This window comes from Novosphingobium sp. FW305-C-111 (assembly GCF_058783565.1).
In genome coordinates this window covers 57,672-172,450 of sequence record NZ_JBYSYP010000007.1, presented here as the reverse complement: position 1 = coordinate 172,450, position 114,779 = coordinate 57,672, and the positions used below count along the sequence as shown (strand labels likewise).

Here is a 114,779-nt window from a genome sequence, read left to right as displayed (position 1 = left end):
GCGAGTATCTCGGCAGTGCCCATCCCCACCTCCTGTTCGTCGGCCGGCGCGGCCAGCCCTTCTTCTGGTCGCCGTTCGAGAACGAGGCGGGTAACCACAACGTCGCCATTTGCGGCAAGTCGGGCTCGGGCAAGTCGGTGCTCCTGCAGGAAATGTGCACGGCGCTGCGCGGTGCCGGCGCGCAGGTCGTTGTCATCGACGATGGCCGCAGCTTCGAGCATTCGGTGAAGCTCCAGGGCGGCCGGTTCGTCGAGTTCACGATGAAGGCGGGTTTCTGCCTCAACCCGTTCTCGATGATCGATGCGGTTCGCGCCGCCGACGACGAAGACTATCGCCTCGACTGCTTCGGCATGGTCAAGGCGATCGTCGGCCAGATGGCACGGCACAGCGCGAAGCTGACCGATACCGAGCACGGGCTCATCGACCGGGCGGTCAACACCGTCTGGAGCGAACAGGGCGTCGCTGCGAGCATCACCAGCGTCGGCGAGGCCCTGGTGGAACTCGGGAGCGAGACGGCCGGCGACCTTGCCACTGCGCTTGCCCCCTATATGACGGGCGGCACTTACGGCGCCTTCTTCGAAGGCCAGGCGAGCCTCGACCTCGATGCCGACTTCACGGTCTTCGAGATGTCGGACCTTGCGAGCCGCGAGGAACTGCGCGCGGTCGTGCTCTCGGCGATCATGTTCATGACCAGCCAGGCGATGACCCGCAGCCCCCGCCAGATCCGCAAGCTGCTGCTGATCGACGAGGCCTGGTCGATGCTGAAGGGCGGTTCGATGGGCGAGTTCGTCGAGACCTACGCCCGGACCTGCCGCAAATATGGCGGCGCGCTGGCGACCGCCACCCAGTCGCTCAACGACTATTACAAGTCCGATGGGGCGACCGCCGCGCTCGAAAACAGCGACTGGATGCTGATCCTGCAGCAGAAGCCCGAAACAATCGCCGATTTCAAGGCCAGCAAACGCCTCGACATGGACGACCGCACCGAGACGCTGATCCGCAGCCTGAAACGCTCGGGCAGCGACTATTCGGAAGTCTTCATCAAGGGGCCGGAGACCGAGGCGATCGGCCGGCTCGTGCTCGACGACTATTCGGCAACGCTGTTTTCGAGTTCGCCCCAGACTTTCGCCGCGATCGATGCCGAGATCGCGCGCGGCCACCAGCTCGCCGATGCCATCGAACGCATCGCCTTCGCCAACCGGACCTGACCATTTCAAGCAAAGGACTACCACGCCCCATGCCTCTTCATCTCGTCTCCCCGTTCGACCGGGCGCAGGAGCCCCAGGCGGACGACAGCTTCGACCCCATGCCGCCCGGCAGGAGCTGGCGCGTGCATGCTGCCGACGTCTGTTACATCGTCCTTCGCGGCAGCCTGTTTCTCGCCTCGAGTTACCTCATGGCGCTTGGGCTGCCGCTGCTGTTCTTCCTCGCGATTTCGGGCGGCGACCCGCAAGCCTTCTTCGCGCATCTAGCCAACATCGCCGACCGGTTCCTTGCCGCCGATGCGGGCCGCAAGATCGGCTTTCTCTCCGAATTCAAGTTTGTCCTGATTGGCCTCGCCACGCTCGTCGTCGTCTGGCGCATGCCGCGCTTCATCCGCGAGCTCGAGCAGGAACTCTCGGAGGAAAAGCTGTGAAGAACATTTTGGCAACATTGCGGTCGGGCACGCGTCTCCCGGCCATCAACATGACGGCGCTGACGCTTGGGCTCAGCATGGTCGCATCGACGCTTTGGGGCGTCTGGGCGACCGACAAGCTGCTCACCCTCGAAAAGCGTGAAGTGGTCACGGTCCAGCTGAGCCGGATCATGGGCGACTTCATCGAGGCCGAAGCGCGCGCCGGGCGCCCGCCCGAGGAAACGAAGATGCGCGTCCAGGCCTATCTCAAGGCCGTCGAAGCCTCGGTGGAACGGCTCGGGCGCGAGGGGCGCACGGTTCTCGTCGCCGAAGCGGTGGTGGCCGGGAGCACGCCGGACCTTACGCAGTCGGTGCGCGCCGATGTCGTGCGCCGGATGGGAGCCATTCCCGATGCGCCCCGCTGACTTCCTGTCCCGCTCGCCCACGTGGCGCCGCCTCGCGCTCTGGACCGGGCTTGGCGCCGGCGCGCTGGCGCTGTCCTCGCTCGCCGCCTTTGCCCAGGGCCATGCGCTGATGGTCAACGTCAGTCCGAGCCTGCCCTACTGGGCCGTCTGGCTGACACGCGGCGCGGTGCCTCACCGCGGCGACATCATCCTGTTCGATCCGCCCGCCTCGCCGCTTCTGGCGAAGCATTTCGGAGCTGAGCCCAAGCCTTTCGGCAAGCGGGTGAGCGGGGTGCCCGGGGACATCGTGACCGAGAAGGATCGCGCCTACTTCGTCAACGACCGCCTGGTCGCCAAGGCCAAGCTCAAGAGCCGCCTTGGCGAACCGCTGGCGCTCGGTCCGACCGGGAGAGTTCCGCAAGGCTGCTATTTCGTCACGAGCGAACACAAGGACGGGTTCGACAGTCGCTACGCCGCGATCGGCTGGATCTGTGGCCCGCGCATCCTCGGGGTCGGGAGGGCGATCCTGTGAAGAGGCTCACATTCCCCATATGCGCTACCGCGCTCGCGCTCATCGTCGCAAGCCAGGCATCGGCTGGCGATTACGGGCAGCATGGCACGGTTTGGCCGGTAATCGAACCGGACCTGCTCCAGCAGATTCATGCCCGCCTCACGCAGCTCGAAAAGACCGGCGAGACCGCACGGCTGAACGAGGAGTTGAAGCGGAGGACGATCGCGCGGGTCAACCGGCCCTTGCCCGTGCCCGGCTTGACCCTTGCCTCGGCGGCACGCAGCTGGCGCTTCGACCCGACAATCACGGTCGAGCGCAACATTGCCGACGACAAGGGCCGGGTCATCATTGCCGCTGGCACACGGGTCAATCCGCTCGACACTGTGCCGCTGCGTAATCCCTTGGTCTTCCTCGACGGCGACGACCCTGCCCAGCTCGCATGGGCGGCGCGCCGTTATAGCGCCACCAAGGCAAAGCTCATCCTGGTGCGCGGCGCACCGCTGGAACTCATGAAGTCCCGCCAGCGGCGCTTCTATTTCGATCAGGGCGGCACGCTCGTGAAGCACTTCGGCATTCGCGCCGTGCCCGCGACCGTCGAGCAGCAGGGGCGCGTGCTGCTCATCACCGAGCAGCCGGTTAGCGTCAAGGAGCGCACGCCGTTATGAACAAGAGACATCGCCTGTTGTTATGGATTTGCGGGGCATTGCTTCTCGCCAGTCTGAGCATCGTATCGAGCCCTCCGGCCCAGGCTGCGGCCGGTCCTGGGCGCTGCACCGGCAAGTTCGTCAACCCGATCACCGACATCTGCTGGTCGTGCCTGTTTCCGATTTCGGTCGGCGGCCTCAAGATCTGGCCCTCGAGCCGGCCGGACACCGACAATCCCGACCTGCCGGTCTGCCTTTGCGGCCTCAGGCCCGGCATTGCCATGGGGTTCTGGGAGCCGGTCCGGCTCGCCGACGTCAGCATGAAACCGTGGTGCTTCGTCAACCTTGGCGGAATGGAGCTCGATCCGGGCTTCGACATCGGCTTCAAGTCGATGGCGGGACCATCGGCGATCGGCGGCAACACGCAGTACAATTCGCAGTGGCACGTCCACTGGTACGCCTATCCGCTGATCTACTGGATGGAGATCGTCGCCGATTTTCTGTGCCTCGATTCCGGTTCGATCGACATTCTCTACATCACCGAGATCGACCCGCTATGGCAGGACAGCGAACTCACCGCGATCATCAATCCTGAAGCGGTGCTCTTCGCTAACCCACTGGCGCTCGCGGCCTGCGCTGCGGACTGCGTTGCGGCAACGGCCAAACTGCCGACCGATGAGCTGTTCTGGTGCGCCGGCTGCCAGGGGACGATGTATCCGCTCAATGGCAATGTCTCGGCGACGATCGGCCATGTCCAGGCCTCCCGGCTCGCGCTCGCCCGTTTCTCCTACAAGCTCCACCGCGAACTCGTCGCCTGGGGAACGATGGGCAGCAAGGGCCTGTGCGGCAAGTATCTGATGCCGGTGATGCGCAAGCAGCAATACCGCTTCCAGGCCACCAATCCCAATCCGCAGACCAAGGGCCGCTATGCCTGCGCGCCCATTGGCGCCTCAACCACCTTCATGTCGGCAGGCCAGGTCTATCCCGCCATTGGCGAGGACATGGGCTATCTGGTCTGGCGCAAACGGAACTGCTGCGCGCTATGAAAACACTTCCTCATCTCATTGTAATTGCGTCGCTCGCAAGCATTGCTGGCTTGGCTGGCGCGGCCGCGCAAACGGCTGAGCCGGACCTCGATCTCGCGGCCATCCGCGCCCGGGCAAGCGCCGAATCAGGCGAGGCTGATGCGCTTGCGGCGAATGCCCGCGCACGCGCCGAGGCATTGGCGCGCGAGGCCAGGGCAAGCGCCGATGAGGCCCAGACGCACGGCCGGCGCTACACCGGCGAGGCAGCGAGAAGCGCGAAGCCCGAGCCGGCGGTCACGTTCGATTTCGACCGGATGGTTGCTGACGCCGGAACCATGACGAGCGAAGCCATGGGCGAGGCGCCACGGTTCATTGCCTTTGCGTCGCTCTCGATGCCGCCTGCCGCGCTGCGCGCGATGATCGAGGACGTGACCCGCGCAGGCGGCGTCGTGACCTTGCGCGGTCTGCCAGGCAACAGCGCCAAGGCGCTGACGGCCGCGCTGGCGAAGGTAGCGAAGCCGGGCGAGCAGCTTGACGGCGTCGGCATCGATCCGCGCCTGTTCCGCGCGTTCGGGATCGAGGCGGTCCCTGCCTACGTCGTCACCAGCAGCGATTTTGACCTCTGCGATGGTTTCGACTGCCGGACCGAGGTCCCGCCGCACGACCGCATGAGCGGCAATGTCAGCGCGGCCTACGCGCTGGAGACTTTTGCCCGCGGCGGCGGCCCCGGAGCCCTGCTCGCCGCCCAGCACCTAGCCCGCCTCGAAAGGCCCGCTCCATGAAACCGCTATTTCTGTCACTCGCGTGCTTCGGCGCGATCCTGCTGAACCTGGCCGGGCCACTGCATGCCCAGACCACGACCGATGCCGCCAAGGCGGATGGCAAGGCCTTCGGCCGGGACAAGGCCGCCGCAGCGCAAGGCGCGGCGACGACGAACCCCGACGCCAATCGCGTGCCCAATTTCGGCGGCGTGCCCGGCCAGTCGGGCTATTTCGACGATCCCGACCGGATGAGCCGCGAGGCGGCGAGCCAGGCTACGACCAACACCGGCTACCGGACCATGCGGGATTCGAGTGCAAGGCGCGCGCGGTTCGCGCCGCAGGATCTCGATGCGACCATCGCGCGCAGCAATGTCATCAGCGATGACCCGCTTGCCTATACCAGCGGGATGGCCATCGGCGGCTCGCAGGGCCGCTGCGTGCCGCTTCCGCCGGGCAGCGGCACCGCAGCCCGCTACATGGCGACCTGCAACGTCGGCTACACCGCGACCCAGGAAACGCGGACCTGCCCCGTGACATTGACCGCGCGGGTCGAGCAGCGGCAGGTCTACGGCTATTACTGCGTCGGCGGCAGCGGGGTCGATCCGGCCTCGGTCTACAACTGCAACCGCTACCCGGCACCGCAGTGCACAGTCACGCAGTCGTACCCGATCAATCTGTGCGATCCTTATTTCGGGATCTACTGGGGCTGCAATTCGGGCGACCTCAGGGTCGATCTCGTCAGCTGCACCGCGCCGGTCGATGGCGCCACGCCCTACACTGTCACCGGCGGGAACGTCGTCACGACCACTCGCGACGACAGCCAGTGCGCCGGCCTCGCGGCTGACAGTAGCTGCCAGCAAGACACCGAGACCTGCACGGATAGCGATCCGGTCACCCGGATCGTGGATGGCATCGCCGTGACCCAGCCCTGCTGGGCCTGGTCGCGCAGCTACACCTGCGCGCAGTTCACGGAAGCGCAGGACTGCCAGACACTCGAGAGCACGCCGGGTTGCACGCTGGTGCGCGAGGATTGCCTGGCCGGCGAGCCCTGCCGGACCTGGGAGCTGGTCTATGACTGCCCGGTCCCGGACCAGCCCGCGAGCACGAACCAGTTCATCTGCGATGGCGATGTCTACTGCATCGACGGATCGTGCGAAACGATCGAGCGCGAGGCCAATGACGAGTTCAAGGATGCGGTCGTCGCCTTGAACGCGATGAACCAGGCGCGGCGCGAGTTCGATGCCGACACGCTCACCCTGTTCAAGGGCACGCGCGAGACCTGCTCGTCGAAGGTGTTCGGCGTGCTCAACTGCTGCAAGGGCAAGGGCTTCCCGCTGATCCCTGGCATCCAGTTGCTCGTGGCGCTCGGCTGCAGCCGCGAAGAGATGCTGCTCCACCAGCGCGATGCCCAGGGTCTGTGCGCCTATGTCGGCACTTATTGCTCGGACAGCTTCCTCGGCGTCTGCCTGACCAAGAAGAAAGTCTACTGCTGCTTTGAATCCAAGCTTTCGCGCATCCTGCAGGAACAGGGCCGCCAGCAGCTGAACAAGCCCTGGGGCAAGCCCAAGACCGAGCAGTGCCTCGGGTTCACCATCGACGAATTTGCACGGCTCGATCTCTCGAAGATGGATTTCAGCGAGGTCTATGCCGAGTTCACCGACGCCGCCCGCCTGCCCGACGAATTGCAGGCCACCCAGGAAATCCAGCAGAAAATCGAGGATTACTATGCCCGCGCACGCCAATAAGGCCGCCCGGCGGCGCCTGGCCGTCTGCCTCGCTCTCGCAGCCGTTTGGCCGGCCATGGCTCTGCCGGCCCATGCCGAAGAGCCGCCGCTGGTCACGACCGGAGACAGTCAGGACAGCTTCTACTGCGAGGAGCGCCGGCTCGGATACTGGTTCTATTGCGCCAGACCCAGACCGCCCGAACGCGAGATCGCGACGCCCGCCGCGAGCGCGACGAGCCAGCTCGATGCGATCACCGCCCAGTTGCGCGAACTTAAGGCCAAGGCGATCCTCGAGCCGACCCCGTCCAATGTGACGGCCTACATCCGCTTCCAGCGTGCGCAGCTCGACCGGGCTTCACTGTTCAGCGATGTCTGGCAGCGCGCGATCTGGCAGGATCCCGAACTCGATTACACGCTCCAGCGCCCGGTCTCGACGCTCGGCAAGCGCCAATGGCAGGACTCGCGCAATGCCGAGCGCAACGCCGCCATGGCGCAGCTCTCCGAGCGATATGGCCTGTTCTATTTCTTCGCCCAGAGCTGCGGCGCCTGCGAGGTCATGTCGCCGATCGTCCAGGGCGTCGCCTCGACCTGGCACATCACCGTGCGCGCGATCTCAACCGACGGCGGTCCGTCGCGCCATTTCCCGAACTACACAGTCGAGACCAACCAGCGCACCCGCATGGGCCTGGAGCCCAAGATCACCCCTGCGGTGGTGCTCTGGGATGCCCTCAAGGGCCAGCCCATCCCCATCGGTTACGGCGTGATGTCCGCCGATGAACTCCAGGACCGCATCTACCTCCTCACATCGAAGGAAGCCGGACGTGACTATTAGGATGAGACGCCCAGAGACAGCGCTGCTCGCCGCGATCCTCGCGGCCGCCCTCCCCCTTACCAGCGTGTCGGCCGACGTCGGCAGTTCGATGGACTCGTTCCTGAACGATGTCGGCGGCGCGGCCAACGTCAATGGTCCGACCGCGTTCCAGGGCCAGTCTGCCGGCTATTACAGCCTCGGCAATGTCTGGACGCGCTTTCCGCAGAAGACGACCAACATCGCCAATCTGCAACTGCCCCGCGCCCGCGCCGGCTGCGGCGGCATCGACATTTTCGCCGGCAGTTTCAGCTTCATCAACGCGAGCGAGATCGTGGCGATGCTGAAAGCGGTTGCCAACAATGCCGTTGGCTTCGCCTTCAGCCTGGCGATCGACACGGTCTGCCCCGAATGCTCGAAGATCATGCAGGAGTTCAGCCAGAAGGCTCAGCTCATGAACAATCTCAACATCAACTCCTGCGAGATGGCGCAGGGGCTGGTGGGCGGGATCTGGCCCAAGGGCGATCTTGCCGACAAGGCGATCTGCGAGGCGATCGGCAATTCGGAAGGGATCTTCACCGACTATGCCGCAGCCAAGCACGGCTGCGGCACCAAGGGGCAGCGCTCCAGCACGACGGCACACGGCTCGGGCAAGTACGACGATGTCAATCCCGGGGTGGCGCGGAACTACACCTGGACCATCCTCAAGAAGTCGGCGTTCTTTTCGCCCGGCGGCCAGTTCGACGAGGAACTCGCCGAATATGCCATGACGCTGCTCGGCACGATCATCTACGTGCCGCCCAAGGACGACGAGCCGGGCAAGTTCGTGCCGATCGTCGGCGAGGCTTCCTCGACGCTTGTCACCTCGCTGCTCGACGGCACGAGCAATGGCAACGTGCTCATCTTCGACTGTGACGAGACCGACAAGTGCCTCGACCCGGGGTTCAAGTCGCTCAGCCTGCCGGCATCGAAGGCGCTGCGGCCGCGCGTGGCGGCGCTCATCGCCGGCATGGTCCAGGCGATCCGCGACGATACGGCCATCAGCGAAGAGCAGAAGGAACTGCTCCAGGTTGCCTCGATCCCGCTCTACAAGATCCTGACCGTACAGGCGGCCTATGGCCGGGGCATGCCGACTGACGATCGCGAGACCCTCGCCGAGATCGCCAGTGTCGACCTGCTGTTCGCGGTGCTCGACCGGATCGTCAGCGAGGCGGGCCGCTCGATGTCGAGTTTCATCGGCGCCGACGAAGCCAAGATCGCGATGTGGCAGAACCAGGTCAACGTCGTGCGCCAGGCGCTCGCTGACCGGCAGGCCAACACTCATCTCAAGGTCAACGCGGTCCTGCAGATCATCGAGAAGACGGCCTTCATCGAGAACGTCCTCGCCGCTTCGATGTCGCCGGGCATGGCCGCCTCACTCGACTGGTCGCGCGGCGTCCAGACCCGCGCCCTCACCCACTGATCGGACCAACCACACCCAGGCGAGACAACAGACATGGTCGAGATTTTTACGGTCGGCGGCGGCGACTATCTGGTCAATGTCTTCCAGGCCGTCGCTGCCTGGACGGGCAATGGCGGTTACAAGAGCCTCATCCAGGTGGTCATGGTAATGGGCCTTGGCCTCTCCGCCCTGACGCTCGCCTTCAATCAGGACTGGCGCGCCTGGATCAACTGGTTCCTCGGCGCGACGCTCATTTACTCCTGCCTGATGGTGCCGCGGCTCGACGTCCATGTGACCGACCGGCTCAATCCCAGCCTTGCGCCTGCCAATGTCAGCAATGTGCCGCTCGGGCTGGCGCTCATGGCGAGCTTCACCAGCCAGGTCGGCGACTACCTGACGGGCTCGGCAGAGGTGGTCTTCGGCTTGCCGGGCGACCTCAACTATTCGAAGAACGGCATGATCTATGGCGCGCGGCTCTACGATGCGACCCGATCCCTGCGCATCTCCGATCCCGAATTCGCCGCCAATCTCGACGAGCATTTCCGCCAGTGCGTCTTCTACGACGTCCTGCTCGGCCGCTACTCGATGAAGGAACTGGCGGAGAGCAGCGACATCTGGACGACGATCGCGCCCGGCAGCCAGGCCCGCGCGCAGAGATTCCTCACGCGCGACGCCGCATCAGGTCAGGTCAGCTCGAACATTGTCACTTGCCGCGATGCCTACGACACGCTGAACGCTCAGTGGGCCGGGCTGGTCGACGCGATGGGGACGGTGTTCGGGCGGCAGCTCTATCCCAACCAGACAGCGGCGCTTGCTAAGGCGAAGCTCTTTGCCGACCTGCCGGTCGCCTACCAGTACCTGACCGGCGTTTCGGCCAATGCGACCGAGATCTTCAAGCAGACGCTCACCATCAACGCGATGAGCCAGGCGATGCACTCGATGTCGGGCAGCAGCGGCGCAGGGAACGTCGACGTCTATGCCCAAACGCGCGCCGACATCCAGACCGAGCGAACATATGGCTCGATCGCCAGCAACGCGATGAAGTGGGTTCCGCTTCTGAACGTCGTACTGACCGTGCTTTTCTACGCCCTGTTCCCGGTGCTCTTCCCGTTGTTCCTGCTCCCGAAGACAGGTCCGATCGCTCTCAAGGGGTATGTCACCGGTTTCTTCTATCTTGCCGCCTGGGGACCGCTCTTCGTGATCCTCCATATGATGCTGATGTACAAGGGCGCGGCCGATATGAGCGCGGTCACCGGCAGCAATGGTCTTAACCTTGCCAGCTTTACCGGCATGGCCGACGTCAACAGCGACATCGGTCTCCTGGCAGGCTATCTCATCGCCTCGGTGCCGTTCCTTGCGGGCGGCGTCGCCAAGGGCGCCATGGCAATCTCGCACCACGCGACCAGCTACCTCAACCCGAGCCAGAACGCGGCCGAGGAAGCGGCGCGAGAGGCCAGCACTGGCAATGTCTCGCTCGGCAATACCAGCTTTGAGAATTCGAGCGTGCTCACCCGCCAGTTTGCGCAAGGAACGATCGCGCCCAGTTTCACCTATGGCGCCGCCCAGACGCGCACTTTCAGCGAGACCGGTTCGATGACGACAAGTTTCCCCGAAGGCAGCTATGACCAGCTTCCGACCTCAAGCTATCCGTTCACGCCGACGCTGGGCCAGGAGTTCACCGCGCGCCTATCGACGATGGCTTCGCAAGCCAGGTCGAACAGCGAAACCTATGCGAACGTCGCCACGGAATCGACCACCAGCGCCGTGACGAAATTCCGCGAACTCAGGGACCAGTTCAGCCGCGGCTCAGCGTTCGAGAGAGCAACAGGGACATCCAACTCCGACAGCATCCAGACTGCATTCAGCGAGGTCGACCAGGCATCAACCAATCTGCAACGCCAGTTCGGGCTCTCGCGCAGGGCCGCCGACGATATCACCGTAGCGTGGTTCTTGAATGGAGAAGCTGGCGCGAGCGCCGGTGTGACAAACGGCGTCGCTTCCGCGAATATTGGTGCCAAGGGAGGACGAAACCAAGCGTGGACCGACAGCGACATTGGCATCGCGTCGGAGGACCGCTCGCGAATCTTCAGCAGCCTTGCCCAGATGTCCGACAGCCGTAACTGGTCGAGCACGCGGGACGGGTTTGTCCGATCCGTCAGCACATCGAGCAGCTCGTCGATCTCGACCACGGCGAGCGGCATGAACGCGTCGCTCACCGAAGCGCAAAGCTACAGCCGCGAGGCGCGCCGCGCCGAGGAACTCGCTAACCGCCTCGAAAGCCAGGCTTCGTTCTTCGAGGGTAACAGCGCGGCCGGAAGCCTCAATTTGTCTCAGGCCTATCGTGAATGGGGCTTGGTCGAAATCGAGCGCAACCGCGACTTCTACGGCAATGTGCGGTTCGACGACGTGACCTTCCAACTCAGCCCGGAAGGCCAGGCGCTGCAAGCCAAGTTCGTTGAAAGGTATTCCGAGCAACTGCGCGATGGGATCGAAGACCGCCTCGTCTTGGCTCCCGGGAAACCGATATCTCGACCGACGACTTCTGGCGCGGGTTCAGTTCGCGGACGCGCACAGATCGATGGAAGCGGCTACGGTGCAGTGCCGCAGGTGGATCCCGGCAATATCCATGAAGAGGTTGAACGTGCTCAGACTACCGGTCGTCAGAGGATCCACGGATCCAGAGGGCGACTGGACGCCGTTACCAAGGGAGCGCAAGGCGCAAGTGCTGAGGCCGCAGATGACGTCAAAGAATGGTGAATAGTCAGCCCTTTAAGGCATCCCAATAAATGACGAACCCCGCGAAAATTGCGAGAATGAGTATCACTGCGATGCTTAGAGCTCGTGACCATGGGTCAGCCCAGGACTTCTTGATTCGATATTCCGTCAGGCGGTTGTCGCGGATCGCCTGATCGATTTCGGACAGCCCTTCCCACTTGCGGGTTTCGTGCGCCTCGGCGTTCTCAAAGTCGAAATTCGTCATGATGGCGTTCATCTCTTTCTCCTTGGAACATAGCAGAAACACGAGGCTGGCATAGGAATTTCGATACGACCCAGTCAAATCCATAGCCTCGCTGCAACCTCTACTCCGGTGGTGCTGCCTCGAACGTTAGTAGAGTCGCAGGAATCAGGCTATTAAGCAGGATCAGTTGCTGGCCCTTCAGGTGCCTGCGACGGCGAAGGCTTCGCATCCGGCTGTCGTGCGGCGTTTGCGGCGCGGCGGCATAAACTTCTATACCAGTGTGGTTTGCCCAACTGGATGAGTGCGAAGGTCGCTCGATGACGACTTCGTTAACGCGCCATCCAAACGTGGGGTGCTCCTGGCGGCCTTCTGAATTTGTGCGGCCATTCTTTACCGGCAAAGTCGGGTATGTTACCCGTTCTCTGGACGAGATCGGGCAATCTACCCGACTTTGAGGAGGTGCCACCTGCGTTTCGTGCCGACCCCGATCGCCTCGCAACTGACGGGGCTCTCGACGGACAAGCTCCGCGAATGGACCAGCCGGCGCGCGCTGATCCCCGCGGATCAGCGTCCGAAGCGAAAGGGTTCGCCAGCCAAGTTCAGCTGGCAGACCATCCTCGTGTTGCGGGTGGCGGTTCTTCTCCGGGATCAATTCAGTCTGGAGCTTCAAGCGCATAAGGCGGCGTTCGCCGACCTGCGAAAACTGCTGCGGTCGCAATCGTTCATCGCGCTTTGGGGAAAGCGGCTCGCGCTCGGACCAAGGCGGACATGGGTATTCCTGGATGGCACCGATGCGGTTCCCGCGACCGATGCACTGCTGATCGCCCTCGATCCCCATCTCGCCATTCTCCGGGACGGCTTTGCCCTGCCGGGCGCGAGCGAGGAACGGCAGCTCGATCTCTTTTCGCTGCCGAGCGTACATGGCAAGCAGCGTCCGATACCCCGGCAGCTCCCTGATCGGCGGGCGTCATGAATACGGTGTTGCCACACGTCTTGCCCCGCCTGAGCGACTGTTCTCGGCAGTTTGTTCATGATATGTTCTCATCCGTGCAATGGCGGATGGAAGGGACATGACCGCTGCAGCGGTTCAGGAATGGCTCGAAAAGCTAGGCTATGCGGCTGAGCCGGACGTGCTGCACCAGCGCGGAGAGGCGATCCCCGAAACGCATCCTTATGCCCTGGAGATCAAGACCCTTCTCAAGCCGGACGGGGCAGTCCGCGCTCAGGCTGTCTTCGACGTGGAAGGCGTGCCGACCGTCGTCTTCGTGGCGGCGGATGAGGCGCCGCTTACGACGGCTCAGCTAGACCAGACCCGTCAGCGCATCTGGAACCAGAACCTCGCGACGATCGTCATCGAGCTCAAGGGCGAGGAAGCGATCGCGCTGCCTGCCCGCAAGCTCCGGCAGGCGGGCGAACGCCTGCGTCTTGAGGAAGCGCGGCCGGATGGCCCGTTCTCGGCCCTGGACGTCTCCACGGCCAACTTGTCACGGCGCATGCCCAAATGGTTCGACGTCAAGGCCAGAGTGGATCGCAAGCTTCTGTCGAACCTGTCGACGGCTGTCGCAAAGCTGACCGACGAGGGGCTGGACGGGATTAGTGACAAGCGCGCACGCCGACGGCTCGCTGAGCTTCTCATGGGGCAGGTGCTGTTCATTTCCTATCTCGAGCATCGCGAGATCGTGGGTGAGACCTATCGTGCCCGGCGCAAAGTCGAGCCGTTGCCCGGGTTGATCGCCAAACGGGATCGAGCCGGCATCGCCAAGCTGATTGACCGGCTCCGGTCGGACTTCAATGGCGATTTCCTGGGTGATGACCGGCATGACCCGTGGACGGCACTCTCCATCGGCGGCTTTGGTATCCTCGACCAGTTCCTGAGCCGCACCGACATGCGCACCGGCCAAGGTGATTTCTGGAACTATGATTTCAGCTATATTCCGGTCGAGCTGCTGTCAGGCCTCTATGAGCAGTTCTTGACGCCGGAGCAGCAGTCCGAGGACGGCGCCTATTACACGCCCCGCAATCTCGCCATGCTTGCGGTCGACCAGGCGTTGCTCGCCTCGCCTGATCCGCTTTCGGAGACAATCTTCGACGGCGCCTGCGGATCGGGAATACTGCTCACGACCGCCTACCGCCGCCTGATTGCTCTCGCGGAGGCGCGCGAAGGACGGCAGCTTGGTTTCGCCGAGCGCGGCGAACTCCTCAAGCGGAGCATCTTCGGCGGCGACATCAACTTCATGGCCTGTCGTGTCACTGCTTTCAGCCTTTATCTGTCGCTGCTTGAGGGGCTCGATCCGGCCGATATCCTTGAGGCGCAGGAGCGCGATGGCACCAAACTCCCGCCGCTCAAGGATCGCAACCTCGCGCACGGACGCGATCGCGCCGATTTCTTCCAAGACAAACATGCGTTCTTTGGCCGTCGCTTCTCCCTGATCATTTCCAATCCCCCCTGGGCCGAGCCGGAAGGGGAGACGCACACCTCGGCGGACGACTGGGCAGACCGCGCAGGCACGCCGTTCGCGCGCCGCCAGATGGCCGGAGCCTATGCCCTGCGCGCGCTCGACTTCCTGGAGCAAGGCGGACGCACTTGCCTGATCCTGCCGATTGGCCAGCTGCTCGGCGCGTCGAGTGAGGCGTTCGTCTCCTATCTTCTCCGCGCCTACAAGCCGAGCCGCATCATCAACTTCGGCGACCTGCAAGGGCTGCTTTTCCCAACTGCGGAAAACACCTGCCATGTGTTCCTGGGCGCGCGCCGCGGTGAGGCCGTTCTCCAGACCATCCCCTTCGGCGAGACGTTCGACTATCTCGTGCCCAAGGCCGACCTGAGCCTGGCGCTTGGCCGCCTCACCATGCAATCGGCCGATCGGCATGCGCTGCAGACCCGCTCGGTCGCCGAGGATCCACAGTTGCTCGTCACCATGATGTGGGGCGACGCCAACGACTTGGCGATCTGGAGCCGCCTCAGCCTGCGCGGCACCTTCGCAAATTTCTGGCGCGGGCCGCGCGAGTTCAGGCGCTGGACCTACCGCAAGGGTATCCATCTCGAAGACAAGAGCCGGGAGGCGGTCGATCCCGGCCCACTTCGCGACATGCCGCATGTGCCGATCGCCGCGCTCAGCGCTGGCGTGCCGGTCCTGCATCCCGACCTGCTCAGGCTCTGGCCCGAGGACAAGGACACCGTCGTCGGCCTCAATGAGGCTGTACTCGCCGTGTTCGATGGGCCGCGCGTAATCTTTCCGGACGGTTTCTCGCGTGAGCAGCAGAATGTCCGCGCGGTCTACTATGATGGGCCGGCGAGCTTCACCCACAGCATAGGGGTGATTTCCGGTCCAAGGTCGGATGCTCCGCTGCTGAAGTTCGCCGCGGTCTATCTGCGTTCCACGTTGGCACGCTATTTCCTGATGATGCGCGGCTGGAAGATGCTGTGCGAGCGCAATGGCATCCATCTGAAGGATGTCGACGCCTTCCCCTTCTTCCCGCCGGAGGACGCGCCCGATCCCGCAGCGGCCGCCTCGGCGTTGGCATCGATCACGGATCATGTCGACCGGTTGATGTCCGAGGAGGAACTGCTCCAGCTTGCTCAATATCAGTCACTTCGCGGCGAGCTCGACGCAGCCGTCTTCGCTTATTTCGGCCTGACGGATGAAGAGCGGACGCTGGTCACTGAGACCGTCGAGGTGCTCATGCCTTCGATCCGACCGCGAAGCTTCAAGAGCCTCGATACGCCTGCTCAGCGCACTGCCGGCGAGCAGCATTTCCGTATCTACGCGGATGCGCTTGCGACGGCGCTCACGTGCTGGCGCGACAGGACGGGCGGCCGAGGACGCTTCCACGTGGACGTCGTGGCCAACGATCCGGCCCGCGCTGGGCCCTCGGGAATCGTGAAGGTCAGCTACGCAGAAAAGGGCCGTGCGGCGCCCGGTTTCGCGGCGGTCGTCAACGACGATCTGGTGATCGAGACGCTGGCTGCGCTCAGGAAATCGGGGCTGCGCACCATACCGTCCGGGGACTATCTCACGCTCGTTCCGGATGCGCACCTCTGGATCGACGGCAGCCTCTACCTGGTGCGGCCCCTTACGCAGCGCAGTTGGACGGTTCGCCAGGCTCTTCGCGACGCTGAATATATCGTGCGGACTGTGCAGTCCCGCGCCGGCTTCGACAAGTTGGCGGTGCCTGCGTGACGGGTGCGTCCGACTGGCTTTCTGCCTTCCCGTTAAAACCGGCAACCGAAGCGGTCGAAGCGCTGCGCCAGGGCTGGTCGGAGCTTGCGGAGCGGCCGAGACCGGATTTCAATCCGAAGACCAGGGAGGACGCGCTCACCAAGCGTCTCAAGGTCTATGTCGAGAACCATGTCGCGCGCGAGCGCGGCCTGCTCGGCATGTGGGCGGCCGAGGACATCATCGGCGAGATCGATCCGGCGACCGGCGCCCTGATCGAGGAGCGCCGGACCGACATCGTCTATGGCTGGAACAGCGCCGTCCATTCCATGAAGCTGGTGTTCGAATTCAAGCGACTCGGACGCCAGAAGAAGCATCGCGATCATTACCTGCGCGAACAGGGCCTCGGCCGCTTCGTGACCGGAATCTACAGCCGGCGGCAGGCGGTCGCCGCCATGGTCGGTGTGCTGCTCGACCCGGTAGAGGAAATCGTGCCGCCGATCCGCGAGGCGCTGGGCGAAACCGCGCTCGCGACTCTCCTGCGATTGCGGCCAACCGCCACTGGCCAGGCCTATGCGCGACCATCTCCGCTGTTTACGGCCGCAGACTTCGACACAGAGCACGAACGTGAGCCTGCGCTCGCGCCGAGCCATGGCACAATCCGAGTGTCACATTTCTTCTTCGCCTTCGGATATCCGACGAGCACCCTCAAACCGAAGAAGCCGAAAACATCCGCCTAACCGGTGGTCTCGCACCGTTCCAGTCAAAACAGCTTATTCAACAGCTTCGGCTCGCTCGACTTCAGCCGCTCCAGCATATTGTTCACATAGAACATGTCCGGAGCGGCGTTCACCGGCAGGACGACGACGGCATAGTCCGGCTGAGCCTTGTTCAAGGCGAAGGTTACCAGCCCGACGCCATGGATGCTGCACAGCGACTTCAGGCGGTTCATGTCGTCGCTGCTCGTAGAGTTCGGCACGACGATGTAGCTCTTGTGGGAGAACAGCCGGTAGGCAACCGCCTGGCCGAAGGCGACTACCGGCTGGCTGGGCACAGCCTTGATCTCGGCTGTCACGATCTGCGCTTCAAACTTGAAGATGTCCTGCGCACGGGGTTTGAGCACGCCAATCACATCAGGTGTGCCCCACTTGCCGCCAAGGCTGGCCCCGCCAAGCGCGGCGGCGACCGTAGCCTCGTCGTTCTCCTCCAGCCATTCAGCAAAGCTGGCGTAGAAATCCTGCTCGGTCAGCGTCTCGGAACCGGGAGTTTCGGCCTTGACCGGTGCGGCGACCGTTTCCGCTTCCTGCGCGCTGGCGGCGGCATCATCAGCGGCGGCATACTGCGCGAGCTGATAGGTGCCGCGCGCAACCTTCACGATTTCAGAACTTCGAGTGGTCAGCAGGTTGTGAATGCCGCCATGGACGCTGTTGTGGGGTGTGTCCGGCGCCTGTGCTTCGACGGCACGCAGAAGGTCCGACCAGCGGATGCCCTGCGGATGTGCCTCGAGTACCTGGAGAGCGCGTTCCTGAATCTGTTGACGGTTCAGTTTCATGATTGCCCCCGGTTTTGTTCAGACGCCAATGGCCGCGTCGGGCTGCCCGGCGATAAGCGCATTGATCCAGGCGAGGCAAAGTTCCTCGCTCTTGTAGCTACCGCCCCATCTGTCGCGTTCCTGCTGGGCCACGATGGGGAAGGTGGAATAGATGTAGCGGATGTCGTCCCGGCTCTGCGCGGCATTGGCCTGATCGAATACGCCGTAGAGGATGAAATAGAGCGCATCGAGCTTGGCCCGCAGGTTCAGGCGGCGCTCTTCGTCCCATTCGAAGGGAGGCAGGACGTCGTCCTTTGCATCCACATGGCCCATGTCGCGGGCGAAAGGGGCAAGGTCATGCGCGGTGTAGGTCAATTCAAGCACCGCTGCGCGCACGATTTCGGCGGCAGTCTTCGGACCGAAGTCGCGAGTATAGGCGGGGGGAGGGATAATGGGGAGCTGTTCAAGTATATACTTGTTCAGGTGACGGCTCTGAATCTTGTTCCGTGCGAAGTAGTCGCAAGGGATCGAGTTCAGGTTTCCGGCCAGTAGGCTGCTGTCCGATGCACTCAGCTCGTCTAGCAGGGGCAACGTGTTTCCTGCGCCCACTTGCGGGATAATCGCTGCGATGAGCGACCGCTCATTGTTCGTGTTGCAGACATCATTGAAGCCAATTGCATAGCCCTGTTTTATCGCATCGACCTTGGCGGCATTGACCCAATACCGAGGAGTGGGGACGAAATCCGGCGAGGCTAGGTCTTCGATGGAGGCGTGAATGCTCTGCCCCTGACCGCTGACCGATCCCTCCGGCGTGATGACCGACGCATAGCGGTGATTGTAGATCTGGACGCTCTTGCCCTCATACAGCGGCAACCACGTCCCCGCAGCCGATTGGTAGCGCTGCCCCCCAATTGGCCACGCGCCCTCCTGGTTTTCGAGCTCCATTTTGTTGCGGAACTCCTTGCTTGCATTCGTCATGTGAAACATCGTCAGATACTTCGCAGACCAATCTGAGGTTTCTCCCTGCCCTGATTTCCGAACAAAAACTGGAACTCGTGCGTAGGTGGCAGAGACAATCCGCGCGTCCTCTGACGAGCGGAAAATTGGGACCGTGCCGGTATTGGGATTGACCGCAAGAAGAGTTGCCGCGTCCATCATTACGGTTGGGTCAGCATGCTCATTTGGAAGGGCGTGCAGCTTCACGGCGTAGCGGAACTTGGGGTAGCGCCGTCCTTCGTTCGAGGCGATCAGGATCGTCGGCTGATCCTCTGCGTGAACGTCCTTGAAGAGCCATCGGCGCTTATTCTCGAACGCGATGAATGCCTTCAGTTGCTGATTTTCCGTCACGCTGGAAATGTAGTCCGCGCTGGTCTTGTCAGCACCGATCCCGATTGGAACGAGCAGCCCAACCATGCCTTCTGGTTTGACCAGCGCATGGGCGCGCTCGACAAACAAACAGTAGAGATTGATATCGCCGCTGCTTAGCAGCGGATAATGGTCCGCCGGTGCTGGAACCTTCTTGCCGGTTTCCGCGTCTTTGGTCGGCTTGCCGCTGCTGAAGCGGGCCATCCGGAGGGTGTCGTTTGCCCGTTGCTCCGCCCGCAGATACTCGTCGGCTAGCGGATCCTCGGTTTCAACGAGCTTTTCAACCATCTCCTTGCGATCAGCCGCGCGCGCCTGCGCCGCAATTTCAGGCCTGCGTGCGGCAAACCACTCTACCTGTTGCAGCTTGATACGGTCCCATGGCGGATTGCCCACTACGGCGTCGAAGCCGCCGGCGCGCTCCTTGCTGCCCCACTTTTCCCAGACGCCAGGGAATGCGATCTGCCAGTTGAGGAAACGCTCCTCCGCGATCAGGGCGTGCGCATCGCCCAGAATGCGTTCGGCAGCCTCCAGGAGCTCGTTCGCATCAAAGCGCTGCTTCTTCATCCGGTCGGTCGCGCCAGCCTTCGCGGCTGCGGATTTCCTCGCCGCCGGTTCCTGCCGCCCCAGCATGATTTCCACCGGGTTGCCGAACTGGCCATCCAGCAGCGCGCGCACTGCGGCCTTGTCCACTGGCTGCTTTAGGTTCAGCCAGTCCAGCGCGTGGAGGAACGAGACGAAACTGTCGAGCGGGCCGATCTGCGATTGCACCCCATACCATGTCGCGGCGGACTGGTGTGCCTCGGCGATTTCGGCATCGGTCAGCCGCTCGATGATCCCCATCGCCGCCGCCGATGCCTCTGCCTCACGCAGGGGGCCGATGTGCAGAAGCTCGCCGCCCTGGGCACCCGCTTTGTCGATGGCATCGCGCACCCACAGGCCGAACAGGCTGTCGCCTACGCGCAGGTGATGGTCGATGAAAGACAGCGGCGCGCCGACCGTGAAGGTGTGCAGCCAAAGGGCCACCTTGGCCAGTTCGACCGCCATCGGGTTCTTGTCCACGCCATAGACGCAACGCTTAAGCACCATGCGGCGCACGATGTGGCGATCGTCGAGCTGGGCCTGGTCGATGGTCCAGCCTGCCGCCTTGGCATTGCGGAGGATGGTGGCGCGGATGTCCTCGATCTTGCGGGCCAGCGGGGAGACATATTCCAGATGCGGTGCCGCCTCGGCCGCCTGCGCCTGCGCCTCTGCCATGGCATCAAGCACATGGTCGGCCAGCGTATCGACCAAACTGACAAGGAAATGCCCCGATCCCATTGCTGGGTCGCACACCCGCAGTTTCAGAATGGCTTCTGCCGGGTCGGCCTCGTTCAGATCACCAGTCTGGTAGTCCGGGGAATCCTTGGAGTTCAGCTTGGCAAGGGCGGTGCGGAAGGCATCGAGCCGTTCGGCAATAAGCGGTTCCAGCGTTTGATCGAGGATCAGGCCAACCAGCTCGTCCGGCGTGTAATAGCTGCCGCTGTTCTTTCGGGCGAACAGGTTGGGTCGGACCGTGAGCGCGCCGGAATCGTCGCGGACAATCTCAAACTCCAGCAACCGTTCATAGATCGAACCGAGCTGTTGCACCGAAAGGTCGCGATAGTTGATATAGCGTGCCGTGCCCCCTTCACGGAGCCAGGACAGGGCATCAAGCGTCGGAGCCATCACGCTATCGGGAATGCGGATGGAATCGAGCAGGGGCGTGCCATCGGCGGCGAACAAGCCACCATTATACGGCGGTATGCCTACCTTCGCCTCGCCCTTGTCGATGATCCGGGCAAGATCGGCCACATGGTGCCAGATCTTCGTGGCCGTATCCGAAAAGACATCGTTCTCGGAAACTCGCCTGCCCACCTCACTGCGCTGCTGTCGCAGAGCATAGTCATCATACCGCTTTTCGCCTACCGGCAGCAGGTCGCGATCTTCGGCGTAAAGCAGGAACAGCAGGCGATAGAGCAGAACAAGCGAGGCCTGGCGCACATCCTCCAGCGATGCATAAGGGGCGGCCTCGGCAATGGCTCCAGCCAGATCGGGAAAGACCTGCTCGAACACCAACTTGGAAAGGCTGGCGGCAACCCTTTCTTCGTAGAACGTTGCCGCAGCCCGCGCGCGTTCATGAAACGAGCGATTGTCCGTCCCGGTCTTGATGAAGGCATCGCGGCAGAACATGGTGGCGAAGACGCGCAGCCAATGTTCGCGCGTGGCCTCGTCGGCGAACAGATCATCGCCACCGTCCAGCGCAAGCACGCGGCCAAGATCGATCTCCAAGAACTCTTCGGAAACCGAACGTGCACCTGCCCAGTAAAGCCGCCATTTGGTGCCATTGGTCAGGATGCCCCAGCGGAGCTGGCCACTCGTCAGGTCATCGATCCGGCGCAGATAGCGGAGCATCTGGGTGGATGGCGCGGTGGCCTCATCACGGCCAGAAGCACGATCGAGCGGGCGTGCCCATCGTTTGCTCTCGACTACGGCCAGACCGTGGGCATAGCGCTTCCATTGCTCTTGAAGCGCGTTAGCTGCCGCCTTCGCTTCGGCATCCACGAACAACAAGCCATCCGGTACGTCGTCGCGACCGCTGACAGTCAAATTCTGCTGCCGCAAGGATTCCGTCCAGCTAAGCGCGCCAAGCACCGGCCAGATGAAGTCATCTTCCGTCTGGCTCTCATTGGTCTTGTGACTTTGCGGGAATGCAGCGGCGATCTTCTCCAGTGCAATACGAAGGCCGTCCGCATCTACCGCCAGATATCCTGGATCAGCCTTGATGGCTTCGGCCAGATAATCAGTCGTGAACAGAGAACCGGAAATGAAAAGTGCTGAATCAGACAAGCAGGAACCCCTTTGCGTTCACCTTAGTCAGACCGCCTCCCGGCGGGAAGAGCGCCGCAGCTTCTTTATCGTGGACCATCGCCTCGAATGAGACGCCTAGGAGAACCAGCGCGTATGAACGACGCAGCTAATTCCGTGCCTTAGCGCGAGGGCATTTTCAGCACCGGGGACGAGCAAATTCTCGAGGGGCTGATATGACGCAAGCAAGCTCGGCAGGTCATAGCGTTCGGCAAGTTCGGTAGCCTCCGCATCGTATGTGGCGAGTGCGTCGTCGGTCACTTGGTCACCTTACTTGCCCGCGATCAACCTATTAAGCTGCGCTGGATTCGGCCAGTTTCAGGGGATGGACCTCCAGCCGCGACCTGATTCAGATAGCTGCGCAAGCGCTCTTCGGTCCGCCGCCGCAGTCGCCGACCAGACCTAAGATCGGCTACCAGTCTCGGGTCGCCTGCGGCTAGTCGGCCGAACCTGCTAGGCGCCTCGCGGCTAAGCACCAAATATGCCTCGATCTGCTCCAGAAGCTCCATCGCCGTCGACTCGCTTTGCACTTGCGTTCTTGTTATGTTCCTAATAGGGATGCGTCCTAGAGTCTAGGATGACTTTTCCTAGATATCGTGACAGGACTGTGAGCGATGGACGACGCACGACAGGCTCTCGACGAGCTCATCTCATCCCGAAGGGGCTGTACTTATTCGGGGATTTCCCGGCTGCTCGGCCGCAACGTTTCCTACATCCAGCAGTACATTCGCAAAGGTAGTCCGCGCTATCTGGACGAGAGCGATCGCAACATTCTCGCGCGGTTCTTCGGCGTGGATGAGCGTGTGCTCGGCGCCCCCCCTCACCGCGGCGCACCTGTTGTCGAACTGGTGCAGATCCCGGTTCTGGACGTCGAAGCCTCCGCCGGTCACGGCGCGCTCGCCGAAATGGAAAACAAGAGCGGGCAATTCGGTTTCGATGAAGGCTGGCTCCGCAAGCTGACTCCGAGCAAGGCTTCAAGCCTGTCGATCATCCATGTTCATGGCGACTCTATGGAGCCAACGCTCAACGATGGTGACGAGGTCATGGTCGATCTTGGAGATGGGCAATCACGGCTTCGCGACGGCATCTATGTCCTGAGGATGGACGACGCGCTCAATGTCAAACGCGTTGCTATCGAGCCCCAGGGAAGGCGGATTTCCGTGCTGAGCGACAACCCCGCCTATCCGAGCTGGCGCGGCCTGGAGCGACGGTCGATCAACATCGTCGGCCGCGTCCTGTGGTTCGGCCGTAAACTCCAGTAGGTCTGACACAGAGATGTTTCTGATTTTCGCCGCCTCGGTCGTTTCTGCCGGTCAGATTTTCACGTGCACGCCTACCCATGTCTGGGATGGCGATGGTCCGCTCTGGTGCGCCGAAGGACCGCATATCCGCATCGCGGGGATCGCCGCGCGGGAAATGGATGGAACCTGCCGCACGAACCAGCCCTGCCCCCGGGCCTCGCCGCTCGAAGCCCGCGATGCGCTGGTTAATCTGATGGGCGGACCTCGCGGGAGCATTTCGACCGGGCACGTGGTCGATCAAGGCCCGAGGCTGACCTGCCGTTCCGAAGGTTCGGCCGGCGGCAGCAGGACAGCTGCATGGTGCCGTCTGCCTTCGGGCGCCGATCTTTCCTGCGCGATGATCCGCACACGTACGGTCCTGCGCTGGGACCGTTACTGGAAGGGTCCCGCGTGCCGGTAAAGGCCAACCTCCACCTGATCGGACACCTCGAAGAAGGTCCTTTTGGCCTCCTTCTTCGGACCGGTGGCGGAGTCTGGGAACTGGAGGCGAACCGCCGATCACGCCGCCTGGTGGGCTGCAAGGTCGAAGTCACAGGCCACCGTACCGGTTTCAACGGCCTGATCTGCGACGCGATATGGCCGGCAGGTCAGCCCCGCCCTCGCCGCCGGAAGTTTAACCTCGAATATGTCCTGGCCGGTGGGTTCGTCGCCTACGGCCTTATTGCCACCCTTCTCGGGTTCGCTGGATATTTCGGTTGATGCTCAGCGAGTGGGAACTCTGGGCCTGCGCCAACCAGGTGCTGCAGACGCATGGCGACAAGGCCCCCCGCCACGTCGCTGAGCAGATCGGTGCCCTGGCGCTCGCCGGCGATGAAGCAGGCATTCGCACCTGGCAGGCCATCGCCAGACGCATTGCCCAGTTGACGAGCGGACATCCCGATACGCCGCCTCATTGATCCAATTAGCCGCCGAGCAATAAACCGGCGTCTTCACCCGATCGGCGCGAGGTCGCCCGGAAACAGGCAGGGCTGAGCGCGGCTACTCGCATATTCCTCGCCTTCGATAACGAACCCCCGCATCCGCTCGACAAGGTGGCGCGCCAGATCGACTCGAGCGTTTCTCTGGGAGCGTGGATCATCGGCATTCAGCCCGCGTCGGCTCGGGCGCCCCAGCGAGCGCCACTTCGAGATAGGTGAGCAGGATATCGTCGGCGATTCGGGGCATGGAGACAATGAGAACAAATATGGAACTTTATGTCAATCGGCCGCATGGGGACGCATGCGGACAACGCCCGGCTAGATCCCGATCTCGAACGGCTTGGTGATTGAGCGGTCGAGTTCCGGCGGTTCGCGCGTCGGTGCTGCAACCCTGTCCCTCGCCTGCCCTTTCGCAGCGGCGTCGCGCAGAAGATCGACGGTTTCGAGGGCTGATCGCTTCATTCCCGGATTGCGTTCGACCGCGGCTTCGAGTTTGCCAGGGTTGTCGACGAAGAGCGTCAAACCATCCCGCAGCCGGGTAATGGTGACGAGGAATGTCTGCTGGTTCGCAAGATTGCGCTCGCGGCTGTCCATGACCGCGATGCCGCGATCCGAGGTCAGTCCCTGCGCCATGTGGGCATTCAATGCATAGGCGAGATCGAGCCGCTGAAGCATGGGATCGTCGCGTGCGAGAATGTGCTCGGCTCCGAGCGAGGTTTTCACGGTAACGCCCTTGTTGTCGACCGCGATGATCCTGGCCTGATCGGCATTTAAGAGCCCGCGCTTGTGGTCGGTTTCGGTCCAGCGAATCCGGTCACCGCTGAAGATATCGAGCGAGCGGACCTCGAACAGGCGAAGCGTATCCTGTTCGCCTTGCAGTTTGAGCTGGCCCGGCCGGAATTCGAAGCGGCGGCCACGCGCATTCTCGAGGCTGACCCGCTCCCGGGCCGCATCGGCTTCGACGACCCGATACTGCCCTTGCCGCAGCCCCTGTCCGCGTTGGCGCCGGTCGACCTCGACGACCATGCCCGGTACATAGGTGCGCGCGTAGCGCAGCTCCTCCCGCGTCACGTTCACGCGGGACAGCGTCTCCAGGCGCATGGTCCCCGGCCCCAACTCCCCGTTGGCCCTGAGGCCGGTCTGGACGGCCTCATTGACGTCGCCGCGTAGCGAGCGGCCCGAGGCGTAGATCGACGTGGTCTCGCGCTGCGCTGGCGACAGCGAGAGCCAGGCCGCCGCTGCTTCGACGGCCGCGTCGTTGCCCGCTTCCACGACATGCGGACCCAGATGACGCAACGCTTCCTCGATCTGGCCACCCTGGGCGGCATACTGGGCGTCGCGCAGCGCCTTGTCGCGGGCGCGCAGATTGACGCTCATGACCGCGGTTTCAACGCCGGCCTGCTGCATGATATCGAAGGGCTTGCCTGCGTCGACCGCCCCCAATTGCTTGCGATCGCCGATGCTGGCGAAGCGGTCGAGCTCGAGCAGGTTGGCGAGCCGCACGAGCTTTTCCTTGTCGGCATTGCCGACCATCGAGGCCTCGTCGAGCAGCACGACAGTGTCGCGCATTGCGGCTCTCGCCTCGGCACGTCGCGACTGATCGCCGCCTTCCAGCAGGTCGCGGTGCTGGCGCAGGAAGCGCGATACCGTCATCGACGGGATGCCGGTATCGCGCTCCAGCATCTGAACCAGCGTGTTCTGCACCGCGAGACCCAGCACGGTTCTCCCCTCCTCGCGCAGGATGTCCGCGACAGGTTTCAGGACCGTGCTCTTGCCGGCCCCGGCGACGCCCTGAATCGCCACGATCCGGTTGTGCGAGCCGAGCAGCAGGCGCCCGGCTCCTTCCTGCCCCGGGTTCAGCGTCAGGCCGTATTTGAGCTGCGAGAGGGCCTGCAGCCGGTCTCCGGCGACATCCGGCGGCACAATGGCAGGTGCGACGCCGCGCCCGCTTTCGACCGTCGCAATGATGCGCTGCTCAAGACCGATCGCATCGCGCGTCGTCACCATACCGCGATCGGCACCCCTGCCTTTCAGGAGATGCCCCTGGCGCAGCAGCTGATCGACACGGCCTTCGATCTCCATCATCGAGGTCGGCAGTGCGAAGCCGAGCGCTGCCCGGTAGATGTCGGTTGTCGTAAAGGCCGCTTCGCGCTCGCCGAGGTGACGGATGGCCGAAGCGACGGCGTGGACTGCTGCCATCTGTTCAGGTGTCCGATTGCCCATATGCGCAGGTATAAGCGGGTCGCCCGTGCGCAGTCCGAGGCGCTCGGCAAACGAGCTCGCCAGCGCGCGTCCGTGCTCGACGATGCCCCGAACCGACCGTCCGAAACCCGGCACATTGCCGATGTCGTGCGCGGCGCGCGCGTTGGCCCGGGCGATGACCGCTGAAGGGTCAAAACCGAGCTTCGTCGCGGCCTCGCCCCACTGGCGCGCCAGGGCATCGCGGTCCTCGATCCTTGCCTTGTCGGCGCGCGTCATCAGGGTGGCCGCATCGCGCGCACCGGGAGTGGAAAAGTCCATCTGCTGGACCGCCTGGAGGATCTCTGCGCGCCGCGTACTGAAGGCATCCCGGACATTCCTCGGGACGCCCACGGCTTCGAAATTGCCATGTTTGCCGTACTCGCCGACCTCGTAACCGAGCTTCTCTACGGACAGGCGAAAGCGCGCCATGGTCATGGCATTGAGCAGGGTATTGTGCTCCCAGAGCTTGTCGTTGCGGAGCGCCCGCCACTTGCCATCAGGTCCCTGGGTCACATTGGCGACAACCGCGTGGAAGTGGGCATTGGGCTCCTGATTGCGATTGGTGTCGTGCTGGAACAGCCCAATGACGAGATTTCCGGTCGCCACAACCCGTTCCTTGCCCCGCACTTCCATCCGGGTCTCGGCAAGGTTCTTCTCGGCCCAGGTCAGGGTCTCCCTGACTGCAGCCGCATAGGCATCGAGGATCCGCTTGTCGCCGCCGACGAGCGCGAGAACGGACCAGCTTTTGGGCAACGAGAAGGTCAGGTCCGTACCGGCCCGATGCACCCGGTTGTCGCTGCCGACGCGGCTTCCATCCGGCAGCAAGCCCTTCAGGACCGCTTCGAACTGTTTCGCCTCGACACGCCCGCGAAGCCCGAGCTGTTCGGCGCCCTTTCCCAGCCACTCGCCGGACCGGTCGGCATCGGCGCGCGTGTAGTAATTGTCGGCCGCGAAGTAGTTGGCAGCGCCGCCGGCCGTCCGGACATTGGCTACCGAGAGCATGCCATGCCTCCCCGCCGTGCGGCGCTTGCCTTCAGCATCACAGGTCCAGATCGCCGAGATCGGGTTCCTCGGGCAGCGCGGTGTCGCGTTCGCGCATTCCGTCTTCGAGCATCAGCCGGCGCGCCTCTGTATCGGCACGACTACTCGGGGTCCTGTCTGGATCCTGGGGCAGGTTTGCGGGTGGCTTCACAACCGGCGCATCGGAACGTCCGGTTTCGCGCGCGTCCCTCTCGGGATCGCCTTTGGCAGGCGTCCGCCCTGCACGAAGGACGGCATCCTTGGGTAGAGTCACCGGGCCTGCTTCGGGATGCTGTTGCGCCCGGCTGTTCCCCATCTTCCTGGCCTGGCGCGGCATGTCGGACGGTTTGTCTGCAGCCTCTGCCGCTCTCTCTCGAGCAGCGTCCTGCGCCCGTTCGCTTTTGCCGCGCGCCTCGCGGCTCTTGTCTGGTTCGAGCGCCAGAACGCCCTGCTTGGGAACCACCGGCTTGCCCGCGCCATCGTCGTTGGCAGATGGATGGTCCGTGCCGGGCGAAGTTGCCGGATCGGAGGTTTCGGCGTGTGGCGATTGCGACCGCGAGGGACTGGCAGCCGGACGCTCCTGGGCACGGCCGATGAAGGTTTCAGCGACTTTCGGCCGGTTTATCGGCTTCAGCTTGATGGGCGCGGCCGGGAAGCCATCGGGGAATTTGACGTAGCCTGAAAGCCTCGAGAGATTCATGAGCTGGTCGGGCAGGAGCAGCGGTTCGATATGCTTGCGCGGTGTCAGGCTGACCGCATCGCGGGCATTGTTGTAGCCGTAGGTATAGCCTTCCTCCATGTCCCGGACCTGGCGGTGGCCGATGAAGTCCGAGCACCAGGTTGCTGTCTCGCGGTCGGCGGTCCCGAGGATCAACTTGGTCCGGGCAAGCGATGACAGCGTCATGGCCATGTTTTCGCCGTAGACCTCCTTGAGCTTGGCGTAGGCGTGGAGCCCAAGGACGATCGCTCCGCCGAAATTCCGTGCGGTCTGGAGGCCCTTCTCAAGAGCTGGCAGCCGATGGAGCGCGCCCAGTTCGTCGACGAAAAACCAGCACTTGAGATCGCGGGTTCGTGGGCCAGTCATCAGCATGTTCATCGCCGTGTCGAGCCAGAGGGTGAGCAACTGGGCACAGACACTCATGTCGACATAGCGCGCCGAGATGAACACGATCGAACCCCGGTGATCATCATCGCTACCGTCGTCCTCGATCCATTGGCGAACCGAGAAACGCTTGCCGGCGGTCGGCAGAAGCTTCAGCGCCTTGGCGTTCACGTTGAACACCGCGCGGATCGATTCCGCCATGCGGGCGGCTTCCGGCGCGGTCAGGGGATCGGCGATCGTTCCGCGCATCATGGCATGGACGCGGGACAGGTCGGCCGTCATCAATTCACGGGCGAGCGCCTCGTTGGTGCCCCTACCCTCGGCGAGCAGTTTGAGGCAGAATTCGACAAAGAGCGCGCGCGCGGCGATGACCCAGAACTGCGCCTCGCCGCCACCGTCGTGTGGCACCAGGGCTTCGGCGGCGGCCCAGAATTCACCCTCGGTGCGGCACTCGTCGAAGAGACTCCATTGCGGGCAGCGGGCATCGAGCGGGTTCAGGATGATGTCCCGTTTGCCATCATGGAAATGCTCGATGAAAGCGCCGGTGAGATCGAAGACCACGCAGCGCTGTACCTTGGCCCGCGCCTCGGCAAGCATGTCCGACATGGCGACCGTCTTGCCCATGCCGGTCGTGCCGATGAGCATTGCGTGGCTCTGCTCCAGCCGCCAGGGATAGACGACCGTCGCGAGATGCGAAGGCTGGTAGGGGAACACCCGGGCGAGTTCCCGCGGTGAGCACAATCGCCACTTCCAGCCAAGTGCATCTGAGAGCTCACGGCTGCGCTCGCGCCGGTTGTGAGTGCGCAGTTCATCGACCAGTTCGGGAAGCGTCACGAGCATCGCGCCCCGCTCGTGCTTTCGCTCCTTGGACCGGCTGCCGAACCGCGCCGCGAACCAGTAGAACAGTGCAAATGCCGGGACGAGGAGCAGCGCCGAACGAGCGAGAGCACTGCTCGCGAGGGCCAGCATATGCTCCCAGGCTCGTACTACCGGCGGGAAGGTATCGAGCAGCGCGATGGGGAACTGGATGGTCCCGCCAAAGCCCGTTTCCAGGGCGATCTTCTTCTCGGCATCGAACTCCATGAAGCCGTAGATTGCAGCATAGATGCGCATCCATACCAGATAGACTTCGTGGGCACTGAGACCCTCCGATATGGTCCACCACGAGGTCCACGCAATCACGATAGCGGCAACGATCATCGGCCCCTTGAGCCCCGCCGCGAACATGAAGCTGAAGTGGCCGAGGAGTTGGCTGCCGCGGGTGAAATTGACGAGGTTGCGCTTCATGCGTCGCCTCCCTCGCCGGCAGCCGGGGCAAGCCCCAGTTCCTTGCATTTGCGCGCGTAAGCCTGGCGCGCACGCTCCCTTAAACTGCGATCGGGATGACCGGCGAGAAGGGCATCGATGCCAACCATGATGAAGAGGCTTTGTCGCGCCATCCGGTCCACGATGGCATCAGGCAGGACTGCTGCACCGGCCCCGTCACATGCCGCGGAGAGCAACGAGCGCGCCCATGTGCTCACGTCGAGATCGCGCGCGCGAGCGACATCCCGGATGCGCGCACCAAGCTCACTGGAAACGTAGATTTGAAGACAGACTGACCGTGTCATGCACGGACTCCTTGTAGTCAGGAGCCCGGAACGCACTGCGAAAGGCACAATCTATATAAGTCGCCAATGAGAACATGTCAAGAACATTGAGAAATGGCGGATTCGCGCGATTCTCGACAGGCTGCCGGGCGACTTTCACGGTCCCGGCATCCCTCCGGTCAAATTGACTTAGATCCTGCCCATAGCCATTTCTCCTCCCATCACATTGGTTTTTTTACACTATTTCATGCGACCCGTCGCGTAGGGTGTGCCCATAGTCCCCAGCTTCGAGGTTACAATCCAGGTATCGATCCTGAAACGGCATGGAGATTTTGAGGTACCGCACCATCGGCGGGTAAGAACGAAGCCAGGCGCTCACTGCGTGGGACCGGCATGGCAAAATGTACCCCTTGGGCCTATGATCGGTTGCTGCATTGCCCCGAACAGGAGCGCAGGAAATGACAGAGGTGACGTTGAGCGCGACGCCCAAGGGTAACGGCTTCCAGGCGACCGTGACCTACTCCAACGGTGTCTCGATCAGCTCGGCGGAAGCGTTCCCCACCCGTGCAGAAGCGATCTCGGCCGCTGCGATGAAGGTGCTCGACATGCCGGAGCGTCTTGAACAATTCGACACTCTCGACGGCGGCGATTGACGCTGCAAATTCGACCTGACCAGTACGCACGGACAGCGCAAAGGGAGCCGAGCAAAAAGAAAGGAGGAAGCCCTGGGCGGACTTCCTCCTCATTTGTCGGATCAGAATTCATCGTTGAGCTTGCCGGGCACGGTGTCGATGACCCGGTCCAGCATGCGCTTCGGCAGTGCGCCGTAATCCCCTTCATCGACCGTGATGTAGCCGACCTCGTCATCGGTCAGAACGTACTGGGTGAAGTAGCTGTGAAAGGACCGGGCATGGGCCTGATCCAGTGCTGCAACATAGGCTGCCTGATCGGCCTGGAAACCACCCTGTGCGATGTTCAATGAAGCGTACATGTCAAACCTCCTGAGTTTCGATGCTTCGCATCAGGAGATCGAAGGATGTGGGTGACGGGCCGGGTCAGGGACCGCGGAACGCGGCCGCGAAGCGGCGATGGGGGTCACGATTTTTTCGGGCTTGCCCGGAAAAATGGTGGGGCCCCGTCGTCCTTGACGCGGCCCCAAAGCCCACATCACGATCGGACTTCTGCGAGAGAGACCTCTCCAACCCCTCCGCCCAGGCGCACGATCAGCGCAGAAACCGATTTCCTACAGCGCGGACGACTGACATTGTCGGCGGCGGAGGGGACCCACGGCCAGTGAAAGGAACACTGATGGCCAGGTCCAAACGGAGTGCCCGCGATGCACTCAAGAAACTGCGTGAACAACGGGCACAACTCGACACCGAGGAAGCCCGGCTTCGCGAGGAAGCAGCAGCCGAACTCGGCAGGCTGCTCATCGAATGCGGCGGTGAGACAATCGAACCGGCCCAGCTCCGGCAGATCGTCCGCGCAGCAATGACGCTCGGAACCGAAGAAGCAATGAAGCGTCTCACGGTGAAGTGACGGCATCAGGCGGCGGCGCGCGGGCTCGATGCACCGCGCCGCCGCCAACGCCCTCAAGCAAAAGAAAAGGCCCCGATGGCTTGCGCCACCGGGGCCTCGTCGTTGGGGCAGGACATTCAGTCCTCGTCGATATCGGGCGCACCTTCGTTACTGCCCGAGCGGCACTTCGTGAGGAAGTCGACCTTGTCGGCGATGATCTCGCAGCCGTAGCGCTTGGCGCCGCTCTGATCCTCCCACTGGGTGTAGTGGATGCGCCCTTCGATCGTCACCAACTGGCCCTTGGTGCAATACTTGGCGACGTTCTGGCCGAGACCATTGAAGCAGGTGACGCGGTGGAATTCGCTGTCCTTGGCAGTGTAGCCGTTCTCGTCCTTGTAGGTCTTGCCATCCTTGCGGGCGGGCCGGTCGGTCACGACGGAGATCGAGGTGATGTTGGTGCCGCCCTGGGTGGTGCGGGTTTCGGGGTCGCGAGCGATGCGGCCAACGAGGATAACGAGATTGGTCATGGGTTTTCTCCTGATCGAGCATTCCGGGTCCATCCCGGCTGCAAACCCGAGCAGAAGCGCCCCGCGGCGAAGCGCACCGAAGGGGAACCCGGAACTGGTTCGGGTGGTGCGGGCAGCCGGGCAAAGCCCGGCAACTCGGCCGGACCTGATCCGGGTTGCGCGTCTCGACGAGGGGTGATTCAGGGACAGGTTTGCTTAGGTCCGGGTGGAGCTGGATGCCTTGAACAGGCGTGCCCTGCCCTCATTCACGTGGCCGTTGGCTAGATGAACTGCCCCTCCCTACGCCGGGCGGAGCCGTCTCAGATCTCAGTACGGGTTGTCCTGCCTGCAGGAGGCAAAGGGCCAGACGGAACAGGACCGCCGGTGCCAGGTATGTCGATCGTCACCCCTTCAACCTCGTCCAGACGGTGCCCGCGCAGCATCCAGGCCTGCCGAGTGATGAGGCGCGCCCAATCGGCAAAGGACGGGATCGCGCCCAGGTCTTCGCGCACGTGCTGCTCGCCAACCAGACGCACCGGAACGATCCGGCCGTCGGCATTGACGAGGGTCTCGCCGAAGAGGGTTTCGAGCATGAAGATCCCCTCGGCGTGGTGCCGAAGCGCACGGTGTCGGGGGTCCGCAACAATAGCCTTGGACTGATCGAACCATTGATGCAGCGGCAGATAGTCGTCGACTGTGCCGCCCCATTTCCGGACCGACGAGAGGGCATGGTAGTAGCAATGTGCCATGCCAAGTCTCCTAGAGCTCGGTCGAATGATCGTCGGTGGCGGTGAAGCGCAGACTGCAATCAAGCACGAAGGTCTCCTCGGTCACGTCGATGACGAGTTCACCGCATGCGCCGTCATTGATTTCCCAACCGGGATGGTGGCGCTCGAGCGCGAGATAGGCGAGCTGCTCAAGAGCCTCTCCGAGGGTCTGGGGACCGCGATCATTGCCATTATTAGGCTCGGTGGTTCCGGCGGGTTCGACGGTTCCTTCAGGGCACGCAACTGCCCGGCCCGCAGCGTCGAAGCAGACGCATTCCTCGACGGCGCCGCTGTCACCGCAACCGTCGAAGCGGACCTCGACGCGGGCAATTCCTGCCACTTTGCAGGAGCGGAATCACGGCCGCCTTGAGCTGCTGGATTTCCTCACCAACCTGGGTCTGCCGCTCGGCCTGGCGAACAGCGAAGTCGGCCATCACGGCCTCGAAATCGATCATGGGTTTGCCTCCTGTGAGAAGGAGCCGAACGTCATTCGCTGGCTCCACAGGGCAAGAAGCGTGCCTTTCCTCTGCCTCGTCGACGCCAGCGCCGGACAGCGCTGGCGCGAAGGCCAATCGGCCTCAGCCCTTGCCGGCCGACGGGCTCTTGGGGCTGGTGCCGAGAGGACCACGGCGATCGACAACGGTGATGCGCCGAGCCTTGGCCTCGATGACCAGGCGCTCCAGAACGCCATTGCCCGGAAAGGCGATGACGTAGCGCGGATCGAGCGAGAGCATCCGTTCGTTGCGCTTGAAGCCGGCACGGGCGCCCAGCCGCATGTCGAGCGAGAAGGTCACCTGGGGGATATTGCGGCGCTCGGCCCAGCTCGATGCCAGGCGGTCGACGCCCTTGGTGTCGCCGCCGTGGATCAGCACCATGTCGGGAACTCGGTCGCGGACCTTGTCGAGGGTTGCCCAGACATTGTTGCCGAAGGTCAGGGCTTCGTCCTCGGTGGCATGGCGGGTGCGCCCACCGGCGAACACGACCGGCGTTCCTTCGGGCATGGCCGCGCGGCGCTTGGCCTCGGCGCGGGCACGCAGGAAGTCGCGGCCTTCGACGAGCGCGGAGGTGAGCATCGCACCGTGATTGAAGCGCGAACTGGAAACCGGCTTCCAGGAGGAGCCGAACTCGTTGAGATACAGAGCGGCAGCGACCTCGCGCATTTCTTCCAGAGCCAGCATCGCGCCCTCCGCACATTGCGCACGCTCGACCTGCGTTTCGAGTTCGTGGGTGTGGATCTCGGATCCATCAGCGGTGGCGATGAGCGCCCTCACCTCATCGGTGGCATGGTCGACGGCCGTGGATTTGCGAGTCGCGGAACGATGGAAGATGTTGACGAAGGCCCAGCCGAGATCCTCGGCATCGGCCTCGAGAGCTGTGCCCGAAACCATCGCGAACAGATCGGACCAGACCGCTTCAAGCGTCTGGACGACGGCGTCCGATGATGGGAAATCGCTACTCGAAACGGGTGCTGGACCAATCGAAAATCCGGCGAGATCGAAACCGGCAAGCTGGTCTGCGAATGACGTTTGCATGGAACAAGTCCTCCTGACTGGCGTGAGGCTGACGCCGCCCGACATGGCTGCGCCAGCGAGAGCCCGTCAGGGCCAGCTTGAGGCGGTGCTCCGCACCCGCAGGGGAAACCCGCTTCGGAAGGCTGGCGCGGGCAGGCATGGTCCGAAGGGCCAGGGCAACACGGGCCTGCCGAAGCCGGGTTGCGGACGCCGCCGGCTGGCCCAGGGCCTCTCTCGCTCGTGACGCAAGCCATGGGGAGCGCCGGGCATCGTGCCGTTCAGGAGGTCACAGGCGAAGAGTCATATGCAGCCGCGCCTATGCCAGATCATGCTGCGCGTTTGCGATACACGCCTTCGCCGTTGGACATGTGCCCAAGGTAATCATAGTCGCCGAACAACGCATCGAAGCGCGGGGCGATCTGCTGCAGCCAGCGCTGTGCCCGGTATGAACGGGCGGTGCGCCAATCGGCGTCCCAATAGCTCCCGTCGTCGCGCTCTGCGATCCAGACCGCTGCGAGGCCGCCATAGACCGAGACGCCGAAGTCGGCGTAAGCATTGCGCATGAGGATACGATCCTCGCGGCTGCGCCAGCCGTCATGCGCGCAAAGTGATGGAAATGCCCGGGCCGCGCGCATACGCAGGTCATCGCATAGCCATTCGTACTCGAACTCCCAGTCGCCGTCGCACCCGACGTCGAGCACTGTGAATGCGACGATTGCGCCACTGGGATAGCTGACCGATCGACCCATGTTGTCCTCCTTCAGGCAGCCAGCGCGGCGTCGCTAGCCACATCATCGCTGTCGTTGGCAGTGATCCGTCCGCCAAGCCGCAACAGCAGGCTCGAGGCTTCCTCGGCCTTGGCCGCAGCGGTCAGGATGGCGCGGTCGTCATCCTTCAGGAGCTTGAGCCAGTGCTCGATATAGCTCGCGTGGCTGTCGAGATGCGCCACCGGCAGACCAAGTTCGGCCCCGAGCATCGCGCTCGAAAGCTCGGCGATATATCCTGACAGTCCAGCCCAAAATGGCGGTTGGAAGGTGAAAACCATCGGTTGCCTCCAGCACTGCCCAAAAGCCCCATGGCCTCCCCCGAGGCGGGGGTGGGCGGCGAGAGCGACCGGAGAGGCCTGCTGAAGCGGCGGGCTGCACCCGCAGGGGCGAAATGAAATGGAGCAGCCCGGCGAAGCCGAGGCTTGCAGCGCGCCGCGGCGGGCCTAGCAGGGAGCGCCGACCACTCCCGCATCGAGGGAGAGGCCAAAAAATCGGAGCCGCCGCGCAAGCGGCGTCCGCTTAATGGCGGGCGACAGCCCGCATCGACATGCATCGCGAAGCGGCCGATCGCGCGAGGGATCGGCCGCCATGGCAGTGGCGCTCGTGCGTTAAGTCAGCATGTAGCCGACGTCGGAGGCGCCGGTCGGATAGGCGAACATGGTGGAGCGAAGATCGGCCGCGGTGAGGCCGTGGCGGATTGCCAGACCGAAAACGTTGATTACCTCGTCGGCGTTCGGCCCCACGAGATGCGCGCCGAGGATGAGGTCCGTGTCCTCGTCGATCAGCAGCTTATGGCCGTAGACCGGCTCGGCGAGGCGGCGGGCGGTGAACCAGTCTGGCGTCGAGGCTGCGTTGACCCGGAGCGCGACGCCGCCGCGGCGCGCCGCCTCCTCTGACAGTCCGACGGCGGCGATCGGCGGCAGAGTGAAGGCCACGCTCGGCACGCCGCGATAGTCCGGCTGGTGCGTCGGGCCATCCAGGAGGTTGGCGGCAACTACCTTGGCATCGTGGCTGGACACCGGCGTCAGCCGCGGCCCGACTCCGGCAGCGTCGCCGGCGGCATAGACCCGCGGGTTGGAAATGCTCCGCAGATGCGCGTCGAGCTGCAGGCGCCCGTCCTGCACGGCCACCTCGCCGGCGGACAGGTCGAGCGCCTTGAGGTCAGGACCGCGCCCGGCGGCATGAACGACGAGATCGGCGGCGACGCTGAGATCAGGCTCGCCCTGGCGCTCGGCGTGGACCAGCAGACCGCTCCCGCTGCGCTCGACCCGGGTAACGGTGGCACCGGTCTCGACGCGGATGCCGAGCGCCTCGAACCGGGGCGTCAGCCAGCCCACCAGGTCGGGATCGAAGTGCGGCAGGAGCCGCTCGGCCCGCTGTAGGATGGTGACCTCTGCGCCCGCTCGGGCCGCCAGATGCGAGAACTCCGCAGCGACATAGCCGCCGCCGATCAGCACGATCCGGCGCGGCAGGGCCTGAAGCTCCAGGAACGCATCGCTTGTGCTCACCAGATCTTCGCCCGGAATGCCGAGCGGGACTGGACGCGCGCCGCTGGCGATCAGGATATGGCGGGCCCGCAATGTCCGGCCTTCCACCACGATCGTGTCTGGGCCGGCAAAGCGAGCAACACCGTGTAATGCGTCGACACCGAGCTCGGCGTAGCGGTGCGCCTGCTTGGCGGGGATCGGATCGGTGAAGGTCCGCTTGAACGCCATCAGGTCGGGCCAGTCGATCGCCAGCGTGCCGTCGACGCCATGTCTGGCCATGCGCCTTGCCGCGTCGATCGCTTCCTCGCCGCTGACCAGCATCCTCTTGGGATCGCAGCCACGCAGCGCACAGGTGCCGCCGAACGGACGGTGATCGATGACGGCGACGGACCATCCAGCGGCACGGACCCGGCCGACCGCGACCTGCGCTGCCGTGCCACTGCCGATGACGATCAGGTCGTAGGAAGCCATGGTCGCATCTCCATCCGCATCGGCGCAAAAATCGCGCGCCCAACCTCGAGCGCTTCGGCCAGGCACAGACGAATGCCGTCATCGGCTCCGACCGGACCGCTCGCGCACCAGGCCGCCAGATGATCGTCATCGCAGAAGAAGGCCTGCAAGGTGCAGAGCGACGATGCCGCGCAGCCACTGGCATAGCGACGGCCGGACCAGACGACGATCGCGCCCGGCTCAACCTCTTCCAGCTCGCGGCCGCGGCTGGGGGTATGGATGGCGAGCGTGCGCCGGCACTGGCGGCAGGCCGAGCGGATCATGCAGTCCCGCTCCAGCATGGCGCCGATCCCCAACGCGTCGATGGCGCACATGGCGCTCATGGTCACTCCGCTGACTTCGACTTGATGTTCGCTGGGGCCGTCGGTGAACGGATAGGCGCCGGTCACCCGGCCCGCGCCGTCGAGGACCACGAGATCGCGCCCGGCGAGCCGCTGCAGGGCCGAGCCGACCTCGCCGGAGGGGAGTCCCGATGCGGCGGCGATCTGTGCCGGCACCGGCGAGCGACCATCGGCAGCATAGGCTTGAAGCACGGCGCGCCGGACCCGCTCCTCGACGCCGTCCATCCCGCGCCACTTCGAACCGATGAACGCCGCGAACAGTGCCGTCAGGGCTGCGCGGGCGCTGGGTGTTGTGACTGCGCTCCAGTCCGGGACAACGGCACCGCCGGGAAATGTAACCGTCGATCCAAAGGCGGCTTCAGCGGATGATGCGCGCGCCATCGCCCGCCCTCCTCAGCCGCAGCACGCCTTGCCGCCGCTCTCCTGGATCGGCGGACAGGGCACGTCGCCGTAGGAGCAATAGACGCAGCAATCGCCCGGCTTGGGCTTGAGGACCGCGCCGCAACCCCGGCAGTCGTAGAAATACTGGCAGGCATTGGTCGGCATGGTCTCCGTCGCCCGATGACCGCAGTGGGGACAGGTCAGCGTCGAGCGCAGCTCGGGGGTGGCATCAGACATAGCGATAGCCTGCCCAGAGCAGGGCCGCACCGAGCAGCAATCCGATGAGCGTGAGAACACGCATCCAGCGCGGCGTGCATATGCCGCCCGGCCCACAGCGCGCCGCCGTAACTTGCTGGCGCAACAGCAGCGCCGCGCCGGCAAGCAGGCACAATGCGCCAATGAGGAGAAGCGGCGTGCGATACGGCGCGGCGACAATGGCGACGCCGCCGAGCCAAGCTGCGCCGATCCCGGCGGATGCGAAGAGGATCGGCAGCGCACAGCAGGCGGCGACGCCGAACGCCGCAGCGATCCCCGCCAGCGTGAGCGTGGCGGTGCCGATCCCCTTAGGCGGGCTTGGCGTCTGGGTCACGGGCGACTCCTTGTGGCGGGCATTGAGCTGTCCTAACATCTGTAGCGACTACAGACTCAAGAGGTATTTTGGGGATGGCCGCAACCGGCGCGATCCAGATCGGCGAACTCTCACGCCGCACCGGATGCAACATCGAGACGATCCGCTATTACGAGCGGATCGGGCTGCTGCCCGCTCCGCCGCGGCGGGGCCGCTACCGCAGCTATGGCCGGGAGGACGTGGCTCGCCTGGGCTTCGTGCGCCGCGCGAGGGAGCTGGGCTTTACCCTGGACGAGGTACGCGCCTTGCTCGGACTCGCGGTTGGCGGTCAGGCCTCCTGCGCCGAGGTGCGCGAGCTCGCGGCGTCGCACCTGAAGGACGTACGCGCGCGGATCGCGGACCTCAAGCGGATGGAACGGGTTCTGGCCGACTCGGTGCGCGCCTGCGATGCCGGTCGGGATCCGGGCTGTCCGCTGCTCGACACACTTGGCGCCGAAGTGCGGGTCGCGTGAGCATTACGGCTGTCGGGTGTGCATCCAGTCGGCCGCGGCCTGCGCCTTGCTCGCCGCGGTGAAGATCGCCCGGGGCTCGTCCTTGAGCAGTTGCAGCCAGGAGGCGATGTAGGCCGCGTGATCGGGTCGCGGTTCGTGCGCGATCCCGAGATCGGCGAGCAGGAACGACGCGGTCAGCTCGGCGGTCGCTTCCTCCATCGCGAGCGCGTGCCTGGTCCACTTGGCGCTGAAATCCCGGTCGAGCCGATGGGCTGCGCCACTGGCATGAGCTGCCTCGTGAATATGGGTGGCGTAGAAGCCGTGGGCGTCGTGGAAGGCGCAGAAATCCGGCATGTGGATGCGGTCTTCGACGATGTGATAATAGGCGCTGGTCGAGCCGTAGACGGTATCAATACCGAGCGCGGCGATGAAGGCTTCGGCGGCGGCGAGGCGTTCGCTCTCGGGCAGGACCGGCCCCGGTTCGGGCGCATAGCCATCGACCTGATCGGCGTTGAACAGGCTGAACGCCTTGGCGAAAAGCCGTCGGTGGTCGTCATCATCGCCGGCATCGTCGCCGTTCGCGCGAAACTCCTTCCAGAGAACGCCGAGGCTGGCGTGCTCGCCCTTGCGGACCTGCGCGCCGAGTGCCTGCCACTGGCGATAGGTGCCCCAGACCCCGCTCGCGTAGCCGCTGCCATAGGCGGCCGCCCAGAGCGAGACCGTGTTGATGCCACGATAGGGCTTGCCGCTGGCGACGTTGGTCGGGCGGGTGACGTCGGCGCCGGAATGATGCCACGGCATGCGCCAGGTGCCGGTGCCGGCTTCGATGGCGTCGACGATCGCTTGCGTGATGCGAGCGTAGACGTCGACACGTGGTGAGGCTGACATGATCTGTTCTCCGTTCTCGCGCCGGGGACCATCCCCGGCGGCGGAGGCCGGTTCGCGTCGGGCACAGGGGGGCGCGCGCACCCGTCAGGGCCGCAGCGCAGCGGAGGACGGCGCAGCCGTTGCGCGGGCGCGCCGACCGGCGCAGGCCTTCCGCCAACAGCCGGGGTGGTCTACGGCGCGGGAGGATCGATCCCGGCAATCACCGCGGTCAGACGATCCAGCTCGCGCTGGAGCGCCTGACGCTGGAGATCGGAGATGCGCCGTTCGCGTAAATGCGCCCTGGCATCGGCTGCCGCGCGCTCCCAAGCCGGCCTGTGGCGAGCGGTGATGCAGGCGTTGGGGCAACGGGTTGGCTCGCACAAGGTGGTGAGCGGCTGCGCGGGATCGGGGGTCGTCACGCGCTTGAGGCAGAGCGCGGTCGCGGGATCGAAGAAGCAATCCGCGAGCGGGCCGACATGGAGGGTGCGCGCGACGCTGGCGAGCATGACGCGCAGACGGGCGCGATCGGCAATCATGGCGGACAATGGCCCGAGCGTGACGGCGGCATCGTCGAGCGTCCGCGCGATGCGCGGTCCCGCCGGACCGCCAAGCGATGCGCCGCCCTGCCGCCGGTCGAAATAGTCCAGCAGATCGTCGATCTGGCCGAGCCGGCGCTGTGTCTCGACCTCGGCGCGAAACCCCGACGCGCTGGTCCCGGCATAGCCCTCGAAAGCGGCGACCGAGGCGTGCTTGTACTGGATCATGCCGGCGATAGTGCCGAACGGACGGTTGGCGATGTGCCACGCGATCGTGCGCCGGAACTGCCGCGTCGTGATGCGCCACGGCTTGCCATCCGGGCCGGGAGGGATGACCGGCACATCGGGGTTGCCGAAGGCGGCGTTGAGGTGGTCGCGGAAGGCGTTGAGCTGGCGGACCACCTCGCTCGACAGATGGGTCTTGGTAACGGCGCTGGAGCGCAGCACCGGCCAGAGCGTATCGCTACCGCTGACATGTGCCGGTCCTGCCGACAGGCGTTCGAGCACCGCAATCGCGTCTGCGACCGGCTCGATCGTCACCCAGCTCGCCGACTCACCGATGCTCGATCTGCCTTTGTAGAGAGTCGATCGGATGCGATGCCGCTCGATCAGGCCATCCTCGCTACGCGCGATCGAGAGGCACCCGCGCCGCATCGCCTGCACCTCGCAATCGCGCATACCGGTGAGATAGGCGCACACGACATAGGCCGCCGCCTGCAGCATACGCTCCTCGAGCGCCAGGGTCTTCACGTCGAAGCGGGCACGCCATGGCCGACCGCTCTCGGGATCGATCGAGATCGGCGTGTCCATGCCGCCGACCTCGGTCCCGAGCGATGCAACCGCTTCGCGAACGACAGCCAGCGCGCCGGTCGTGAGCATGAAATGCATGGCCGGCTCGGCGACAGCATCGATGCCGGCATGCAAATGGAGGAGATGGGCGTTGATCGGTGGGGTCGCTTCCCCGGTATGGGGATCGATGCGGGTGGCGCCGTTGTGTGCCGTCGTCCAGATCGGCACGCCGCGTCCTTGCCGGGCACGCCGAGCGAGATAGCGATCGAGGCGCGAGCGCTGCCGCAGGCGGCGCTCTGCGTCGGGCAGTCCGCGTTCGGCGGCGAGCAGCCGGGCGCGGCGCGCATCGAGCCGACCGAGCGCGACCCGAGCCGCCAGAATATCGGTCGCGAAGGTCGTGATATAGCGCAACGACCAGGCCAGCAGCGGCGTGACAATCGCCTCCGGCATGCGTGGCGTGCGGTTCTCGCGCACATGCCGATATCCGGCGACGCGCGCAGCCGCTCGCCCGGCCCAGGGCTCGAATCCGAGACCGCCTCCAGGCAGGTGATCCCGGAGATGGTAGAGATCGGTGACCACCTGCAAGAGCTGGCCGACGATGACGGGGCGCCGTGCCGGATCATCCCGCAGGTGGCGCGCATAAGCATCGACCAATGGCTGATCGATGCGGCCAAGGTCGAGCCGCCCAAGCTGCTCGCGCGCGAACGCGAAGAACCGGCGGGCACGGTTGAATGCCTGGCGGATACAGGCGGGCGGTAACTTCGTTCGATAGCCGGGGAGGTCGGCGTTGAGGCGGGCGTAGAGATAGGCGCGCATCGCCGCCTGCACATCGGCATGTTCGAGCACGTCAAAATGCACGGTGACGTGGCAGCGCCGGGCATTCTCGCGGAATACGGCGGGACCGAGATCCCAGCTCGGGTCGCCGACGCGCGACAGATCTTCGCGGGCGTGACCGGCCTTGAGCGGCGCGCTCGCCAGCACGGCGCGATCGTCGAAGGCGGGTGCCTGGGCATTGGCTGGCATGGTCATGTGCGTGCCTCCGGCGGCAGATAAAGCCGTTCGCCCTCCATCTGTCGGCGCGCATCGGCGATGACGGCATCGGAGAAGGCCGGCAGGACCTGGGCGGTGATGCGGGCATGGACGCGGCCGAACTTGGCCGCCCAGTCGGTCGCGGGCAGGCTCAGCCGCTGCTCTTCGACGAATGCGAGGAAAGCGAGGATCGCGGGGAGCTTGCGCACGGTTATGACGGCGTTGGGACAATCAAGGCAGCCCCAGAAGGGCTGCGCGCAGGGTGATCCAGCCTCGGCGAAGGGACTGTTGTGGAAGCCAGCGCAGGCGGCAAGCCAGACATCCTGTTCGCCGTCGAGCAACGGACCCACGGCATCGGGCGGCATCAGCGGCTCGGCCTGTTCGGGCGCTTCGCGCAGCGCCTGCTCGGCGGCGGGTGGCAGCACGGTCGGCATCGCGGCGGCGACCGCTTCACGAAAGGCGTCAGCGACGGCCTCCTCGTGCAGGGGCCGAAGCGACGGCAGATCGGCATAGTGGCGCGCCGCAACCTCGCGCGAGTGGCCCACCGCGAAGCGCGTCATATGCCCCTCGGTCTTGGTGTACCACAGCGCCTTGTGGGTCTTGCGAAGCCGGGCAAGCAGAAGATAGAGCGGCTTGCCGTCGTCGTCGACAATCCGGTGCCGATCCACCCAGGCGTCGAGGCGTTCGCGCGGATGACGAATGCCGGCGTGGAGGCCGCCGGCGCTGTGGTAGACCCACAGGCAATCGGTAGCCAGATGCTGGCGGGCAACCGCCGTGACCTCGATCAGCCGGCGGATAAGGCCCCCCGGCGTGCCGATGCCGCCGTCGCGGACGCGCATGCTCTTGTACTCGGCAGCGCGGGCGCGCCGCTTCAGGTAGCGCAGCTCGACGGTGCCGGCGGACGGGTTGGCCAGGCAATCGACCGTCAGCGCCTTCAGGCACTCGGGCTCCAGGCCGGTATCGAGCGAAAGCAGCACGAGCAGCGACGGGAGATCGCTGACGTGCAGATGATGCCGGCGATGCAGGTCGTCGATCAGCGTGCTGATCGGCAATCCGCGTCGCATGCGCATGAAATAGAGGCTCTTCAGCGCGGCCTGGTCTGCAACGATAAAACCCTGCCGCGCGATGATCGCTTCGACATCGGCGCGCGCCCTGGCGGTGACCGGGTCGCCCTCATCGGTCCGATCATCGGCGCCGAGACGGCGGAACATCGCTTCGACATCGCTCCTCGCGGCGTCGCGCAACGCGCGGGCGACGAAGGGGCTATAAGCATCGCGCGGGGTCGAGCGGCCCGCCGATGTGGCCAGCGTGTAGCGCAGCCGCTCATGCAGGTCGGGCGCGATCCGATCGGGCCGGTCTGCCTCGATCGCGCGCAACGTGTTGATGATCTTGCCGACCGTTATGTGCCGGTGGATCGCGCCCATCCCGCGCTGTTCGAGCGCGGAGGTGAACCCATCGATATGGACTGCGCGCAGGTCGCCGACGCCAGCCACGTTCAGCGCTTCATCGCCAAGCCAGGCGAAGAACCGACGGTAGGCATTTACATACTGCTTAATGACGGTGGCCGCACCGATGGGGCCGCTGAGCGCCGCTGACCGACGCAGCGCGCCGGCGAAGGCGATAGCGAGCGGGCGAGGATCGAGTGCGGCCATATCGACCAGGACCGTCCCGCCATGCCGCGCCTCGATGGTGAACTTGAGGCCGAACACGGGATCGGGCTTCTGTGGCTCCGGCGTGATCGGCGCGAAGGCGACAGGCCGGCCCTTGCGGGGACGGCCGCTCATACGCCCTGCGGCCCCGGCAGCAACGCCAGCAGCTCCTCGACGGCCGTGTCCACCGTATCGGCGCGGGTCGCGATATGGTCGAGGTAGATATAGGTGGTGGTGAGGCTCGCGTGGCCGAGCAGGCGTTGCAACTGTTGCAGCGGGTCGCCGAGGATCAGCCGATAGCTCTCCACCGGCCCCGCCGGCAATGCGGCTTCGCGCAGCCGCTGCTGGATCAGCAAGGCGAGCATATGGACCGCGAATGTATGGCGAAGCTGGTGCGGGCTGATCGACAGCGGGAAGCCGTTCTCCTCGCACCGCTTGCAGGCGCGGGTGAAGATCACCTCCCACGAGTTGGGGCGGACAGGCTGCCCGACCTCGGTCAGCCACAGCGCCGCCGGCTCGCGGGGCGGTCCATCCTCGTCGTACAGGATCAGGCGACATCGTTCCTCCGGAGTGCAGACATCGCGCATGCGGTCGAGACCGGCGCGGGTGACAGGGATCGGTCGCTCGAAGCTGGCCGCGCCATCGCGCGCGGCGAACTTGACCACGCCCGCCGAGCGCTCGAGGGCGACATAGGCGGCGATCTGACGAAGCAGCCGGCGCGGGAGCAGAACGCTGCGTCCCCGGTCGCCCTTGGTGAGCGGCGGCGGGAGAGGCAGCCAAAGTTGTTGGGCGTCGCCGTCGGCGCGATCGATCGCCGCGAGCTCGGCGGTGAGCAGGCCCGACGCCTCTTCGAGGCGCAAGCCGGTGGTGACGAGAAGATCGGCGAACAACGCGTTGCGCAGCCCGTTGCGATCGCGAGCGCCGGGGCGCTCGGTGCCGTCAGGGGTGAGCCCGCGCAGGCCGACCTCGCGGAAGATGCGGTAGTCGTCCATCGTGACAAACCGCACATCCGATCGCCTGGCGACACGTTCATAAGCGTCGTTGCGCGCCGCGATCATGCCGCGACGGCCGCCTTGCGCCGGTCGCCAGACGGCGCGACGGCTGAACGGCGCGTCGGCGATCAACCCTTGATACTCGGCCCAGCGGTAAAGGCGATCGAGGCTGGCGACGGCGCGGTTCCAGCTTGCCGCCGTGATCCGGTGATCGGCATCGTCGCGGCGTCGCTCACGATGATAGGCGTCGACATCGTCGCGGGTTGCAGCCCACACGGTCTTGCCGCAGGCATCGAGAAAACGAAGCCAGACTACGACATCATAGGCGTAGGCGCGAAGCGAGTGCCGCGAGCGGACCCCCGACAGCGGCAGATCGAGAAAGAAGCGATCAAGATCGGCATCATACAGCGCGTCGTCGCGCAGGATCAGCGGCACATGCGCATCGAGGCCCTTGGCCTCGCGCCGCTCGCAAACAGCAATGATCGACACCGGCGCGAAGCCCTCCCCCCGGACCCCCCACCCGGAAGCTGACCTCGCACCGTTGCGCCTGTGGCCCGGCAGCAATCAGGCTGGCCTCCGCCAGCTCTTGGGTCAGCGCTACGGCCAGCCTGATAACTGCCTACCGTGGGCGTCCATCGCCGACCTTACTGCAATGTTGCGGACGGCGCAGACTGTCCAGATAAGGCCACAAGTTCCTCGGCGGCATAGGCCGCCGTGCCGAACCGGTTCTTGAGATCGCGGGCAAGCCGACTGGGATGCCCGGTCCAGTGCGAAAGCTCGTGGGCAAGCGTCGCATAATAGTGATCGAATCCCGCGAACAGGCTCGCGGGAGGCATGGTCACGCGATCAGCAGTCGGCTCATAGTAGGCTTCATTGCCCTGGTGGCGCAGATTGACGGGGATCGCGGCGAAGAAGGCGTCGAGTTCGGCCTCGCGCCCCTCAGGCTCGACCAGTTCGAGCGTGGCGGCGGGATGGTAGCGCTCGGGCAGACCGTCCACCTGGTCGGCATTGAAAACCGGATAGGCCTTCAGCACGCGGCGGACTTCGTCGGTCTTTTCACCGGTATCGGGGGCTTCCACCTCCTTGGTGTAGCTCTTGTAGAAGATGGCGATCGTTGACTTCTCGCCCTTGCGGACCTGAGCGCCTAAGGCCTTCGCCTGGTTATAGGTCATCCAGTAAGGTGAGGCGTAGCCGCACATGTCGGCGACCATCCACAGCCAGAATACATTCATGCCGCGATAAGGAATGCCGCAGGCCCGCAGGGGTCGCGAAACCGGGACGCCGCGCCACGGCTGAACCCACGGCTTCGTTCCAGCCTCAAGCCGGGCAATGATCTCCTGGGTGATGCGGGCGGCGGGCGACAGCGTGCTGCCAGTAGGCTTGCGATAGGCCATGTCGGGTCTCCTGATCCGGCCTGCCGGCACATTCGCCAGTCAGGTCCAATCGCCCCGACGCCTTCTCCGCTCTCTTTCCAAAAAAGAAGCGGCCCCTTGGTGAGTGCCAAGGGACCGCTTCAGGGGGACGAGTAGTCTGCCTGTCAGGAGGAGGTCAGGCAGCCTGCTCGCGGGGGGTCTGATTGTCGTCGTTTGCGCCTTCAACGCCCGCGACAGTGTTGTCTGGGGGTTCGGGGGTCTGCGGTTCGTCCCTCTCGACCTCGACGGTGCTCGAGCCCGCAAAGCGCATGACCTCGGGCACCCAGGCCAGCGCGCGTTCGCGCACCTCGACCTCGGTGATGTAGGTCCCGGCGAAGACACGCTCGGCGCTCATCGCGAGATCGCCTTTTTTGACCGAGGCGAACCGGCTCGACAGGTCCGGACCGCCGACCGCAGCCAGCGCGTCGAGGATCACAGCCTTCGACACACGGTCGAAGTAGTTCGCTGCGGTCGGGCGCCACCAGGCAGCCATGTCGATGCCGATGAGGCAGCCGAGATGCTCGTGAAACGCGATGTTGCGCTCGCCCGCCATGTTCAGGCTCGCTTCGAGCGTGCGTCCAACGACATGTCCGAGCCAGGCGGCCCGGGCTTCATCGGAAAGCGTCCGGAACCGGTCGAACCGCTCCGAAACGGTCTCACCCGCACGCCAGTTCTCGTCGAGCCCCGACTTGAATTCGGCGAGCGAGGCACTGGCCGCGGCATCCTTGGCCTCGAACCCCATGATCGGCCCCGCAGGCGCGCCGCCTCGCAAGGTCGTTGCCGAGCGCGCGCGGTAATCGAGCGTATCGGCATCGGCGAGCGTGAAGACCATCAGGTCAAGCGCAAGGCCGGGATCGGAAGCGACATGGAGTGCGAGGACATCGCGGCGCTGCATCGCAAGTTCGTCGACGAGGCGCTTTGACAGGGCCGCGCGACGATTGCCCTCGGCGCCCTCGCCCGTGACGATCTCGACCATGTCGTCATCGCTCCCGGGATCGACCTGCCGTTCGCCGTAGAACACCGGCTGGAGCACCGGCGTCCCGTCGCGCGACAACACAAGGATCATCCCCGCCTCGGCCTTGAGTTCGGGCGCGATCACGGGCGGACGGGCGCGGATATCCTGGCATTCCCGTTCGATCGCTTCGATGGCCGCTTCCGCCGCAACAACGGCTTCATCGGCGCTGTCCTCGTCTTCGAGGATCGCGGCGTGCTCATCGTAGGACGTGTCGAGTTCGTCGAGCCGGGCGAGCTCCGCCTCGGTGAGCGGCGCCGGTTCGGCGGGGAGCCGTACCAGGCCCTCGACGAGGTCGTGGCTGGCGTAGGGGTCGAGTGTGGGCTTGACCCAGGCGAGGCCCTGCTCGGCAGCGATGTCCTTGGCCTGCTCCTCCATCTTCGCCGCAGCGAGGGTTTCAAGCAGCGCGACATCGGCCCAGGCTTCGCTGTCTTCATCGTCGAACAGTTCACGCTCGATCAGGCCGCCGGCGGCAAGATAGGCTTGCCGCCCAACGAGCCGGGCGCGCGGGTCGCTGCCCCGGACCGTGCCCGAAAGCACCATGCGGCGGATCGAGTCCGGGTTCGGAGCATAGTAGCCCGTCGAGACCTGCTCGAAGACCCGGGCCTGGATCTGCTGGTCCGAGGTCGCGCCATAGGCCTTGGCGAGGTCAAGCGTGATTTTGCCGGAAGCCAGCGACTCGAAAACGACAGGCGCAAGTGTCGCAAGGCGCAGGCGGCCTTCGATGAACCGGACCGTGAGCCCGAAGCGGCGCGCGACCTCCTCGGCCGAGGCACCTGCCTCGATCAGCGCGGCGAATGCCTTCGCTTCGTCGGCCGGGTTCATCGCGAGGCGATGGAAGTTCTCGGCCAGGCTGGTCTCGATGGCGCCTTCGGCCGTGTCTTCGAGTACCAGGCAGGTCACCTGATGGTCCTTGGGCAGGACCTTGTCGTCCGCCAGAGCCAGCATCGCCTTGCGGCGGCGCTCACCGGCCTCGACCTCGAACTTGCCCTTGGAACCGGGGCGAACGATGAGATTTTGCAGCAAGCCGCGCGCGGCAATGCTGGCTTTGAGCTCAGCGTCGGCTGCCCTGTCATAATGGCGGCGGACATTTCGCGGCGAGGGAACGAGCTTGTTCAGTGGGATCGTCTTGATCATGGCACATACTCCTGATTGCGAGCTCAGAGCATCGACCACCGACGCCCAACTGGCTCAATCAGGGCAAAGCCCCCTCCCCTCTATTTGTGCGCATGAGCAGCATATGTCGCTTTCAACTCGGGGCATGACCTTGGTGTCGGACAATGCCGAAAGTCAGGTGTTGCGCGAAATGGAAGTAAGCGACCGTCGCCACCATTTGCATGGTTCGGCAGAATCTCTTCTAAGTGGATTGCTTCAATGAAGCTTTCATGACTGCCCTTTCGCAGGTGTCAGGGCCGATACTCGGGACCTCCCCAGCATTCACCGGCTTGCATAGCGCCTTAGACGAAGCTCAACTTCGCGGCGGGGTAAACGGCACCGCGGAGGCGATACGGTTTTCGTCAAGCACTCTTGTAATGTCGTGGCATCGTAGACATCTGCGGCCTCGATGCGGTCGATGATCCATAGGACACCATGCACGGCCACTCCCTCTGCCTCGGCAACTGAACGAAGTACGCCGTCGCCCGTCAGAAGCGTCCATTTGCGCCCCTGTGCCAAGGCAAAGGCGAATGTGTCCGCCACAGATAGCCGTCGATCGGCACGGCCTAGCTGTGCCGCACGTCGGACTTCGCTGCCCTCCAGGGATTCGATGACGACGCCGAGCGAGCGCAACCGCTGACCAAATTCGGCGTCGAGTTCGCGCTCGAACAGAAGATCAGGGACCACCAGACTGTCATCGAGCTTGAATGCAGCTTCCAGGAGATCGCCGCGATCAAGATCGATGATGACCGAGGTATCCGACACGAGAAACGGCACGCGTTCAAACCGCCTCTGCCAGACGCAGATCGAGTGCCTGCAAAGTAATCCCCAGCATCTCTGCCGCGCGGCTCTCGCCGATCACGCCCTCCGCGAGCGCCCGGTAGCAGAGACGCTCGAAACGCTTGGGCTCCTCATATTCGGATGGGATACACGCCGGTTCTTCGAAAGGCTTCTTGCGCCATCCGCGCTTCGTGAACTCTTTGAACAGGAAGGAGAAGGCCTTTTTATCGATGATTCCAAGGTCAAGACAGCGATATGCGATCGCCTGGACACTGACACCGAACCGCTCCTTGATCGCCACGAGCTCGCCGATGCTGATCGCCGAGCGTTGTACGCCAACCTCGGCACGCACGACATCAGCCGGCATCAGGAAAGCGCCTGCAAAACGGTTGGCGGCGCTTTCATCGTCGACACCTGCCGCAGGCATCATCACCATATGGCCGAGTTCATGCGCGAGCGTGAAGCGCTTGCGCTCGGACCAGATGTCTTTGCGCACGACGATGACGCGCGCCGCGTCACGCCCCTTGCGCATGACTCGCGCAGCGAGACCATCGATGTCTTCGAGATCGACCGAGAGCACCTTGATGCCGCGCTCCTCGAGCAGTTCCGCAAGCTTGGGCACCGGATCATGGCCCAACCCCCATTCATCGCGCACAGAGCGGGCCGCATCTTCAGCATCGCGAACGTCGTGCAGTGGATAGGGCGCGCTGCGCGGCTGCTCCCATTCGACGCTCTTGAGGCCAAGCAGGTCCTCGATCGCAAGATAGCGCTCGAGCAGCTGTAGCGTCTGCGCCTCGATCGTCGCCTCTTCCTTGGCGGTGCGCTTTTTTCGGAAATCGACGCCTTCTAGCGTCAGTTCCTCATCGCTGAGCAGATAGGACTCGCTGACGCCAAGTGCGGTCGCGAGCGCCATCAGCGCACGCGAGCCCGGCATATCCTCGTTCCGCTCATACTTTCCGATCGCCTGCGCACTGACGACATTGCCCATGCGCTCGGCGAGTTCTCGCAGCGACAATCCTGCGGATGCGCGGGCGAGCTTCAGTCTCGTGCCGATCATGGCATGGCTACCTTTCGCTTTCCTCGGTTTACAAAAAATCTATATTTTGGATATTTTGTAAACCACTAGTCCTTGAAACACCCCAACGGAAGCCCCAGATGCGTGTTTGCGATGGCAGCATAACGCAAAATTGTAAACCGGAGTTTCACGATGGCCTCAAATATGTTTCGCGGAGACGGCAGGCCGCATGATCCGTTCGGCGATCCGCTCGACGCAATCCTCGCTGTGATCGCCGTCAATCTACAGCTCCCGCCGGGCCTCCACGCCATCGCGGTCAACCGCTACGGGGCGGTTTGCCGGCACATCGAGCGTCCCGGTAGCCCGCTCGAAGGACGGGTATCGAGCTTCTACCCGCAAGGGTCGATGGCCATCGACGCGACGATTTCGACGCGCGGCACCGACGACGAATATGACCTCGACGCCGTTGTGGAGATCATCGGCGGCAGCGAAGGACCGGAGGGGCTGTTGGACCTTCTGGAAGCCGCACTAAAGGGCTATCCGGTCTCGCGGATCGAACGCAAGACCCGCTGCATCACGCTCTATTTCGCGGACGGGATGCACCTTGACGTGACGCCGTCACGGCGGCTCGCCCCTAAGGAAAAAGAAGGCGTCATTGCGCACGCCAAGAAGGGCTGGCCGCAAGAGCACCGTTATATACCGATGAACGCTTACGGCTTTTGCACCTGGTACAATGACAGGACGCCGATCGAGGAGCGCTTCGCCCTTGCGCTCAATCACGAACTCTATGCCAAGCATGGCTTTACCTTTGACGCCGCCGAAGTGGAGGAGGTGCCCGAACAGACGCCGCTTCTGATCAAGAGCGTGACCACCGTCGCGCTCCAGCTCATTAAGCGTCATCGCAACATCCTCTACGCCGATGAAGCGGGCCGGATGCCGCCTTCGGTCGTGCTGTCCTGCCATGCGGGACACGCTGCGATGCCGGGCATGGGGCTTGCCGACATGGTGATGCGCCAGGCGCGCTGGACTGCGCGGGCAATCGATCAGGCGATGAGTCAGAACAAGCTGCTCGACGTTGCCAATCCCGAGTTTGTCGAAGAGCGCTTCACCGATCGCTGGCCCGAAAACCAGTCGCAGCAACGACATTATTCCCGCGCGCTGCATAGTCTGGCCGACGGCCTTCAGTCCGCTCGCGAGCGCGGCGTGCAGCTTGAGGATTTGCAGGAATGGCTTCGCGATCAGTTCGGCCAACGCGTTGTGACGCGCTCAATCGACATCTTCAACAAGCGCCTCGGTCAACAAGTGAAGGCGCGCCAGCATGGCTATACGCGCTCCGGCGGTCTATTCACGCCGGCGGCACCCGCCATCATCACCGGGGCCAGCGCGCTCGCGCCGGTGGCGGCACGCGCCCATACGAATATGGGCGAACGGCGCTGACGATGATCCACGGCATTGATGCGCAGATCGAGGCGATGCGGGCAGTGTGGCCCGCATTTACGCTGGTTGCGCGCGATCCGTATGCAGCTGCCTGGGAAGGCCCGGTTCGCCCGCTCCTTCAGACTTACCGTATCCGCATTTTGTACCGCGCGCCGCTGCTCATCGAAAATCTCGATGCGCGCCGCTTGCAGCCGCGCGTCTCGGTCCTGACGCCTCCGCTCCGACCCCGACCCGGTGACCACGAAGGCCGGTTGCCGCACGTTTATTACGGGCCGGACGGCGAAGTAACGCTCTGTCTTCTCGACCCGGAAGCGGGCGACTGGTCGCCCGCCGAACTTCTAGCCGAGACAACGGTGCCTTGGACCATCGAATGGCTGGCCGCCTATGAAGGCTGGCGCGCCACTGGCAAGTGGACGGCGAGCGGCCGCCATGTGGAGGCGGCTCGTGGCTAAGACCAAAGTCCCGCAGAAGGTTCAATCCGCGCTCTGGGCACGCGCAGCGGGGCGCTGTCAGTACCGCGGCTGCAATCACGACCTCGTTGGCGACCTCATCTCGGGCAATGAGGACGCACTGTTCGGTTTCATCGCGCACATCGTCGCTGACAGCGCCGAGGGACCGCGCGGCGATCTGGTCCGATCGCCCCTGCTTGCCAAGAGCCTCGACAATCTTATGTTGATGTGCGCGGTCCATCACAAGCTGATAGATGTCGACGGTCTCGCAGATCATTCTGAGGCCTTGCTCGTTGAGATGAAGGCCGAGCATGAGGCACGCGTCGCGCTGCTTGCCGGTATCGACAAGGATCGGGCGTCGCATGCGCTGCGGTTCGGCGCCCGCATCGGCGCGAACGAGGCTCTGGTTTCGACCCGCGCCATTTTCGCCGCTATGCCGCCCGATCACCATCCGGCGAGCGCGCAGACGATCGACCTTGAGATGACAGGCCACGCCTTCACGGACGGCGACCCAGCTTTCTGGGCCATGCAGCAGGCCAACCTCCAGCGCAATTTCGCAACAAGGGTCGGAGGTAGGATCGAGCGTCAGGACATTCGGCATCTCAGCGTGTTCGCGCTGGCGCCGCAGCCACTCCTCGTCGAACTTGGTCGGCTGCTCTGCGACATCGTGCCGGCGGTCGTTCATCAGCGACACCGCGAGCCTTCAACCTGGACCTGGCAGCGCGACAGCGCTCCCGTGCGCTATCAGACGGCGGAGCCCGAAGGAGGGCGCAGCGGTTGTGTCGCGCTAAAGCTAGGCGTTAGCGCGACGATCACCGATGATCGGATCGAGCGTGCCGTCGGTCACGATGCCGCGATCTGGAGCCTATGCGCGGATGCACCCCATAACGACATTGTTCGCAGCCCTGAGGATCAAGCCGGCTATCGCGCCGCATTGCGCCGGCTGTTCGATGCGATCAAGGCCCGGCATGGCGATGGGGTGCCCATTCATGTGTTCCCGGCCTTGCCGGCATCTCTCGCCGTTGAAACCGGCAGAGTGTGGATGCCCAAGGCCGATCCCGAACTTAGAATCTATGACCAGCAGAGGGATAAGGGCTTCGTCTATGCCCTCAAGATCGGTCAGCCGGGATTGGCGTGATGCGCCTCTTGGACGGCCACCAGAATAAGACGGAAGGAATGTGCCGGTGCCCAAGAATATCGTGATCTACTCCGATGGCACAGGCCAGGACGGCGGTGTCCGCCCCGAACAACGGATGAGCAATATCTTCAAAATGTACCGGGCCACGCGGCCCGGTCCCGACAGCGCGATCGATCCGAACGAACAGGTCGCCTTTTATGATCCAGGCCTCGGCACCGACGCTGGAGCCTCGGGACTGACCTCGGTCCGGCGTTGGTTCGCCAAACTCCTGTCTTCGGTGACGGGGCGGGGCATCACCACCAATATCGCCGATTGCTACGAATTCATCATCAACCACTATCGGCCGGGCGACCGAATCTGGCTGTTCGGCTTCAGTCGCGGGGCATATACCGCCCGCAGCGTCGCCAACGTGATCAGACTTTGCGGTGTCCCGACGAAATCGCCCGAGGGCGAACTGCCGAGGTTTCGCCTCGGCGTGCGAGAGATTGCAGAGCGCGCCGTCATTCGCGTTGCCGAGCATGGCGCCGGCCACGATCGGGATAAATTCGATGAGGAGCGCGAAGAACTTGGTCGCCGGTTTCGCGTGGAGTATGGGTCCGACGTTGACGGCGAGGCGAATGTCGCTCCCTATTTTGTCGGCGTCTTCGACACTGTGGCCTCACTTGGAGCAAAAGGACCACTTCGCCTGGTGCTTGCGGTCGCGCTGGCGCTTCTGATCGCAGTCGCCGGAGCAGCCACAGCCATCGCCCTTCATTGGGCACTCGGGATTGAGTGGGCTACGTCGTTCCTTATGGCGACCGGTCTGATCGGGATCTATGCGCTCTGGGCTTATCTGCGCACCTCGCTGAAAGTGATGTGGCCCCCTCTTGAGGGACGCCGATCCCCAAGCATTCATATCGCGCAATGGAGCGGCAAATATTTCGATCGACTACTCGGCCGAGCCGTCCGCTACGCCCGGCACGCCATCGCGATCGATGAGAACCGCGCCGACTTTCCGCGGCTGCCGTGGGGGCCGGGGAAAGGCGTTGAGCGGAGGCCCGAGATCGCTGGTGAGGCCAAGCCCTTCGTTCAGTTGTGGTTTGCGGGCAATCATTCCGACATCGGTGGAAGCTACCCCGAAGCTGAATCGCGCCTGTCGGATATCGCATTGCAATGGATGGTCGATGAAGCGCGGTCGGTCCCCGACCCGCTGATCATCGACGACGGCCGCCTCAGAATATTTCCGTCGGCAGCCGGAGTTCAGCACGATGAGATCGCAGGTATGGTCGACACGATAATGCAGCGTACGCCCGCCGTTCTTCGGCGCTTCACCCGGCGCCTAACGTGGAAAGCAAAATTGCGCGATCCGATTGCGGCGGCAACGCTGCACCCTTCCGTTGAGGAGAGGTTCGGGCTCGAAAGCGTGCCGAGGCAAGGCGGCGAAGGCCCGTATCGACCGGAGGCATTGCAAAACCACGAACGATTCCGCCACCTCTATCAGTAGCGATACCAAGACCGAAGAATTTGGCGCCATGGAGCAAGTCGCGCGCGGATACGCTCTCGTCGGCGGGAGAGCTCCATACATTTCATCACCTACAGGGCACCCAGTCGGCGCGCCTGCCATTTACGATGTCATTGTGCGGGAAATCTACACGCTCGCGTCCAAAGAACGAGAAGATGGAGCAGAGCGCAGTCGTCACGGCTAGCTGACGGGCAAATCCACTACGCGAAAGACAGCGCCTGTTCCCGCATCACGCACGAGATCAACGCGCTCACCATCCCAGTGGTAGTCGAGGTGCCGCCCTTGCACGGGATTTGACGCGCAGTCCGGGTAGAATAGCGCGACGCACTCCCCTCCGGGATGCCGGATGCTCGGATACGCTACGCCATCGGACCCGCCAGCCTTGAGGGTCATCGCCACGCCTCGGGACGCCTTATAGCTGTCAGGGTCAAGGGCTGGATGATCGGCCGCATCGGCACCTCTCAGATCGTTCAGGTCGGCACTGACCGACATGACAATCTCCCGGAACTGGGAGGTCCAACCAGGCGCTTCGACTGTCCGGGCCATGAACCTCGCATGGTGATGGATGGTTTCGAATAACGCCGTCTCGAAGACATTTCCGGCATAGAGGACGCCGTAGCTGCCATCCGTGAAGCGGCTTGGCCGGTCCATGCTGACGTGGGTGAACGGCGCCATCAGATAGGACGCGCCGCTTCCGCCTACCCGGCGATCCACCGGCACTAGGTCGAGATTACCGATCGTCGCCATGATCCGAGGGTTGGTTTTTTGTTCTGCCGAGATCAGCAGCGGCCACTCGGCGGGGTCGGCGATGTCCTCGAACAGGTCGATCGGCGGAAAGGCGCTGCGGATGATCCTGACAGCGCCTTTCCACTCAACATGACTGACAGGCAGATGCTCGTGTTCGGTCACCAGCCACCGCGCTCGGCGTCAAGGTAACGGCGCACGCGCATGATGTCGGTGAGTTCACCGCCGAGCATGACATCAAGTGCGCTTGATCCGGAAAAGGCGGCATTGCTTGCCTTGATCCAGGCATAACCGCGCTGGGCTTCGGAAAAGATGATCCGCAGCGCCTTGTGAACGCCCATCAAGTTGGAGAGGCGAGCCGCGCCATCGCGCGAGACCCGGCCCGGCCCTTCAGCCTTCCAGCGCCGATAGGAGCGCACCGGCATATCGAGCAGCGTCGCCGCCTGTTCGTCGGTAAGTTCCCATTTGCCGAACAGGTTCAGTGCTGCGCGGAACATCGCGGCGGCCTCCTCCTGCGTGACCGGATCGGGCCGGAACGGCTGGGGGACAGTATCAATGGGTTGCAAAGCCAGCATGATCGTTCTCCATATGGCACTATATGCACCATTAGTTGCCATTTGGCAATATACGTTGCAGCTACTGGCGAAGCCGCGCGAGAACACTGGCAGCACCCTCGGTCGGCACGAACAGCCGCGTCTGATAGCGGATGATCTCGGTAAAACAGCCTTGCGCTTTGTACCAGTCAAGCCGCGCCGCCGACCAACCGGCAAGCTCGAGCCGCTGCGTCCCGTTGACCAGGCTGCGCTTGAGGGTGAGCGCTTCGCGTCCCCCAATCTGCATCGGCCGTCCAAGGCCGAGCACCGCATCGACAATCTGCTCGGCCGAGAATGCATTGTCGTTCTCCAGCCCCAATGCTTGGCAAAGCTCAGGCACACAGTGGAGCGGGACTTCGCGACCAAGCAGCGAGCGTCCGTCGCGCGCCGAGATCCGGCTAACCCGGACATAATCAGAAGGGAGCTTGTCCCAGACCGGCAGGAGCAGGCCGGTGGCAAGATGCAGCCGCTCGCGCTTATGGCTGGTGGCAGCCTCGTCGACCTCGGCTTGCCAAAGGCGGCGGAACTCGCCTGCATCGACCGTCCCCCAGCTGCTTTCCTCGAGTTGCTCGGCGGTGAGATGGCCGTGCTTCAGCGGCCGGACCAGTTCGAAGCGGGCGATCCGCGTCCCATCGTCAGCCAGCAGGCTGCGCGCCGGGACAAGCAGTCCGATCCGGCCCGAGCGGCTGTTGCGGAGAAATAGTTGGCGCTCGCCAGAAAGACCGTAGAGCTTCTCCAGGCGAGCCAGCGACAATGGCTTCAGCGCACGGGCGATCTCGAGTTTGAGCAGGTGCGTCGTCGCGCCCGACAGCGCATCGGTGCGCAGCAGGGTGTCAGAGAGTACATCGAAGTGCTCGACCGCGATGGTCTCGACCCCGAGATCGAGCGTGCCCGCTTGCCGCGCGGCGTCGATCCGTGCTTCGACCAAACCTAGGAATTCGTCGAAAATGCCGTTCTGCAAGGCGATCGGCAAAGCGAGAATGCGGTTGAGCCAGCGCTGGATCGAAGGGAGGTCGTCAACCATCGATCCGTCAGCACCTGCGATCCGAAGCCCGGTCAATTCTTCGAACCGCGCGAGCGTCACGGCTTCGAGCTTACCAGTGAACAGCAGTCCGAACCAGCGGTGGAGCGCCTCCTTGGCGTAGCTGCTTTCGAGATTGTCGGCGGGATCGAACAGGTTCTGCCCGCCGGTCTGGCGCTGGCCGCGGGTCAGCGCGCCGAGGCTGTCGAGCCGCCGGGCGATCGTCGAGATGAACCGGCGCTCGCCGCGCACATCGGTGGTTACGGGGCGGAATAGCGGTGCCGAGGCCTGATTGGTGCGGTTCGTCCGCCCGAGCCCCTGGATCGCGGCATCGGCGCGCCAACCCGGCTCGAGCAGGAAATGGACGCGGCGCGCCTGGTTCTTGGCGGCAAGGTCCGCATGGTAGCTGCGCCCGGTCCCCCCGGCATCGGAGAAGACCAGGACCCGCTTGATCCCGTCCATGAACGCCTGGGTCTCGGCGACATTGGCTCGTGGAGACCGGGACTGGAGGAGCTGGCGCCCGTCGCGCCCGACGATCAGGCGCCGGGTTCGCCCCGTCACTTCGGCGACCTGCTCGACCCCGAACCGCTCGATGATTGCATCAAGCGCGGTGGCGATCGGTGGCAGCGCGCAGAGCTGCTCGATCATCCGGTCGCGCGCGTCCAGCACCGAGCGGCACAGCACCGGCATGCCGGCTTCGTCGAACATCGGCTCGGAACGCGGATTGCCGTTCTCGTCCTTGAACACTGCCATCAGCCGCACCGGGAAGCTCTTGGTGAGGTAATCAATCACATATTCCCGGGGAGAGAGGTCAATCTCGAGCGCTTCACGTTCGGCGTCAGAAAGGTCGGCCAGGCGCCGGTCGAGCATCGCCTCGGCGGTCGAGACGAGTTGCACCACGACGGCATTGCCATCCGCGAGAGCACTGTCGATCGCGGGAAGCAGGCTCGGCAGCTTCATCGAGAGCAGCAATTGCGCAAAGAACCGCTGCTTGGTGCCTTCGAAGATCGAGAGCGCCGCCGCCTTGGCGCCGGAGTTGAGGGTGTCGCCGCTGTCCGCGTCGACAATCCGGGTGGCTTCGAGCGCGTCGCGCAGGTTGGCATGGATGATCGCCCAGGCATCGGCATAGGCGTCGTAGACCGCGACCTGATCGGGGGTCAGGCAATGCTCGAGAATTTCGTACTCGACCCCGGCGAACGACAGCGCTCGCGCGGTGTAGAGCCCAAGCGATTTCAAATCACGGGCGACCAGTTCCATTGCGGCAATTCCGCCATCGCGGATGTCGGCGACGAAGGCCTCGCGATTGGCGAAGGCGGTTTCTGGTCCCCAGAGGCCAAGCCTGGTCGCATAGGCGAGGTTGTTGACGTCGGACGCGCCGGTTGCCGAGGCATAGAGCACGCGGGCGCGCGGCAGGAGGTTCTGCAGACGGACCCCGGCGACCCCCTGCTCCGATCCCTTGACCTTGCCGCGCGAGCCCTCTCCGCCAGCAGCATTGGCCATGGCGTGGGCTTCGTCGAAGACGATTACGCCATCGAAGTCGCCGCCCGCCCAGTCGAGGATCTGCTCGAGCCGGGTCGCATCGCTGCGGCCTGAGCGCAGGGTTGGGTAGGTAATGAAGAGAATGCCTTCGCGCATCCCAACGGGCACGCCGAGCTTCCACTGCCCGAGGGGCTGGACGTCGATCGGCAGACCGCCGAGCGCGGTCCAGTCGCGGCGTGCGTCTTCGAGCAGGGCCTCGTTCTTGGATATCCAGATGTGGCGACGCTCACCCCGGACCCAGCGGTCGAGGATGACCGAGGCGACCTGACGGCCTTTGCCTGCACCTGTCCCGTCGCCCAGGAAGTAGCCCATGCGATAGATCCGGCCCTCAGCGCTTGCCTTCAAGGCGCAGCCCTTGTCCTCGGGCTCGAACCGGCCTGCCAAATCGCGGGCATGAGCACTCGCGGCATAGATCAGCGTCTCTGCCTGAGCGGACGAAAGCACCCCTTTGGCAATAAGGTCGGAAGGTAGTTGGGGGACCGTCTCGGGCACCGGCGCGGTGATAGAACCCATGGCGACGGATTCGACCAGCGGAGTCGGGTGCTCGACCGCACCTGCGATCGCGATACGGCTCGGCCGGTACGGCAGGTAGTGCCCAACCTGCTCGGAGATCGGCGCAGGTGCCTCGAGCGGCTGGTAGGCGAGCGGCAGGATCGACGGCGCGGCTGCAACCGGGCGAGCCGCAAGCGGAACCGGTTTCCTCGCCGGAGCGATCAGGCGCAGCGGCAAGGCTGGTCTTGCGGCGATGGTCGGCTCGACCGCCTGCTCCGCTCGATCAGGCAACATATCGACCAGGAAGAACAATTCCGCGAGATTTGCCGGCTTGGCGATCATCGGGCTGTCGCCGCCATCCGCCTTGTCGAGCACCAGCAGCCGGGTCGTGATCGAGGTGCCCTGCTTGACGAAACCGCGCTCGATCGTGGCGTTGAGCCGCAGCGCCACCGGGCCAGTGATCCCTGCTAGGAAGCGTGGCAGATCGAACCATTCGGGCATCACCGCAACCAGGCGACCGCCGGGAAGCAGCCGCTTCCAGGCCGAGCGCAGGTGCCGGGCACCGGTGCGTCCGTCGTGGCCACGCTCGATTCCATGCGAATAGGGTGGATTCATCAGCACGACGCTTGGTGCGACCAGCGGATCGAGCAGCTCGTCGATCAGTTCACCATCGTAGGCGGTCACGCGCGCCGCTGGGAAAAGAGTCCCAAGGCACTCGCGGCGTAGCGGCGAGATTTCGTTGAGCGCGAGGCGAGCGCCGGACTTTGCGGCCCATACGCCAAGCATCCCCGTCCCGGCCGAGGGTTCGAGCACCAGTTCTCCCGTAGAAATGCCGCAGGCCCGGGCGGCGAGCCATGCGATGCGGGGCGGCGTTGCGAACTGCTGCCATTCGATCTGCTCGTCACTGCGAGTGGTCTGGCTCGGCACCAGCGCTTCCAGGCGAGAAAAGGCCTCATCGGCCAATTCGGGCGACATGGTGGCGGCGAGTTCGGCCTCGCCTTGCAAGAACAGCACCTGGGCCAATTCGAGCGCGGCATGGGCATCTCGCACTGACCAACGGCCCTCGGCATCGCTGCCACCGAAGCGTTCGCGCATCGCTGCATTCAGCACGGCGCGCGAGATAGCCTGGTCGGCACTGAGCCGGGCGGCAAGCGACCTGGCCGCGGCCAGTACCTGCGGTTCGGGAGGACAAGGAAATGCGAAAGCGGGTGAAGCGTGGGACATGGGAAACCTCCTGACGAGGCCCAAGTCCGTCTGGGGGCCTCAAAAGGCCCCAAGCCATCTTTCCTCTCTTGATGCTCACGCCGTCGCGCGCAATCGCCGCATCAGCACGTCGTTCCAGTCCTCGTCGGCCCGCTCAGGGCTCCGGGTGACGATCCGTCGATCCTCGCTGGCATAAGCTTCGCGCGCGCGTTCTTCGGCAAGCAGGCCACCGGCATCGTTGTCGACGAACAGATGGAGCTCGCGCACCGATTCCGGGATTGTGACCAAGCCAAACCGCTCGTTGCCGAGCGTCGCCCAGCAGGGAATGCCGAACATCTGCATTGCCGAAAGCGCGGACTCGTTTCCTTCGGCAAGACCAAGGCGGCCACCCCGCGGGTAAGCAAGGCGCACGGCACCCGAGCCTGGACTACCCAGGGCGCGTTTGGGCTGCTCGAATGTTGCAAGACGGTCGCTCGCGGTATCGAGGAAGGTTCGGTGCAGAGCCAGAATACCGGCGTCGTTGCGTACCGCTGCCACCAAGGCCGGTAGGAACCGCACCGCGCCCTTGGGCCCCAGCGGCATGCGTGGATGGAAGCGGAGATCGGAAGATGAGATCGTGATACCTCTTGCCGAGAGATAGCGGGCGGCCGGACTGCCTGCGAGCATCGATGCCTCGCGCCACAGCCTCTGTGCGTTGCGGTTGGCGACTTCCTCACGCGGCTCGGGTGCTATCGGGCCGCCCGTCCCGTCGAACAGGTCCGAAATCCGAACCCCGACCTTGGCTAGACTCTGCATGACTGCCTCGTTGGTGCAGCCGGCGAAGCAATGGACCAGGATCGCGCGCTTGCCGAGCGTGATGCTGAGCGAGGGGGTACGGTCAGCGTGGGCCGGACAACGACACATGCCGCGCGAACGCGACCAGGTGCCGTTCAGCGCCTCGACAATCTTACGAGCACGGACTTCGAGCGTTTCGCGACCTTGAACCTGGAACATGGGGCATCTCCATCATGACATGCCTCCACCCGCGCAGCCTCCGCTCTGCGCTGCTGCCAATGTGTTTTCCTACACGTCATGTTCTATATATGTTCTCATTCGATTCGGCCATAGAAGGGATCGAGATATGAGACTGAGATGGGCAACAATCACAGCGGCAGTGATCGGTATGGCGTTCGTCGTCCCGGCTCAGGCGCAGGAGGAAACGGCCCCTGAGGCTGCTGCTGCACCTGAGATTGGACCTGGCGGCTTCCGCGTGGCCGAGGGGGCGAACGGTTTCCAATTGGTCGAACATGGGATTTGGCAGCGTCCCCAAAATATCGCTTCGTCCGCCGCCCCTGGCCTCGAAGCGGGCCGGACCTATCTTCCCTATCGCTATACGAAGCCCGAAAGGAGGGGGCCGTCGGGCTTTCGCCGGGCAAGCTTCCTTCCCCATGTCTATGCCGCGGAGACGCAATATGCGTTGCCGGCGGGCCTTCTCGACGCGTTGGTATGGACGGAGTCCCGGTATAATCCTTTGGCGATCAGCAAGGCTGGTGCCGCTGGCCTGGGTCAGTTGATGCCGGGGACCGCCCGCGACCTTGGCGTTTCAAACCGCTTCGATCCAATGGCGAACATCTTTGGCGCGGCGCGGTATCTGCGCCAGATGCTCGACAAGTTCGGGGTAGTGCATCTGGCCCTCGCCGCTTACAATGCCGGGCCACGTTCCGTAGAGCGAGCAGGCGGCATCCCTAGAAACGGGGAGACACCGTCTTACGTCCGCAACGTGCTTAGCAGCTGGCAATATTGAGAGGGAAACGGTGAGCGCAAATCGAATCCGCGTGTCAGGTCAGTTGAGCCTGGGCAGCCGGGGTTTGACCTTGCGAACAGAAGATGCCCTCTGGATCATCGAGAGCGACGAGCCGGTCGACCGCTTTGTCGGCGATGAGGTAATCGTCGAAGGGAACGTGATAGGCCTCGATCGCCTTCGGGCAGATTGGATCGGCTCCACTGGCGAACACGCTCAAGGGGCCTAACGCCTTCGCGCCATGGCTAACTTGGGGTAGCAAATACCAGCCTCCATCACTGAAAACTGTGCCGAAGCAAAGCCTTATGGCCCGCGTCCCCTACTAGGTGAATTCGGTGATTCGCGTCTTCCGAACGTGAAGAACACTCGCAGACGATCTTGGACCGGTCACTCCCGAAGCCCCAGGTTGTTACCTAGGGCGATACCTAGCGCTGCTAGGTATCCCGGATATTCTCACTAAGTCTTTGAAAAATGGCGCGCCCGGAACGATTCGAACGTCCGACCCTCAGATTCGTAGTCTGATGCTCTATCCAGCTGAGCTACGGGCGCGTTGGAAGCGCGCTCATAGGGGGGGGATTCTGCCTTGGCAAGTCACTTGAACGCCTCTGCCAGATTTTTTGCGAGAGGCACGTCGACAGGCGGCATCGCGAGTTCGGACAGCCTGTGCGGCTCGATCCAGGCGATTGTTTCCGCATCGAGATTGCGCGGTTCGCCGGTCCAGTGGCGGCAGGTGTAAAGAAGCATGACAAGTCCGGCAGAGGCGGGATCGCCGGTTGCCGCGCCGCTGGCGAACGAGAGGGGTGTGAGGTCGCGAGCCTTCACCTCGACCCCCAGCTCCTCCTGAATCTCCCGGATCAGCGCGGTTTCAGGCCCCTCCCCCGGCTCAACCTTGCCGCCGGGAAACTCCCACAGGCCGCCGTGCGCCTTGCCCTGCGGGCGCATTTGCATGAGCACGCGCCCGTCCGGGTCGACCAAGGCGATAGCGACCACCAGAACCGCTGTCGGAAAATTTTTCATCTGCGCTGTTCCGGTCAACCATTTGTTAGCACTTGGTGCAGTAATCAGCCTCTACCGCAATTGAAATCTGGAAGGGAGCCGATGAAAGTCAATCTGATCGCGCTCTGGAAGGACAAGAGCGGTGCCACTGCGATTGAATACGGTTTGATACTCGCGCTTATTGTTCTGGCTCTTATCGCCGGCATGACGCGTTTCGCAAATACGACGATCAACATGTGGAGCCATGTCGAAACTGCAAGCAAAAACGCGATGAAAAAGCCTTGATCCGGATAACTGCTTGTTAGGGATTGGGAATTAACCATCAAGACGCTTGCTTCCGGGACGACTGGGAAAAAGCCGGGAAGACTGAAGACTGCAACCGAGGAGACCGACCATGAAGCTTTTCCGTAACCTTGTGAAGGACAACGCTGGCGCCACCGCGATCGAATACGGCCTGATCGCCGCGCTGATCTCGATCGCCGCGATCGCCGCGATGACCTCGCTCGGCGGCACGCTGGGCAACACCTTCAACAGCGTTTCGGGTTCGATGAGCGGCTAATAGCCCTCACGGGATGGGTCCGCCCCTCCCGCCAGAGACCTAAACGAAAGGGCGCCGGGAAACCGGCGCCCTTTCTGCATTTGCGGTCGAACGATCAGTAGGTGACAATCTTCACCCGCTGGCCGGCGGTGATCCGGCTCGACGAAGACAGCCCGTTGAGCACCAGGAACCGGTCGAGCGGCTTGTCGGTGTAAGCCATGCGCGAGGACAGCGACTGCACCGTGTCGCTTGCCCTGGCGGTGACCACCTGGATCTTGCGCGGCTTGATCGCAGCAGCCTCGGCCGAGGTGATCCGGCGCATGCTGCTGTAGAGCGAATCGAACTGCGCGGCCTTGCCCGCCTGGCTGATCGTGACGAAGTGAAACGCCTGGCTGGACGAGAACTCGTAAGCGAACACCGTCACGTCGACCTGGCCATTGCCGTTGTTGACGCGGACCGTGGTGTAGCTGGCCGGAATGCCGTTGACAGTCGTCGTGCGGATCTCGCCCGGCTGGATCTTGGCTTGGCCATCGCCGGTCAGTCCGGCGAGCGCGGCGGTGATGTAATCGCGCATGTTGCCGTTGTACGCCGCCGTGGTCAGCTCACCCTTGCCCGACTGACCGCCGATCGAGACCGAGCGGGTGCCGTTCAAGAGGTAAAAACCGTTCGGCGCCTCGAACCGCATGCGGAACTCGGGATGGGTGAAGGTGCGCCCTTCGACCATGCCCTGCTTGGGATCGTCGCCATACATGATTCCGTTGATCCGGGTCAGGAACGTGTCCCGATTGGTCACACCGGTCGCGTTGGCGCCGGCCCGGTTCAGTGCCGCATTGACGCGCGAGGCCGGGTCGGGGTGCGTGCTCGCCCATTCGGGCACCTGGTTGTTGGCACCGAGCAACTGCGAATCGAGTGAATTCTGCGCGGCGAGGCTCTTGAGCACTGTCGACATCGCACGCGGATCATAGCCCGCCGAGCGCAGGTACTGGATGCCGAGGTTGTCCGCCTCCGTCTCCTGCTTGCGCGAATACTTGAGCGTGAGCAGCTGGCTGCCGGTGCTGAAAATCTGCTGGCCGAGCTGGCCGAGTGCATTGTTGCCGAAAAGGACGCCGGAAAGGATGGTGCCGAGCGCGCCGAAGATCGCGTTCTTCTGGGCTGCGCTCTGGCGCTTCGCGGCATGCCGCGCCGCGACGTGCCCGACCTCGTGCCCGAGCACGCCGGCGAGCTCGGCTTCGTTATTCATCAGGCCGACCAGCTGTCGTGTCACATAGACGTAGCCGCCAGGGATCGCGAACGCGTTGTCGACCGAGGAGTTGAGCAGCGTGACGGTGAAATCGTCGCGCGCTCCGGACAGGCCTGACTGGACCGCGATCGTCTTGCCCACGCTTTCCACATATGAAGCCTGCGGTCCCGTCTCCGCCCCGCCGAATTCGGCGACGAGCTGCGGGTGTGCTTCAGCGCCCTGCTTCTTGTCGGCGGCGCTGATCGTCTGGACCTTGCTCGCGGCAGGCCTGGTCGAGGCCGCGTTGGCCGCGCCGCCCGTTTCGGTCGCGCAAGCGCCGAGGAGGAGGACGGCGAGCGTCGGAGTGGTGAAGGTGACGGAAAGAAAACGGTGGCGCTTCATGCATCCTCCAGCAGCGTTCGCGCTCCCGGTTGGGCCGGGGCGGTCAAGGGTGTCTTGCACCCGGAAACCCCTACCCTGCAAATGTGGTTCCCGCCGCTCTGGACCGTGAGCCCTACGCGCCGATCCTGAGGAAGCGTTCTTCGCGCAATTTCCGCAACTTGTCGGCAGGCTTGCCAGCCAGCGCGTCGAGCTCCTCGCCGATGGCCTTGCTCAGGGTCGCGGCGGTGGCTGCCGGATCACGATGCGCGCCGCCGACCGGTTCGGACACGATTCGGTCGATCACCCCCAGCGAGAGCAGGTCCTGGGCCGTGACCTTCATCGCCTCTGCAGCTTCCGGAGCCTTTTCGTTCGTACGCCAGAGAATCGATGCGCAGCCTTCCGGCGAGATTACCGCGTATACCGCGTGTTCCAGCATCAGGACGCGCTCGGCGCTGGCGAGTGCCACTGCGCCGCCCGATCCGCCCTCGCCGACGATGGTCGCAACCATCGGCACGCCCAAGGCTAGGCACGCCTCGGTCGAGCGGGCGATGGCCTCCGCCTGCCCGCGCTCTTCCGCTTCGACGCCCGGAAATGCACCGGAGGTATCGACGAGCGTGACGACGGGGAGACCGAAGCGGTCGGCCAGCTCCATCAGGCGCACGGCCTTGCGATAGCCTTCGGGCTTGCCCATGCCGAAGTTGTGACGGATTCGGCTCTGCGTGTCGTTGCCCTTCTCGTGCCCGATCAGCACGACCCGGCGATCTCCCAGGCGAGCCAGGCCACCGATGATCGCCTGGTCCTCGCCGTACAGGCGGTCACCGCCCAGCGGGATGAACCCGGTAAACATCGACTCGACGTAATCGCGGAAATGCGGCCGCGCCGGGTGGCGCGCGACTTGCGTCTTCTGCCACGGGGTCAGCGCCTTGTACGTGCTGGCGAGGAGGTCCGCACTCTTGGCCTCGAGTCGGCGGATCTCGGCCGAGATATCAAGCTCACCGCTCTCGGCGGTGGCACGCAGCTCGGCAATCCGGGCTTCCAAGGCCGCAACCGGCTTCTCGAATTCGAGGTACGAAATCATGGCTCACCCCGCTAGGGACGCGGACGCCGCCGGTCAACTGCCAGCGGATGGCGGGTGTTGACGAGGTCGACGAGCCGGGCCGCATCGACGTGCGTGTAGATCTGCGTCGTGGCAATGTCGGCATGGCCGAGCAGGGTCTGGAGCACGCGCAAATCGGCGCCGCCTTCAAGGAGGTGCGTGGCAAACGCGTGGCGCAGGACGTGCGGGCTGACCTTTTCCGGATCCAGCCCGGCTCTCGCCGCCAGTTCGCGAAGCAGCTGGAACAGCCGAACCCGGCTGATGTGACCTGCGCGGGACGGAAACAGGAAGCGCCCCTCCCCCGGCCTGAGCGCCAGCCAGCGCGACAGCGCCTGCCGGGCACGGGTGCTGACCGGTACAAGGCGTTGCTGGCCGCCCTTGCCGGTCACGTTGAGGAACGGCGCATCGCGCGGGACAGCGTTCAGCGGCAAGGAGACCAGCTCGGTCGCGCGCAGGCCCGACCCATAGAGCAGTTCGAGCAGGGCCAGCATCCGCACCGCTTCCGGTCTTTCGGCGGCGGCTTCGTCCTCTGCGCACGCGAACAGCAGGTCGACCTCGCGGTGATCGAGCAGCCGCGGCAACGGGCGGCGCTGCTTCGGCCGCGGCAGTCCGGACGAGGGATCGTCGCCCCGGCGGCCCTCGTCGACGAGGAATCCATAGAACTGGCGCAGCGCTGAGGCCTTGCGGGCCAGGCTCGAGGGGGCCAGATCGGACCACTGCGCAGCCAGCCCGCCAAGGTCCTCGCGGCTTGCCGTGGCGATATTACCAAGGACTTCGGCCGCGCCTTCAAGGTCCCGGCGATAAGCCAGCAGCGTGTTGCGCGCCGCGCCGCGTTCGGCGGCGAGCATGGCGAGGAAGTCCTCGATCTCCGGGCTCACACCCGCGACACCGCCTCCGCCGCGATCATCCGCGCCTCTGCCTCCAACCCCACCCGGCGCAGCGCGCCGACGATGTGGTAGAGGTGGACCGGGGTCATGTCGGTCCAGCTGTCGCCCTGCATCCCGTAACCGGCGAGAAAGGCGACCAAGGCGGGGTTGTTCGAATCCGCCGCGGCGTCGATCGCCTTGGTCCACGCGGTCGAGCGGTTCATGTCGATCTCGAGCTTGCCCGCAAAGGCCGCCGCATCGGAAGGCGTCACCCGCTTCAGGCCCATCAGCCCTGCCAGCAGGAACTGCGACCGGCGATAGTCGTCGCTGCCGTCGTCATCGTAGAACGCGCCAAGGGCGTCTCCGGCGACCGGGCCCGGCGGATTGGGGGCGGCCAGCGACAGCATGCCCCACGCGTGGCTGCCGATCTTGACCGCCGGCGCCCAGAGCAGCGCATTGCGGTCGAGCCCTGCCGCCAGCATCGACCCGATCAGGTCGGCGGCGTCGCTCGACAGTCCCTCCGCAGGCATGATCCGGGCGGCGGCATAAGCGGTCAGCACGCGGCGCGAATAAGCCGTCGCCGAATCGCTGCTGCTGCCCCAGACCGATCGTATCGCCGCAATCCGGTCGCTTTCCGCCTGAGCGACATAGGCCGATCGCAGGTTGTCCGCGATCGTCGACCGTTCGTCGCCTTCCTGCTCCAGCGCATAAATCTGGCTGTAAAGATCGACCATCGCCGCGCTCGACAGTACCCCGCGCGCACCGGCGACGTCGGCAGCGCCGGCGCGGGCGTTGAGCGACAGCATCGGCGCACGGGCCGCCAGCAACGCATATCCCGGCCCGGCGTCCTTCATCGCCTCGGCCGGCGGTTCGATCCCGACGGCGAGCGCCATCCCATAGCGCCACGGCGTCATCGTGGTGACGTCCTTCCATTCGACCGTCACCGCGCGGCGGCTCGCCGCCGAAGTGCCCGCGTATTTCTGCGCAAGCAGCACGTCGATCTTGTCGTCCTTGGCGGCACCAAGGAGCCGGTCGAACTGGGACATGGCCGGAGGACCGTTCCCGGTGAACGCCGAACAGATCGCGCGGACGAGATCCCAGTCCCGCCCCTGCCGCTTCGCCGCGGTCAGGCCGACAATGGGGCACATTCCGACAGGATCGGCGGTTGCGACGAACGCGTTCAGCGCGGCATCTTCGAGCTTCGGCGTGAATGCACCGCTGTCCACCGACTGGACCACCGCCCGGGCCGCTTCGGCTTCACCCATGCGCAACAGGGCAGCAGCGCGGATTGCCGCCCAGTCCGCGCCGTTCATGCCGACCGGAGTCGAAAGCCGGCTCGCCAAGGCGCGGCGCATCAGGATCTGCCCCCAGCGCGAGACGAACTGACCACGCGTATTCTCGATGATGGGCCCGATGAAGGATCCATTGAGCCGGACCGTCGAGAACATCGGGAGTCCGCCATCCTGCTCGGCCAGTGCGCCGACCTGGAGCAGGCTGCGCTGGCTGCCGGGCGGAATGTCGTACTTCGGCCGGGCCTTCTCGATCAGTTCTTCGAGCAGCTCGGGATCGATCGAATCCGCGATCGCCTTGGCGGGATCGACGGGAGCTGCCGCCGGAGCGCTTGTCCCGCCGGGCAGCGCCTGGACCACCGGCACGGATGTAGTTGCCGGGCCGGGTGCCTGCGGTGACGATGGGGCCGGCGCCGCCTTGGTCGGGGCGGGCTTGGGCGCGGGCGGAGGATTGTCGAAGCCCGGCGGGAGCAGCGATTCCGGTGCCTTCTGCGCCACCACCGCGCCGGACAGGGCGAGCAGGGCAATGCCGGACAACCAAAGGGAACGGGCGCGGAATGCAGGGCTCATGCGGGGTTCGCCACGGGCTGCTCGATCGTGCGGACAGGCTGTGCGCCGCCCGCCCGCCATGCCGCCGCCAGCACGAGCGCGAACGTCACTGCTGCCACAAAACCGATCACCGCTTTTCGACCCACCTGCTAAATCCACGCAATCCGGGCATCCGCGGGGTTATTCGCGGCGCTTGCGCTGCGACCTAGCGCAACTATAGGCAGCGCCGCAATGGAAGTCGACGCCGCCCCCCTGTCCAGCGCGGATATTGCCCGCATCGCGCGGCGCATCGACCGGCCGGTGGTGCTGGTCGGGATGATGGGTGTCGGCAAGTCGACTGTCGGCCGCAAACTGGCGGCGATGCTCCACCTGCCGTTCGTCGATGCCGACGAGGAGATCGAGGAAGCGGCGCAGATGTCGATTTCCGAAATCTTCGCGCAATACGGCGAGCCCTATTTCCGCGACGGGGAGCGCCGGGTGATCGCGCGGCTGATGGGTGGTCCGGCCAAGGTCCTCGCCACCGGCGGCGGCGCCTTCGTCGATCCGGCGACCCGCGCGCTGATTCTCGACAAGGCCATCACCGTCTGGCTCGACAGCGAAGTGGACGTGCTGGTCGAGCGTGTCGGCCGCAAGGACACCCGCCCGCTGCTGCGTGAAGGCGATCCCCGCGAGATCCTCACCCGCCTTCGCAACGAGCGCCGTCCGGCCTATTCGCAGGCGCCGATCCATGTCGTGAGCGGTCACGCGCCGCACCAGCACACTGCCAACCGCATCCTGAAGGCGATCGACCAATGGCTGTAATCCCCGTTGCAATCGCCAATGCCCCGTATGAAGTGCGGATCGAGGCTGGCCTGCTCACCCGGGCGGGACCGGAATGCAGGCCGTTCGTGCGCAAGGACACGGTCTGCGTCGTCACCGACGAGCGGGTGGCGGCGGCGTGGCGTGAAGCTGTCGCGGCCTCGTTCGCGGCAGCAGGAATCGACAGCCGCTGGCTGGTGCTGCCCCCCGGCGAGCAGACCAAGTCGTGGGAACACCTCGCCGCGGTGGTCGACTGGCTGCTGGCACAGGAAGTCGAGCGCAAGGACAACATCGTTGCCCTTGGCGGCGGGGTCATCGGCGATCTCACCGGATTCGCGGCCTCCATCCTCAAGCGCGGCTGCGGGTTCATCCAGATGCCGACCACGCTGCTGGCGCAGGTCGATTCGAGCGTGGGCGGCAAGACCGCGATCAATACGCCTGCGGGGAAGAACCTGGTCGGTGCATTCCACCAGCCCTCGCTGGTCCTCGCCGATCCGCTCGCGCTGGACACGCTGCCTGCGCGGGAGGTTCGCGCCGGGTACGCCGAAGTCGTTAAGTACGGGCTCATCGACGACGCGCCGTTCTTCGAATGGTGCGAGGCGCACGGTCCGGCATTGCTCGCGGGCGATGCCGATGCACGTGAACACGCCATCGCGACCAGCGTGACCGCCAAGGCACGGATCGTCGCGGCAGACGAGAAGGAGACGCTCGGCATCCGTGCCCTGCTCAACCTTGGCCACACCTTCGGACACGCGCTGGAGGCGGAAACCGGGTTTTCCGACCGCCTGCTCCACGGCGAGGGCGTGGCGCTGGGGATGGTGCTGGCGGCGCGGTTTTCTGTCCGTCAGGGCCTGATGAATGGACAGGACGCCGCGCGCGTCGCCGCGCATATCGCCGCCGCGGGCCTGCCGGCCTCGCTCAAGGACCTCGCGCTCGACTGCGACGGGCGGCGATTGGCCGACCACATGCTCCACGACAAGAAGATGGACGGCGGCACCCTGCCGTTCCTGCTGATGCGCGGGATCGGGCAGACGTTCGTGGCGAAGGACGTGGCGCTCGCCGATGTCGCGGCGTTCCTGGATGAGGAACTTTGCGCTTAAGCTAATTCTGATGCGTCCCCACGAAGGCGGGGACCTCCATCAACCAGACGGACCTTTTGCTGCACGAGGTCCCCGCCTTCGCGGGGACGCTACAGTCGACAATTCACGCGACAGTCAGCCGCGCCCGCGTTAACCGGTAACATTCGCAACCGGAACGAGCCCGCATGACCGCAGCCGAAGCATCGCCCGCCATCGAACCCGCCACGCTGGAAAAGGCCGCGCATGACCGCGCGTTCCTTGGCCATCCCAAGGGGCTTGGCTACCTCGCTTTCGTCGAGGGCTGCGAGCGGTTCTCATACTATTCGATGCAGACGCTGCTCGTCCTGTACATGGTCAAGTACCTGCTGCTGCCCGAGAATATCGGCAAGGTCATCGGCCTCGACTGGCTGCGGGACAACTATTACGGCGCTCTGGAGGCGCAGCCGCTGTCGTCGGCAATCTTCGGGGACTACACCAGCCTCGTCTACCTCACTCCGATCCTCGGCGGCATCGTCGCGGACCGCTGGGTGGGGCGGCGTGCGACGCTCATCCTCGGCGGCGCGGTCATGGCGCTTGGCCATTTCCTGATGGCGTTCGAGGGTCTGTTCCTGTTCGCGCTGGTCTCGCTGATCGTCGGGGTCGGCCTGTTCAAAGGCAACATCGCCAGCCAGGTCGGCGAACTCTATGAAGAGAACGATCTGCGCCGGGCGATGGCGTTCCAGATCTTCTACATCGCGATCAACGTCAGCGTGATCGTCGCCCCGCTGATTTCGGGCACGCTGGGCGAGAAGTACGGCTGGCATTACGGGTTCGGCGCGGCCGGGGTCGTCATGGTCGCCGGGCTGATCCTTTACGTCATGGCGGGACCGTGGCTGCCGAAGGACAACCGGCCCGACCGTTCCGCATCCGCTGCGCCGAAAGTTCCGCTGACCAGCAACGACTGGATACGTGTTGTCGCGCTGGTTCTCCTCGTGCCGATCCTCGCGATCGGCCTGCTCACCAACCAGGAAATCTTCAACGCCTATCTCGTCTGGGCGGACGAGAAGTTCCAGTTGACCTTCTTCGGAGTTACGTTGCCCACCAGCTACATGATTACCATCGACGCGGCGCTGAGCTTTTCGATGCTGGTCGCGGTTACCGCGTTCTACAAGTGGTACGGGCGTTCCCGGCAGGAGCCCGACGAGCTCGGCAAGATGATCATCGGCAGCTTCTTCACCATCGCCGGGGGTTTGTGCCTCGTCGCCGCGGCGACAATTTCGGGCGGCGGCAAGATTGGCCTTGGCTGGCCGGTGCTGTTCCACCTGTTCAACTCGATCGGCTTTGCGCACATCCTGCCGGTGAGCCTCGCCCTGTTCTCGAAGGTTGCGCCGCGCCAGCTCAACGCCACGGTGATCGGGATCTATTATCTGGCGTTCTTCGGCGCGAACAAGACGGTCGGCTGGCTCGGTGGGTTCTATTCGACGATGGACACGCCAACGTTCTGGCTGATCCATGTCGGCACCGCGGTCGTCGGGCTTGTCGGCTTTGTCGGTTTCAAGGTGCTGATGGGCTCGCGGCTGGAGAAGCCGGCGATGCCCTAGCCGAACACCGCAATGCTCTGCATGCCGCTGGCGATCGGTTCGCCGGCGGCGTTCCAGACCGTCATCTCCTGCGCCGAGCAGCCCTTCTCCGCATAAGTCCCGATCGAACGGAGCAGCCACCAGCCATCGTCGGTGCGCGGCTCCGGGGTGAGCAGGTTGCAGATCCAGGTCATCGAACTGATCGGTGCAGGCCGGGTCATCAGGCGCATGACACCGGGCGGCAGGACGTCCGCAATGCACAGCAGCTCGACCATCGGGTGCAAGCCGTCGCGCTCGTTCATCCGGACCCAGCGGAAGACCTGGGGTGGGCCCTCTTCGTTCGGGCCGCAGGGATAGCGCCAGTCGAAGTTGTTGATGAAGCTCGGCCCACCCCTCGCCTGCTTGGCCTCGTGCGGCGGAGTGAGGCCCTCGGGTCGCGGGGTGCCATTGTAGTGGATATCGCTCTCGACCGCGCCCATGAAGACGAAGGTCGCGGCGAAGGCGACGGCGTCGCCGCAGACGATCTCCGCGCCCACCCATGTCGCATTGCGCCCGCGGCGAAGAACTCTTGCCGTGACTTGCGCCTCGCCGGCCACCGGGCCGACAAAGCTCACCTGCGCCGAACGCAGCGGCGGTAGCTCGCCGCCCACCTGCATCGCCGCCTGGAGCGCCAGCGCCGAAGAAAGCCCGCCGAAAGCCGTCCGCCCCTGAAACCAGCCATCGGGAATGCTTGCGCTGAAGCCGTTTTCGAGCGGCGCGGCCGTGGCGATGATCTGGGACAGGTTCACGCAGGGTCCTTTGGCAGGAGGTCAAGAGGTTCGAACCCGGGAAGGAACGCTTCGCGGAGAAGCGTGCGATGGCAGCCCGCGGCCGCGCGCTCGTAACACAAGAGGGCGACGTTCTTCTCGGCTGCGAGGCTCGCCAGCTCCGCCCCGGCGGCCAGCGCCTCGGGCAATTCGAGCTGGCCGGCGTAAACGCGCTCGAGCGTCGCGTGATCGTTCCGTCGCGCCGCGTCGCGGCCTTCTTTGGGCGTGCCGAGTGGCTTGAAGTGGCGATAGGCGATGCCCGCCTCCTGCGCGGCCCCCGCCAGCGCCGACTTGGAGAAGCCGGGGCGGCGCGACAGCGGGAGGGCGCGGACATCGGCCAGCACCTCGACGCCCGCATCCTTCAGGGCGTCGATGACCCCGGCGACAGTGGCCTGCTCGTACCCGATGGTCCAGATCCTGGGCATGGTCAGAACAGCCGTGAGCCGTTGGGAACCGGGCTGTCGGGTGCGAACAGCACGACCCTGCCCTCCGCATCGGCAAAGCCGAGCGTCAGCACCTCGGACATGAACTTGCCGATCTGGCGCGGAGGGAAATTGACCACCGCCGCGACTTGCCGCCCGACCAGTTCATCGGCGCCGTACAGCACCGCGACCTGCGCGCTCGACTTGCGGGTACCGATGGCAGGACCGAAGTCGATCACCAGCTTGTGGCTCGGCTTGCGGGCTTCGGGATAGGGCTCGGCAACGACCACCGTGCCGACCCGGATATCGACCTTGAGGAACTCCTCGAAGGCGATCGGATCGGCAGGGGCTGCGGCGAGATCATGGTCTAGGTGCATCTACTCCATTTCAAGAATGATCGCGTCGACTGCAAGGCTTTCGCCCGCCGCCGCGTTCACGCTCTTCACCGTGCCGGCCTTCTCGGCGCGGAGGATGTTCTCCATCTTCATCGCCTCGACCACCGCGAGCGGCTGGCCGGCCTCGACGGCATCGCCTTCCTTGACGTTCAGTGCGACGAGCAGGCCCGGCATCGGGCAGATCAGGAACTTGGAAAGATCCGGCGGGACCTTCTCGATCATGTGCTTCGTCAGGTGCGCGATCCGTGCCGGGAGCACCGAGACCTTGTGAATCGCACCGCGGGTCGTCAGCTTGTAGCCGGTGGTCAGCGGCTCGAGCTTCACCGCCAGCTTCTCGTCACCCACTTCGGCCTGGATCACTCGGTCGCCCGGAGTGTATTCGAGGCTGAGGTCGATTTCCTCGCCGTCCACCAGGATCGCGTTCTCAGTCACCGTCACGGCGTGATCCGTGCCGGCGACCTTGACCACCCATTCGCTCGGCGGGTCGAGGTCGTCGCCGAGCTGGCCATCGACGCGGCGAGCGCGATCGGAGCGGGCCGTCGACAGGAACCCGGCGATCGCCGCGAGAGACTTTGCTAGTTCCGCCGAGGCCGGCGCGCCGGTGAAGCCTTCGGGGTATTCCTCGGCAATGAACCCGGTGGTGAGCTCGCCCGAGCGGAAGCGCGGATGCTGCATGATCGCGTTGACGAAATCGATGTTGTGGCCAAGGCCCTCGATCTCGAAGCTGTCGAGCGCCTCGATCTGCTTGTCCGCCGCCTCGTCGCGGGTCTTGCCCCAGGTCACGAGCTTGGCGATCATCGGGTCATAGAACATCGAGACTTCGCCGCCTTCATAGACGCCGTCGTCCACCCGCACCCCGTCCACGCCGCGGCGGCCGTTCTCCGCGCCGTCGTCGGTCCAGCCCGGAACCGGCGGGTTGTAGCGGATCAGGCGGCCGGTGCTCGGCAGGAAACCGCGGTACGGGTCCTCGGCATAGACGCGGTTCTCGATGGCCCAACCATCGATCTTCACGTCATCCTGCGTCATCGCCAGCTTTTCGCCGGCCGCGACGCGGATCATCTGCTCGACGAGATCGACGCCGGTGATCGCTTCGGTGACCGGGTGCTCGACCTGAAGGCGGGTGTTCATTTCGAGGAAGTAGAAGCTCTCCCCCGTCGGGTCCGCGCCCGAGACGATCAGCTCGACCGTGCCGGCGCTGTAATAGCCGACCGCGCGGCTGAGCGCGACGCACTGCTCGCCCATCGCTTTCCGCATCTTCGGCGTGACAAACGGCGACGGCGCTTCCTCGACCACCTTCTGGTGGCGGCGCTGGATCGAGCATTCGCGCTCGTTCAGGTAGAGGATGTTGCCGTGCTTGTCGCCGAGGATCTGGATCTCGATGTGGCGCGGGTTGAGGATGAACTTCTCGATGAACACACGGTCATCGCCGAACGAGTTCAGGCCCTCGCGCTTGGTCGCTTCGAAGCCTTCGCGCACATCCTTTTCATTATAAGCGAGGCGCATGCCCTTTCCGCCGCCGCCGGCCGAGGCCTTCATCATCACCGGATAGCCGATCTCGTTCGAGATCCGCACCGCGTGTTCGGTATCCTCGATCTCGCCGACGAAGCCCGGGACGACGTTGACCCCGGCTTCCTTGGCGAGCTTCTTGGACTCGATCTTGTCACCCATCGCGGCGATGGCGTTCACAGGGGGGCCGATGAACTCGATGCCTTCCGCCGCCAGCGCCTCGGCGAACGAGGTGCGCTCGGAAAGGAAGCCGTAGCCCGGATGCACGGCTTCCGCGCCGGTCTGCTTGCACGCGGCGATGATCTTGTCGGCGATCAGGTAAGACTGCGCGGCAGGTGCCGGGCCAATGTGCACCGCCTCGTCCGCCATCTGCACGAACGGCGCGCGAGCGTCGGCGTCGGAATAAACCGCGACTGTCTGGATACCCATGCGCCGCGCGGTCTTGATGACGCGGCAGGCGATCTCGCCACGGTTGGCAATGAGGATTTTCTTGAACACGTACTGCTCCCCTGCCGCTTGCGGGAGGGGCCGGGGGTGGGCCTGTCTTCCGCGAGCGTTAGTCGATGGTGACGAAGTGGAATGCCCACCCCTAACCCCTCCCGCAAGCGGGAGGGGAACAAAAAACTACTCGGCCGCGTCGGCGATTTCACTGCCAAGCGGCGGCATATTGTGCCCAAGCAGCCGCAGCATGTCCGCCGCGCACTCGACCACGTTGCTACCCGGCCCATAGATCCCCTGCACCCCCGCCTCGCGCAGGAAGTCATAGTCCTGCGGCGGGATGACGCCGCCGGCGACGACCTTGATGTCCGGGCGACCGGCGGCCTTGAGGTGGCCGATCAGTTCGGGGATCAGGGTCTTGTGGCCGGCCGCCAGCGACGAGGCGCCGACCGCGTCGACATCCTGTTCAAGCGCCAGCTTGGCGGCTTCTTCAGGGGTCTGGAACAGCGGGCCGCTGGTCACGTCGAAGCCCATGTCCGAAAAGGCCGAGGCAATCACGTTCGCCCCGCGGTCGTGGCCGTCCTGGCCCATCTTGGCGACGAGCATGCGAGGTGCACGGCCGAGGCGGGTCGAAACCGCCCCGACGCCGTCGAGAACCTGCTGGTAGCGGCGGTCCCCGGCGTAGGCCGATCCGTAGATGCCCTTGACCGGGGTCGGGAAGGTCCCGTGGCGGCCGAACACCTCTTCCATCGCGTCGGAAATCTCGCCGAGCGTGGCGCGGTGGCGGGCGGCTTCGACCGCGAGTTCGAGCAGGTTGCCCTTGCCTCGCGCGCCTTCGGTCAGCGCGGCCAGGGCGGCGCGGCACTTCACTTCGTCGCGGTTGGCGCGGGTGGTCTTGAGCCGGGCGATCTGCCCTTCGCGGACCGCGTGGTTGTCCACCTCGAGTGTCTCGAGCTGGTCTTCACTGGCGAGGCGGTACTTGTTGACGCCGACGATGACGTCCTCGCCCTTGTCGACCCGCGCTTGCCGTCCGGCGGCGGCTTCCTCGATCATCGCCTTGGGCCAGCCCGCCGCAACGGCCTTGGCCATGCCGCCCTCGGCCTCGACGCGCTCGATGATCTCCCAGGCCTTGTCGACCAGTTCCTGTGTCAGCGCCTCGATGTAGTAGGAGCCGCCCAGCGGATCGACGACCTTGGTCATCCCGGTTTCTTCCTGGATGACGATCTGGGTGTTGCGGGCGATGCGCGCCGAGAAATCGGTCGGCAGCGCGATCGCCTCGTCGAGCGCGTTGGTGTGGAGCGACTGGGTACCGCCCAGCATCGCGGCCATCGCCTCGATCGTGGTGCGGATGACGTTGTTGTAGGGGTCCTGCTCCTGCAGGCTGACGCCCGAGGTCTGGCAGTGGGTGCGCAGCATCTTCGAGCGTTCGTCCTGCGCGCCCAGTTTCGTCATCACCCGGTGCCACAGCACGCGCGCTGCGCGCAGCTTGGCGACTTCCATGAAGAAGTTCATGCCGATTGCGAAGAAGAAGCTCAAACGGCCTGCAAACTTGTCAATATCCAGCCCGCTCGCCACGCCGTACTTCACGTATTCCATGCCGTCGGCGATGGTGAACGCGAGCTCCTGGACCTGCGTCGCGCCGGCTTCCTGCATGTGATAGCCGGAGATGGAGATCGAGTTGAACTTGGGCATCTCGCGGCTGGTGTAGCCGAAGATGTCCGAGATGATCCGCATGCTGGGTTCGGGCGGGTAGATATAGGTGTTGCGGACCATGAACTCCTTGAGGATGTCGTTCTGGATGGTCCCGTCGAGCAGCTTGCGGTCGACGCCCTGTTCTTCCCCTGCGACGATGAAGAACGCGAGGATCGGGATCACCGCGCCGTTCATGGTCATGGAGACCGACATCTGGTCGAGCGGGATGCCGTCGAACAGGATCTTCATGTCCTCGACGCTGTCGATCGCAACGCCTGCCTTGCCGACGTCGCCCACGACGCGCGGGTGGTCGCTGTCATAGCCGCGGTGGGTGGCGAGGTCGAACGCGACCGAGAGACCCTTCTGCCCGGCAGCGAGGTTGCGGCGATAGAAGGCGTTCGATTCCTCGGCAGTGGAAAAGCCCGCATACTGGCGGATGGTCCACGGCCGGCCCGCATACATCGAGGCGCGCACCCCGCGGGTGAACGGGGCAAAGCCCGGCAGGCCCGGATCGGCGGTGACGTCGTCCGCCGTGTAAAGCGGCTTCACCGCGATGCCTTCCGGCGTCTGCCAGGTCAGGTCCTTGCCCTTGACCTCCTTCGCCGCCGCGCCTTGCCAGTCTTCGATATTCGCCATTTCAACTTCCCTGGAGAGAACCGTGGTCCTGGCCGGTTTCAGCGACCCTGGAATTGCGCGGTACGCTTTTCGACAAACGCTGCCGCGCCCTCCGCCGCGTCCTTGGAGTTACCGGCCAGACGTTGCCCTTCGGACTCTGCCAGCAAAGCCTCCGCATAGGAATTTTCGAGTGCAGTGAGAATGTTCTTGCGCATCGTCGCATAGGCAACCGTCGGCCCGTTGGCGAAGCGGGTGGCCAGAGCGCGCGCTTCCGCAAGCAAATCGCCTTCGTCGACAACCTTGTAAATCATGCCCCAGTCTTCGGCCTGCTGCGCCGAAATCCGTTCACCGAGCATCATCATCTGCGTCGCACGCGCCTTGCCGACGAGGCGCGGCAGCATCCAGCTTGCCCCACCATCGGGGACGAGGCCGATGTTGACGAATGCCTGGAGGAAAAACGCGCGCCGCGACGCAAACACGAAATCGCCAGCCAGCGCCAGCGAGCAGCCAACTCCGGCGGCAGCCCCGTTTACGGCAGTGATCACCGGCAAATTGGCTCGCGCGATCTTCATCATCATCGGATTGTAGTTCCGGGTCAGCACGCGATAGCTGTTATCGCCGCCCGAAATCGAGCTCGTCGAATTTGCCTTGGCCTGGAGGTCCGCGCCCGAACAGAACCCCTTTCCTGCGCCGGTTATCACGAGTGCCCGCGCTCCGAGGGCCGTCACATCATCGATGGCATCGCCGATTTCGTCGGCCATCCGCGGCGGACAAGCGTTGAGACGATCGGGCTGGTTCAGCGTGATGGTCGCGATCTTGTCGCTGACGTCGACGAGGATCATTTCATAGGCCATCAGTGCGCTCCCTCCGTGGGCGTTTCCATGATTTCGGTCAGCACCCCGCCCATGTCCTTCGGGTGGACGAAGAAGATCATCGTGCCGTGGGCACCGATGCGCGGTTCGCCCAGCACACGCTTGCCCATGGCCTCGAACTCCGCCTTGGCGGCGTGGATGTCGGGCACCTCGTAACACATGTGGTGCTGCCCCCCTTGGGGGTTCTTGTCGAGAAAGCCCTTGATCGACGTGTTGCCAGGCAGCGGCTCGATCAGTTCGATCTGCGTCCCGTTAAGCGCACCGTCAGCGCCGGGGGTGTCGACGAAGCAGACCTTCACGCCCTGAGATTCGAGGTCGAACGGCTCGTGAATCTTGGTTGCGCCCATCACGTCGCGATAGAACACGATTGAATCCGCGATCGAGGGCGTGGCGACGCCGATGTGATTCAGCCGACCGAGCTTCATAAGCCTGACCCCAACCTTTGCGAATCTTTCGCGACAACCCGTTCATCGCGCGATTAAATTCGCCGCTATGCGAGGGGGACGCGCTTGGCAAGATGCTGCGTCGCATCATGCGCATTCGTATGTGACGTAGCGTCAAGGCTCGGCGCAGGTCCAGTCAGAAGATCGTGTAGCCACCGTCGATGACGATCGCATCGCCCGTATGGAACGACGAGGCGTCCGAGGCGAGATAGACCGCGATGCCGGCAAAGTCCTCCGGCTCGCCCCAACGGCGCACCGGGACGCGGCCGATCGCCTTCTTGTTGAAGGTGTCCCAGGCCTGCAGCCCCGCGGTCATGTCAGAGCGGGTCCAGCCCGGCAGGATGGCGTTGGCGCGGATGTTGTGCTTGCCCAGTTCAACGGCGATGCCGCGGACCATCGGAATGAGCGCACCCTTGCTGGCGGCGTATGCCTGGTTGGCAGGCGCACCGTGGATGGCCGAGGTGGACGAAATCGCCACGAGCGATCCACCCGGCTCCCCGGCCTCCGACCGCGCAACCATGTGCTTCGCCGCCTCGCGAAGCGTCCAGAACACACCGTCGAGATTGACTTGCATGACCTCGCGCCAGGTCTCTGTCGAGAACTCCGTGAACTTTGAACCTTTGCCCATGCCAGCGTTCGCGACGCAAAAGTCGAGCCTGCCGAAACGATCGACCGCGTGCGCCATATGCTCGCAGATCGCGGCTTCGTCCGAAACGTCGACCCGCTCGACCAGCACCCTTCCGCCGATGGCTTCAAGCCGGGCCTTCGCCGCCGCATTCTTTTCCGGGTTCATCCCCCAAACCACGACATCGGCCCCGGCCTGCGCCAGTCCTTCCGCCATCCCGAGGCCGATCCCGCCATTGCCGCCGGTGACGAGCGCGGCCTTTCCCGTCAGGTCGAAGGGCTTGAATGCCATGGCGGTTTCCTCTCTCGCGTATCCTGTCGCGCGAGAGCTACCGCCCGGTAGGGGCAGCGATCAACCCCTATGCGACTGCGCGAAGGCAGCGGCTGCGCCAAACAGACCAGGCTGCTGATGGGTGATGATCCGCACCGGCATCGCCGCCATCAGGTGCTCGAACCGTCCCTTGGCGCGGAACCGCTCGGCAAAACCCGAACGCAGGAGATGGTCCTTGATGCGCAGACCGAGCCCGCCCGCGAGCACCACTGAGCACCCGCCCTGGGCGAGCGCGATATCGCCCGCGACCGAGCCGAGCGACAGGCAGAAGCGGTCGAGCGCGGCAGTGGCGAGGCTGTCCTCGCCGGACAGAGCCAGCGACCAGATGGCCTTGTCGTCCATGGGCTGGACGGCCTTCCCCTCGATTCCCGCGAGTGTCTCGTAAATGTCGACGATCCCTGGACCGGCGACGACCCGCTCCACCGAAACGCGGCGGTAGCGCTGTCGCAAGCGCGCCAGAATGGCGTCCTCGATCGAGTCGAGCGGGGCGAAATCAATGTGCCCGCCCTCGGTCGGCTGGACGTGGTAACGCCCCTCCCCGCGCCAGACGTGCGCCACGCCGAGGCCAGTCCCCGGACCCAGAATACTGATCGTGCCTTCGGCAGCAGGCAGCGTTTCAGGCCCCGTCAGGTGGACGAAATGCTCGTCGCCGGCCTGCGCGACGGCATGCCCGACTGCCGCGAAATCATTGATCAACACATGACTGTCGACGTTCAGCCGCTCCGCGATCAGGGCCGGACGGATGATCCAAGGGTTGTTCGTGAACTTGATCGCGTCGCCGATGACCGGCGCAGCAATCGCGATGGCGGCGGCGCGGGGAAGCGTGCCGCCGACCAGACGCGCGAACTCCTCCCAAGCGGTCTGGAAGCTCGCGTACTCGGCTGTCTTGAGCGTGACCGCATCGCCCAGCGAGACGACCCTGCCCTCAGCCACCTCGGCCAGAGCAAAGCGCGCGTGGGTTCCGCCGATATCGACCGCGACGACCTGCATGTCCTCACCCTTCTGTTGTTGTCAGAGCCCGGCGGCCGCGAGCATTGCCGAGCCACCCTTCTCGGCCGGGTCGGCATGACGGCGCATCAAGGCAAACAGTTCGCGCCCCACGCCTACTCCCTCCGCCGGCGCTTCGGCGTCGGGCCGCGCTGCCCACCCCGCCGGATCGACAAGCGCGACAAGCTCGCCCGTCGAGGCGCAGACCCGCACCACATCGCCGTCGCGAAGCTTGGCCAGCGGTCCGCCGTGGCCGGCTTCGGGCGAGACGTGGATGGCTGCGGGGACCTTGCCCGAGGCCCCCGACATGCGCCCGTCGGTGACCAGCGCAACGCGGAAGCCCCGATCCTGCAGGACGCCGAGCGGCGGAGTGAGCTTGTGCAGCTCCGGCATGCCGTTGGCTGAAGGCCCCTGGAAGCGAACCACCACGACGACATCACGTTCGAGCTCGCCCGCCTTGAATGCGGTAAGCACTTCGTTCTGGTCCGAGAACACCCGGCACGGGGCCTCGATCGTCCACCGGGCGGGATCGACGGCACTGACCTTGATCGTCCCGCGGCCGAGATTGCCGGTGAGCAGGCGAAGGCCGCCTTCGGGCTGGAACGCATCGGCGACGCCCCGAAGAATGGTCTCGTCGCGGCTCCGCGCAGGTGCAGCGTCCCATACGAGGCTATCGCCCTCCATCCGCGGCTCCTGCGCGCCTTCATCAAGCGAGGCGCCATAGACGGTGCGAATGTCGGCATGGGCCAAGCCTGCCCCGATCAACTCGCGGATCACGAACGGCATCCCGCCCGCCGCGGCGAAGTAGTTCACGTCGCCCGCGCCGTTGGGATAGACGCTGGCGACGAGCGGGACGACGCGGCTCAGTTCGTCCATGTCGTCCCAGTCGATCAGCACGCCGGCGGCGCGGGCGATGGCCGGGAGGTGGATCACGTGATTGGTCGAACCTCCAGTTGCCAGCAGTCCAACGATCGCGTTGATGATCGCCTTCTCGTCGACACAGTGGCCGAGCGGGCGGTAGTCGTCGCCGTCCCAGCCGATCTTCGCGACCTGGTGAACCGCGGCCCGGGTCAGTTCCTGGCGCAACTTGGTTCCCGGATAGACGAAGCTGGAGCCGGGCATGTGCAGCCCCATCATCTCCATCATCATCTGGTTGGAATTGGCCGTGCCATAGAACGTGCAGGTGCCGGCCGAGTGGTAACTGGCGCTTTCGCTCTCGAGCAGTTCGTCGCGGCCGACCTTGCCCTCGGCATAAAGCTGGCGGATGCGGACCTTCTCCTTGTTGGCGAGGCCCGTCGGCATCGGTCCGGCCGGCACAAGGATCGTCGGCAGGTGCCCGAAGCGGAGCGATCCGATCAGCAGGCCGGGGACGATCTTGTCGCAGATCCCCAGCAGCAGCGCGGATTCAAACATGCCGTGGCTCAGCGCCACCGCCGTACCCATGGCGATGGTGTCGCGGCTGAACAGCGACAGCTCCATGGAGAGCTGGCCCTGCGTCACCCCATCGCACATTGCCGGGACGCCGCCGGCGACCTGCGCGGTAGCGCCGACCTCGCGGGCGAACAGCTTGATCTGCTCGGGATAGCGCCCGTAGGGCTGGTGCGCCGACAGCATGTCGTTGAAGGCCGTGACGATGCCGATGTTCGTCGCCTTGCCGGTGCGGATGGCGATCTTGTCGTCACCCGCCGCGGCAAACCCGTGTGCGAGGTTGCCGCAGCTCAGGTTCGGGCGGTTGACGCCCTCGTCCCGCGCCCTGTCGATCAGATCGAGGTAGCGACGGCGGCTTGCCCGCGAGCGTTCGATGATCCGGTCGGTGACCTTGGCGACAACGGGGTTGAGGGGCATCTCATTCGCTCCAGTAAATTGTTACCGGCGGTCCATCCCCCCGGAGGACGTCGGAAACGGGATAGGATTCGCTGCCGCGAAGGGCGCGGTCGATCACGGTCCGCTTGTTCGAACCCGTGACCACGAGGATGATTTCCCCGGCGCGCTTCAAGGCGGCCCAGTTCAGCGTCAGCCGGTCGAACGGCGCTTCTGGCGGCAGCGGGATCGGCGTCGTGGCGATCACGGTCGGGCCGGGCCGGATGACCGCGACCATGTGCGGAAACAGCGAGGCGATGTGGCCATCCTCGCCCATGCCGAGCCAGACGAGGTCGAACGGCCGGGTCTCCATGCCTTCCTCAAGACGCTCGATCGTCGCGCCCTTCGCGCCAAGCGCGGCGGTGAGCTTGGCGTAATTGCTGGCGGGGTGATCGTCCGGCACCTGGCGGTCGTCCGTCAGGCACAGCGTTACCCCGGACCAGTCGAGGTCGCGGTCGGCGAGCAGGGCGAACACCTTGAGCGGGGTCGAGCCGCCAGGAACCGCGATACGCTTGCGTCCCGGTTTCGCGACTTCCCCGGCAATCCGGTCGGCGACCGCGGCCGCGTCGCCGGGATCAGCCCAGCGGACCTCAGTCATTCCAGCTCCTCCCGTCGCGCTCGGTCAGGGCGATCGCGGCGTTCGGACCCCACGAGCCTGCGGCATAGGACTTCACCTCGTCGTCGCCTTCAGCCCAGAGCTTGCGGATCGCATCGACCCAGCGCCACTGCGCCTCGACCTCGTCGCGGCGGACGAACAGGGTCTGCTCGCCCTCGATCAGGTCAAGCAGCAGGCGTTCATAGGCAATGCGCTTGCGCGCCTTCGCGAAGGCCTGCGAGAGCGAAAGATCGAGATTGACCTCGCGCAGGACGATCCCGCCCCGGTCGAGCCCCGGCTCCTTGGCCATGACCTGGAGCCGCACGTATTCCTCGGGCTGGAGGCGGATCACGAGCCGGTTGGCGCGCAGCTTGCCGCCGCGTTCGGCGAAGATGTTGTGCGGGACCTGCTTGAACTGGACGACGATCTCGCTGCGCCGCTCGGCCAGGCGCTTGCCGGTGCGCAGGTAGAACGGCACCCCGCTCCAGCGCCAGTTTTCGACATGCGCCTTGATTGCGACGAAGGTTTCGGTGCCGGAGGAATCGCCAAGATCGTCGGCATAGCTGGCGACTGCCGCGCCCTTGACCGCACCCGCGCTGTACTGGCCGCGGACCATCTCCGACGCCTTGACCGGCTGGAGCGCACGCAGGACCTTCACCTTCTCGTCGCGGATTGCGGTCGAGCCGAAGTCCGACGGTGGCTCCATCGCGGTCAGCGCGAGGAGCTGGAGCATGTGGTTCTGGACCATGTCGCGCAGCGCACCGGTGTCGTCGTAGAAGCCCTTGCGCCCTTCGAGGCCGACCGTCTCGCTCACCGTGATCTGCACGTGGTCGATTCCGGCCGCGTTCCACAGCGGCTCGAACATCATGTTGGCGAAGCGCAGCGCCATCAGGTTCTGGACGGTTTCCTTGCCCAGATAGTGGTCGATCCGGAAGATCCGGTCCTCGCTGAACGCCGCGCCGACCGCGTCGTTGATCCGGCACGAGGAAGCGAGGTCGTTGCCAAGCGGCTTCTCGAGGCCGATCCGCACGCCTTCGTGGGCCAGGCCTGATTGCTTGAGGCCGGCGATGGTGGGCTCGAACAGGAACGGCGCGGTGGAAAGGAAGATCGACAGGCCGCCGGTCGTATCACCAACCTTGTCTGCCAGAGCGGCAAACCCGTCGATCTGCGACGCGTCCAGCGTCTGATAGGACAGCCGCTCCAGAAAGCTCGCGAGCTTGGTCTCGTCGCGGCGGTCCTCCGGCAGGAACTCGGCCAGTGCCGCCCGCGCGATCTCGCGGAACTCGGCGTCGTCGTGCTCGGAACGGGCCGTGCCGACGATGCGCAGCCCCTCGCCGATCAGGCCATCCTCGTGCAGCGCATAAAGCGATGGCAGCAGCATCCGCCGGGCAAGGTCACCGGTCGCCCCGAACAGGAGCAAGGCGGAGGAACGGCTGTCGGGCATCGGTCTTGTCTCCCCGTTGGTGGAGCCGGCTTATCGGCAAGCCCGGGCTTATGCATCACGCATTGGTATTCCGCGAATATGTATTCGGAAGTCGGCGGCGCGACCGGGACGAGGAGGCGATGACCGGATATTCGTATGCGCGCCGATTGCCGTCCGGAACGCCCCATGCGATCCCGCCCGCGAGAGGAACAGAGGCGCGAAGACATGGCACAGCAGTTGATCGGCGCGGTCGAGGCGGGTGGAACCAAGTTCGTTCTGGCGCTGGCCAGAGAGGACGGAACGGTGCTCGAACGGGCGCGCATCCCCACGGAACATCCCTCCGTGACGATGCCTGCCATGGCGGAGTTTTTCCGCACCGCCGCCGCAAGCCACGGCGCGATCGCCGCGTTCGGTATCGCCAGCTTCGGCCCGATCGACATTGATCCGGCGTCGCCCGCCTATGGCACCTTCACTACGACGCCCAAGCCGGGCTGGAGCGGTGCGCGTTTCCACGACGCGCTGGGTGGTTTCGGCGTGCCGATCGCTGTCGATACCGACGTCAACGGCGCCGCGATCGGCGAGTGGCTGGCCGGCGCCGGACAAGGTTGCCGCACCCTCGCCTACACCACAGTCGGCACAGGCATCGGCACCGGGGTGGTGCGCGATGGCCGGTCCTTGATGGGGATCTCGCACTTCGAGAGCGGCCACATCCTCCCGCCGCGTGATCCCGCGCGCGATCCGTTCGCTGGCAACTGCCCCTACCACGGCGCGTGCCTTGAAGGCCTCGCCAGCGGCCCGGCCATCATCGCGCGCTACGGGCAGAGCCTTGACAATCTCGGGCCCGACGACGTCGAACTCATCGCCGGTTACGTCGCACATCTCGCGGCAACGCTGGTGCTGCTGCACATGCCCGACCGGCTGATCTTCGGCGGCGGGGTGATGAAGGCGCCGGGGCTGCTCGAGTCCGTTCGCCGGCAGGCAGAGAGCACGCTCGCCGGCTACGTCAGCCATCCGCGGCTTGGCCCCGGCCTTGGCAGCTATATCGTCGGCCCCGGCCTAGGTGACGATGCCGGGATCACCGGCGCCATCGCGCTGGGACGGTCCATCCTCGCATAAGCCGGAACGATGACTTTTCGCGGCAGACCGTGATGCACCTTGCATCGCGGCGTCCAGTCCGTATTGGTTCGGATCGATGGCGGACATAATCGACGATCAGGACCCCGGAGCGGATCGCCCCAAACCGCACCGGATCCGCAACATTGCCGAGCTCGCACGCATCGCCGGGGTTTCGGCGGGAACGGTGTCGCGGGCACTCGCGAACAAGGACCTTGTCAACAAGGAGACGCGCGAGCGAATCCAGGCGATCGCCCGCGAACACGGCTTCCGCCCCAACCAGATGGCGCGGCGCCTCAGGACGCAGCGGACCGGGGTGATCGGCGTGGTGATCCCGCTCGGTCACGAGCGCCGCCAGCACATCTCTGATCCGTTCTTCATGACGCTGTTCGGCCACCTCGCCGACGCGCTGACCGAGAACGGCTACGACATCATGCTGTCGCGGGTCATCCCCGGCGATCCCGAGTGGCTCGACCGGATCGTCGATTCGGGCATGCTCGACGGGGCACTGGTCATCGGCCAGTCGGACCAGCTCGAAGCGATCGAGCGAGTGGCCGGCGAATTTCTTCCCATGGTCGTCTGGGGACGTCACCGTGCCGGGCAGGTTCACTGCGTGGTCGGCAGCGACAACGTCGCCGGGGGCAAACTCGCGGCCGAACGCCTGATCGAGCGTGGTTGTCGCAAGCTCGCGTTCTTCGGCGACCCGCGCGGTCCGGAGATCGCCGATCGCCTCGCCGGTGTGCAAGCCGCCGTCAGCGCAGCCGGCGTGGGCCTGCTCGACTTGCCGATTCATCTTTCGAGCCAGGAAATGGGCGAGCAGATCTCGGCACAACTCGACCGTTTGGGCAACGAGGTCGACGGAATCGTCGCCGCGTCGGATATGATCGCGATGGCGACCGTCCGCATACTGCACGAACGCGGGATCGACGTGCCCGGCCAGATCGCCGTGACCGGATACGACGACCTGCCGATCGCCACCCAGACCGTCCCCCAGCTCACCACGATCCGCCAGGATATTGCTGGCGGCGCGCGGCTGATGGTTGAAAAGCTGATGCAGCGAATTGCTGGCGAGACGACCCCATCATCGGTACTCCCACCCGAACTGGTTGTCCGCGGCAGCGCCTAAGGCGGATTTTCGAACATTTTGACCTCTGCCCGATAGGCTCTTCCGGCGCTACACTCACATCAATTGCAATCGATTGTTGCAATTCGTGGTGAAAGCTGTACGCAGGCGTCGTACGGGCTTTCCAAACAGTCCGGCGGAGAGGTGGGCGATGGCATTGGCGACAGCCGGCGCAAGGACTGAGATACCCGCGGAAAGCAAGCCGCGGCTGCCGTTGTGGCGCATTCTCGAAATGAACCTCGGGTTCCTTGGCCTGCAATTCAGCTTTGGGCTGCAGCAGGGCAACATGGCGCCGATCTATTCGTACCTCGGGGCGAAAGAGGCCGCCCTTCCCATCCTGCAACTCGCCGGGCCGATCACCGGGCTGCTGGTGCAGCCGATCATCGGCGCGATGAGCGACCGGACCAATTCGCGCTGGGGCCGGCGCACGCCGTACTTCGTGTTCGGCGCGATCCTCTGCTCGCTCGGGCTGTTCTTCATGCCCCTGTCGCAATCGATCCTGATGGCGGCGGCGCTGCTGTGGATACTCGACGCCGGCAACAACATCACCATGGAGCCGTACCGCGCCTATGTCTCCGACCGCCTCGACGAGAGCCAGCACGGCACCGGCTTCCTGACCCAGAGCGCGTTCACCGGCCTCGCCCAATGTCTGGCGCTCGGCACCCCGGCGCTGCTCGTCGGCCTCCTCGGCGTCGAGAAGGACGCGATCGGCGGCAACAACATCCCCGACACGGTCCACATCGTTTTCACCATCGGCGCCGTCCTGTCGCTGTCGACGATCCTGTGGTCGGTGATCCGGGTACCGGAGCTCCCGCTCTCGCCCGAACAGCAGGCCGAGATCGCCGCCCAGCCCCGCAGCGCCGCCGCGACCCTTCGCGAGATCTGGGAGGCGATCCGGGAGATGCCCCGCCCGATGCGCAAGCTCGGCGTGATGATGCTGTTCCAGTGGTATGCGATGGCGATCTACTGGACTTACGTGACCTACTCGATCGCGCGTTCGGTCTATCAGACGAGCGAGCCGGTGAGCGACGGCTTCCGCAGCGCGGTCCTCACCAACGGGACAATGGCCGCGTTCTACAACTTCGTCGCCTTCGTCGCGGCGATCGCGATGATGCCGCTGATCCGCGCGATCGGCCCGCGCAAGGTCCATGCCGGCGCACTCGTCGCAGGCGGCCTCGGCATGCTCGCGATCCCTCAAGTCAGCGATGTGCCATTGCTGTTTCCGGCCGCGATCGGCGTAGGGATCTGCTGGGGTTCAATCATGGGGACGCCCTACGTGATGCTGGCCAGCTGCATCCCGCCGCGCAGGACGGGCGTCTACATGGGCATCTTCAACATGATGATCGTGGTGCCGATGCTGCTCAACGCGGCGACCTTCCCGTTCTATTACGAGCCACTGCTCCACGGTGATGCGCGGAATGCGCTGATGCTGGCGGGACTGCTGCTGGCTTGCGCCGCAATTGCCGTCCTCCGCGTCCGCGACGACGAGCTCGGAACGTAACTCCCTGACAAGCGACGCTGCCCCGCGCTCTCCGGGGAGAGCCAAGTCAGCTCTTCCAATGCAATCGATTACTGACCCGATTCGACCCACTGCGACCCGGACAGAAACACAAGGACCTGAAGTGACTTCCAACCCTGCCCTCGCCCTTCGCGGACGGTCGGACTGGCTGCCCGAGCATCTCGCTGTGCTGCGACAGGACGCGGCGACCACAATCCCGCACATCGCCTCCGATGCCGTGCTGCCGCGGATCGCCGGGCTCGATCTGTGGGACATGTGGCCGGTCCAGAACTTCGACGGCTCGACCGCCAAGTTCGATGGCTGGACAGTGTGGCTGATCCTTTCCGCCCCGATCCTGCCCGATCCGGATGAACGCCATCACATCGCACGGATCCGGCTCGTGACAGAGCGCGCCGGCGAATGGCGCGATTGCGGCCATCTCCTCCCCGACGGTCTCAATCCGGGCACGCGGGAATGGGCCGGTTCTGCGCTGCACCTTTCGGAAACCGGCGAGATCGTCCTGTTCTACACGGTGGCCGGCGTTCCCGGTGAAGTCTCGCCCAGCTTCACGCAGCGCCTGTTCCAGACGCGAGCCAGGCTCGAGGTTCTCGACGGGACGGCATCCGCATCAGGCTGGAGTGTCCCGACGGAATCGGTGCAGGCCGACGATGTGGATTATATCGTCGTCAACCAGAGCGAGGGCGTGCCGGGCTTCATCAAGGGCTTTCGCGATCCCTTCTTCTTTCGCGATCCGGCCGACGGCGCGCACTACCTGCTCTTCACCGGTTCGCTGCGCCAATCGGTGAGCGCCTGGAACGGCTGCATCGGGCTCGCCCGAGCCAACCCCGGACAGCTCGACAACTGGCAGTTGCTGCCACCGATCATCGCGGCGGACGGCCTGAACAACGAGCAGGAGCGGCCGCAAATGGTGTACCGTGACGGCCTCTACTATCTCTTCTGGTCGACCCAGCGAAAGGTCTTCGCCCCCGGCGTGCCGAGCGGGCCGAATGGTCTGTACGGCATGGTTTCCGACCGGATCGACGGCGCGTACTTGCCGCTCAATGGCAGCGGGCTCGTCGCCGGCAATCCGGACGACGCACCGTTCCAGGCGTACAGCTGGGCCGTGACAGGCGAGCTCGAGGTGGCCGGCTTCGCTGACCTCCTCGGCGCCAACGGCAGCGACGTCGTCGATGATCGAGACTGGCGGCGCAAGCGATTCGCGGGAAGCCCGGCACCCCGGTTCCGGATCGACTTAGACGGGGCCGCTACACGAGTGTCAAAGTACTGATTTCACCAGAGTTCAATCGATTGCAAGAATCCTCTTGCAATCGATTGCTCCAAGTTTATGACTTGAGCACCGGGCAGGCATGACCGTACCCGGACTCGCAGATCCCAAGGGAGGGGAACCGATGAATTTCCGCAATCGCCTGATCGGCGCGTCGACCGCCGCCATCGTCGTATCGCTGGCCTCCGCCGCGCCTGCATTCGCGCAGGACGCCGCCCCGGCCGACGCCGAGCAGGCTGCGCCCGAATTCGGCGAACAGATCGTCGTCACCGCCGCGCCGGGCAACAAGTCCAAGCTCAACAGCTCGATCTCGGTCACCGACGTATCGCCCGAGCTGATCGCCAGCCAGGCCCCCCGTTCTGACGCGGAAATCTTCAAATTGATCCCCGGCATCCGCGCGGAATCGACCGCCGGTTCGGGCGGCAACTCGAACATCACGGTGCGCGGACTGCCGCTCGCCTCGGGTGGTTCGAAGTACGTCCAGATCCAGGAGGACGGGGTCCCCACGGTCGAGTACGGCGACATCGCCTTCGGCAACAACGACTACTGGACCAAGTACGACTGGACCGTCGACCGCATCCAGGTGGTCCGCGGCGGCTCGGCCTCGACCTTCGCCTCGCAGGCGCCCGGTGCGGTCATCAACTACGTCTCGAAGACCGGCGAGACAGCCGGCGGCCAAGTCGGCGTTACCGTCGGCCTCGGCTATGACGAGAAGCGCATCGACTTCAACTATGGCAGCCCGATCACCGACAGCCTGCGCTTCAACATCGGCGGCTTCTACCGCAATGGCAGCGGCCCGCGCGAAATCCCCTACAACGCCCAGGACGGCTACCAGATCAAGGCCAACGTGACCAAGGACTTCGGCGAGGGCCGCGGCTACCTGCGCCTGTTCTTCAAGCGCCTCGACGACCGCTCGCCGACCTACACCCAGGCACCGTTCGGGGTGAAGGTGAGCGGCAACACGATCACCGGCTACTATGCCCTGCCCGGCTTCGACGCCCGCAAGGACACGGTCTTTTCCAAGTACAACCTGACCTACCCGACGATCGGTTCGGACGGGGTGGTCAAGACCGGCAACAACCGCGAGGGCATCCACGTCAAGTCGAACTCGGTCGGCGCGCAGTTCCATTACGAGCTGTCGGACAACATCACCGTCGATGAACGCTTCGCCTATACCGAGAACAGCGGCATCTTCGCCGCGCCGTTCTATGGCAGCGTCAGCCAGCTGCGTGACATCCTTGTCGGCGGCGCGAGCCCGTACACCGTCTCGGCCAACGGCACGACCTACACCGCCGCCTTTGCCCGCTATGCCACCGGGCCGCAGGCCGGTGCGCTCGTTCCCGTCGGCACCGTGGTCGACCAGAACCCCAACCTCTACACGGACATGAACGACATGGGCCATGTCGGCAACGACATCGCCATTACCGGCAAGCTGCCGGTCGGTGCCGGGCAGATCACCGCCCGCGCCGGGTGGTACTACTCGCGCCAGACCATCAACATGGACTGGCACTGGAACATGTCGGTCAAGACCGGGCTAACCGATCCGGTCCTGGTCAATCTGTTCGCCGCCGATGGCACCCGCCTGTCGGACAACGGGCTCACCGGCTACAACAACCAGTGGGGCGCCTGCTGCGCGCGCAACTATGACCTGACCTATGTCGACAACGCGCCCTACGCCTCGCTCAACTACGCCGACGACCAACTCGACCTCGATGCCAGCATCCGCCACGACAGCATCGATGCCAGCGGCGAATTCCGCGGGACCAGCGCGCGCTACTCGCTCGACGTCGACGGCAACGGTTCGCTCAGCGTCGCGGAGCAGAACGCCTACCGCGCGTCGATCAACCCGACCCAGCTGATCGACTATTCGCTCGGCTACACCAGCTGGTCGCTGGGTGCGAACTACCGAATTTCGAACACCCTGGCGGTCTTCGCCCGCGCCTCGAAGGGCTACCGCGCCAACGCCGACCGCGTCGTCTCGGGCGACTACGGTGCGCTGCTGGCGGCCGACGGTTCGATCGCGGCGGGTGGCAAGACCGCGATCATCAACCCGGTGACCCAGCAGGAAATCGGCGTGAAGAACCGCGGCTTCCTCCTGGGCGGCAGCTACGGCCTGAACCTCACCGCGTTCCGTTCGCAGGCCACCGAGTTCAACTACGACCTGACCAAGCCGAGCGGGCAGCAGATCAGCTTCCAGAAGTACCGCACCTGGGGCGTGGAGCTGGAATCGCAGTTCCGCACCGGCGGGTTCAGCCTCGCGGCGAACCTCGTCTACACCCACTCGCGGATCGTCCAGGACCTGATCGGCGGCAACAAGGGCAACACCCCGCGCGCGACTCCGACCTGGGCGTGGACCGTGGCGCCGAGCTATGATTTCGGCATGGCCTCGATCGGCTTCACCATGCTCGGCCAGACCTCGACCTACACCGACGACGCCAACGGGCTGAAGCAGAAGGGCCAGAACATCTTCTCGGCCTTCGTCGCGGTCCGCCCGGTCGAAGGGCTCGAGGCGAGCGTCAACGTGAACAACCTGTTCAACGCGTGGGATCAGGCCGGCCGTCTCGACCAGGGCTCCGTCGGCGGGCTCGCCTCGACCGGCGCGGTGTTCGGGGTTCCCTTCGCCGCGACCAATCGCGTCGGCCTCGGCCGTACCTGGTCGGCTTCGCTCAAGTACAGCTTCTAAAGTTCCTCCTGACCTCCACCCATGGAGGCTTGGGGCGGGGGGAGCGATCTCCCCGCCCTTCTTTTTTCGGACGCTGCCCTTAAACCCGTCGTACCGGAGGAAGACGATGAACGGAGAACCCCGCCCTATCCGGCGGATCGTGATTGCGGGAGGCGGCACCGCCGGGTGGATGAGCGCGGCGCTGCTCGGCCACACCCTGCGCACCGGCTGCGAAATCGTGCTGGTGGAAAGCGAGGCGATCGGAACGGTCGGCGTCGGCGAAGCAACGATCCCCCCGATCCGCCTGTACAACCAGACGCTGGGCATCGACGAGGGCGAATTCCTTGCCGCCACCAAAGGCTCATTCAAGCTCGGCATCGAATTTGTGAACTGGGGCCGCGAGGGCCACCGCTACTTCCACCCGTTCGGGCCGCACGGGCGGCCGTTCGACACCGTCCACCTCCACCACTACTGGCTGCGCGCCCGCGCCGAGGGCGAGACCGCGCCGCTCGATGATCACTCGATGGCCTGGGCGCTGGCCAAGGCGGGGCGCTTCACCGCGCCCTCCCCCGATCCGCGCAGCGTGCTGTCGACCTTCGACTATGCCTATCACTTCGACGCCGGGCTCTATGCCCGGTTCCTGCGTGGCCATGCCGAGCGAAATGGCGTGCGGAGGATCGAGGGCAAGATCGCCGCGGTCGAGCAGCACGGCGAGACCGGCTTCGTCACCGCGCTGGCGCTGGAAGACGGCCAGCGGCTCGAGGCCGACCTGTTCATCGACTGCACCGGCTTTCGCGGGCTGCTGATCGAGGGCGCGCTCAAGGCCGGGTATGACGACTGGAGCCACTGGCTCCCCTGCGACCGGGCGGTCGCCCTGCCCTGCTCCCGGGCCGAGCCGTTCACCCCCTACACCCGCTCGACCGCTCGCGAGGCCGGATGGCAATGGCGAATCCCGCTGCAGCACCGCACCGGCAACGGCTATGTCTATTGCAGCCGGTTCATCGGCGACGACGAGGCCGAGGCGACCTTGCGCGCCAATCTCGACGGAGAGGTGCTGGCGGAGGCCAACCGGCTGCGCTTCGTCACCGGGCGGCGCAAGGCGTTCTGGGCAAAGAACGTCGTCGCGATCGGCCTGTCCTCGGGCTTCCTCGAGCCGCTTGAATCGACGAGCATCCACCTGATCCAGGCCGGGATCACCAAGCTGATCGCGCTGTTCCCCGACACGTCGTTCGACCCGCTGACCATTGCCGAATACAACCGCGTCGCCGAAACCGAGTTCGAACGCATCCGCGACTTCCTGATCCTTCACTACAAGCTGACCGAGCGCCGGGACAGCGAGCTCTGGCGGTACTGCGCCGGCATGGAGGTTCCCGAGACGCTTGCGCTAAAGATCGAGCACTTCCGCCGCTATGGTCGTCTGGTCGCGCGCGAGATGGACCTGTTTGCCCCGGCCAGCTGGCTGGCCGTCCACATCGGCCAGCTCAACTTCCCTGAGCGCAGCGATCCGCTGGCCGACCACCGCGGCATCGACGGGCGGGCATGGCTCGCCAAGCTGCGCGGCGCGATGACGGCGGAGGCGGCGCGGGCGCCGACCCACGACGACTTCGTGCGCGGCCGCTTCGCTCAGTCGGTGACGTAGTCCTTCCACTGGGTAGCGAGGTAGTCGCGGAACGCGGGACCGACCGACTCGCTTTCGAGGTAGGACCGGCTGACCGGCCAGCCCTTCCATTCGAACGCCGGATCAGCGCAAGCACGGCGGGGGAAGTCGTGGTGGAGAATCGCGGCGCGGCCGATCAGGACGAAGTCGGCGCCGTGATCAAGACAGGCCTGCGCGGTCGCGGCGGTCTGGATCTTCCCTGCAACGCCGAGCTTGCAGGTGCCGCGGGGGAGCGCCGTAAACCAGTCGATCAGCGGCTTTTCGGCCAAGGACGGATCCCGCGGCGTATTGAAGCAATCCCACAGGCTCATGTCGAGGTAGTCGATCCTGCCGCCGGTCATGATATCCCCGGCCAACGCCAGGGCACTCGCGGTCGAATACCCGAATCGCTCGGGCGAGAGCCGCAGGCCGACCTGGAAGTCGGGGCGGGTTGCGGCACGGACGCCGTCGACGGCCTCCCGGATCGCGCGGGTCCGGTCCGCCCAGTCGCCGCCATAGCCGTCTCCGCGGACGTTGCGGTCGTCGAGGAAACTGCACAGCAGGTAACCGTGTGCGCCGTGGAGTTCGATGCCGTCGAACCCGGCCTTCTCGCAGCGGACGGCGGCGGCGACGTAGGCATCGATCGCGGCCTTGACCTCGTCCGTGGTCATTTCGCGCACCCCGGCTTCGGGCACCGCGAAGGGCGCGACAGGATCGCCAGCGAGATCGGCAGGGGCGCGTTCGCCGGCGTGGTGGAGCTGGACCGAAGACACCGACCCGGCCTTGCGGATCGCGTCGGCGAGCCGGGTCAGCCCGGGCAGGTGATCGTCGCTGAACACGCCAAGCTGGCCGGGAAAGCCCTGTCCCTGCTGGAGGACATGCGCCGCGCAGCTCATCGTCAGTCCGAAGCCGCCTTCTGCGCGGCGGACCAGCCAGGCAAACTCGTCGTCGGACAGCGTGCCGTCGGCGTGGCTCTGCAGATTGGTGAGCGGCGCGAGGGCAAAGCGGTTGGCCCAGTCGGGGCCGTTGTCGAACGAGATGGAATCGGACAGCGCGGCCATGCAGGATCTCCGTGAGAGTTTAACCGCACGATTAACGCCGTATCCCGTTCTGTGAAGCGTGGAATTGCGCTGGCCAGGCCACGGCCCGTTTGTGCGCGGACCCGGGTCCAGCCCCGAGCGACGTTGGCGACGGGCTTGTTGGATTTCCCCTCGCACCGCTCCAACCAGCGCAGGACGACGGTGCGGCCGGTGCGGCGCGTGTTCGCGCCCGGGGCGGTGCGTTCGATTACGCGAACGGCCGGCAAGGGATACGCGCCCTGCCAGCTCGGCCCTGTATCCATCGAGGCGACCCGCCGGAGTCCGGGCTCGCATGGGAGCCGGCTGGGCGGAAGGCATTGTAATACCTTCCTATATGGTCCCGTGGAGGTCCGTCCCGAAAGGAGGGAACGGCGCGGTCCGCGAGCGCGAAATGCCTCGATGGCGGGGTGGCGCGCGTGTGCGAGGCCTCGGCTTCAAGTAAACCGCCCCGGACGTGCACCGGCCGCCGTGCGGGGAGCGATGTCGCGAAGCGCTACCGCTCCACCGCACCCGTCGAACGAGCTATTAACCGATATGGTTCGTTTTGTCAAGGCCGGCGGAAGGCGTGCGCAATTTTGCTTCAGCGAGGTGCATGCGCACGACAGCAAACCCGTATCAACCGCAACCAAAACGCAGCCAAATTCGCCAGCGAAGCGTGCTAGGATGCGCGCAATGGACAGCGCCCTTCCCTTTTCCCGTTTCGCCCCTGCCGTAGCCGCGCCGAGCCCGCTGCGCGCCGCCATCACCGCGGCCACCCGCCGCGACGAACGCGCCTGCATCGCCGCGCTGCTGCCGGAGGCGACGCTCCCCGACATCGTCCGGACCCGCGCCGCCGCACTCGCCGCGTCGCTGGTCACCCAGCTGCGCGCCCGTCCGCGCGGCAACGGAATCGAGCAGCTGGTCCACGAATATGCGCTCTCCAGCCAGGAGGGGGTCGCGCTGATGTGCCTTGCCGAGGCGCTGCTTCGCATTCCCGACGACGATACCCGCGACGCGCTGATCCGCGACAAGATCGCCGGCGGTGACTGGAACGGCCATGTCGGGCGCGACCGCCCGCTGTTCGTCAACGCCGCGACTTGGGGCCTGGCGGTGACCGGCAAGCTCGTCGGCAGCGTCGACGAGCGCGGCCTCGGCGCGGCGCTCACTCGCCTGATCGCCCGCGCCGGCGAGCCTGTCATCCGCCGCGGCGTCGATCTCGCGATGCGGCTGATGGGCGAACATTTCGTGATGGGCGAAACCATCGACGAAGCCTTGACCCGCGCCCGCGGGCCCGAGGCGCAGGGCTTCCTCTACAGCTACGACATGCTCGGCGAGGCCGCGATGACCGCTGCCGACGCTGCCCGCTACCGCGCCGACTACGAGGCCGCGATCCATGCCATCGGCAAGGCCGCGGCCGGGCGCGGGCCGATCGCGGGACCGGGAATCTCGGTCAAGCTTTCGGCGCTCCACCCGCGCTATGCCCGCAGCCAGCTCGACCGCGTGATGGGCGAACTGCTGCCAGTGCTGCGTGATCTCGCCCTTCTCGCCAAGGGCTATTGCATCGGCTTCAACATCGACGCCGAGGAGGCCGACCGGCTCGAGATCTCGCTCGACCTGCTGGAGGCGCTGGCGCTCGATCCGGCGCTCGCGGGGTGGGACGGGCTCGGCTTCGTGGTGCAGGCCTATGGGAAGCGCTGTCCGTTCGTGATCGACTGGATCGTCGACCTCGCCCGCCGCGCGCAGCGGCGGATCATGGTCCGACTGGTCAAGGGCGCGTACTGGGACGCCGAGATCAAGCGTGCGCAGGTCGAGGGGCAGGCGGGCTTTCCGGTCTATACCCGCAAGGTCCATACCGACGTCGCCTACATTGCCTGCGCCCGCCGCCTGCTCGCGGCCAAGGACGCGGTGTTCCCGCAGTTCGCCACGCACAACGCGCATACCCTGGCGACGATCCACGAGCTGGCCGGCCCGGATTTCACAACCGGCGACTGGGAGTTCCAGTGCCTCCACGGCATGGGCGAGCCACTGTACGAACTGGTGGTCGCCAAGGCGCAGCTGAACCGTCCGTGCCGGATCTATGCGCCGGTGGGGACGCATGAAACCCTGCTCGCGTACCTGGTCCGGCGGCTGCTGGAGAACGGGGCCAACTCCTCGTTCGTCAACCAGATCGCGGACACCAGCGTGCCGGTGACCGCGCTGGTCGCCGATCCGGTCGCGGTGGTGGCGAGCGAGCCCGATCCGGGCGCGCCGCACCCGTTGATTGCCCTGCCGCGCGATATCCTCGGCAGCCGCTCTAACAGCACGGGGCTCGACCTGGCCGACGTGAGCGTGCTGGCCGAGCTGTCGCAGGTGTTCGCGGCAGAAGGCGCGCACAGCTTCACCGCTGCGCCCGATCCGCGGGTTGAGGCCGGCGGGGCACATCCGGTCACCAACCCGGCCTTCGCCGCCGATATCGTCGGCACGGTGCGCGAGACGACCTCCGCAGGCGTGGCGCAGGCCCTCGCCATCGCCCAGGCTGCAGCGGAGGACTGGGCCGCCCTCCCCGCCACCGCCCGGGCCGACCGCCTCGAAGCCGCCGCCGACCTGTTCCAGCGCGAGATGCCGCGCCTGATGGCGCTGGTCATGCGCGAGGCCGGCAAGAGCGCCGCCAATGCCGTGTCCGAAGTGCGCGAGGCGATCGACTTCCTGCGCTATTACGCGGGCGAGGCGCGGCAGGGCTTGGCGGACGCGGTGCCGCTCGGCCCGATCGCCTGCATCAGCCCATGGAACTTCCCGCTGGCGATCTTCACCGGGCAGGTCGCGGCGGCGCTCGTGGCGGGCAACCCGGTTCTGGCCAAGCCGGCGGAGGAGACACCGCTCACCGCCGCGCGGGCCGTGGCCCTGCTGCACGAGGCGGGCGTCCCGGCGGATGTCCTGCAACTGGTTCCCGGGGCCGGCGAAGTCGGCGCGGCGCTGGTCGCAGATCCGGCCGTGCAGGGGGTGGTATTCACCGGGTCGACCGAGGTTGCGAAGCTGATCCAGCGCGAACTTGCCGGCCGGCTCTCACCTGCCGGGCAACCGATCCCGTTGATCGCCGAAACTGGCGGGCTCAACGCGATGGTGGTCGATTCCTCCGCGCTGGCCGAGCAGGTCGTGGCCGACGTCATCGCCTCGGCCTTCGACAGTGCGGGGCAGCGCTGCTCGGCGCTCAGGGTGCTGTGCCTGCAGGAGGACATTGCCGAGCGCACCCTCGCCATGCTGCGCGGCGCGCTGGCTGAGCTCAGGGTGGGGCGCACCGATATCCTCGCCAACGACATTGGTCCGGTCATCTCGGCGGAGGCGAAGGCGGGCATCGAGCGCCACGTCGCGGCGATGGACGCCGCCGGCCACCGCGTCACCCGCCTGCCGCTTAAGGCCGAAACGCAGGCCGGCTACTTCGTCGCGCCGACGATCATCGAACTCGATGACCTCGCCCAGATCGACCGCGAGGTGTTCGGCCCGGTGCTTCACGTCGTCCGCTTCCGCCGCGAGCGCCTGGCCGCGACGGTCGAGCAGGTGAACGCCTGGGGCTATGGCCTGACCTTCGGGCTGCACACCCGTCTCGACGAGACGGTGGAGCGGGTGACCACAGCCGCGCGGGCGGGCAACCTCTACGTCAACCGCAACATGATCGGCGCGGTTGTGGGCGTGCAGCCGTTCGGGGGACGCGAACTGTCCGGGACAGGACCGAAGGCCGGCGGGCCGCTCTATCTCCACCGGCTGGTGCGCGGGGGCATGCCCGCTGTCACACTCGGCGGTGCACTCGCCCTGCCCGGCCCGGTCGGCGAGGACAACCGCTACGCGCTCGAGGGCGGCAACCGCGTGCTCGTCCGGGCCGCGCAAGGCGCCATCCGCGCCGACATCGAGCGTTCGCTGCGCAGCGCCGGGCTGGTCCCGGTCGGGGCGCTCCCGGCGGATCGCTGCGTCGTCGCCGGCGATTCCCGGTTCATACTGTCGGTGCAACGCGAACTGGCCGACGCCGATGGCGCAGTCATCCCCCTTTTCGCGTGGGAGGAGCGCGCCCTGCCCTTCCTAGGCGAAGAGCGGGCCATCTCGGTCAACACGACCGCTGCGGGAGGCAACGCGACGTTGATGGCGATCGCCTGACCGGCTTGCGCTGCCTCACCTGAGTTATATAACCAGGTAAAATAGCAAAGCAGGACCAGCCCGATGGACTACCGCACGATCCTTGTCGAGATCGTTGATCATGTCGCAACGATCACGATCAACCGCCCCGAGGCGATGAACAGCTTCAACAAGCGGATGTGCGACGAGTTCGAGCATCTTTGGCGATCACTCAAGGTCAACGACGACGTCCACTGCTGCGTCCTGCGCGCCGCACCCGGCCGCGCGTTCTGCACCGGGGTCGACGTCAAGAGCGAGGACGGAGGGCCGGTGGTCGACCTTGCCAACACCTGGCACTGCGATGACCCGGGAAAATACCTCGGCCCAAAATCGCAGGAGTTCTGGAAGCCGGTCATCGCCGCGGTCCACGGCATGGCCGCGGGCGGTGCATTCTACTGGCTCAACGAGAGCGACATCGTGATCTGCTCGGAAGACGCGACGTTCTTCGATCCGCATGTCACGTACGGCATGACCTCGGCTCTGGAGCCCATCGGGATGACCTACAAGATGCCGCTGCAGGACGTGCTGCGGATGGTCCTGCTCGGCAATGACGAGCGGGTCACGGCCCACTCCGCCATGCGCATGGGGATCGTCAGCGAGGTGGTGGCGCTCGAAGACCTGTGGCCCCGCGCCGCCGCGCTCGCTGCGCAGATCGCTGCCAAGCCGCCGGCTGCGACCGCCGGTTCGGTCAAGGCGATCTGGCAGAGCCTCGATCTGCCGCGCTCGATCGCCCTGGCGCGCGGGCTCGCCTTCCCGCAGATCGGCTATCCCGTCGGCGTCCCGCAGGTCGACCGCACCGCGCTGATGGCGGACAAGGCCAAGAAGTTCGATCTGAGGTGACCGACGCACAGATGGCCGAATGGCTGGAGCGTGGTTGGGCGCATCCGGCAGAGCAGCGCGAGGTTGCGGTCGAAGGCGCGACAGTCCGCTACCGGGCGTGGCAGGCCGATCCATCGCTGCCCGTGCTGCTGTTCGTCCACGGATTTCAGGCGCATTCGCACTGGTGGGACCACATCGCCCCGCATTTCGCCGGACGATACCGCGCGCTCGCGCTCGACTTCACCGGCATGGGCGAGAGCGACCGCCGCCCGGCGTACTCGCGGCGGCAGTACGGTCGCGAGATCCTCGCCGTTCTGGCGCGCGAAGGCGGCGGGGCGGCGACGCTGGTGTCGCACTCGTTCGGGTCTGTTTCGACCCTCTATGCCGCAAAGCTCGCGCCCGAACTGGCCGAGCGGGTCATCGTGATCGACGCCCACGTTTATCGCGCCGAGGATGAACCGGGTGACCGCCGTTTTCCTGTTCGCCGCTACGCGACCATCGACGAAGCGCTCTCCCGCTACCGGCTCAGCCCGCCTGGGCGGTGGCCGGTGGCGGAGATCGTCCGGTACCTCGCCCGCCACTCGGTCCGCGAGAGGTCGGGAGGCTGGGAGTGGAAGTTCGATCCCGAGATCGTCCGCTCGATCCATGCCGAGCGAATTCGCAGCGAGCTCGCCAATATCGAAGTGCCAGTGGACCTGATCTACGGCGAGTTCAGCGAGACGGTCACCCCGCAGGCCCTGGCCGGCTTCTGCGAGCACCTGCCGCAATTGGGCGAGCCGGTCATGATCCCGGCTTCGCATCATCACATCATGATCGAACAGCCCATCGCGCTCGTGGCGGCGCTGCGGGGGTTGCTGGCGTCGTCCCGGAACCAGGTCAGCCCAGCGTCACCACCCGGTCCGCCAGGCGCTCCACATCCACCCGGTCGTGGCTGACCAGCAGGATCGGCAGCTTGAGGTCATCACGGATCCGCTCGATCACGCGGACAACCTCTTCCCGCCGGAGCGAGTCGAGTGAAGTCAGCGGCTCATCCATCAGCAGCACGCGCGGTGCCGAGAGCAGCGCCCTGCCGATCGCCACGCGCTGCGCCTCTCCGCCCGACAGGGTGCGCGGCATGCGGCCGAGCAACGCGCCGATGTCGAGGAACCGGCACGCCTCGTCGAGATCCATCCAGCGGCGCTCTTCGGGCGCGAGCCGCCAGCCATAAGTCAAGTTGTCGCGCACCGTGAGGTGCGGGAACAGGCGCAGGTCCTGGAGGACATACCCGCAGGCGCGGCGTTCTGGCGGGAGATCGATCTTGCCGGCGCTGTCGAACAGCACCGTCCCCGCCGCGACGATCCGGCCGCGCTCGGGCTTCAGCAATCCCGCGACGGCATCGAGCGTGGTTGTCTTGCCCGCACCCGAAGGCCCGAACAGCGCGGTGACCCCGCTTTCCGTCGTGAAGGCCACCTCGATCAGCCGATCGCCGCGCCGCATGGCGATGTCGATCTCAAAGGACATGGCCACCCCTGCCCGAGCCGCTGCGCCGGACCAGCCATTCGGAAACCATCAGCGCGCCGAGCGAGAGCACCACCGATACCAGCGCGAGCCGCAGCACGCGCTCGTCCGCGCCCGGCGACTGGAGCGCGGCGTAGATCGCCAGTGGCAGAGTCTGCGTCTCGCCAGGGACGCTGGACACGAAGGTGATGGTGGCGCCGAATTCGCCGAGCGAGCGGGCCAAGCCGAGGACCAGCGCCACGGCGATGCCGGGAACGGTCAGCGGCAGGGTGATGGTGGCAAAGACCCGCCAAGGTCCTGCCCCCAAGGTTCGCGCCGCGCCTTCGAGGCGGGTGTCGATGGCATCGAGCGACAGGCGGATCGCCCGGACCATCAACGGCAAGGCCATCACCGCCGCCGCCAGCGCCGCGCCGGTCCAGCGGAACATCAGGCTCGCCCCGAATACAGTCTCGATAAACCGGCCGGCGGGTCCGTGCGGCCCGAACGCCAGCAGAAGCAGCCACCCGGTGACCACCGGCGGCAGGACCAGCGGCAAGTGGACCAGCGCGTCGAGCAGCACGCGTCCGGGAAAACGCTTCCGGGCGAGCACCCAGGCCAGCGCGAACGCCAGTGGCAAAATGGCTGCGATCGCCACAAGGCTGACCTTGAGCGACAGCGCGACAACGGCACATTCGGCGGAATCGAGCACCGCGCTCAGCCCGGTCGCGCGCAATGTGGCATGGCTGAGCACGTCATTCCGAACGGGTAACCGCAGGCTCGCCGCTGCGCCACAGGAAAAGGGCGAAGGGCCAATCGTCCGGCGGCCGCGCCATCTTTAGCCATCAAGCGCGGTCCGGGTTGGCGAGCGTAGGCTACAACCAATCCGCAAACGCACGTCTCAAGCGCGGCGGAACCCGGTTCTCGCTCGGCACAACGCTTCAGGTGCACGTTCCGGCGCACCCTTTGGAAACTTAAACCTAAGTCATAATTGCATTTTTCATCCTAGATAAGTCCAGTCCGGAGTGTAATCACGATGTCTCTCCGAGACCCGCTTGGAAGCCGTCGCTTCGCCCGGCACCAGCACCTGGCTCGCCCCGGAGATCGCCGCAGTTCTCTGTACAGGGTGGTTGAGGGCTGGGCGTGCCGATACCGCACGCTGCGCGACGGACGACGGCAGATCATCGCGCTCTATCTTCCGGGTGAAATCTGCGAGCCGGAATGGCTGATCGCGCCGGATGCATCCTATCCAGTGGTTGCCCTGACCCCGATCTGTGCGGCGGAGGTAGAGCTCGCTCCTATCTGCACGCCGCGCGCCGAAGCGATCACGGAGGAAGTGCTGAGCGCCCTGCACGAGGGATGCAACCGCCAGTCGCGCATGCTTGTGGGACTTGGCCGGCTGAGCGCGATGGAGCGCATCTGCCTGGTCCTTTCAGACCTGTTCGCGCGCCTGCGCGGCACGCTTCCGGAACATCCGACCAGCGCCACAATTCCCCTCACTCAGCAGGACCTGGCCGATCTCGTCGGCCTCACCCCGATCCACGTCAACCGGACGCTCAAGGCGTTGAAAGCCGAAACGCTGCTCGACTGGCAAGGGCGGACGATCATGGTGCCAGACGTCGCGGCGTTGCGCGCGTGCGGGCAACTCGACAGCGACTAGTGCGCTCCCATCCCGCCCGTTTCCCGCACCTGCGGCCTCGGACAAAGCCAGACGAGACCGATCGAGAAAAGTATCACCGCCGCCGAGAACCAGTAAACCTCGTGTGATCCGATCGTCATCGCCTGGACATCGACCAACCTCTCTATCACCGAACGCGCCTGCCCATCGCCGAGGCCTTGCGCGTGCAGCGCTGCGATCGTCGCGTCGGCACCGTTGAGCGTTCCGACCATGTCGGCGCGGGCCATCCGCGTCGCATCGTCCCATGCTGAGGTGGCCAGCGCCGTGCCGACCGCACCACTCATTGTCCGCACGAAGCTGAGCAGTCCTGCCGCGCCGGGAATATCCCGCATCGGCACGGCGCTCAGGGCCAGGGTCATCGAACCGATGAAGAAAAAGGGCATGCCGAGCCCTTGCAGCAATTGCGGTATCGCGAACTGTGCAAAGGTGGTGTCGCTGGTCCATCCGGTCCGCAGCGTTGCCGTGAACGCCAGCCAGAGCATGCCGCCAGTGACGATGATACGCATGTCGACCGTCTGGATCAGTCGTCCCGCGATCGGTGCCACCATGACCGCCAGCACGCCGACCAGCGCCATCAGGTGGCCGGCATCGCTCGAGGTATAGCCAAGCGCGGACTGCAACCACAACGGCACCAGGACGATCATCGAGAACATCCCGCCGTACCCGCAGGCCACGAGGACGAGGCCGACCCAGAATGTACGGTGCCGAATGACCCTCAGATCGACGACGGGGTGGTCGCTGGTCAGCTCCCAGATGACGAAGGCGACGAGCGCGACGGCGGAAATGATCGCCATCGCGACGATCATCGAGGATCCGAACCAGTCGTGCTCCCGCCCAAGATCGAGCACGAGCTGGAACCCGCCCACGAACAGGACCAGCAGCACCAGGCCGACGGTGTCGATCGGCGCGCGCACGGTTGGCAACTCGTAACGCGCGACAAGGCGATGGACGAGGAACAGGCTGAGCGCGACGACCGGGACGTTGATGTAGAAGATCCACGGCCACGACCAGTTGTCGGAAATCCACCCGCCGACGATCGGGCCGATGATCGGCGCGAAAATCGCCGTCACTCCCCAGATCGCGTTGGCCGAACCCATCTTCTCCGGCGGGAAGATCCGCATGAGGAATGTCTGTGTCATGGGCATCAGGGGGCCGCCGCACAGGCCCTGACAGATCCGCAGCAGGACGAGCAGCTCGATCGAGCGCGCCAGGCCGCAAAGGACGGAGAACAGCGCAAACCCGCCTAGTGACATCATCAGAAGGCGATGCGGACCGAAGCGGTTCGACAGCCAACCGGAGAGCGGCACCGTGATCGCCTCGGCCACGGCATAGGACGTGATCGTCCACGTCCCCTGCGACGGCGATACTGCCAGAGAACCGGCGATATGCGGCACCGAGACGTTGGTGACGGTCGTATCGAGGATGACGATGAAGTTGGCCAGCGCCAGCCCGAACGCAGCCAGCCACAGTCGGCGGCCGGTCAGCGGCGTCGCGCCGGTCGAGGTAAGCGGGGCGCTGGCCATCCGGCCTTACTCGCCCCGCGTATCGATGACCGCATTCATCGACAGGCCGACGCGCAGCGGGTGGGCCCTGACCTCCGCCGGATCGAGCGCAACGCGGACCGGAAGGCGCTGGACGACCTTGACCCAGTTGCCGGTCGCGTTCTGTGCCGGGATCAGCGCGAAGGCCGCACCGGTCCCGCCGGAGAACCCGACAACCTTGCCGTGGAACACGACCGAACTGCCGTAGAAGTCACTGGTCATCTCGACCGGCTGGCCGATCCGCACCTTGCGCAGCTGGCTTTCCTTGTAGTTGGCGTCGACGAACATTGCGTCGAGCGGAACCAGCGTCATGATGGGCGCGCCCGGTTGAAGCCGCTGGCCGACCTGGACGTTGCGGTTGGTCACCACTCCCGAGATCGGCGCACGGATCACCGTACGTTCGAGAGCGAGCCGAGCCGCTGCCACGCGGGCTTCGGCCGCGACAACATCGGGCGCGGTGGCCTCGCTGTAACCGCTGGTCAGCGCGGCGCTCGACGCTGCTTCGCCGCGCGCGGCCTGCTGCAGCGCCGTCGCTCCGGCGATCGCCGCCTGGGCCTGGGCAAGCGCTGCACGGGCAGATGCGGCGGCGGCGCGGGCCTGGTCGAGTTCCTCGGCCGAGATCGCCCCGCTTCCCGCGAGCGCACTGCGGCGGCGGTAGGCGTCGCTCGCCTTTTCATAGTCCGCCCGCGCGGCATCGAGACGGGCCTGCGCCTGCGAGACCTCCGCTCCCCGCGCCGCGACCGCTGCGCCGGTCGCCGCGGTCCCGCCCTGGGCCTGGCGGAAGCGCTGGCGCGCCTGCGCGAGCATGGCTTCGGCATTGGCGAGTTCGATCCGCGCGTCGGCATCGTCGATCACCACCAGGACGTCACCCTTCCGGACCTGCTGGGTTCCGCGCACCCGCACTTCCTTAACCGCACCGCCGACAAGGGGCGTGACCTGGGCGAGATCCGCGCCGACATAGGCGTTGTCGGTGTGAACCCGGCCAGCCTGGGTGAGAAAATACCAGACACCCCAAACTGCGGCGATGGTGACCAGCGCGATCGCGAAAATGCGAAGAAACTTGCGACGTTTCTCCTTGTTTCCGGACGGAGCGGCCTCTCCTTCGACAGGGAGGTCGGCAGATATCGCTTCGGTCATGGCTGGTTCGGCTCCGTGCCCGTGGCCGGCGCGGCAAAGCCGCCGCCCAGCGCCCGGACGAGGGTGACGTCAAGAATGAAAGCACGCGCCTCGAGCTCTCGCAGGGCTCGGCGCGCTTCTGCTGCGGCATCTTCGGCGGCAAGAACCTGCAGGAGGTTGGCGAGACCTTCCCCCCGGCGCAGGCGAGCAAGCCGCGCGGCATCGTCCGCGGCAGCGGCCCCGGCGCGAGCCGCGGCGAGCCTTGCATCGAGCGCACGCCGGGAGTCGAGGACGTCGGCGATCTGGTGGACCGCGTCGACCAGCGCCTTGTCGTACTGCGCGACGGCCTGGTCATATCCGGCCCCGGCATTCTCGTAGTTGCCGTGAAGCCTGCCGCCGTCGAACAGCGGCAGGCTCAGCGCCGGTCCGAACTGGGCATAGGTACTGTCGCCCTCGACGAGCTTCGACAGGCCGACCGTCTGCAAACCGACCACCGCCGCGAGATTGATGTCCGGATAATAAGCACGGCGGGCAGCCTCGACCCGGCTCGACGCCGCCTCGACCCGCAACCGCGCCGAGACAAGGTCGGGACGCCGTCCGACCAGATCGAGCGCGAGGCTTGCCGGAACGGGGGTCGCGGCGGAGAGGTCGAGCGCCGGATGCGGCAGCGAAGCTGCACGACCCGGCCCGGCTCCGACCAGCGCGGCAATGGCATTGCGCTGTAGTGCGATCTGCTCGTCGAGCGCGGCGAGCCCCTGATCCGCCCCGGCACGGCGTCCGGTGGCAAGCGCGACGTCGGCCTTGTTGTCGAGACCGGCCTGCTGGCGCTGGGCGGTAAGCCGTTCCACCTCGAGCAGCGCATCGCGCGATCGAGCGGCCTCGGCCCGCGAGGCCTCGAGTGCGGCAAGCTGGCCCCATTGCAGCGCGATCGCGCTCGACAGCAGGAGCCGGGCCTGGGCCGCGTCGACCCGCGCCGCAGTCGCCTCGCCCCGGGCCGCTGCCAGCAGGGCCCGGTTCCTGCCCCACAGGTCGAGGTCGAAGCCCAGCATCAGTGAAAGCCTGCCGGTGGACTGCACACCCTTGGGCACGAACTGCTTGGGAAAGCCGAGATTGTAGCTCTGCTTCTGGCCGCCGACGCTGCCTTCGGCGGAAACGTTGGGCGAAAGTGCGCCGCCGGCCTGCTCGACAGCCGCGTCCGCTGCGCGGATCCGCGCCGCGGCCAGCGCGACGTCCGGCGAACTGGCGAGACCTTCGGCGATCAGCGCATCGAGCGCTAGGTCCCCATAGACCTTCCACCAATCGTCCGCCGGGAATTCGGCAGCGGATCCGGCCAGCGCGGCAGCGCCGAGATCACCGGCGGTGCGCATCGCCCCCGGCGCCATCTTGCCGGGAACCGCGCACCCGGCGAGCATCCCGGCCGCGGCCGCTGCGGCGACGAATCCCCGGGTTCGATCAGTGTACGACATGGTACGCCTCTTGAGCCCCGCCGCACCGGCTTGTCAACCGAGATGATACGGCCTAGTACGGTATCTATGACCGCCGTGACCCGAAAGAGACAGGATCAGCGACGCCGCCAGATCGTCGAAACGGCGCGTGCGGAGTTCCTGCGCCACGGTTACGGCGCGACGACGATGTCTGCGATCGCCACTGCACTCGGAGGATCCAAGACGACGCTGTGGAGCTACTTCCGGAACAAGCAGGACCTGTTCGCAGCGGTCATCGACGCGATGGTCGAGCAGTATGGCGAAGCCCTGCGCCTGGAACTTCCGGCCGACGGCGATTCCGCTGCGGTCCTCGAACTCTTTGGCAAGTCCCTGATGCGGACGATCACCAAGCCGCAGATCATCGCCATGCACCGGATGGTCGTCGCCGAGGCGGGGCGTTCCCGGCAGCTTGGCGTGATGCTCTGGGAACGCGGCGCAATGCTCGGCCAACGCCGGCTGGCTGAATGGCTTTCGCTGCAAAGCCAGCATGGACGCCTCTCCATTGCCGACGCGGATGTTGCCGCGCAGCAATTCGTCGCACTGTGCCAGGCGACATCATTCTACCGCCATCTGATGGGGACGATCACGCGCCCGCCGATGGACGTTCTGATGAAGGACGTCGAGGTCGCCGTCGGTGCTTTTCTCAAGATCTACCGGGCCGGCTCATCGCCCCCAGCTACCCTCAAGTAGCCCACGAGTTCCCAAAAAATTCAACTCCGACAAAGTGTTGCTCAAATGCGTCAGTTGCATTTTCTCGTTCATCGACGGGAAACATCCTGACCACGCCGGGTTCTCCGTGCGGTCGCCAAGTCCTTGATGTGGCGGCAGTTCAAGGAGAGATCCCCGATGACGAATACAATTTCCAAGCGGCTTTCACTGGCCGCACTGGCCGGAGCGAGCTCGCTGTTCGCGCTCGCCGCGCCCGCACAGGCGCAGAGCGTCTGCACGACCACAGCCACCGGGATCGACTGTGCGCCCACCGTCGCGACGGTGACCTACAACACCGTCGGAACGACCGTCGGCGGCCAGCTCGAAGGGCTGCGGATCGTCTCGACTGCAGACCAGACGGTGACCGGCTCTGGTACCATCGTCACCCAGGATCCGAGCAGCGCCGTCGTGCTGGCCAGCCTGACCGACCTCAACCTCCTCGCTGGCACGACCGGCGCCCTGAGCGCGACTGCGACAGGCACCGGCAACGCCTTCGTCCTGACCTCGGGCGACGCGCTTAACGCGACCCTCGGCACGGCCACCTCGGCCAGCGGCTTCGGTGTTCTTGCAACCGCCACCAATGACGCGAGCCTCACCACCGGCGCGCTGAGCAGCGGCGGGACAGGGGCGCTCTCGCTGACTTCCCCGGCCGGCGATGCAGCCGTCATCGTCAACGGCAACGTCGATGCGACGGGCGCCAACACCTACGGCGTAACCGTCGCTGCCCCGGCAGGCGACGCGAGCGTCATCATCAACGGTGACGTCACCGCAACCGGCACCGGAGCGGGCGCCTCGGGCGTCGTCTCATCGGGCCTGACCTCGACCGTCCGCGTCGGCAACGTCACCGTTGCAGGCGGCGCCGGCATTGGCGCGGCAATCAGCAGCACCGCCACCGCCGGACTGTCCTCGGTCACCTGCGGCAACGTCAGCACCACGGCTGACGGCGTCGACGGCGTCGTCGCGGTCGGCACCGATGTGGTCGTGCGCTGTGGCAATATCTCGACCACGGGTCTCGATGCCGATGGCCTCACTGCCATCGCCACCAATTCGATCGACGCGCAGGTCGGCAACGTCTCGACCACAGGCGACCTGTCGGACGGTCTCAACCTGACCGCTCCGGGTGCGATCACCGCCAGTTCGGGGACGATCCTCACCACGGGTAACGGAAGCAACGGCGTGGTCGTGACCGGTGGAACCGGCGCGGTGACGCTCGCTACCAACAACATCGCCACCAGCGGTGACGGCTCGCTCGGCGTCCTCGTCACCTCGGCAGGTCCGGTCACGGTCAACAACAGCGGCCGCACGATCATCACCACCGGTGCGGGTTCGCACGGCGTGGTCGTGACCACCGCGGGTCCGGTCGCGCTCAACCTCGGCCGTATCTCGACCACCGGCGCGCTGGCGCAGGGCATCCTCTCGACCAACACCACCGGCTCGCAGACGATCAATGTCGATGGCGTGACGTCTGACTTCGACGCGATCACCGCGATCACGACCGGCACCGGCGCGATCACTATCAACTCGTCAGGCCCGACCGTCAGCACCACCGGCACGGCGATCGTCGCCACCGGAACGACCGGTGCGATCACGGTTACCGAGACCGGCGCAACGGGCCGTCTGGGCGCGGTGCGCGTCGCTGCGGCGGGTGCGGCTCCGGTCGTCGTCAACGTCAACGGCGGTACCACGGCCACCGCCGGCGATGCGATCAACGTCGCCACGCTCGGCACCGCGACGGTCAACATTGGAGCGGGCGTCCCGGTCCAGGGCCAGGGCGCCTTCGACGCGATCGACCTGACCGCCACCGGTGGCAGCACGATCAACAACCGTGGTTCGCTTTTCATCGATGACACCGCCACCGGATACGTTGTCCGGGCGACCGGCGGCGCGGCGACGATCAACAACCAGAGCGGCGCATCGTTCATCGGCCCGGTCCTGCTGACCGCCAACGGTGACACGGTCAACAATGCCGGGAACTTCGGGTTCAACGGGACGAGCGACTTCGGGCTCGGCACCGATGTCCTGAACAACCAGACCGGCGGCAACCTGCTGCTCGATCGCGGCGCGACCGTCCTCGGTCTCGAAACGATCAACAACGCGGGGCTGGCAAACGTTGCCGGGACCACGACGCTGACCGGAACCACGTTCAACAACCTGGCTGGCGGTCTCGTCCAGGCGACCAGCGGCAATGCCACGCTGGCCGGCATCACGGCGTTCAACAACGCCGGGACGATCTCCCTTGCCGACGGCGCGACCAATGACGTGCTGACCCTGCCGGGCAACTACACCGGCACTGGCGGGGCAACGCTGCGGATCGACGCCAACCCCGGCCTCTCGGCCGCGGATCGCCTGGTCATCGGCGGCAATGCCAGCGGCACCACCGTGGTCGACGTGAACTTCGTCGGCAACGGCCCGCTGTTCAATCCGACCGGCGTGCTGGTGGTCGATGCGGGCGGGACCGGCGCGGCGAATGCGTTCGTCATCGCTCCGGGCGACGTCCAGCAGGGGCTGCTCAACTACGGCATCCGCCAGTCGGGCAACGACTACTTCCTCGCCAGCAACCTCGATGGTTCGGCGGCTGAACTCAGCCTCCTCGCCAGCGCGGGGCCGGACATGTGGTACCAGTCGTTCGATGCCTACCATGACGCGATCATGGGCCGTCAGGGCAACAACGCCGGCGAAGGCAAGCTCGGCATCTGGGCGAACCTCTACATGAGCCGCGACAAGTACGGCGACGAGACCGTCACCGGCACCCCGTTCGGCCAGACCGTCACCTACACGCAGCGTGCGGAAAACCACCGTCGCGGCGCGCAGGGCGGGCTCGAGTACCGGGGCAGCATGTTCACGGTCGGCATCACCGGCGGCTATGAGCACAACAAGCCGGAATTCGGCGCGGCCTCCGAACTGCACATCGAAGGCTACAACTACGGCGCCTACGCCCTGTTCGGCATGAGCAACGGTATCTACGGCGGCGTGATGTACAAGCGCGACGACTATGATCTCGAGTACCGCAACAGCGGGCGCGCGTTCGGCTTCACCAGCGATGCCAAGTCCGAAGGCGTCGACGGCGAACTGGGTCTGCGCTTCGGCACCGGGTTCAAGTTCGACCTCAACGCCGGTCTGTCGTACGTGAAGACCGACATCGACGATTACGCCGACTATGGCCTCAACTTCTCCTATGAGGACATGGAAAGCCTGCGCGGCCGCGCCGGCGTGCGGATCATCGCCGAGGACTACGCCGGGCTGTTCGTGGGTGCCAAGGTGTTCCACGAGTTCCGTGACAACGCCTACCTTCTCGTCGCCAACGGCGGGACGGAAGTGGGCCGCGTCGACGGTCCGGGCCGCGGCACCTGGGTGCGGGTGGAAGGCGGCGTCGGCGCCAACGGCGGCAGCGCTCCGCAGCTGACCGTGTGGGGCGACCTGGGCGATACCAAGGGTCTTGGTGCCCGCCTCGGCTTCCACTTCTAAGGCCACGGTTCAGGGCCAAAAGGAAAGGGCGGGACCTCGCGGTCCCGCCCTTTTCGTGTGCCGGAAGCCCAGGGTCAGGCGGCGAGGAGCCCCCGACCTCGCCGCACCAGCCGGCCCGGAAGCGCCCCGGTATGCTCGCCGTCGCGGTAGGTGACGACGCCCGAGACGACGGTCGCGACATAACCGTCGGCCTTCTGCTGCATCCGCTTGCCGCCCGCCGGCAGGTCATAGGCGACGAACGGGACCTTCAGGTCGAGCCGGTCGATGTCGATCACGTTGAGATCGGCCTTGAGCCCTTCCGCGATCCGCCCGCGGTCGTTCATCCGCACCGCCGCCGCCGGGCGCGAGGTCAGTTCGGCAATGGCGTCGGCGAGCGGTATCCGCTCCTCCTCCGCCGCATCCCGGGCCCAGCGCTGGAGGAAATAGGTCGGGAAGCTGCCGTCGCAGATCAGGCCGTAATGCGCCCCGCCGTCAGCCAGTCCCATGAGCGTGTCGGGATGGCCGAGCATCTCGCGCACCGGAACGAGATCGCCCGACACATAGTTGGCCGCGGGCAGGTAGAACACCTGCCGGCCCTCGTTCTCCAGCAAGCGGTCATAGGCATACTCGGGCACGGACAGCCCGGCCGCCTTGGCCAGCTGATCGACCCGCTTCTCCCGCTTCGGCTCGTAGTCCGGCCTGTCGGTCCACTCGTGCGTGCCGCGGAACGCGTCGATCAGGGTCAGGGTGACGGGATTGCTGTCCTGTGGCTGCTCCGCCAGCAGCCTTTCGCGGAACACGGGATCGCGCATTGCGGCCACCCGTTCCGCCAGCGGGCGATCGGCAATGGCGCGGTAGCTCGGGTGCGCGCTGAACGGGTGCAGGCTGAGGTCCAGCCCGAAGAACATGCCGACGGGCCGCGGCGCGACCTGGCCGCGCATCTCCAGCCCGTCCTCGCGCGCCTGCTCGAGCCCGCGCAGCATGGCGCGATAGCCGGGGCCCGGCTGGTTCGGCACATCGAGCAGGGTGAACGAGAGCGGGCGCCTCCCGTGCTCGGCGAGTTCGCGAAGGATCGCGAATTCGTCCGCCGCGTCGCTGTGGGGCGAAGGGATCGCCTGGAACACGCCTGCGTCGGCCCGGGCAAGCCCGTCCATCAGCGCCTTGAGCTCGTCGGTCTCCGAATAGAGGCTCGGCGCGAGTTCCCCGGCGCGGGTGCGGTGCATCATGTTGCGCGAGGTGGTGACCCCGAATGCACCCGCCTCGATCGCCTCGGCAACGATCCCGCGCATCGCTTCGAGGTCTTCGCCCGTCGGCGGCTCGTGCCGGGCGGCGCGCTGGCCCATCACGTAGGTCCGCAGCGCCGAGTGGGGCAGCTGCGCGGCGACGTCGATGTCGAGCTCGCGCTGCTCGAGCGCGTCGAGGTAGTCGGGGAAGCTTTCCCAGTTCCACGGCAGCCCTTCGGTCATCACGACCTCGGGGATATCCTCCACCCCCTCCATCAGCTTGACCAGCATGTCGCGCTGGTGCGGGCGGCACGGCGCGAAGCCTACTCCGCAGTTGCCCATCAGCACGGTGGTGACGCCGTGGCCGGACGAGGGCGCCATGCGGTTTTCCCAGGTCACCTGGCCGTCGTAGTGGGTGTGGATGTCGACGAAGCCGGGGGTCACGATGCGGCCCGCCGCGTCGATCTCCTCTGCGCCCTGCCCGGCCACTTCGCCCACCTTGGCAATGCGCCCTTCCAGCACCGCCACATCCGCGCGGACCGGATCGGCACCTGTCCCGTCGAACACCAGCCCGCCGCGGATCACCAGGTCGTACTGCATCGCGTTCCACTCCACCGGTCTTCGCCCGCGCTATATCTGCGTGGGTCCTTCACGGCAGGCTGCTCGCAAAACTGCCACAATGTCAACCGTTTGGCGCGGATCGACAGGCGTTGGCTAACGAGTTGGTAACCGCAGGTAATGCAAGGAAAATTCATCCGATGCGGAGCAATGTCGCAGCCATGCCCCACCTGTCGCTGAAGATTCCCGCCCGCTACCCCCCGCGCAACCCGCGCCTCGCGGTGTCGATCGAGGCGGCGCTGTACCTTCGGGGCGACGAGGCAGCGACCATGTCCATCCGCAACATTTCTGCGGAAGGCGCGATGGGCTGGTGCGAGGCGGCCGTCGAAACCGGCGAGTGGGTCGGCGTGGAAATCCCCGGCGTCGGCGTCATCCCCGCCAATGTCCGGTGGTGCGAGCGCGGCGAGATCGGGCTGCGCTTCCGCCGGCCGCTGGATCTGGAACGGCTGGCCGGGCCTGATCCTGCTGCCTAGCGGTCAGGCGCTGTGCGCCATGACTCTCGCCCGCAGTCTTTCAGGCACGCTGGCATCGTCGATGGTCGGCGGGATTTCGAACGGCTGGCCGCTCGCGATCTTGCGCAGGAGATTGCGCAGGATCTTGCCTGAGCGGGTCTTCGGAAGCTGGTCGACGACGTGGGCCGTTTTCAGGGCGGCTACCGCGCCAAGCTCGCTGCGCACGGCCGCAATGACCCGTTCGGGAATTCCGGCATCGCTCTCGGCCCCGCTGCCGATGACCACGAACGCGACCGGGATCATGCCCTTGATCGGATCGTCAGCGCCGATCACCGCGCATTCGACCACACC

At 65.3% G+C, this 114,779-nt stretch carries 101 protein-coding genes and 1 tRNA gene (2 of these 102 cut by a window edge); 46 read left to right on the top strand and 56 right to left on the bottom strand.

The features are described 5' to 3' along the window. The 11 genes in view from traC to AC3WLD_RS10345 are tightly spaced (at most 50 nt apart) and all read left to right on the top strand, a layout consistent with a single transcriptional unit that may run on beyond the window. Positions 1-1,208, top strand: partial view of a type IV secretion system protein TraC gene (gene traC / locus AC3WLD_RS10395; RefSeq protein WP_492556887.1) — the end only. The gene continues 1,339 nt to the left of window position 1, outside the view; the window shows 1,208 of its 2,547 coding nt (coding positions 1,340-2,547); its start codon lies off the left edge, out of view; it ends in the stop codon at positions 1,206-1,208. A gap of 29 nt (positions 1,209-1,237) precedes the next feature. Next, the gene (locus AC3WLD_RS10390) at positions 1,238-1,636 is read left to right on the top strand and encodes a hypothetical protein (protein ID WP_492556886.1); all 399 of its coding nucleotides are present in this window, start codon (positions 1,238-1,240) and stop codon (positions 1,634-1,636) included. Positions 1,637-1,686: 50 nt separating this feature from the next. Next, the gene (locus AC3WLD_RS10385; protein ID WP_492556885.1) at positions 1,687-2,040 is read left to right on the top strand and encodes a type-F conjugative transfer system protein TrbI; all 354 of its coding nucleotides are present in this window, start codon (positions 1,687-1,689) and stop codon (positions 2,038-2,040) included. Then, a complete protein-coding gene (locus AC3WLD_RS10380) occupies positions 2,027-2,551 on the top strand; it encodes a S26 family signal peptidase (protein ID WP_492556884.1) in 525 nt (174 codons plus the stop codon). Before AC3WLD_RS10385 ends, AC3WLD_RS10380 begins: the two co-directional genes overlap by 14 nt. Continuing rightward, positions 2,548-3,195, top strand: a complete 648-nt coding sequence (traW, locus tag AC3WLD_RS10375; protein ID WP_492556883.1) for a type-F conjugative transfer system protein TraW — start codon at positions 2,548-2,550, stop codon at positions 3,193-3,195. The genes AC3WLD_RS10380 and traW overlap by 4 nt, the downstream gene beginning before the upstream one ends. Beyond that, positions 3,192-4,220 carry a conjugal transfer pilus assembly protein TraU gene (gene traU, locus AC3WLD_RS10370; RefSeq protein WP_492556882.1) on the top strand — a complete coding sequence of 343 codons (1,029 nt, stop codon included), beginning with the start codon at positions 3,192-3,194 and terminating at the stop codon, positions 4,218-4,220. The genes traW and traU overlap by 4 nt, the downstream gene beginning before the upstream one ends. Before the next feature lie 50 nt (positions 4,221-4,270). Next, on the top strand, positions 4,271-4,981 hold the full coding sequence (gene trbC / locus AC3WLD_RS10365) for a type-F conjugative transfer system pilin assembly protein TrbC (RefSeq protein WP_492556881.1): 711 nt from the start codon (positions 4,271-4,273) through the stop codon (positions 4,979-4,981). After that, positions 4,978-6,705 (top strand): conjugal transfer protein TraN, encoded by a 1,728-nt coding sequence (locus AC3WLD_RS10360; RefSeq protein ID WP_492556880.1) that lies wholly within the window; start codon positions 4,978-4,980, stop codon positions 6,703-6,705. The genes trbC and AC3WLD_RS10360 overlap by 4 nt, the downstream gene beginning before the upstream one ends. Continuing rightward, on the top strand, positions 6,686-7,516 hold the full coding sequence (locus tag AC3WLD_RS10355) for a conjugal transfer protein TraF (protein WP_492556879.1): 831 nt from the start codon (positions 6,686-6,688) through the stop codon (positions 7,514-7,516). Before AC3WLD_RS10360 ends, AC3WLD_RS10355 begins: the two co-directional genes overlap by 20 nt. 1 nt (position 7,517) lies before the next feature. Then, entirely contained in the window at positions 7,518-8,954 is a 1,437-nt protein-coding gene (locus AC3WLD_RS10350; RefSeq protein ID WP_492556878.1) for a conjugal transfer protein TraH, read from the top strand. Between the two features lie 33 nt (positions 8,955-8,987). Further along, positions 8,988-11,690 carry a conjugal transfer protein TraG N-terminal domain-containing protein gene (locus AC3WLD_RS10345; protein WP_492556877.1) on the top strand — a complete coding sequence of 901 codons (2,703 nt, stop codon included), beginning with the start codon at positions 8,988-8,990 and terminating at the stop codon, positions 11,688-11,690. 4 nt (positions 11,691-11,694) lie between these two features. Here AC3WLD_RS10345 and AC3WLD_RS10340 read toward each other — a convergent pair whose 3' ends face one another. Then, entirely contained in the window at positions 11,695-11,925 is a 231-nt protein-coding gene (locus AC3WLD_RS10340) for a hypothetical protein (RefSeq protein ID WP_492556876.1), read from the bottom strand. A gap of 442 nt (positions 11,926-12,367) precedes the next feature. Here AC3WLD_RS10340 and AC3WLD_RS10335 point away from each other — a divergent pair, with 442 nt between their 5' ends. From AC3WLD_RS10335 to AC3WLD_RS10325, 3 genes are all read left to right on the top strand, one after another. Further along, the gene (locus tag AC3WLD_RS10335) at positions 12,368-12,865 is read left to right on the top strand and encodes a hypothetical protein (protein WP_492556875.1); all 498 of its coding nucleotides are present in this window, start codon (positions 12,368-12,370) and stop codon (positions 12,863-12,865) included. 97 nt (positions 12,866-12,962) lie between these two features. Continuing rightward, positions 12,963-16,070: an N-6 DNA methylase gene (locus AC3WLD_RS10330; RefSeq protein WP_492556874.1), complete on the top strand. Its 3,108-nt coding sequence runs from the start codon at positions 12,963-12,965 to the stop codon at positions 16,068-16,070. Continuing rightward, positions 16,067-16,786, top strand: a complete 720-nt coding sequence (locus AC3WLD_RS10325; RefSeq protein ID WP_492556873.1) for a hypothetical protein — start codon at positions 16,067-16,069, stop codon at positions 16,784-16,786. Before AC3WLD_RS10330 ends, AC3WLD_RS10325 begins: the two co-directional genes overlap by 4 nt. A 23-nt stretch (positions 16,787-16,809) precedes the next feature. On the opposite strand, the gene AC3WLD_RS10320 is transcribed toward AC3WLD_RS10325, so the two are convergent. Both AC3WLD_RS10320 and AC3WLD_RS10315 read right to left on the bottom strand, forming a co-directional pair. Further along, the gene (locus AC3WLD_RS10320; RefSeq protein WP_492556872.1) at positions 16,810-17,598 is read right to left on the bottom strand and encodes a hypothetical protein; all 789 of its coding nucleotides are present in this window, start codon (positions 17,596-17,598) and stop codon (positions 16,810-16,812) included. 18 nt (positions 17,599-17,616) lie between these two features. Beyond that, complete coding sequence (locus tag AC3WLD_RS10315; RefSeq protein ID WP_492556871.1) at positions 17,617-21,807, bottom strand: Eco57I restriction-modification methylase domain-containing protein; 4,191 nt, start codon at positions 21,805-21,807, stop codon at positions 17,617-17,619. A gap of 632 nt (positions 21,808-22,439) precedes the next feature. Here AC3WLD_RS10315 and AC3WLD_RS10310 point away from each other — a divergent pair. The 4 genes from AC3WLD_RS10310 to AC3WLD_RS10295 are packed head-to-tail and all read left to right on the top strand — an operon-like array spanning position 22,440 to position 24,022. Next, positions 22,440-23,087, top strand: coding sequence for a S24 family peptidase (locus tag AC3WLD_RS10310; protein ID WP_492556870.1), 648 nt, complete (start codon positions 22,440-22,442; stop codon positions 23,085-23,087). 13 nt (positions 23,088-23,100) lie between these two features. Further along, complete coding sequence (locus AC3WLD_RS10305) at positions 23,101-23,526, top strand: hypothetical protein (RefSeq protein ID WP_492556869.1); 426 nt, start codon at positions 23,101-23,103, stop codon at positions 23,524-23,526. After that, positions 23,517-23,825 carry a DUF5818 domain-containing protein gene (locus AC3WLD_RS10300; RefSeq protein WP_492556868.1) on the top strand — a complete coding sequence of 103 codons (309 nt, stop codon included), beginning with the start codon at positions 23,517-23,519 and terminating at the stop codon, positions 23,823-23,825. Before AC3WLD_RS10305 ends, AC3WLD_RS10300 begins: the two co-directional genes overlap by 10 nt. Next, complete coding sequence (locus AC3WLD_RS10295) at positions 23,825-24,022, top strand: DUF6961 family protein (RefSeq protein ID WP_492556867.1); 198 nt, start codon at positions 23,825-23,827, stop codon at positions 24,020-24,022. The genes AC3WLD_RS10300 and AC3WLD_RS10295 overlap by 1 nt, the downstream gene beginning before the upstream one ends. Positions 24,023-24,361: 339 nt before the next feature. Here the strand turns inward: AC3WLD_RS10295 and mobF are convergent, their stop codons facing one another. Genes mobF through AC3WLD_RS10280 form a run of 3 tightly spaced genes read right to left on the bottom strand, consistent with a single transcriptional unit; the run spans position 24,362 to position 30,016 of the window. Then, positions 24,362-27,286: a MobF family relaxase gene (gene mobF / locus AC3WLD_RS10290; RefSeq protein WP_492556866.1), complete on the bottom strand. Its 2,925-nt coding sequence runs from the start codon at positions 27,284-27,286 to the stop codon at positions 24,362-24,364. Between the two features lie 37 nt (positions 27,287-27,323). After that, complete coding sequence (locus AC3WLD_RS10285; protein WP_492556865.1) at positions 27,324-29,693, bottom strand: type IV secretion system DNA-binding domain-containing protein; 2,370 nt, start codon at positions 29,691-29,693, stop codon at positions 27,324-27,326. Then, positions 29,690-30,016 carry a hypothetical protein gene (locus AC3WLD_RS10280; RefSeq protein WP_492556864.1) on the bottom strand — a complete coding sequence of 109 codons (327 nt, stop codon included), beginning with the start codon at positions 30,014-30,016 and terminating at the stop codon, positions 29,690-29,692. Before AC3WLD_RS10280 ends, AC3WLD_RS10285 begins: the two co-directional genes overlap by 4 nt. 437 nt (positions 30,017-30,453) lie before the next feature. Here AC3WLD_RS10280 and AC3WLD_RS10275 point away from each other — a divergent pair, with 437 nt between their 5' ends. Then, positions 30,454-30,648, top strand: a complete 195-nt coding sequence (locus tag AC3WLD_RS10275; RefSeq protein WP_492556863.1) for a dsRNA-binding motif domain-containing protein — start codon at positions 30,454-30,456, stop codon at positions 30,646-30,648. Positions 30,649-30,749: 101 nt separating this feature from the next. Here AC3WLD_RS10275 and AC3WLD_RS10270 read toward each other — a convergent pair whose 3' ends face one another. Beyond that, on the bottom strand, positions 30,750-30,986 hold the full coding sequence (locus AC3WLD_RS10270) for a hypothetical protein (protein WP_492556862.1): 237 nt from the start codon (positions 30,984-30,986) through the stop codon (positions 30,750-30,752). 317 nt (positions 30,987-31,303) lie between these two features. On the opposite strand from AC3WLD_RS10270, the gene AC3WLD_RS10265 reads away from it, so the two are divergent. Continuing rightward, positions 31,304-31,534, top strand: a complete 231-nt coding sequence (locus AC3WLD_RS10265; RefSeq protein ID WP_492556861.1) for a DUF6437 family protein — start codon at positions 31,304-31,306, stop codon at positions 31,532-31,534. Positions 31,535-31,650: 116 nt separating this feature from the next. Here AC3WLD_RS10265 and AC3WLD_RS10260 read toward each other — a convergent pair whose 3' ends face one another. The 11 genes from AC3WLD_RS10260 to AC3WLD_RS10210 form a co-directional block, all read right to left on the bottom strand. After that, on the bottom strand, positions 31,651-32,040 hold the full coding sequence (locus AC3WLD_RS10260) for a single-stranded DNA-binding protein (protein ID WP_492556860.1): 390 nt from the start codon (positions 32,038-32,040) through the stop codon (positions 31,651-31,653). Positions 32,041-32,339: 299 nt separating this feature from the next. Continuing rightward, positions 32,340-32,768 carry a DUF6915 family protein gene (locus AC3WLD_RS10255; protein ID WP_492556859.1) on the bottom strand — a complete coding sequence of 143 codons (429 nt, stop codon included), beginning with the start codon at positions 32,766-32,768 and terminating at the stop codon, positions 32,340-32,342. A gap of 10 nt (positions 32,769-32,778) precedes the next feature. Further along, on the bottom strand, positions 32,779-33,126 hold the full coding sequence (locus AC3WLD_RS10250) for a DUF6878 family protein (protein ID WP_492556858.1): 348 nt from the start codon (positions 33,124-33,126) through the stop codon (positions 32,779-32,781). Further along, positions 33,080-33,241, bottom strand: a complete 162-nt coding sequence (locus tag AC3WLD_RS10245; RefSeq protein ID WP_492556857.1) for a hypothetical protein — start codon at positions 33,239-33,241, stop codon at positions 33,080-33,082. Before AC3WLD_RS10245 ends, AC3WLD_RS10250 begins: the two co-directional genes overlap by 47 nt. Positions 33,242-33,364: 123 nt before the next feature. Continuing rightward, the gene (locus AC3WLD_RS10240; protein ID WP_492556856.1) at positions 33,365-34,318 is read right to left on the bottom strand and encodes a DUF2493 domain-containing protein; all 954 of its coding nucleotides are present in this window, start codon (positions 34,316-34,318) and stop codon (positions 33,365-33,367) included. Between the two features lie 305 nt (positions 34,319-34,623). Continuing rightward, positions 34,624-35,046, bottom strand: coding sequence for a hypothetical protein (locus AC3WLD_RS10235; RefSeq protein ID WP_492556855.1), 423 nt, complete (start codon positions 35,044-35,046; stop codon positions 34,624-34,626). 11 nt (positions 35,047-35,057) lie between these two features. After that, on the bottom strand, positions 35,058-35,342 hold the full coding sequence (locus AC3WLD_RS10230) for a zincin-like metallopeptidase domain-containing protein (protein WP_492556854.1): 285 nt from the start codon (positions 35,340-35,342) through the stop codon (positions 35,058-35,060). Between the two features lie 330 nt (positions 35,343-35,672). Then, positions 35,673-37,022, bottom strand: a complete 1,350-nt coding sequence (locus AC3WLD_RS10225) for a dihydrolipoyl dehydrogenase family protein (RefSeq protein WP_016744716.1) — start codon at positions 37,020-37,022, stop codon at positions 35,673-35,675. Beyond that, positions 37,004-37,783 carry an organomercurial lyase gene (locus tag AC3WLD_RS10220; RefSeq protein ID WP_021224338.1) on the bottom strand — a complete coding sequence of 260 codons (780 nt, stop codon included), beginning with the start codon at positions 37,781-37,783 and terminating at the stop codon, positions 37,004-37,006. The genes AC3WLD_RS10225 and AC3WLD_RS10220 overlap by 19 nt, the downstream gene beginning before the upstream one ends. A 12-nt stretch (positions 37,784-37,795) precedes the next feature. Continuing rightward, positions 37,796-38,020, bottom strand: coding sequence for a GDCCVxC domain-containing (seleno)protein (locus AC3WLD_RS10215; protein WP_021224337.1), 225 nt, complete (start codon positions 38,018-38,020; stop codon positions 37,796-37,798). Continuing rightward, complete coding sequence (locus AC3WLD_RS10210) at positions 38,013-38,372, bottom strand: hypothetical protein (RefSeq protein ID WP_021224336.1); 360 nt, start codon at positions 38,370-38,372, stop codon at positions 38,013-38,015. The genes AC3WLD_RS10215 and AC3WLD_RS10210 overlap by 8 nt, the downstream gene beginning before the upstream one ends. Before the next feature lie 74 nt (positions 38,373-38,446). On the opposite strand from AC3WLD_RS10210, the gene AC3WLD_RS10205 reads away from it, so the two are divergent. Then, on the top strand, positions 38,447-38,863 hold the full coding sequence (locus AC3WLD_RS10205; RefSeq protein WP_016744720.1) for a MerR family transcriptional regulator: 417 nt from the start codon (positions 38,447-38,449) through the stop codon (positions 38,861-38,863). A gap of 3 nt (positions 38,864-38,866) precedes the next feature. Here the strand turns inward: AC3WLD_RS10205 and AC3WLD_RS10200 are convergent, their stop codons facing one another. From AC3WLD_RS10200 to AC3WLD_RS10175, 6 genes are all read right to left on the bottom strand, one after another. Further along, on the bottom strand, positions 38,867-39,730 hold the full coding sequence (locus AC3WLD_RS10200) for an ArdC family protein (protein ID WP_492556853.1): 864 nt from the start codon (positions 39,728-39,730) through the stop codon (positions 38,867-38,869). Between the two features lie 170 nt (positions 39,731-39,900). Further along, complete coding sequence (locus AC3WLD_RS10195) at positions 39,901-42,063, bottom strand: integrase (protein ID WP_492556852.1); 2,163 nt, start codon at positions 42,061-42,063, stop codon at positions 39,901-39,903. Then, positions 42,060-43,847 carry a hypothetical protein gene (locus tag AC3WLD_RS10190; protein ID WP_492556851.1) on the bottom strand — a complete coding sequence of 596 codons (1,788 nt, stop codon included), beginning with the start codon at positions 43,845-43,847 and terminating at the stop codon, positions 42,060-42,062. The genes AC3WLD_RS10195 and AC3WLD_RS10190 overlap by 4 nt, the downstream gene beginning before the upstream one ends. Continuing rightward, positions 43,844-45,193 (bottom strand): tyrosine-type recombinase/integrase, encoded by a 1,350-nt coding sequence (locus tag AC3WLD_RS10185; protein WP_492556850.1) that lies wholly within the window; start codon positions 45,191-45,193, stop codon positions 43,844-43,846. Before AC3WLD_RS10185 ends, AC3WLD_RS10190 begins: the two co-directional genes overlap by 4 nt. A gap of 155 nt (positions 45,194-45,348) precedes the next feature. After that, positions 45,349-46,098, bottom strand: coding sequence for an ArdC family protein (locus tag AC3WLD_RS10180; RefSeq protein ID WP_492556849.1), 750 nt, complete (start codon positions 46,096-46,098; stop codon positions 45,349-45,351). A 154-nt stretch (positions 46,099-46,252) separates the two neighbouring features. Continuing rightward, positions 46,253-48,265 carry a ParB/RepB/Spo0J family partition protein gene (locus tag AC3WLD_RS10175; protein ID WP_492556848.1) on the bottom strand — a complete coding sequence of 671 codons (2,013 nt, stop codon included), beginning with the start codon at positions 48,263-48,265 and terminating at the stop codon, positions 46,253-46,255. Here AC3WLD_RS10175 and AC3WLD_RS10170 point away from each other — a divergent pair. After that, complete coding sequence (locus tag AC3WLD_RS10170; RefSeq protein ID WP_492556847.1) at positions 48,264-48,506, top strand: hypothetical protein; 243 nt, start codon at positions 48,264-48,266, stop codon at positions 48,504-48,506. The genes AC3WLD_RS10175 and AC3WLD_RS10170 overlap by 2 nt on opposite strands. 59 nt (positions 48,507-48,565) lie before the next feature. Here the strand turns inward: AC3WLD_RS10170 and AC3WLD_RS10165 are convergent, their stop codons facing one another. Together AC3WLD_RS10165 and AC3WLD_RS10160 are read right to left on the bottom strand one after the other, a co-directional pair. Beyond that, complete coding sequence (locus AC3WLD_RS10165; protein WP_492556846.1) at positions 48,566-49,048, bottom strand: PIN domain-containing protein; 483 nt, start codon at positions 49,046-49,048, stop codon at positions 48,566-48,568. A 16-nt stretch (positions 49,049-49,064) separates the two neighbouring features. Next, entirely contained in the window at positions 49,065-50,120 is a 1,056-nt protein-coding gene (locus AC3WLD_RS10160) for a helix-turn-helix domain-containing protein (RefSeq protein ID WP_492556845.1), read from the bottom strand. 150 nt (positions 50,121-50,270) lie between these two features. Between AC3WLD_RS10160 and AC3WLD_RS10155 the strand changes: the two genes are divergently transcribed. From AC3WLD_RS10155 to AC3WLD_RS10140, 4 genes are read left to right on the top strand one after another with little or no spacing between them, the layout of a single operon-like run. Continuing rightward, the gene (locus tag AC3WLD_RS10155; protein ID WP_492556844.1) at positions 50,271-51,515 is read left to right on the top strand and encodes a nucleotidyltransferase domain-containing protein; all 1,245 of its coding nucleotides are present in this window, start codon (positions 50,271-50,273) and stop codon (positions 51,513-51,515) included. Positions 51,516-51,517: 2 nt separating this feature from the next. Next, positions 51,518-51,967: a type II CBASS E2 protein gene (locus AC3WLD_RS10150; RefSeq protein WP_492556843.1), complete on the top strand. Its 450-nt coding sequence runs from the start codon at positions 51,518-51,520 to the stop codon at positions 51,965-51,967. Beyond that, complete coding sequence (locus AC3WLD_RS10145) at positions 51,960-53,102, top strand: SAVED domain-containing protein (protein WP_492556842.1); 1,143 nt, start codon at positions 51,960-51,962, stop codon at positions 53,100-53,102. Before AC3WLD_RS10150 ends, AC3WLD_RS10145 begins: the two co-directional genes overlap by 8 nt. A 46-nt stretch (positions 53,103-53,148) precedes the next feature. Continuing rightward, on the top strand, positions 53,149-54,585 hold the full coding sequence (locus tag AC3WLD_RS10140) for a T6SS phospholipase effector Tle1-like catalytic domain-containing protein (RefSeq protein ID WP_492556841.1): 1,437 nt from the start codon (positions 53,149-53,151) through the stop codon (positions 54,583-54,585). Positions 54,586-54,783: 198 nt separating this feature from the next. On the opposite strand, the gene AC3WLD_RS10135 is transcribed toward AC3WLD_RS10140, so the two are convergent. From AC3WLD_RS10135 to AC3WLD_RS10120, 4 genes are all read right to left on the bottom strand, one after another. Continuing rightward, positions 54,784-55,512 (bottom strand): RES family NAD+ phosphorylase, encoded by a 729-nt coding sequence (locus AC3WLD_RS10135; protein WP_492556840.1) that lies wholly within the window; start codon positions 55,510-55,512, stop codon positions 54,784-54,786. After that, positions 55,509-55,922 carry an MbcA/ParS/Xre antitoxin family protein gene (locus tag AC3WLD_RS10130; RefSeq protein ID WP_492556839.1) on the bottom strand — a complete coding sequence of 138 codons (414 nt, stop codon included), beginning with the start codon at positions 55,920-55,922 and terminating at the stop codon, positions 55,509-55,511. The genes AC3WLD_RS10135 and AC3WLD_RS10130 overlap by 4 nt, the downstream gene beginning before the upstream one ends. A 61-nt stretch (positions 55,923-55,983) precedes the next feature. Further along, a complete protein-coding gene (locus tag AC3WLD_RS10125; RefSeq protein WP_492556838.1) occupies positions 55,984-60,216 on the bottom strand; it encodes a strawberry notch-like NTP hydrolase domain-containing protein in 4,233 nt (1,410 codons plus the stop codon). 75 nt (positions 60,217-60,291) lie between these two features. Next, a complete protein-coding gene (locus AC3WLD_RS10120; RefSeq protein ID WP_492556837.1) occupies positions 60,292-61,188 on the bottom strand; it encodes a DUF7146 domain-containing protein in 897 nt (298 codons plus the stop codon). A gap of 127 nt (positions 61,189-61,315) precedes the next feature. Here AC3WLD_RS10120 and AC3WLD_RS10115 point away from each other — a divergent pair, with 127 nt between their 5' ends. Together AC3WLD_RS10115 and AC3WLD_RS10110 are read left to right on the top strand one after the other, a co-directional pair. Beyond that, positions 61,316-61,978 (top strand): lytic transglycosylase domain-containing protein, encoded by a 663-nt coding sequence (locus AC3WLD_RS10115; RefSeq protein ID WP_492556836.1) that lies wholly within the window; start codon positions 61,316-61,318, stop codon positions 61,976-61,978. A gap of 10 nt (positions 61,979-61,988) precedes the next feature. Next, positions 61,989-62,204: a DUF5818 domain-containing protein gene (locus AC3WLD_RS10110; RefSeq protein WP_492556835.1), complete on the top strand. Its 216-nt coding sequence runs from the start codon at positions 61,989-61,991 to the stop codon at positions 62,202-62,204. Positions 62,205-62,447: 243 nt separating this feature from the next. Here AC3WLD_RS10110 and AC3WLD_RS10105 read toward each other — a convergent pair. Next, a tRNA-Arg gene (locus tag AC3WLD_RS10105) sits at positions 62,448-62,524 on the bottom strand. A gap of 42 nt (positions 62,525-62,566) precedes the next feature. Then, entirely contained in the window at positions 62,567-62,992 is a 426-nt protein-coding gene (locus AC3WLD_RS10100) for a (deoxy)nucleoside triphosphate pyrophosphohydrolase (protein WP_492556834.1), read from the bottom strand. 81 nt (positions 62,993-63,073) lie between these two features. Between AC3WLD_RS10100 and AC3WLD_RS10095 the strand changes: the two genes are divergently transcribed. Beyond that, the gene (locus AC3WLD_RS10095) at positions 63,074-63,256 is read left to right on the top strand and encodes a Flp family type IVb pilin (protein WP_492556833.1); all 183 of its coding nucleotides are present in this window, start codon (positions 63,074-63,076) and stop codon (positions 63,254-63,256) included. A gap of 109 nt (positions 63,257-63,365) precedes the next feature. Further along, complete coding sequence (locus AC3WLD_RS10090; protein WP_492556832.1) at positions 63,366-63,530, top strand: Flp family type IVb pilin; 165 nt, start codon at positions 63,366-63,368, stop codon at positions 63,528-63,530. 94 nt (positions 63,531-63,624) lie between these two features. On the opposite strand, the gene AC3WLD_RS10085 is transcribed toward AC3WLD_RS10090, so the two are convergent. From AC3WLD_RS10085 to AC3WLD_RS10070, 4 genes are all read right to left on the bottom strand, one after another. After that, positions 63,625-65,130, bottom strand: a complete 1,506-nt coding sequence (locus AC3WLD_RS10085; RefSeq protein ID WP_492556831.1) for a M48 family metalloprotease — start codon at positions 65,128-65,130, stop codon at positions 63,625-63,627. Between the two features lie 112 nt (positions 65,131-65,242). Then, complete coding sequence (locus AC3WLD_RS10080) at positions 65,243-66,187, bottom strand: acetyl-CoA carboxylase carboxyltransferase subunit alpha (protein WP_492556830.1); 945 nt, start codon at positions 66,185-66,187, stop codon at positions 65,243-65,245. An 11-nt stretch (positions 66,188-66,198) separates the two neighbouring features. After that, a complete protein-coding gene (locus AC3WLD_RS10075) occupies positions 66,199-67,083 on the bottom strand; it encodes a tyrosine recombinase (protein WP_492556829.1) in 885 nt (294 codons plus the stop codon). Then, positions 67,080-68,897 carry a hypothetical protein gene (locus AC3WLD_RS10070; protein ID WP_492556828.1) on the bottom strand — a complete coding sequence of 606 codons (1,818 nt, stop codon included), beginning with the start codon at positions 68,895-68,897 and terminating at the stop codon, positions 67,080-67,082. Before AC3WLD_RS10070 ends, AC3WLD_RS10075 begins: the two co-directional genes overlap by 4 nt. 243 nt (positions 68,898-69,140) lie before the next feature. Here AC3WLD_RS10070 and AC3WLD_RS10065 point away from each other — a divergent pair, with 243 nt between their 5' ends. From AC3WLD_RS10065 to AC3WLD_RS10055, 3 genes are all read left to right on the top strand, one after another. Continuing rightward, a complete protein-coding gene (locus AC3WLD_RS10065; protein ID WP_492556827.1) occupies positions 69,141-69,710 on the top strand; it encodes a shikimate kinase in 570 nt (189 codons plus the stop codon). Continuing rightward, on the top strand, positions 69,701-70,807 hold the full coding sequence (gene aroB / locus AC3WLD_RS10060; protein ID WP_492556826.1) for a 3-dehydroquinate synthase: 1,107 nt from the start codon (positions 69,701-69,703) through the stop codon (positions 70,805-70,807). Before AC3WLD_RS10065 ends, aroB begins: the two co-directional genes overlap by 10 nt. 164 nt (positions 70,808-70,971) lie before the next feature. Continuing rightward, entirely contained in the window at positions 70,972-72,366 is a 1,395-nt protein-coding gene (locus tag AC3WLD_RS10055; protein WP_492556825.1) for a peptide MFS transporter, read from the top strand. On the opposite strand, the gene AC3WLD_RS10050 is transcribed toward AC3WLD_RS10055, so the two are convergent. From AC3WLD_RS10050 to zwf, 12 genes are all read right to left on the bottom strand, one after another. Next, a complete protein-coding gene (locus tag AC3WLD_RS10050) occupies positions 72,363-73,133 on the bottom strand; it encodes an acyl-CoA thioesterase (RefSeq protein WP_492556824.1) in 771 nt (256 codons plus the stop codon). The genes AC3WLD_RS10055 and AC3WLD_RS10050 overlap by 4 nt on opposite strands. Beyond that, entirely contained in the window at positions 73,130-73,576 is a 447-nt protein-coding gene (locus AC3WLD_RS10045) for a DUF488 domain-containing protein (RefSeq protein ID WP_492556823.1), read from the bottom strand. The genes AC3WLD_RS10050 and AC3WLD_RS10045 overlap by 4 nt, the downstream gene beginning before the upstream one ends. A gap of 2 nt (positions 73,577-73,578) precedes the next feature. Beyond that, a complete protein-coding gene (locus tag AC3WLD_RS10040) occupies positions 73,579-73,950 on the bottom strand; it encodes a tRNA-binding protein (RefSeq protein WP_492556822.1) in 372 nt (123 codons plus the stop codon). Continuing rightward, positions 73,951-75,972, bottom strand: a complete 2,022-nt coding sequence (locus AC3WLD_RS10035; RefSeq protein ID WP_492556821.1) for an ATP-binding protein — start codon at positions 75,970-75,972, stop codon at positions 73,951-73,953. Positions 75,973-76,098: 126 nt separating this feature from the next. Next, positions 76,099-78,240 carry a methylmalonyl-CoA mutase gene (scpA, locus tag AC3WLD_RS10030; RefSeq protein ID WP_492556820.1) on the bottom strand — a complete coding sequence of 714 codons (2,142 nt, stop codon included), beginning with the start codon at positions 78,238-78,240 and terminating at the stop codon, positions 76,099-76,101. Between the two features lie 38 nt (positions 78,241-78,278). Then, a complete protein-coding gene (locus AC3WLD_RS10025; RefSeq protein WP_492556819.1) occupies positions 78,279-79,073 on the bottom strand; it encodes an enoyl-CoA hydratase-related protein in 795 nt (264 codons plus the stop codon). Next, positions 79,073-79,516 carry a methylmalonyl-CoA epimerase gene (gene mce, locus AC3WLD_RS10020; protein WP_492556818.1) on the bottom strand — a complete coding sequence of 148 codons (444 nt, stop codon included), beginning with the start codon at positions 79,514-79,516 and terminating at the stop codon, positions 79,073-79,075. Before mce ends, AC3WLD_RS10025 begins: the two co-directional genes overlap by 1 nt. Positions 79,517-79,670: 154 nt before the next feature. Continuing rightward, a complete protein-coding gene (locus AC3WLD_RS10015; protein WP_492556817.1) occupies positions 79,671-80,450 on the bottom strand; it encodes an SDR family NAD(P)-dependent oxidoreductase in 780 nt (259 codons plus the stop codon). Positions 80,451-80,510: 60 nt separating this feature from the next. Beyond that, positions 80,511-81,479, bottom strand: coding sequence for a glucokinase (glk, locus tag AC3WLD_RS10010; RefSeq protein WP_492556816.1), 969 nt, complete (start codon positions 81,477-81,479; stop codon positions 80,511-80,513). Between the two features lie 21 nt (positions 81,480-81,500). After that, positions 81,501-83,321, bottom strand: coding sequence for a phosphogluconate dehydratase (gene edd / locus AC3WLD_RS10005; protein ID WP_492556815.1), 1,821 nt, complete (start codon positions 83,319-83,321; stop codon positions 81,501-81,503). 1 nt (position 83,322) lies between these two features. Further along, entirely contained in the window at positions 83,323-83,934 is a 612-nt protein-coding gene (locus AC3WLD_RS10000; protein ID WP_492556814.1) for a 6-phosphogluconolactonase, read from the bottom strand. After that, positions 83,927-85,375: a glucose-6-phosphate dehydrogenase gene (zwf, locus tag AC3WLD_RS09995; RefSeq protein WP_492556813.1), complete on the bottom strand. Its 1,449-nt coding sequence runs from the start codon at positions 85,373-85,375 to the stop codon at positions 83,927-83,929. Before zwf ends, AC3WLD_RS10000 begins: the two co-directional genes overlap by 8 nt. Positions 85,376-85,579: 204 nt before the next feature. Between zwf and AC3WLD_RS09990 the strand changes: the two genes are divergently transcribed. The 6 genes from AC3WLD_RS09990 (at position 85,580) to AC3WLD_RS09965 (ending at position 94,674) form a co-directional block, all read left to right on the top strand. Further along, complete coding sequence (locus AC3WLD_RS09990) at positions 85,580-86,470, top strand: ROK family protein (RefSeq protein WP_492556812.1); 891 nt, start codon at positions 85,580-85,582, stop codon at positions 86,468-86,470. A gap of 76 nt (positions 86,471-86,546) precedes the next feature. Further along, on the top strand, positions 86,547-87,593 hold the full coding sequence (locus AC3WLD_RS09985; protein WP_492556811.1) for a LacI family DNA-binding transcriptional regulator: 1,047 nt from the start codon (positions 86,547-86,549) through the stop codon (positions 87,591-87,593). Positions 87,594-87,741: 148 nt separating this feature from the next. After that, complete coding sequence (locus AC3WLD_RS09980; RefSeq protein ID WP_492556810.1) at positions 87,742-89,091, top strand: MFS transporter; 1,350 nt, start codon at positions 87,742-87,744, stop codon at positions 89,089-89,091. Between the two features lie 121 nt (positions 89,092-89,212). Further along, entirely contained in the window at positions 89,213-90,376 is a 1,164-nt protein-coding gene (locus AC3WLD_RS09975; protein WP_492556809.1) for a glycoside hydrolase family 68 protein, read from the top strand. Positions 90,377-90,497: 121 nt separating this feature from the next. Further along, entirely contained in the window at positions 90,498-93,056 is a 2,559-nt protein-coding gene (locus AC3WLD_RS09970) for a TonB-dependent receptor domain-containing protein (protein WP_492556808.1), read from the top strand. A 106-nt stretch (positions 93,057-93,162) separates the two neighbouring features. Continuing rightward, the gene (locus AC3WLD_RS09965; protein WP_492556807.1) at positions 93,163-94,674 is read left to right on the top strand and encodes a tryptophan halogenase family protein; all 1,512 of its coding nucleotides are present in this window, start codon (positions 93,163-93,165) and stop codon (positions 94,672-94,674) included. On the opposite strand, the gene AC3WLD_RS09960 is transcribed toward AC3WLD_RS09965, so the two are convergent. Further along, complete coding sequence (locus tag AC3WLD_RS09960; protein WP_492556806.1) at positions 94,659-95,732, bottom strand: NADH:flavin oxidoreductase; 1,074 nt, start codon at positions 95,730-95,732, stop codon at positions 94,659-94,661. The genes AC3WLD_RS09965 and AC3WLD_RS09960 overlap by 16 nt on opposite strands. Positions 95,733-96,422: 690 nt before the next feature. Here AC3WLD_RS09960 and putA point away from each other — a divergent pair. The 3 genes from putA (at position 96,423) to AC3WLD_RS09945 (ending at position 101,626) form a co-directional block, all read left to right on the top strand. Further along, positions 96,423-99,854 (top strand): bifunctional proline dehydrogenase/L-glutamate gamma-semialdehyde dehydrogenase PutA, encoded by a 3,432-nt coding sequence (gene putA / locus AC3WLD_RS09955; RefSeq protein WP_492556805.1) that lies wholly within the window; start codon positions 96,423-96,425, stop codon positions 99,852-99,854. A gap of 63 nt (positions 99,855-99,917) precedes the next feature. After that, entirely contained in the window at positions 99,918-100,712 is a 795-nt protein-coding gene (locus AC3WLD_RS09950; RefSeq protein WP_492556804.1) for an enoyl-CoA hydratase/isomerase family protein, read from the top strand. After that, entirely contained in the window at positions 100,709-101,626 is a 918-nt protein-coding gene (locus tag AC3WLD_RS09945) for an alpha/beta fold hydrolase (RefSeq protein ID WP_492556803.1), read from the top strand. Before AC3WLD_RS09950 ends, AC3WLD_RS09945 begins: the two co-directional genes overlap by 4 nt. On the opposite strand, the gene AC3WLD_RS09940 is transcribed toward AC3WLD_RS09945, so the two are convergent. Together AC3WLD_RS09940 and modB are read right to left on the bottom strand one after the other, a co-directional pair. Further along, the gene (locus tag AC3WLD_RS09940; protein ID WP_492556802.1) at positions 101,568-102,191 is read right to left on the bottom strand and encodes an ATP-binding cassette domain-containing protein; all 624 of its coding nucleotides are present in this window, start codon (positions 102,189-102,191) and stop codon (positions 101,568-101,570) included. The genes AC3WLD_RS09945 and AC3WLD_RS09940 overlap by 59 nt on opposite strands. Beyond that, positions 102,181-102,876, bottom strand: a complete 696-nt coding sequence (modB, locus tag AC3WLD_RS09935; RefSeq protein ID WP_492556915.1) for a molybdate ABC transporter permease subunit — start codon at positions 102,874-102,876, stop codon at positions 102,181-102,183. Before modB ends, AC3WLD_RS09940 begins: the two co-directional genes overlap by 11 nt. 324 nt (positions 102,877-103,200) lie before the next feature. Between modB and AC3WLD_RS09930 the strand changes: the two genes are divergently transcribed. After that, positions 103,201-103,824, top strand: a complete 624-nt coding sequence (locus AC3WLD_RS09930) for a Crp/Fnr family transcriptional regulator (RefSeq protein WP_492556801.1) — start codon at positions 103,201-103,203, stop codon at positions 103,822-103,824. Here the strand turns inward: AC3WLD_RS09930 and AC3WLD_RS09925 are convergent. From AC3WLD_RS09925 to AC3WLD_RS09915, 3 genes are read right to left on the bottom strand one after another with little or no spacing between them, the layout of a single operon-like run. Further along, positions 103,821-105,365 carry a DHA2 family efflux MFS transporter permease subunit gene (locus AC3WLD_RS09925; RefSeq protein WP_492556800.1) on the bottom strand — a complete coding sequence of 515 codons (1,545 nt, stop codon included), beginning with the start codon at positions 105,363-105,365 and terminating at the stop codon, positions 103,821-103,823. The genes AC3WLD_RS09930 and AC3WLD_RS09925 overlap by 4 nt on opposite strands. Positions 105,366-105,371: 6 nt before the next feature. Further along, a complete protein-coding gene (locus AC3WLD_RS09920) occupies positions 105,372-106,520 on the bottom strand; it encodes an HlyD family secretion protein (RefSeq protein ID WP_492556799.1) in 1,149 nt (382 codons plus the stop codon). Then, a complete protein-coding gene (locus AC3WLD_RS09915; protein ID WP_492556798.1) occupies positions 106,517-107,965 on the bottom strand; it encodes an efflux transporter outer membrane subunit in 1,449 nt (482 codons plus the stop codon). Before AC3WLD_RS09915 ends, AC3WLD_RS09920 begins: the two co-directional genes overlap by 4 nt. 66 nt (positions 107,966-108,031) lie before the next feature. Here AC3WLD_RS09915 and AC3WLD_RS09910 point away from each other — a divergent pair, with 66 nt between their 5' ends. Further along, positions 108,032-108,673 (top strand): TetR/AcrR family transcriptional regulator, encoded by a 642-nt coding sequence (locus AC3WLD_RS09910; RefSeq protein ID WP_492556797.1) that lies wholly within the window; start codon positions 108,032-108,034, stop codon positions 108,671-108,673. 156 nt (positions 108,674-108,829) lie between these two features. Beyond that, positions 108,830-112,156 carry an autotransporter outer membrane beta-barrel domain-containing protein gene (locus tag AC3WLD_RS09905; protein WP_492556796.1) on the top strand — a complete coding sequence of 1,109 codons (3,327 nt, stop codon included), beginning with the start codon at positions 108,830-108,832 and terminating at the stop codon, positions 112,154-112,156. Positions 112,157-112,230: 74 nt separating this feature from the next. Here the strand turns inward: AC3WLD_RS09905 and AC3WLD_RS09900 are convergent, their stop codons facing one another. Then, positions 112,231-113,958, bottom strand: coding sequence for an N-acyl-D-amino-acid deacylase family protein (locus AC3WLD_RS09900; RefSeq protein WP_492556795.1), 1,728 nt, complete (start codon positions 113,956-113,958; stop codon positions 112,231-112,233). Between the two features lie 158 nt (positions 113,959-114,116). Here AC3WLD_RS09900 and AC3WLD_RS09895 point away from each other — a divergent pair, with 158 nt between their 5' ends. Continuing rightward, complete coding sequence (locus AC3WLD_RS09895) at positions 114,117-114,449, top strand: PilZ domain-containing protein (RefSeq protein WP_492556794.1); 333 nt, start codon at positions 114,117-114,119, stop codon at positions 114,447-114,449. A 3-nt stretch (positions 114,450-114,452) separates the two neighbouring features. Here the strand turns inward: AC3WLD_RS09895 and AC3WLD_RS09890 are convergent, their stop codons facing one another. Next, on the bottom strand, positions 114,453-114,779 hold the 3' end of the coding sequence (locus AC3WLD_RS09890; protein WP_492556793.1) for an AMP-binding protein. 1,548 nt of this gene lie beyond the right edge of the window; only the last 327 of its 1,875 coding nucleotides appear in the window; the start codon falls outside the window, past its right edge; its stop codon occupies positions 114,453-114,455.

Bases quoted from the DNA above. Each gene is read 5' to 3' on its own strand.
- AC3WLD_RS10385 (WP_492556885.1), top strand. From the start codon at position 1,687: ATGACGGCGCTGACGCTTGGGCTCAGCATGGTCGCATCGACGCTTTGG.
- AC3WLD_RS10025 (WP_492556819.1), bottom strand. From the start codon at position 79,073: ATGGCCTATGAAATGATCCTCGTCGACGTCAGCGACAAGATCGCGACC.
- AC3WLD_RS10355 (WP_492556879.1), top strand. From the start codon at position 6,686: ATGCCCGCGCACGCCAATAAGGCCGCCCGGCGGCGCCTGGCCGTCTGC.
- putA (WP_492556805.1), top strand. From the start codon at position 96,423: ATGGACAGCGCCCTTCCCTTTTCCCGTTTCGCCCCTGCCGTAGCCGCG.
- AC3WLD_RS09965 (WP_492556807.1), top strand. From the start codon at position 93,163: ATGAACGGAGAACCCCGCCCTATCCGGCGGATCGTGATTGCGGGAGGC.
- AC3WLD_RS10225 (WP_016744716.1), bottom strand. From the start codon at position 37,022: ATGGCTTCCTACGACCTGATCGTCATCGGCAGTGGCACGGCAGCGCAG.
- AC3WLD_RS10155 (WP_492556844.1), top strand. From the start codon at position 50,271: ATGGCCTCAAATATGTTTCGCGGAGACGGCAGGCCGCATGATCCGTTC.
- AC3WLD_RS09895 (WP_492556794.1), top strand. From the start codon at position 114,117: ATGCGGAGCAATGTCGCAGCCATGCCCCACCTGTCGCTGAAGATTCCC.
- AC3WLD_RS10305 (WP_492556869.1), top strand. From the start codon at position 23,101: ATGTTTCTGATTTTCGCCGCCTCGGTCGTTTCTGCCGGTCAGATTTTC.
- AC3WLD_RS10160 (WP_492556845.1), bottom strand. From the start codon at position 50,120: ATGATCGGCACGAGACTGAAGCTCGCCCGCGCATCCGCAGGATTGTCG.
- AC3WLD_RS10345 (WP_492556877.1), top strand. From the start codon at position 8,988: ATGGTCGAGATTTTTACGGTCGGCGGCGGCGACTATCTGGTCAATGTC.
- AC3WLD_RS10390 (WP_492556886.1), top strand. From the start codon at position 1,238: ATGCCTCTTCATCTCGTCTCCCCGTTCGACCGGGCGCAGGAGCCCCAG.
- AC3WLD_RS10045 (WP_492556823.1), bottom strand. From the start codon at position 73,576: ATGCCCAGGATCTGGACCATCGGGTACGAGCAGGCCACTGTCGCCGGG.
- AC3WLD_RS10205 (WP_016744720.1), top strand. From the start codon at position 38,447: ATGGCCGCAACCGGCGCGATCCAGATCGGCGAACTCTCACGCCGCACC.
- AC3WLD_RS10220 (WP_021224338.1), bottom strand. From the start codon at position 37,783: ATGGCGCGCGCATCATCCGCTGAAGCCGCCTTTGGATCGACGGTTACA.
- AC3WLD_RS10085 (WP_492556831.1), bottom strand. From the start codon at position 65,130: ATGAAGCGCCACCGTTTTCTTTCCGTCACCTTCACCACTCCGACGCTC.
- traU (WP_492556882.1), top strand. From the start codon at position 3,192: ATGAACAAGAGACATCGCCTGTTGTTATGGATTTGCGGGGCATTGCTT.
- zwf (WP_492556813.1), bottom strand. From the start codon at position 85,375: ATGCCCGACAGCCGTTCCTCCGCCTTGCTCCTGTTCGGGGCGACCGGT.
- AC3WLD_RS09930 (WP_492556801.1), top strand. From the start codon at position 103,201: ATGTCTCTCCGAGACCCGCTTGGAAGCCGTCGCTTCGCCCGGCACCAG.
- AC3WLD_RS09980 (WP_492556810.1), top strand. From the start codon at position 87,742: ATGGCATTGGCGACAGCCGGCGCAAGGACTGAGATACCCGCGGAAAGC.
- AC3WLD_RS10125 (WP_492556838.1), bottom strand. From the start codon at position 60,216: ATGTCCCACGCTTCACCCGCTTTCGCATTTCCTTGTCCTCCCGAACCG.
- AC3WLD_RS10350 (WP_492556878.1), top strand. From the start codon at position 7,518: ATGAGACGCCCAGAGACAGCGCTGCTCGCCGCGATCCTCGCGGCCGCC.
- AC3WLD_RS10280 (WP_492556864.1), bottom strand. From the start codon at position 30,016: ATGACACGGTCAGTCTGTCTTCAAATCTACGTTTCCAGTGAGCTTGGT.
- glk (WP_492556816.1), bottom strand. From the start codon at position 81,479: ATGCAGGTCGTCGCGGTCGATATCGGCGGAACCCACGCGCGCTTTGCT.
- AC3WLD_RS10130 (WP_492556839.1), bottom strand. From the start codon at position 55,922: ATGCTGGCTTTGCAACCCATTGATACTGTCCCCCAGCCGTTCCGGCCC.
- AC3WLD_RS10360 (WP_492556880.1), top strand. From the start codon at position 4,978: ATGAAACCGCTATTTCTGTCACTCGCGTGCTTCGGCGCGATCCTGCTG.
- AC3WLD_RS10115 (WP_492556836.1), top strand. From the start codon at position 61,316: ATGAGACTGAGATGGGCAACAATCACAGCGGCAGTGATCGGTATGGCG.
- AC3WLD_RS10230 (WP_492556854.1), bottom strand. From the start codon at position 35,342: ATGGTTTTCACCTTCCAACCGCCATTTTGGGCTGGACTGTCAGGATAT.
- AC3WLD_RS10260 (WP_492556860.1), bottom strand. From the start codon at position 32,040: ATGACCAATCTCGTTATCCTCGTTGGCCGCATCGCTCGCGACCCCGAA.
- AC3WLD_RS09910 (WP_492556797.1), top strand. From the start codon at position 108,032: ATGACCGCCGTGACCCGAAAGAGACAGGATCAGCGACGCCGCCAGATC.
- AC3WLD_RS10120 (WP_492556837.1), bottom strand. From the start codon at position 61,188: ATGTTCCAGGTTCAAGGTCGCGAAACGCTCGAAGTCCGTGCTCGTAAG.
- AC3WLD_RS10215 (WP_021224337.1), bottom strand. From the start codon at position 38,020: ATGTCTGATGCCACCCCCGAGCTGCGCTCGACGCTGACCTGTCCCCAC.
- AC3WLD_RS10255 (WP_492556859.1), bottom strand. From the start codon at position 32,768: ATGGCACATTGCTACTACCATGCCCTCTCGTCGGTCCGGAAATGGGGC.
- AC3WLD_RS09925 (WP_492556800.1), bottom strand. From the start codon at position 105,365: ATGGCCAGCGCCCCGCTTACCTCGACCGGCGCGACGCCGCTGACCGGC.
- AC3WLD_RS10065 (WP_492556827.1), top strand. From the start codon at position 69,141: ATGGAAGTCGACGCCGCCCCCCTGTCCAGCGCGGATATTGCCCGCATC.
- AC3WLD_RS09940 (WP_492556802.1), bottom strand. From the start codon at position 102,191: ATGTCCTTTGAGATCGACATCGCCATGCGGCGCGGCGATCGGCTGATC.
- AC3WLD_RS10320 (WP_492556872.1), bottom strand. From the start codon at position 17,598: ATGAAACTGAACCGTCAACAGATTCAGGAACGCGCTCTCCAGGTACTC.
- edd (WP_492556815.1), bottom strand. From the start codon at position 83,321: ATGCCCCTCAACCCCGTTGTCGCCAAGGTCACCGACCGGATCATCGAA.
- AC3WLD_RS09985 (WP_492556811.1), top strand. From the start codon at position 86,547: ATGGCGGACATAATCGACGATCAGGACCCCGGAGCGGATCGCCCCAAA.
- AC3WLD_RS10285 (WP_492556865.1), bottom strand. From the start codon at position 29,693: ATGAAGCGCAACCTCGTCAATTTCACCCGCGGCAGCCAACTCCTCGGC.
- AC3WLD_RS10190 (WP_492556851.1), bottom strand. From the start codon at position 43,847: ATGAGCGGCCGTCCCCGCAAGGGCCGGCCTGTCGCCTTCGCGCCGATC.
- AC3WLD_RS09970 (WP_492556808.1), top strand. From the start codon at position 90,498: ATGAATTTCCGCAATCGCCTGATCGGCGCGTCGACCGCCGCCATCGTC.
- AC3WLD_RS10240 (WP_492556856.1), bottom strand. From the start codon at position 34,318: ATGCAAACGTCATTCGCAGACCAGCTTGCCGGTTTCGATCTCGCCGGA.
- AC3WLD_RS10095 (WP_492556833.1), top strand. From the start codon at position 63,074: ATGAAAGTCAATCTGATCGCGCTCTGGAAGGACAAGAGCGGTGCCACT.
- aroB (WP_492556826.1), top strand. From the start codon at position 69,701: ATGGCTGTAATCCCCGTTGCAATCGCCAATGCCCCGTATGAAGTGCGG.
- AC3WLD_RS10000 (WP_492556814.1), bottom strand. From the start codon at position 83,934: ATGACTGAGGTCCGCTGGGCTGATCCCGGCGACGCGGCCGCGGTCGCC.
- AC3WLD_RS10200 (WP_492556853.1), bottom strand. From the start codon at position 39,730: ATGTCAGCCTCACCACGTGTCGACGTCTACGCTCGCATCACGCAAGCG.
- AC3WLD_RS10380 (WP_492556884.1), top strand. From the start codon at position 2,027: ATGCGCCCCGCTGACTTCCTGTCCCGCTCGCCCACGTGGCGCCGCCTC.
- AC3WLD_RS10235 (WP_492556855.1), bottom strand. From the start codon at position 35,046: ATGGGTCGATCGGTCAGCTATCCCAGTGGCGCAATCGTCGCATTCACA.
- AC3WLD_RS10090 (WP_492556832.1), top strand. From the start codon at position 63,366: ATGAAGCTTTTCCGTAACCTTGTGAAGGACAACGCTGGCGCCACCGCG.
- AC3WLD_RS10310 (WP_492556870.1), top strand. From the start codon at position 22,440: ATGGACGACGCACGACAGGCTCTCGACGAGCTCATCTCATCCCGAAGG.
- AC3WLD_RS10265 (WP_492556861.1), top strand. From the start codon at position 31,304: ATGGCCAGGTCCAAACGGAGTGCCCGCGATGCACTCAAGAAACTGCGT.
- AC3WLD_RS09960 (WP_492556806.1), bottom strand. From the start codon at position 95,732: ATGGCCGCGCTGTCCGATTCCATCTCGTTCGACAACGGCCCCGACTGG.
- AC3WLD_RS10340 (WP_492556876.1), bottom strand. From the start codon at position 11,925: ATGAACGCCATCATGACGAATTTCGACTTTGAGAACGCCGAGGCGCAC.
- AC3WLD_RS09905 (WP_492556796.1), top strand. From the start codon at position 108,830: ATGACGAATACAATTTCCAAGCGGCTTTCACTGGCCGCACTGGCCGGA.
- AC3WLD_RS09915 (WP_492556798.1), bottom strand. From the start codon at position 107,965: ATGTCGTACACTGATCGAACCCGGGGATTCGTCGCCGCAGCGGCCGCG.
- AC3WLD_RS10275 (WP_492556863.1), top strand. From the start codon at position 30,454: ATGACAGAGGTGACGTTGAGCGCGACGCCCAAGGGTAACGGCTTCCAG.
- AC3WLD_RS09990 (WP_492556812.1), top strand. From the start codon at position 85,580: ATGGCACAGCAGTTGATCGGCGCGGTCGAGGCGGGTGGAACCAAGTTC.
- AC3WLD_RS10040 (WP_492556822.1), bottom strand. From the start codon at position 73,950: ATGCACCTAGACCATGATCTCGCCGCAGCCCCTGCCGATCCGATCGCC.
- AC3WLD_RS09900 (WP_492556795.1), bottom strand. From the start codon at position 113,958: ATGCAGTACGACCTGGTGATCCGCGGCGGGCTGGTGTTCGACGGGACA.
- AC3WLD_RS10175 (WP_492556848.1), bottom strand. From the start codon at position 48,265: ATGATCAAGACGATCCCACTGAACAAGCTCGTTCCCTCGCCGCGAAAT.
- mobF (WP_492556866.1), bottom strand. From the start codon at position 27,286: ATGCTCTCGGTAGCCAATGTCCGGACGGCCGGCGGCGCTGCCAACTAC.
- AC3WLD_RS10245 (WP_492556857.1), bottom strand. From the start codon at position 33,241: ATGATCGATTTCGAGGCCGTGATGGCCGACTTCGCTGTTCGCCAGGCC.
- AC3WLD_RS10180 (WP_492556849.1), bottom strand. From the start codon at position 46,098: ATGGCCTATCGCAAGCCTACTGGCAGCACGCTGTCGCCCGCCGCCCGC.
- AC3WLD_RS10295 (WP_492556867.1), top strand. From the start codon at position 23,825: ATGCTCAGCGAGTGGGAACTCTGGGCCTGCGCCAACCAGGTGCTGCAG.
- AC3WLD_RS09950 (WP_492556804.1), top strand. From the start codon at position 99,918: ATGGACTACCGCACGATCCTTGTCGAGATCGTTGATCATGTCGCAACG.
- AC3WLD_RS10195 (WP_492556852.1), bottom strand. From the start codon at position 42,063: ATGACCATGCCAGCCAATGCCCAGGCACCCGCCTTCGACGATCGCGCC.
- AC3WLD_RS10015 (WP_492556817.1), bottom strand. From the start codon at position 80,450: ATGGCATTCAAGCCCTTCGACCTGACGGGAAAGGCCGCGCTCGTCACC.
- AC3WLD_RS10170 (WP_492556847.1), top strand. From the start codon at position 48,264: ATGGCACATACTCCTGATTGCGAGCTCAGAGCATCGACCACCGACGCC.
- AC3WLD_RS09920 (WP_492556799.1), bottom strand. From the start codon at position 106,520: ATGACCGAAGCGATATCTGCCGACCTCCCTGTCGAAGGAGAGGCCGCT.
- AC3WLD_RS10330 (WP_492556874.1), top strand. From the start codon at position 12,963: ATGACCGCTGCAGCGGTTCAGGAATGGCTCGAAAAGCTAGGCTATGCG.
- scpA (WP_492556820.1), bottom strand. From the start codon at position 78,240: ATGGCGAATATCGAAGACTGGCAAGGCGCGGCGGCGAAGGAGGTCAAG.
- AC3WLD_RS10150 (WP_492556843.1), top strand. From the start codon at position 51,518: ATGATCCACGGCATTGATGCGCAGATCGAGGCGATGCGGGCAGTGTGG.
- AC3WLD_RS10100 (WP_492556834.1), bottom strand. From the start codon at position 62,992: ATGAAAAATTTTCCGACAGCGGTTCTGGTGGTCGCTATCGCCTTGGTC.
- AC3WLD_RS10055 (WP_492556825.1), top strand. From the start codon at position 70,972: ATGACCGCAGCCGAAGCATCGCCCGCCATCGAACCCGCCACGCTGGAA.
- AC3WLD_RS10270 (WP_492556862.1), bottom strand. From the start codon at position 30,986: ATGTACGCTTCATTGAACATCGCACAGGGTGGTTTCCAGGCCGATCAG.
- AC3WLD_RS10080 (WP_492556830.1), bottom strand. From the start codon at position 66,187: ATGATTTCGTACCTCGAATTCGAGAAGCCGGTTGCGGCCTTGGAAGCC.
- mce (WP_492556818.1), bottom strand. From the start codon at position 79,516: ATGAAGCTCGGTCGGCTGAATCACATCGGCGTCGCCACGCCCTCGATC.